This window comes from Massilia sp. Soil_C_3 (assembly GCF_057657035.1).
Window position 1 is genome coordinate 115,344 of record NZ_JBDGJG010000008.1, and the last position, 114,504, is coordinate 229,847.

General features: G+C 66.0%; 100 protein-coding genes, 1 tRNA gene and 2 riboswitches (1 of these 103 cut by a window edge). Of the genes, 29 read left to right on the forward strand and 72 right to left on the reverse strand.

Annotation, left to right across the window (positions count from 1 at the left end):
• From AC3A6F_RS17705 to AC3A6F_RS17720, 4 genes are all read right to left on the reverse strand, one after another.
• Window positions 1-1,549 carry the 5' portion of a glycoside hydrolase family 31 protein gene (locus AC3A6F_RS17705; protein WP_487682997.1) on the reverse strand. 863 nt of this gene lie to the left of the window's left edge, so only the first 1,549 of its 2,412 coding nucleotides appear in the window; it begins with the start codon at window positions 1,547-1,549; the stop codon falls past the left edge of the window.
• A gap of 144 nt (window positions 1,550-1,693) precedes the next feature.
• Window positions 1,694-2,926, reverse strand: coding sequence for a beta propeller repeat protein (locus AC3A6F_RS17710; RefSeq protein ID WP_487682999.1), 1,233 nt, complete (start codon window positions 2,924-2,926; stop codon window positions 1,694-1,696).
• A gap of 182 nt (window positions 2,927-3,108) precedes the next feature.
• A complete protein-coding gene (locus AC3A6F_RS17715; protein ID WP_487683001.1) occupies window positions 3,109-4,323 on the reverse strand; it encodes a beta propeller repeat protein in 1,215 nt (404 codons plus the stop codon).
• A gap of 105 nt (window positions 4,324-4,428) precedes the next feature.
• On the reverse strand, window positions 4,429-5,418 hold the full coding sequence (locus AC3A6F_RS17720) for an amidohydrolase family protein (RefSeq protein ID WP_487683003.1): 990 nt from the start codon (window positions 5,416-5,418) through the stop codon (window positions 4,429-4,431).
• A 139-nt stretch (window positions 5,419-5,557) separates the two neighbouring features.
• Here AC3A6F_RS17720 and AC3A6F_RS17725 point away from each other — a divergent pair, with 139 nt between their 5' ends.
• Both AC3A6F_RS17725 and AC3A6F_RS17730 read left to right on the forward strand, forming a co-directional pair.
• Window positions 5,558-7,072 (forward strand): peptide MFS transporter, encoded by a 1,515-nt coding sequence (locus AC3A6F_RS17725; RefSeq protein ID WP_487683005.1) that lies wholly within the window; start codon window positions 5,558-5,560, stop codon window positions 7,070-7,072.
• A gap of 49 nt (window positions 7,073-7,121) precedes the next feature.
• Complete coding sequence (locus AC3A6F_RS17730; protein ID WP_487683007.1) at window positions 7,122-8,315, forward strand: pyridoxal phosphate-dependent aminotransferase; 1,194 nt, start codon at window positions 7,122-7,124, stop codon at window positions 8,313-8,315.
• A 47-nt stretch (window positions 8,316-8,362) separates the two neighbouring features.
• On the opposite strand, the gene AC3A6F_RS17735 is transcribed toward AC3A6F_RS17730, so the two are convergent.
• From AC3A6F_RS17735 to AC3A6F_RS17745, 3 genes are read right to left on the reverse strand one after another with little or no spacing between them, the layout of a single operon-like run.
• Complete coding sequence (locus tag AC3A6F_RS17735; RefSeq protein ID WP_487683009.1) at window positions 8,363-9,658, reverse strand: hybrid sensor histidine kinase/response regulator; 1,296 nt, start codon at window positions 9,656-9,658, stop codon at window positions 8,363-8,365.
• Between the two features lie 9 nt (window positions 9,659-9,667).
• Window positions 9,668-11,134 (reverse strand): ATPase domain-containing protein, encoded by a 1,467-nt coding sequence (locus AC3A6F_RS17740; RefSeq protein ID WP_487683011.1) that lies wholly within the window; start codon window positions 11,132-11,134, stop codon window positions 9,668-9,670.
• On the reverse strand, window positions 11,134-11,517 hold the full coding sequence (locus AC3A6F_RS17745; protein WP_487683013.1) for a hypothetical protein: 384 nt from the start codon (window positions 11,515-11,517) through the stop codon (window positions 11,134-11,136). The genes AC3A6F_RS17740 and AC3A6F_RS17745 overlap by 1 nt, the downstream gene beginning before the upstream one ends.
• A gap of 271 nt (window positions 11,518-11,788) precedes the next feature.
• Between AC3A6F_RS17745 and AC3A6F_RS17750 the strand changes: the two genes are divergently transcribed.
• Both AC3A6F_RS17750 and AC3A6F_RS17755 read left to right on the forward strand, forming a co-directional pair.
• The gene (locus AC3A6F_RS17750) at window positions 11,789-13,588 is read left to right on the forward strand and encodes a DUF885 domain-containing protein (RefSeq protein ID WP_487683015.1); all 1,800 of its coding nucleotides are present in this window, start codon (window positions 11,789-11,791) and stop codon (window positions 13,586-13,588) included.
• Between the two features lie 3 nt (window positions 13,589-13,591).
• Window positions 13,592-14,239 (forward strand): hypothetical protein, encoded by a 648-nt coding sequence (locus AC3A6F_RS17755; protein ID WP_487683017.1) that lies wholly within the window; start codon window positions 13,592-13,594, stop codon window positions 14,237-14,239.
• Window positions 14,240-14,359: 120 nt separating this feature from the next.
• On the opposite strand, the gene AC3A6F_RS17760 is transcribed toward AC3A6F_RS17755, so the two are convergent.
• The 9 genes from AC3A6F_RS17760 to AC3A6F_RS17800 all read right to left on the reverse strand — a co-directional run bounded on the left by AC3A6F_RS17760 (window position 14,360) and on the right by AC3A6F_RS17800 (window position 28,553).
• Entirely contained in the window at window positions 14,360-14,866 is a 507-nt protein-coding gene (locus AC3A6F_RS17760; RefSeq protein WP_487683018.1) for a hypothetical protein, read from the reverse strand.
• Window positions 14,863-15,399 (reverse strand): peptide deformylase, encoded by a 537-nt coding sequence (gene def, locus AC3A6F_RS17765; protein ID WP_487683020.1) that lies wholly within the window; start codon window positions 15,397-15,399, stop codon window positions 14,863-14,865. The genes AC3A6F_RS17760 and def overlap by 4 nt, the downstream gene beginning before the upstream one ends.
• Complete coding sequence (gene galU / locus AC3A6F_RS17770; protein ID WP_487683022.1) at window positions 15,396-16,289, reverse strand: UTP--glucose-1-phosphate uridylyltransferase GalU; 894 nt, start codon at window positions 16,287-16,289, stop codon at window positions 15,396-15,398. Before galU ends, def begins: the two co-directional genes overlap by 4 nt.
• Before the next feature lie 47 nt (window positions 16,290-16,336).
• Window positions 16,337-18,652 (reverse strand): NAD-dependent DNA ligase LigA, encoded by a 2,316-nt coding sequence (gene ligA, locus AC3A6F_RS17775; RefSeq protein WP_487683024.1) that lies wholly within the window; start codon window positions 18,650-18,652, stop codon window positions 16,337-16,339.
• A gap of 57 nt (window positions 18,653-18,709) precedes the next feature.
• Window positions 18,710-20,008: a cell division protein ZipA C-terminal FtsZ-binding domain-containing protein gene (locus tag AC3A6F_RS17780; protein ID WP_487683026.1), complete on the reverse strand. Its 1,299-nt coding sequence runs from the start codon at window positions 20,006-20,008 to the stop codon at window positions 18,710-18,712.
• 185 nt (window positions 20,009-20,193) lie between these two features.
• Window positions 20,194-22,032 carry a sensor histidine kinase gene (locus AC3A6F_RS17785; protein ID WP_487683028.1) on the reverse strand — a complete coding sequence of 613 codons (1,839 nt, stop codon included), beginning with the start codon at window positions 22,030-22,032 and terminating at the stop codon, window positions 20,194-20,196.
• A 42-nt stretch (window positions 22,033-22,074) separates the two neighbouring features.
• Window positions 22,075-25,584, reverse strand: a complete 3,510-nt coding sequence (smc, locus tag AC3A6F_RS17790) for a chromosome segregation protein SMC (protein WP_487683029.1) — start codon at window positions 25,582-25,584, stop codon at window positions 22,075-22,077.
• Window positions 25,585-25,619: 35 nt separating this feature from the next.
• Window positions 25,620-27,869 (reverse strand): DUF1631 family protein, encoded by a 2,250-nt coding sequence (locus AC3A6F_RS17795; RefSeq protein ID WP_487683030.1) that lies wholly within the window; start codon window positions 27,867-27,869, stop codon window positions 25,620-25,622.
• Between the two features lie 123 nt (window positions 27,870-27,992).
• Window positions 27,993-28,553, reverse strand: a complete 561-nt coding sequence (locus AC3A6F_RS17800; RefSeq protein ID WP_487683031.1) for an ATP-dependent Clp protease proteolytic subunit — start codon at window positions 28,551-28,553, stop codon at window positions 27,993-27,995.
• Between the two features lie 432 nt (window positions 28,554-28,985).
• Window positions 28,986-29,071: riboswitch (glycine riboswitch) on the forward strand.
• A 17-nt stretch (window positions 29,072-29,088) separates the two neighbouring features.
• Window positions 29,089-29,183: riboswitch (glycine riboswitch) on the forward strand.
• A gap of 46 nt (window positions 29,184-29,229) precedes the next feature.
• Between AC3A6F_RS17800 and gcvT the strand changes: the two genes are divergently transcribed.
• The 3 genes from gcvT to gcvP all read left to right on the forward strand — a co-directional run bounded on the left by gcvT (window position 29,230) and on the right by gcvP (window position 33,782).
• Window positions 29,230-30,348 (forward strand): glycine cleavage system aminomethyltransferase GcvT, encoded by a 1,119-nt coding sequence (gene gcvT, locus AC3A6F_RS17805; protein WP_487683033.1) that lies wholly within the window; start codon window positions 29,230-29,232, stop codon window positions 30,346-30,348.
• Window positions 30,349-30,407: 59 nt separating this feature from the next.
• Window positions 30,408-30,788 (forward strand): glycine cleavage system protein GcvH, encoded by a 381-nt coding sequence (gene gcvH, locus AC3A6F_RS17810; RefSeq protein WP_487683035.1) that lies wholly within the window; start codon window positions 30,408-30,410, stop codon window positions 30,786-30,788.
• A gap of 87 nt (window positions 30,789-30,875) precedes the next feature.
• A complete protein-coding gene (gene gcvP / locus AC3A6F_RS17815; protein WP_487683037.1) occupies window positions 30,876-33,782 on the forward strand; it encodes an aminomethyl-transferring glycine dehydrogenase in 2,907 nt (968 codons plus the stop codon).
• Window positions 33,783-33,795: 13 nt separating this feature from the next.
• Here the strand turns inward: gcvP and AC3A6F_RS17820 are convergent, their stop codons facing one another.
• Complete coding sequence (locus AC3A6F_RS17820) at window positions 33,796-35,607, reverse strand: methyl-accepting chemotaxis protein (RefSeq protein ID WP_487683039.1); 1,812 nt, start codon at window positions 35,605-35,607, stop codon at window positions 33,796-33,798.
• A 186-nt stretch (window positions 35,608-35,793) separates the two neighbouring features.
• Between AC3A6F_RS17820 and AC3A6F_RS17825 the strand changes: the two genes are divergently transcribed.
• From AC3A6F_RS17825 to AC3A6F_RS17840, 4 genes are read left to right on the forward strand one after another with little or no spacing between them, the layout of a single operon-like run.
• Window positions 35,794-38,802 carry a sensor histidine kinase gene (locus AC3A6F_RS17825; protein ID WP_487683041.1) on the forward strand — a complete coding sequence of 1,003 codons (3,009 nt, stop codon included), beginning with the start codon at window positions 35,794-35,796 and terminating at the stop codon, window positions 38,800-38,802.
• 55 nt (window positions 38,803-38,857) lie between these two features.
• On the forward strand, window positions 38,858-39,499 hold the full coding sequence (locus tag AC3A6F_RS17830; RefSeq protein ID WP_487683043.1) for an outer membrane beta-barrel protein: 642 nt from the start codon (window positions 38,858-38,860) through the stop codon (window positions 39,497-39,499).
• Window positions 39,500-39,510: 11 nt separating this feature from the next.
• Window positions 39,511-40,149 carry a hypothetical protein gene (locus AC3A6F_RS17835; RefSeq protein ID WP_487683045.1) on the forward strand — a complete coding sequence of 213 codons (639 nt, stop codon included), beginning with the start codon at window positions 39,511-39,513 and terminating at the stop codon, window positions 40,147-40,149.
• Window positions 40,150-40,186: 37 nt separating this feature from the next.
• Complete coding sequence (locus AC3A6F_RS17840) at window positions 40,187-41,188, forward strand: DUF3108 domain-containing protein (RefSeq protein WP_487683047.1); 1,002 nt, start codon at window positions 40,187-40,189, stop codon at window positions 41,186-41,188.
• A gap of 27 nt (window positions 41,189-41,215) precedes the next feature.
• Here AC3A6F_RS17840 and AC3A6F_RS17845 read toward each other — a convergent pair whose 3' ends face one another.
• The 10 genes from AC3A6F_RS17845 to AC3A6F_RS17890 form a co-directional block, all read right to left on the reverse strand.
• Window positions 41,216-42,892, reverse strand: a complete 1,677-nt coding sequence (locus tag AC3A6F_RS17845) for a peptide chain release factor 3 (RefSeq protein ID WP_123067846.1) — start codon at window positions 42,890-42,892, stop codon at window positions 41,216-41,218.
• 109 nt (window positions 42,893-43,001) lie between these two features.
• Window positions 43,002-47,669, reverse strand: coding sequence for a pilus assembly protein (locus AC3A6F_RS17850; protein ID WP_487683049.1), 4,668 nt, complete (start codon window positions 47,667-47,669; stop codon window positions 43,002-43,004).
• A 29-nt stretch (window positions 47,670-47,698) separates the two neighbouring features.
• Complete coding sequence (locus AC3A6F_RS17855) at window positions 47,699-48,289, reverse strand: pilus assembly PilX family protein (RefSeq protein ID WP_487683051.1); 591 nt, start codon at window positions 48,287-48,289, stop codon at window positions 47,699-47,701.
• On the reverse strand, window positions 48,289-49,479 hold the full coding sequence (locus AC3A6F_RS17860) for a PilW family protein (protein ID WP_487683053.1): 1,191 nt from the start codon (window positions 49,477-49,479) through the stop codon (window positions 48,289-48,291). The genes AC3A6F_RS17855 and AC3A6F_RS17860 overlap by 1 nt, the downstream gene beginning before the upstream one ends.
• Window positions 49,476-49,916 (reverse strand): type IV pilus modification PilV family protein, encoded by a 441-nt coding sequence (locus tag AC3A6F_RS17865; RefSeq protein ID WP_487683055.1) that lies wholly within the window; start codon window positions 49,914-49,916, stop codon window positions 49,476-49,478. Before AC3A6F_RS17865 ends, AC3A6F_RS17860 begins: the two co-directional genes overlap by 4 nt.
• On the reverse strand, window positions 49,913-50,569 hold the full coding sequence (locus AC3A6F_RS17870) for a pilus assembly FimT family protein (protein ID WP_487683056.1): 657 nt from the start codon (window positions 50,567-50,569) through the stop codon (window positions 49,913-49,915). The genes AC3A6F_RS17865 and AC3A6F_RS17870 overlap by 4 nt, the downstream gene beginning before the upstream one ends.
• Window positions 50,557-50,994: a type IV pilin protein gene (locus AC3A6F_RS17875; RefSeq protein WP_487683058.1), complete on the reverse strand. Its 438-nt coding sequence runs from the start codon at window positions 50,992-50,994 to the stop codon at window positions 50,557-50,559. The genes AC3A6F_RS17870 and AC3A6F_RS17875 overlap by 13 nt, the downstream gene beginning before the upstream one ends.
• 193 nt (window positions 50,995-51,187) lie before the next feature.
• On the reverse strand, window positions 51,188-52,381 hold the full coding sequence (locus tag AC3A6F_RS17880; protein ID WP_487683060.1) for a hypothetical protein: 1,194 nt from the start codon (window positions 52,379-52,381) through the stop codon (window positions 51,188-51,190).
• Window positions 52,382-52,489: 108 nt separating this feature from the next.
• Window positions 52,490-53,803: a sensor histidine kinase gene (locus AC3A6F_RS17885; protein ID WP_487683061.1), complete on the reverse strand. Its 1,314-nt coding sequence runs from the start codon at window positions 53,801-53,803 to the stop codon at window positions 52,490-52,492.
• Between the two features lie 25 nt (window positions 53,804-53,828).
• The gene (locus AC3A6F_RS17890) at window positions 53,829-54,500 is read right to left on the reverse strand and encodes a response regulator transcription factor (protein ID WP_487683062.1); all 672 of its coding nucleotides are present in this window, start codon (window positions 54,498-54,500) and stop codon (window positions 53,829-53,831) included.
• 291 nt (window positions 54,501-54,791) lie between these two features.
• Here AC3A6F_RS17890 and AC3A6F_RS17895 point away from each other — a divergent pair, with 291 nt between their 5' ends.
• Window positions 54,792-55,595, forward strand: coding sequence for a Crp/Fnr family transcriptional regulator (locus tag AC3A6F_RS17895; protein ID WP_487683064.1), 804 nt, complete (start codon window positions 54,792-54,794; stop codon window positions 55,593-55,595).
• Here AC3A6F_RS17895 and AC3A6F_RS17900 read toward each other — a convergent pair.
• The 11 genes from AC3A6F_RS17900 to AC3A6F_RS17950 form a co-directional block, all read right to left on the reverse strand.
• Window positions 55,576-57,111 (reverse strand): CHASE3 domain-containing protein, encoded by a 1,536-nt coding sequence (locus AC3A6F_RS17900; protein WP_487683066.1) that lies wholly within the window; start codon window positions 57,109-57,111, stop codon window positions 55,576-55,578. The genes AC3A6F_RS17895 and AC3A6F_RS17900 overlap by 20 nt on opposite strands.
• A gap of 190 nt (window positions 57,112-57,301) precedes the next feature.
• Window positions 57,302-57,934, reverse strand: a complete 633-nt coding sequence (locus AC3A6F_RS17905) for a response regulator (RefSeq protein ID WP_005667428.1) — start codon at window positions 57,932-57,934, stop codon at window positions 57,302-57,304.
• 291 nt (window positions 57,935-58,225) lie between these two features.
• Entirely contained in the window at window positions 58,226-58,630 is a 405-nt protein-coding gene (locus tag AC3A6F_RS17910) for a MerR family transcriptional regulator (RefSeq protein ID WP_487683068.1), read from the reverse strand.
• A 16-nt stretch (window positions 58,631-58,646) separates the two neighbouring features.
• Window positions 58,647-59,015, reverse strand: a complete 369-nt coding sequence (locus AC3A6F_RS17915; protein WP_005667425.1) for an integration host factor subunit alpha — start codon at window positions 59,013-59,015, stop codon at window positions 58,647-58,649.
• 187 nt (window positions 59,016-59,202) lie between these two features.
• Window positions 59,203-61,629, reverse strand: a complete 2,427-nt coding sequence (gene pheT / locus AC3A6F_RS17920; RefSeq protein ID WP_487683070.1) for a phenylalanine--tRNA ligase subunit beta — start codon at window positions 61,627-61,629, stop codon at window positions 59,203-59,205.
• Between the two features lie 25 nt (window positions 61,630-61,654).
• Window positions 61,655-62,668 carry a phenylalanine--tRNA ligase subunit alpha gene (gene pheS, locus AC3A6F_RS17925; protein WP_487683072.1) on the reverse strand — a complete coding sequence of 338 codons (1,014 nt, stop codon included), beginning with the start codon at window positions 62,666-62,668 and terminating at the stop codon, window positions 61,655-61,657.
• A gap of 124 nt (window positions 62,669-62,792) precedes the next feature.
• On the reverse strand, window positions 62,793-63,152 hold the full coding sequence (gene rplT / locus AC3A6F_RS17930; RefSeq protein WP_487683073.1) for a 50S ribosomal protein L20: 360 nt from the start codon (window positions 63,150-63,152) through the stop codon (window positions 62,793-62,795).
• Between the two features lie 20 nt (window positions 63,153-63,172).
• Window positions 63,173-63,373: a 50S ribosomal protein L35 gene (rpmI, locus tag AC3A6F_RS17935; protein ID WP_005667419.1), complete on the reverse strand. Its 201-nt coding sequence runs from the start codon at window positions 63,371-63,373 to the stop codon at window positions 63,173-63,175.
• Window positions 63,374-63,837: 464 nt separating this feature from the next.
• Window positions 63,838-64,395, reverse strand: a complete 558-nt coding sequence (gene infC / locus AC3A6F_RS17940) for a translation initiation factor IF-3 (protein WP_267874131.1) — start codon at window positions 64,393-64,395, stop codon at window positions 63,838-63,840.
• Window positions 64,395-66,305 carry a threonine--tRNA ligase gene (thrS, locus tag AC3A6F_RS17945; RefSeq protein WP_487683076.1) on the reverse strand — a complete coding sequence of 637 codons (1,911 nt, stop codon included), beginning with the start codon at window positions 66,303-66,305 and terminating at the stop codon, window positions 64,395-64,397. The genes infC and thrS overlap by 1 nt, the downstream gene beginning before the upstream one ends.
• A gap of 206 nt (window positions 66,306-66,511) precedes the next feature.
• Window positions 66,512-66,588, reverse strand: a tRNA-Val gene (locus AC3A6F_RS17950).
• A gap of 133 nt (window positions 66,589-66,721) precedes the next feature.
• Here AC3A6F_RS17950 and AC3A6F_RS17955 point away from each other — a divergent pair.
• Together AC3A6F_RS17955 and AC3A6F_RS17960 are read left to right on the forward strand one after the other, a co-directional pair.
• On the forward strand, window positions 66,722-67,645 hold the full coding sequence (locus AC3A6F_RS17955; RefSeq protein WP_487683078.1) for a cation diffusion facilitator family transporter: 924 nt from the start codon (window positions 66,722-66,724) through the stop codon (window positions 67,643-67,645).
• Between the two features lie 84 nt (window positions 67,646-67,729).
• Window positions 67,730-68,668 (forward strand): NAD(P)/FAD-dependent oxidoreductase, encoded by a 939-nt coding sequence (locus AC3A6F_RS17960; protein WP_487683080.1) that lies wholly within the window; start codon window positions 67,730-67,732, stop codon window positions 68,666-68,668.
• Between the two features lie 9 nt (window positions 68,669-68,677).
• Here AC3A6F_RS17960 and AC3A6F_RS17965 read toward each other — a convergent pair whose 3' ends face one another.
• The 7 genes from AC3A6F_RS17965 to AC3A6F_RS17995 form a co-directional block, all read right to left on the reverse strand.
• On the reverse strand, window positions 68,678-69,205 hold the full coding sequence (locus tag AC3A6F_RS17965) for a hypothetical protein (protein WP_487683082.1): 528 nt from the start codon (window positions 69,203-69,205) through the stop codon (window positions 68,678-68,680).
• 162 nt (window positions 69,206-69,367) lie between these two features.
• The gene (locus AC3A6F_RS17970; protein WP_487683084.1) at window positions 69,368-69,997 is read right to left on the reverse strand and encodes a hypothetical protein; all 630 of its coding nucleotides are present in this window, start codon (window positions 69,995-69,997) and stop codon (window positions 69,368-69,370) included.
• Complete coding sequence (locus AC3A6F_RS17975) at window positions 69,994-70,941, reverse strand: MlaD family protein (RefSeq protein WP_320472448.1); 948 nt, start codon at window positions 70,939-70,941, stop codon at window positions 69,994-69,996. The genes AC3A6F_RS17970 and AC3A6F_RS17975 overlap by 4 nt, the downstream gene beginning before the upstream one ends.
• A 19-nt stretch (window positions 70,942-70,960) precedes the next feature.
• A complete protein-coding gene (locus AC3A6F_RS17980) occupies window positions 70,961-71,767 on the reverse strand; it encodes an MlaE family ABC transporter permease (RefSeq protein ID WP_487683086.1) in 807 nt (268 codons plus the stop codon).
• A 71-nt stretch (window positions 71,768-71,838) separates the two neighbouring features.
• Window positions 71,839-74,079 (reverse strand): RelA/SpoT family protein, encoded by a 2,241-nt coding sequence (locus tag AC3A6F_RS17985; protein WP_487683088.1) that lies wholly within the window; start codon window positions 74,077-74,079, stop codon window positions 71,839-71,841.
• Between the two features lie 9 nt (window positions 74,080-74,088).
• The gene (locus AC3A6F_RS17990) at window positions 74,089-74,439 is read right to left on the reverse strand and encodes a RidA family protein (RefSeq protein WP_487683090.1); all 351 of its coding nucleotides are present in this window, start codon (window positions 74,437-74,439) and stop codon (window positions 74,089-74,091) included.
• 53 nt (window positions 74,440-74,492) lie between these two features.
• Window positions 74,493-75,371: an alpha/beta fold hydrolase gene (locus AC3A6F_RS17995; protein WP_487683092.1), complete on the reverse strand. Its 879-nt coding sequence runs from the start codon at window positions 75,369-75,371 to the stop codon at window positions 74,493-74,495.
• Between the two features lie 144 nt (window positions 75,372-75,515).
• On the opposite strand from AC3A6F_RS17995, the gene AC3A6F_RS18000 reads away from it, so the two are divergent.
• The 9 genes from AC3A6F_RS18000 to AC3A6F_RS18040 all read left to right on the forward strand — a co-directional run bounded on the left by AC3A6F_RS18000 (window position 75,516) and on the right by AC3A6F_RS18040 (window position 82,366).
• Window positions 75,516-76,298, forward strand: a complete 783-nt coding sequence (locus tag AC3A6F_RS18000) for a 3-hydroxybutyrate dehydrogenase (protein ID WP_487683094.1) — start codon at window positions 75,516-75,518, stop codon at window positions 76,296-76,298.
• Window positions 76,299-76,332: 34 nt separating this feature from the next.
• Window positions 76,333-77,253, forward strand: coding sequence for a cupin domain-containing protein (locus AC3A6F_RS18005; protein WP_487683404.1), 921 nt, complete (start codon window positions 76,333-76,335; stop codon window positions 77,251-77,253).
• Window positions 77,254-77,442: 189 nt separating this feature from the next.
• A complete protein-coding gene (locus AC3A6F_RS18010) occupies window positions 77,443-78,744 on the forward strand; it encodes a dicarboxylate/amino acid:cation symporter (protein WP_487683096.1) in 1,302 nt (433 codons plus the stop codon).
• A gap of 121 nt (window positions 78,745-78,865) precedes the next feature.
• Window positions 78,866-79,369, forward strand: coding sequence for a GAF domain-containing protein (locus AC3A6F_RS18015; RefSeq protein WP_487683406.1), 504 nt, complete (start codon window positions 78,866-78,868; stop codon window positions 79,367-79,369).
• Window positions 79,362-79,766, forward strand: a complete 405-nt coding sequence (locus AC3A6F_RS18020; RefSeq protein WP_487683098.1) for a response regulator — start codon at window positions 79,362-79,364, stop codon at window positions 79,764-79,766. Before AC3A6F_RS18015 ends, AC3A6F_RS18020 begins: the two co-directional genes overlap by 8 nt.
• A 119-nt stretch (window positions 79,767-79,885) precedes the next feature.
• Window positions 79,886-80,272 carry a BlaI/MecI/CopY family transcriptional regulator gene (locus tag AC3A6F_RS18025; RefSeq protein ID WP_487683099.1) on the forward strand — a complete coding sequence of 129 codons (387 nt, stop codon included), beginning with the start codon at window positions 79,886-79,888 and terminating at the stop codon, window positions 80,270-80,272.
• The gene (locus AC3A6F_RS18030) at window positions 80,269-81,540 is read left to right on the forward strand and encodes a TonB family protein (RefSeq protein WP_487683101.1); all 1,272 of its coding nucleotides are present in this window, start codon (window positions 80,269-80,271) and stop codon (window positions 81,538-81,540) included. Before AC3A6F_RS18025 ends, AC3A6F_RS18030 begins: the two co-directional genes overlap by 4 nt.
• A 95-nt stretch (window positions 81,541-81,635) precedes the next feature.
• Window positions 81,636-81,992, forward strand: coding sequence for an energy transducer TonB (locus AC3A6F_RS18035; protein ID WP_487683103.1), 357 nt, complete (start codon window positions 81,636-81,638; stop codon window positions 81,990-81,992).
• Between the two features lie 32 nt (window positions 81,993-82,024).
• Window positions 82,025-82,366, forward strand: coding sequence for an energy transducer TonB (locus AC3A6F_RS18040; RefSeq protein WP_487683105.1), 342 nt, complete (start codon window positions 82,025-82,027; stop codon window positions 82,364-82,366).
• Between the two features lie 72 nt (window positions 82,367-82,438).
• Here the strand turns inward: AC3A6F_RS18040 and AC3A6F_RS18045 are convergent, their stop codons facing one another.
• Window positions 82,439-83,089: a 3-oxoacid CoA-transferase subunit B gene (locus AC3A6F_RS18045; protein ID WP_487683107.1), complete on the reverse strand. Its 651-nt coding sequence runs from the start codon at window positions 83,087-83,089 to the stop codon at window positions 82,439-82,441.
• A gap of 24 nt (window positions 83,090-83,113) precedes the next feature.
• Window positions 83,114-83,809 (reverse strand): CoA transferase subunit A, encoded by a 696-nt coding sequence (locus tag AC3A6F_RS18050; RefSeq protein ID WP_487683109.1) that lies wholly within the window; start codon window positions 83,807-83,809, stop codon window positions 83,114-83,116.
• Between the two features lie 165 nt (window positions 83,810-83,974).
• Between AC3A6F_RS18050 and AC3A6F_RS18055 the strand changes: the two genes are divergently transcribed.
• The gene (locus tag AC3A6F_RS18055; RefSeq protein WP_487683111.1) at window positions 83,975-84,535 is read left to right on the forward strand and encodes a LuxR C-terminal-related transcriptional regulator; all 561 of its coding nucleotides are present in this window, start codon (window positions 83,975-83,977) and stop codon (window positions 84,533-84,535) included.
• Here the strand turns inward: AC3A6F_RS18055 and AC3A6F_RS18060 are convergent.
• The 18 genes from AC3A6F_RS18060 to AC3A6F_RS18145 all read right to left on the reverse strand — a co-directional run bounded on the left by AC3A6F_RS18060 (window position 84,532) and on the right by AC3A6F_RS18145 (window position 103,866).
• A complete protein-coding gene (locus AC3A6F_RS18060) occupies window positions 84,532-84,855 on the reverse strand; it encodes a superinfection immunity protein (protein ID WP_487683113.1) in 324 nt (107 codons plus the stop codon). The two genes, AC3A6F_RS18055 and AC3A6F_RS18060, sit on opposite strands and share 4 nt — an antisense overlap.
• Before the next feature lie 13 nt (window positions 84,856-84,868).
• Window positions 84,869-86,323 (reverse strand): GNVR domain-containing protein, encoded by a 1,455-nt coding sequence (locus tag AC3A6F_RS18065; RefSeq protein ID WP_487683115.1) that lies wholly within the window; start codon window positions 86,321-86,323, stop codon window positions 84,869-84,871.
• Between the two features lie 162 nt (window positions 86,324-86,485).
• Window positions 86,486-88,000 carry a lipopolysaccharide biosynthesis protein gene (locus tag AC3A6F_RS18070; RefSeq protein ID WP_487683117.1) on the reverse strand — a complete coding sequence of 505 codons (1,515 nt, stop codon included), beginning with the start codon at window positions 87,998-88,000 and terminating at the stop codon, window positions 86,486-86,488.
• Window positions 88,001-88,022: 22 nt separating this feature from the next.
• Window positions 88,023-89,168: a glycosyltransferase gene (locus AC3A6F_RS18075; RefSeq protein WP_487683119.1), complete on the reverse strand. Its 1,146-nt coding sequence runs from the start codon at window positions 89,166-89,168 to the stop codon at window positions 88,023-88,025.
• Window positions 89,152-90,267, reverse strand: coding sequence for a glycosyltransferase family 4 protein (locus tag AC3A6F_RS18080; protein ID WP_487683121.1), 1,116 nt, complete (start codon window positions 90,265-90,267; stop codon window positions 89,152-89,154). Before AC3A6F_RS18080 ends, AC3A6F_RS18075 begins: the two co-directional genes overlap by 17 nt.
• Window positions 90,264-91,829 carry an O-antigen ligase family protein gene (locus AC3A6F_RS18085; protein ID WP_487683123.1) on the reverse strand — a complete coding sequence of 522 codons (1,566 nt, stop codon included), beginning with the start codon at window positions 91,827-91,829 and terminating at the stop codon, window positions 90,264-90,266. The genes AC3A6F_RS18080 and AC3A6F_RS18085 overlap by 4 nt, the downstream gene beginning before the upstream one ends.
• A gap of 23 nt (window positions 91,830-91,852) precedes the next feature.
• Window positions 91,853-93,556: a glucosamine inositolphosphorylceramide transferase family protein gene (locus tag AC3A6F_RS18090; RefSeq protein ID WP_487683125.1), complete on the reverse strand. Its 1,704-nt coding sequence runs from the start codon at window positions 93,554-93,556 to the stop codon at window positions 91,853-91,855.
• A complete protein-coding gene (locus AC3A6F_RS18095) occupies window positions 93,535-94,431 on the reverse strand; it encodes a hypothetical protein (RefSeq protein WP_320472490.1) in 897 nt (298 codons plus the stop codon). Before AC3A6F_RS18095 ends, AC3A6F_RS18090 begins: the two co-directional genes overlap by 22 nt.
• Complete coding sequence (locus tag AC3A6F_RS18100) at window positions 94,431-95,612, reverse strand: Gfo/Idh/MocA family protein (protein ID WP_487683127.1); 1,182 nt, start codon at window positions 95,610-95,612, stop codon at window positions 94,431-94,433. The genes AC3A6F_RS18095 and AC3A6F_RS18100 overlap by 1 nt, the downstream gene beginning before the upstream one ends.
• The gene (locus tag AC3A6F_RS18105) at window positions 95,599-96,636 is read right to left on the reverse strand and encodes a DUF354 domain-containing protein (protein WP_487683129.1); all 1,038 of its coding nucleotides are present in this window, start codon (window positions 96,634-96,636) and stop codon (window positions 95,599-95,601) included. The genes AC3A6F_RS18100 and AC3A6F_RS18105 overlap by 14 nt, the downstream gene beginning before the upstream one ends.
• A 29-nt stretch (window positions 96,637-96,665) precedes the next feature.
• On the reverse strand, window positions 96,666-97,793 hold the full coding sequence (locus AC3A6F_RS18110; RefSeq protein ID WP_487683131.1) for a glycosyltransferase family 4 protein: 1,128 nt from the start codon (window positions 97,791-97,793) through the stop codon (window positions 96,666-96,668).
• Window positions 97,794-97,828: 35 nt separating this feature from the next.
• Entirely contained in the window at window positions 97,829-98,053 is a 225-nt protein-coding gene (locus tag AC3A6F_RS18115) for a hypothetical protein (protein WP_487683133.1), read from the reverse strand.
• A complete protein-coding gene (locus AC3A6F_RS18120) occupies window positions 98,041-99,093 on the reverse strand; it encodes a GNAT family N-acetyltransferase (protein WP_487683135.1) in 1,053 nt (350 codons plus the stop codon). Before AC3A6F_RS18120 ends, AC3A6F_RS18115 begins: the two co-directional genes overlap by 13 nt.
• Window positions 99,094-99,125: 32 nt before the next feature.
• A complete protein-coding gene (locus tag AC3A6F_RS18125; RefSeq protein WP_487683137.1) occupies window positions 99,126-100,358 on the reverse strand; it encodes a GNAT family N-acetyltransferase in 1,233 nt (410 codons plus the stop codon).
• Window positions 100,359-100,758: 400 nt separating this feature from the next.
• On the reverse strand, window positions 100,759-101,964 hold the full coding sequence (locus tag AC3A6F_RS18130; RefSeq protein ID WP_487683139.1) for a hypothetical protein: 1,206 nt from the start codon (window positions 101,962-101,964) through the stop codon (window positions 100,759-100,761).
• 354 nt (window positions 101,965-102,318) lie between these two features.
• Entirely contained in the window at window positions 102,319-102,507 is a 189-nt protein-coding gene (locus AC3A6F_RS18135; RefSeq protein ID WP_487683141.1) for a hypothetical protein, read from the reverse strand.
• A gap of 138 nt (window positions 102,508-102,645) precedes the next feature.
• Window positions 102,646-103,065, reverse strand: a complete 420-nt coding sequence (locus tag AC3A6F_RS18140) for an acyl-CoA thioesterase (protein ID WP_487683143.1) — start codon at window positions 103,063-103,065, stop codon at window positions 102,646-102,648.
• A 24-nt stretch (window positions 103,066-103,089) separates the two neighbouring features.
• Window positions 103,090-103,866, reverse strand: a complete 777-nt coding sequence (locus AC3A6F_RS18145; RefSeq protein WP_123069242.1) for an SDR family oxidoreductase — start codon at window positions 103,864-103,866, stop codon at window positions 103,090-103,092.
• A 206-nt stretch (window positions 103,867-104,072) separates the two neighbouring features.
• On the opposite strand from AC3A6F_RS18145, the gene AC3A6F_RS18150 reads away from it, so the two are divergent.
• Window positions 104,073-105,749, forward strand: a complete 1,677-nt coding sequence (locus tag AC3A6F_RS18150; protein WP_320472499.1) for an electron transfer flavoprotein-ubiquinone oxidoreductase — start codon at window positions 104,073-104,075, stop codon at window positions 105,747-105,749.
• A 148-nt stretch (window positions 105,750-105,897) separates the two neighbouring features.
• Window positions 105,898-106,293, forward strand: coding sequence for a hypothetical protein (locus tag AC3A6F_RS18155; protein ID WP_487683145.1), 396 nt, complete (start codon window positions 105,898-105,900; stop codon window positions 106,291-106,293).
• Window positions 106,294-106,341: 48 nt separating this feature from the next.
• Here the strand turns inward: AC3A6F_RS18155 and AC3A6F_RS18160 are convergent, their stop codons facing one another.
• Together AC3A6F_RS18160 and AC3A6F_RS18165 are read right to left on the reverse strand one after the other, a co-directional pair.
• The gene (locus AC3A6F_RS18160; protein WP_487683147.1) at window positions 106,342-107,172 is read right to left on the reverse strand and encodes a transporter substrate-binding domain-containing protein; all 831 of its coding nucleotides are present in this window, start codon (window positions 107,170-107,172) and stop codon (window positions 106,342-106,344) included.
• Between the two features lie 59 nt (window positions 107,173-107,231).
• Window positions 107,232-108,344 (reverse strand): Gfo/Idh/MocA family protein, encoded by a 1,113-nt coding sequence (locus AC3A6F_RS18165; protein ID WP_487683149.1) that lies wholly within the window; start codon window positions 108,342-108,344, stop codon window positions 107,232-107,234.
• A 149-nt stretch (window positions 108,345-108,493) separates the two neighbouring features.
• Here AC3A6F_RS18165 and AC3A6F_RS18170 point away from each other — a divergent pair, with 149 nt between their 5' ends.
• Window positions 108,494-109,450, forward strand: a complete 957-nt coding sequence (locus AC3A6F_RS18170) for an SMP-30/gluconolactonase/LRE family protein (protein WP_487683151.1) — start codon at window positions 108,494-108,496, stop codon at window positions 109,448-109,450.
• 151 nt (window positions 109,451-109,601) lie between these two features.
• Here the strand turns inward: AC3A6F_RS18170 and AC3A6F_RS18175 are convergent, their stop codons facing one another.
• Entirely contained in the window at window positions 109,602-110,003 is a 402-nt protein-coding gene (locus tag AC3A6F_RS18175; RefSeq protein WP_487683153.1) for a hypothetical protein, read from the reverse strand.
• 129 nt (window positions 110,004-110,132) lie between these two features.
• Between AC3A6F_RS18175 and AC3A6F_RS18180 the strand changes: the two genes are divergently transcribed.
• Entirely contained in the window at window positions 110,133-111,032 is a 900-nt protein-coding gene (locus AC3A6F_RS18180; protein WP_487683155.1) for an alpha/beta hydrolase, read from the forward strand.
• A 12-nt stretch (window positions 111,033-111,044) separates the two neighbouring features.
• On the opposite strand, the gene AC3A6F_RS18185 is transcribed toward AC3A6F_RS18180, so the two are convergent.
• The 4 genes from AC3A6F_RS18185 to AC3A6F_RS18200 form a co-directional block, all read right to left on the reverse strand.
• On the reverse strand, window positions 111,045-111,506 hold the full coding sequence (locus AC3A6F_RS18185; protein ID WP_487683157.1) for a metallophosphoesterase family protein: 462 nt from the start codon (window positions 111,504-111,506) through the stop codon (window positions 111,045-111,047).
• A 12-nt stretch (window positions 111,507-111,518) separates the two neighbouring features.
• Window positions 111,519-111,809 carry a DUF378 domain-containing protein gene (locus tag AC3A6F_RS18190; protein ID WP_487683159.1) on the reverse strand — a complete coding sequence of 97 codons (291 nt, stop codon included), beginning with the start codon at window positions 111,807-111,809 and terminating at the stop codon, window positions 111,519-111,521.
• 111 nt (window positions 111,810-111,920) lie between these two features.
• Window positions 111,921-112,538, reverse strand: coding sequence for a YcbK family protein (locus AC3A6F_RS18195; RefSeq protein ID WP_487683161.1), 618 nt, complete (start codon window positions 112,536-112,538; stop codon window positions 111,921-111,923).
• A 127-nt stretch (window positions 112,539-112,665) separates the two neighbouring features.
• On the reverse strand, window positions 112,666-113,190 hold the full coding sequence (locus tag AC3A6F_RS18200; protein WP_487683163.1) for a GNAT family N-acetyltransferase: 525 nt from the start codon (window positions 113,188-113,190) through the stop codon (window positions 112,666-112,668).
• 205 nt (window positions 113,191-113,395) lie between these two features.
• Between AC3A6F_RS18200 and AC3A6F_RS18205 the strand changes: the two genes are divergently transcribed.
• Window positions 113,396-114,415 carry a sulfate ABC transporter substrate-binding protein gene (locus AC3A6F_RS18205; protein ID WP_487683164.1) on the forward strand — a complete coding sequence of 340 codons (1,020 nt, stop codon included), beginning with the start codon at window positions 113,396-113,398 and terminating at the stop codon, window positions 114,413-114,415.
• Window positions 114,416-114,504: the final 89 nt, after the last annotated feature.

Below are 114,504 nucleotides of genomic sequence, written 5' to 3' on the forward strand. Positions count from 1 at the left end.
CCAGCACCGCGCCGGCGAAACCGCCCAGGTCGGAGTGCATATAGGCCAGGCCCTGCATGCCCATCTGCAGCGAGATCTCCATCTGCGACTGCAGGCCGCCCCAGCTGCGGGCGACGTCGCCCGACCACGGGATCATGCCGAAGCGCTGCGAACCCGAGTAGCCGGCGCGCATCAGGATGAACGGACGCTCGGCCGGGAATTCCTGCTTGTAGCCCTCGGCAATCAGGCGCGCCCAGTCGTGGCCATACACGTTGTGCACCTGGTCGGCCGAGCCGGTGGCGTGCTGCAGATCGGATGGATGGACCTCGGGCTCGCCCAGGTCGCCCCACCAGCCGGTGACGCCGCCCTTCTTGAGGTCGCGGTAGATGCTCCACCACCAGTCGCGGCCTTCCTTCTTGTAGAGGTCGATCAGGCCGGTGTTCCCGAAATAGAAATCGTAGGTGTAGGGCTTGCCCGCCTTGTCGGTGGCCAGCACCTTCTTGTCCACCGCTTCATTCCAGCGCTTTGACGTGGTCAGCACGAACGGTTCGGTGACCACCACCGTCTTGACGCCCTTCTCCTTGAAGTCGGCCATCATTTTCTCGGCGTTGGGGAAGGTGTCGCGGTCCCAGGCCAGGTTGCCCATCGTGCCCTGCACGGTCTTGCCGAACCAGTAGAGGTCGAGGATGACGGCGTCGAGCGGGATCTTCTCTTGCGCGAACCTGTCGACCACGGCGCGCGTCTCGGCCTCGGTCTTGTAGCCGAAGCGGCTGGCGAAGTTGCCGAAGGCCCAGCGCGGCGGCAGCGGCTGGCGGCCGGTCAGACCGGTGTAGCCGGCCATCAGGTGGTCCCAGCTGTCGCCGGCCACGACCTGGTAGGTCTTGCGCCCGCCGATCACTTCGTAGCGCAGGGTGCCGTCCTTGCGGCTGTCGAAATCGAGCCAGCCGATCTGTGGATTGTCGAAGTGGATCGCGTACTTTTTCGACGATAGCGCGACCGGAATCGTGTAGTTGAGCAGCTCGGAGCGCTCGGCATAGCCGTAATGCGCCTTGTTGTAGAGCTGGAAGCGATGGCCGCGGCGGTTCATGCCCACCGCGCGCGCGCCGGCGCCGTACAGGGCCTCGCCGTCTTCGAGCGCGAATTCGATCGTATCATGGCCGTCGGCGCGCCCGAAGCCCCGCTTCTCGGCCACCAGCGGCTTGCCCTTGTACGCATAGCTGATGCGGAAAGGCCGCTTGTCGACCGTCACGCTGATGCCGCCGTCGACGGCATAGGTGATGCGGCCATCTTCGTCGCGGAGCGTGGCCTGCACCTGCACCGGCGCCAGGATCACCGCGTGCGAGGCCGGATCGAAGCGCTCGCCCTTGGGGATGAAGGTGGTCTCGACGATCGTGCTCGAATAGGGCTTGATCAGGTAGCGGCCGTCGTTGGTCGCGATCTCGAGGGTATTCTGGTTGCGCGTCACGCCGGCCAGCTGGCGTTCGGCGTTCTGGGCGTAGGCGAGCGGGCTGGCTGCGAGCGGAATGGCGGCCAGGCTGAGCGCCAGGCGGGCAATCGGGGCTTTGGTCATGTCTTCATTATCGTTGTGGTGAGGTGCAGGCGAGAGCATGACAGAATTCGGCCCGCGCAGACAGTCTTGACGCAAACGAAACGCCCCACGCTGCGCTGGGCAGGCATGGGGCGCTGAAGACAATCTGAAGCTTGCTTCCGACTCTTACTTTGTTCCCAGGGTCAGCTGCATCAGGCGTCCCTGGCCGTCGGCGCGCTCGTTGGTCACCACGATGATGCGGCCGTCCGGATCCTGCATGAGCGCCGAGACCGAAGGCGTGCTGTACTCGTCGTCGGTCTTGCGCTCATAGCCGGGCACCAGGGTCGAGATGTCGGTCCAGGTATTGCCGCCGTCCTTCGACCAGGCCAGGTAGGGCCGGCCGTGCATCTTGTCGAAGCCGCCGACCACCAGGCTCTCCGGCTTGCCCTTGAGCGGCAGGAAGGCGCTGATATAGGGATAGCCCTTGCCGTCCGAGAGCGGCTCGTGGATCACGAACTTGAAGCTGTTTCCATTATCGCCGCTGCGCAGGAGGCCGCCCTCGACGCCGACGAAGACCGTTTGCGTATCCGGCACCGATTCGATGAACTGGACGTTGCGGTTTTCCATCTCGGGCAGCGTGACCGGCAGCTTGTCCTGGCTGGCCAGCGCGCCGCCGTCGCCCGTCAGGCGATAGGCCTCGACGAAGGCCATGTCGAGCGGGCATTCGCCGCCCACCAGCACCCGGTCGCCCAGCACGTGGAACTTGGAGGGATAGCACATCTGCGAATCCTTCGAGCCGCGGATCACCTGCCAGGTATTGCCCTTGTCGTTCGAAGTCAGGAGGTTGTTGCCCGCGCCGGCATTGCTGTACAGGCGGTTATTGGCCTGCTTGAGGTCCTGCATCGACAGGGTCTCGCAGAAGTAGGGATTGCAGGTGCGCAGGTCGCCGTCGCGCGGCACGAAGCTGGCGGTGTTGGCCACCAGGGTGCAGGTCGAATGGCCGTTGCTGGCTTCCGGCGTGTCGGCCCACGGCTGCATCAGCCACATGTCGCCGCCCACCATCTTGAGCTTTGGCGAACGCATGATGAAGTCCCCGACCGGGCCCATGGCGCAGGCGCCCAGGCCTACCGGACTCCAGGTGGAGCTCGCCGACAGCGGCAGCTTCGCGCTCAGGACCGCCGAACCCTCGGTCGCGCTGTTGGCCAGCGACAGGTAGGCGCTGCCGCCATAGAAGGCCACACTATCCATCGCGCGCGCGGTGCTCGATAGCGACTCGAGCTTGGTGGTCACCGGTTCCACCGCAACGGGTGGCGGCGGTGGCGGTGGCGGCGCCTGGTAGTCGTTGCCCGAACCGCCGCAGGCGGCCAGCAGCAGCGCGCAGGCCGCGCCGATGGCGGCGATTGAAGTGTGTCGTTGCATCCGGATCCCCAAATCTGTCATGACGACGGGAGCCTGCATGGCCCCTGTCTGAAAGAGAGAATTCTAGGCAAGGCACCTGCCCGGTGTGGGGGATTATTGTCGACAGAATGTCGTGAATGTGTAAGCGCACTGCATCCGCACGGGGGCGGATGCAGTGCGCGTAAGATGATGCAGCCGGACGATCAGCCGCCCAGGTTCAGGAGCAGCAGCTTGCCCTGCCCCTCTCCAAGTTCGTTCATCGTCACCAGGATGCGGCCCTGCGGATCTTCGAAGATCCCGGTGATCGTCGTGACCGCGCCGCCCGCCGGCGCCTTGCCGTGGTTCGGGGTCAGCTTCGAAATATCGGTCCAGGTCGCGCCGCCGTCCTTCGACCAGGCCAGGTAGGCCAGTTGGGTAGCCTTGTCGAAGCCGCCGATGACCATCGTGTCGGGCTTGCCCTTGAGCGCCAGGAAGGAGCGGATGTACGGATAGTTCTTGGAGCCCGACAGCGGTTCCTGGATCACGAACTTGAAGCTGACGCCATTGTCCTCGCTGCGCAGCAGACCACCCTCGACGCCGATGAACACGCGCTTGGTGTCCGCGACCGATTCGATGAACTGGACGTTGCGGTTCTCGAGCGCCGGCAGGTTCAGCGCCAGCTTGGCTTCGCTGGCCAGCGCGCTGCCGTCGGCATTGAGCTGGTAGGCTTCGACGAAGGCCATGTCGAGCGGGCACTCGCCGCCGACCAGCACCCGGTCGCCCAGCACGTGGAACTTGGTCGGGGTGCACACCATCGAGGCCTTCTGGCCGCGCATCACGGTCCAGGTATTGCCGCCGTTGTTCGAGGTGAACAGGTTCACGCCCGCGCCCGGATTGCTGTACAACCGTTTGCCGTGCAGCTTGACGTCCTGCATCGACAGGGTTTCGCAGAAGCCCCCGGTGCAGACCCGCAGGTCCTGGTCGCGCGGCACGAAGCTTGAACTGCTCGCCATCAGGGTGCAGGTCGAACTCTCGTTCTTCGATTCCGGCAGGTCGGCCCACGGCTGCATCAGCCACATGTCGTCGCCCACCATCTTGAGCTTCGGCGCGCGCACGATGAAGTCACCCTGCTTGCCCATCGCGCAGGCACCCAGCGGAACCGGGGTCCAGTTCGAGGCGCTGCTGACCGGCAGCGTCGCTTTCAGCACGGCCGAGCCTTCGGTCTTGCTGTTGGACAGCGACAGATAGGCGCTGCCGCCGTGGTAGGCGACGCTTTCCATGCCGCGCGCGGTGCTGGTGAGGGTGGTGATGGTGGTCGCCGCCGGCGGCGGCTGGACCACGACTGGCGGCTTGGCGTCGTCGTCGTCCGAACCGCCGCAGCCTGCCAGCAGCAGCGCGCAGCTCATGGCCATGGCGGTGAATTTGATGTGGTGATGCATGCGTGTCCCCTGGGTGGTCGTTTTAACCAGGGGAATTCTAGGCAAGCGGCTACGCGGGTTTTCGGGTTTATTGTCGGCGGAATGTCGCGAAAGTGTAAAGACGGCTCAGCGCAGATACGGCACCACGTTGCGCGCCACGCGCGCCGTCTCGGCTTCTTCCAGCGGCAGGCGCAGGAACGCCTGCCAGCCATCCGACTCCTCGTTGTCGCCGCGCGCGTCCGAACCGTACAGCACCCGGTCCAGGCCCAGCTGGCGCAGGCGCCGCACCAGGCGGCGCGCCTCGTCGGCCGGCAGGTCGGCCTGCACCACCGCCGCCACGTCGAACCAGACCTGGCGCATGCGCGGATCCTGGCGCGCGGCCGCTTCGGCCAGCACGGCCAGCGCCTCGCGCGCCGGCGTATCGCCGAAGCCGGGACCGTTGCCGGCCAGGTGCGATACCTGTACCGGCACGTCGGGCGCATACGGCAGCACCTGCTCCAGCAGCACGCGCGCCTGCGCGGCGCCATACGGCCGTCCGAGCACACGTGAAGCGCGCATGTCCATCACGATCGCCATGCCGCGCGCATTGGCTGCGCGGAATACCTGGCGCAGGCGCTCGACGTGGCCGGGCTGGTCGAGCTGGACGTCGGACGCCGCGAAATCGAGCTTGATGCCGCGCCCGAAGCCGGGGCTGGTGGCGCAGCGTCCCAGTTCGAGCAGCGCATAGTCCTTGAGCGGATTGAAGCTGCACAGGGCCACCAGGCGTTCTGGATGGCGCGCGGCCTGGGCCGCGACCCAGTCGTTCTCGGCGCGCACGCGGGCGTATTCGTGGTCGATGGCGCGCGCCGGCAGGCCATAGGCATAGGCCGCCGACAGCACCGCCGCGCGCCCGATGCCGGCCGCGTCCAGCTGCGCCACCAGCGCGTCGGCGTCGACCGGCGCCAGCGCGATCGAGGACGACATCCAGGCCGCCGCTGCGGGGCTGAACAGGTGCTGATGGTGATCGGCGGCCGGCCGCAGTTGCACCGGGGCCTCGCCCGCGCAAGCCGGACCGGAAGCCGCCACGGCCATGGCGGCGCAGAAGATGGCGCCGGTGGTGATGCTCAATCGCCTCATTCGAACCTCGGTGTCTGGAAACCCGGACCATGTTAGCGCAATGGCACCACCCGCTGTCAAGGCTGCGGATTCCATTCGAATGGCATAGAATCATCCGTTTTGCGCCGGCCTTGCCCGGCGCCGTTGTCAAAGGAATCATATGCAGCAGCAGCCGAACCTCGGGTCCGGGCTTCCAGTCAGCCAGACCCGCTCCTTCCTCACCGTGGCCCTGATCGAGTTGTGGGAGCGCTTCGGCTACTACGGCATGCAGGCGCTGATCGTCTACTTCATGGTGCAGCGCCTGGGCTTCGACGACACCCGCGCCACCCTCGTGTGGGGCGCCGCGGCGGCCCTGATCTACGTGGCCCCGGCCATCGGCGGCTGGATCGGCGACAAGGTGCTCGGCACCCGCCGCTGCATGATCATCGGCGCCATCATCCTGTCGCTGGGCTATGCCCTGATGGGCATCCCGGTCAGCGGCACCTGGCTGACCTTCGTGGCGCTGGGCGTGATCGTGGTCGGCAACGGCCTGTTCAAGCCCAACACCGCCAACCTGGTGCGCAAGATCTACGAAGGCGACGACGCCAGGATCGACAGCGCCTTCACGATCTACTACATGGCGGTCAACGTCGGTTCGACCGTGTCGATGCTGGCCACGCCGGCGATCAAGGACCATTTCAACGCCACCTCCGGCGGTGACCTGGGCTGGCATATGGCGTTCGCCTTCTGTAGCGTCGGCCTTTGGGTTGGCCTGCTCACGGTCGGCGTGCTGCGCCGGACCGTGAACCATATCGGCTCGCCGCCGGACGAGCTGCCGCTGAACTGGGGCAAGCTGGCGCTGGTACTGGCCGGCGGCGTGCTCACCGTGATCGCCTCGACCTTCATCCTCGAATACCAGTGGCTGGCGCGCCTGTTCGTCTACGTCGCCGGCCTGGTGGTGCTGGGCATCTTCATCCACCTGATCCGCACCAGCCAGGCCAGCGAGCGCGCCGGCCTGGTGGCGGCGCTGGTGCTGACCCTGCAGACGGTGTTCTTCTTCATCTTCTACCAGCAGATGTCGACCTCACTGTCGCTGTTCGCCCTGCGCAACGTCGACCTCGATTTCAGCCTGTTCGGCAGCCACCTGTTCACCTGGTCGCCGGCCCAGTTCCAGGCGCTCAACGCGATCTGGATCATGATCCTCTCCCCGGTGCTGGCCTGGATCTACACGCGTTCCAGCGGCAGCCGCCTGGACCTGTCGATCGCCGCCAAGTTCGCGCTCGGCTTCGCGGTTGTCGCCGCCGGCTTCTTCACCTACGGCTTCGCCGGCGCCTTCGCCGTGAATGGCCTGACCTCGTCGTGGATCATGATCGCGGGCTACGGCCTGTATTCGCTGGGCGAGTTGCTGGTAAGCGGCCTGGGGCTGGCGATGATCGCGCGCTACGTACCGGCGCGCATGGGCGGCTTCATGATGGGCGCCTATTTCGTCGCGGTCGGCATCTCGCAATACCTGGGCGGCCTGGTGGCCACCATGGCCAGCGTGCCGGCAGGGATGACGGATCCGCTGCAGACGCTGCCGATCTATACGAGCCTGTTCAACAAGCTGGGACTGGCGGCCATCGCCTGTACCTTCATCGCGCTGGCCGCCCTGCCCTTGATGCGGCGCCTGACCGCTGCGCATCACGCCCACGCGTAAGGGCGGCTTCCAGTAAGATGGCAGGGACTTCCACTCCCTGCCATCCAGCATGTCTCTCATCATTCCCAACCGCCAGCTCCAGCTCGCCCAACGCGTGCACGCGATCGAACCGTTCCGCGTCATGGAGATGGTCAAGGCCGCCGGCGAACTGAAACGCGCCGGCCACGACGTCATCAGCATGAGCGTCGGCGAGCCCGATTTCACCGCGCCCGACATCGTGGCCAACGCTGCGATGGAAGCGATCCGCGGCGGCGTCACCCAGTACACCGAATCGCTGGGCCTGCACGAACTGCGCGCGGCGATCTCGGGCCACTACGCCGCGACCCAGGGCCTGGACATCGACCCGCGCCGCATCGTGATCACTGCCGGCGCCTCGGCCGGCCTGCTGCTGGCCTGCGCCGCGCTGGTATCCGAAGGCGACGAAGTCCTGATGCCCGACCCGTCCTATCCATGCAACCGCCATTTCGTGGCCAGCTTCGGGGGCCGGCCGGTGCTGGTGCCTTCCTCGCACGAAGACCGTTACCAGCTCGGCGCCCACCACGTGGCCGACCTTTGGCGCGAACGCACGCGCGGCGTGTTGGTGGCCTCGCCATCGAATCCGACCGGCACCTCGATGACCCCTGACCAGTTGGGCGAGATGCTGGCGGCGGTGCGCGCGAGAGACGGCTTCACCATCGTCGACGAGATCTACCAGGGCCTGTCCTATGACCACCTGCCGATGAGCGCACTCGCGCTCGACCCCGACGTGATCACGGTGAACAGCTTCTCCAAGTATTTCAATATGACCGGCTGGCGCCTGGGCTGGCTGGTGGTGCCCGACAGCCTGGTGCCGACCTTCGAGAAGCTTGCCCAGAACCTGTTCATCTGCGCGCCGACCGTGGCCCAGCATGCGGCCCTGGCCTGCTTCGCGCCAGAGGCGCTGGCGATCTTCGAGGAGCGCCGGCGCGAGTTCCAGCGCCGCCGCGACTACCTGGTGCCGGCGCTGCGCGAACTCGGCTTCGGGGTGCCGGTGATGCCGGACGGCGCCTTCTACGTGTACGCCGACATCGACCGCGTAGCGCACCCGCTGCGTGACGACAGCGCGGCGTTCAGCATGGCGGTGTTGCACGACGCGCACGTGGCGATCGTGCCGGGTGACGATTTCGGGGTGGCGGCGCCGCAGCGCCATGTGCGGTTTTCGTATGCGACGAAGTACGAGCGGATCGAGGAAGCGGTGGCGCGGCTGCGGCGTTCGTTTGCCTGACCTGTCTTGGCCGCTATGGCGTAGGGTCGGCGCCTTTGCCGCCGACCCTACGTCAGGCCCGCCAGCAGCTCGATCAGCACGGCCGGCGCCACCGGCTTGACCAGGTAGCGGTCGAAGCCAGCCGCCAGCGCGCGTTCGCGGTCTTGCGGCTGGCCGTAGCCCGACAGGGCGATCGTCAGCGGGCGCGTGCCCGTGTCCGCCCCCGCGGCGCGCAGGCGCGCCATCAACTCCAGGCCGTCCAGGCCCGGCAGGCCGATATCGCACACGACCGCGTCGAAGCGCCCTTCCAGCGCCAGCGCCAGGCCGGCGTGGCCGTCGCCGGCGATGTCTACCTGGTGGCCTTCGACTTCGAGCAGCATGCGCAGCACGTCGGACGCGTCGGCATTGTCTTCCACGATCAGGATCCGGCGCCTGACGCCGGCAACCGGCGCGGCGCTGTCTGCGACGCCGCTGGGCGCCGTGGCGCTCGACAGCGGCAGCGACACCGTGAAGGTGCTGCCCTGCCCCAGCCCCGGGCTGGCGGCGCCGACGCTGCCGCCATGCATGGTGACCAGGTTGCGCACCACGTTCAGCCCGACCCCGAGCCCGCCCTCCGAGCGCGCCAGCGTGCGCGGCCCCTGGGTGAACAGGTCGAAGGCGCGGCCGATGGTCTCAATGGACATGCCGGAACCGTTATCGTCGATGGTGACCGTAACAAAGCCATCGGCGATCACCTGGGCCGCGACCGCGATGCGGCCGCCATCCTGGGTGTATTTCGAGGCATTGTTGAGCAGATTGGTGAACACCTGGGTCAGGCGCACCCGGTCGCCATCGACCACCAGGGCATCGGCGACCGAGGCGATCGCCAGCTCCTGGCCGCGCTCGCGCGCGCGCGGCATGATGGTCTCTGCCGCATGCTCGATCAGCTCGGCCAGCCGCAGCGGCTCGATCGCGAGCGTGATCTTGCCGCTGCTCAGGCGGGCGGCATCGAGCAGGTCGTCCAGCAGGCGCGCCATATGGCCCACCTGGCGCTGGATCACGCCGGTCAGGCGCTCCAGGGTGGTCGTGTTCACCGGCGAGCGCTCGAGCAGGCTGGCCGACACATTGATCGGCACCAGGGGATTGCGCAGCTCGTGCGCCAGCATGGCGAGGAATTCGTTCTGGCGGCGATTGGTTTCCTCGGCGTCGTCGCGCGAAGTCTGGGCGTCGACAGCGGCCAGCACCAGGTGCTCGTTGGCCTCGCGCAGGCTCGCCGTCAGCGCAAGGCTGGCCGCGAGATCGCTGCGCAGCTGGCTGTTCTCGAGTTCCAGCGCCGCCAGGCGGAGCGCCAGGGTGCCGTCGTCAATGCCTGGAGTCGCCGCCATCCGATTCATTCAGGGTGTCCCGCGCGAGATGGGCAGGCCGTGCAGCACCCCTTCGTATTCGGTCGCGATCGGCTCGATATGGATGCCATCGTCACCGACGTGGAATTCGCGCAGGTCGGTGCTGTGGGCGCTGCCGCGCACCTTGACCACCGAGATGAAGCGGCGCAGCTGGCCGCCGCTCTCGCCGAAACGCATCAGCACGATGGCGTCGGTGAGATAGGCGATGTCGGCCTGGCCAAACCTGAGCTGCGTGAAGTCGTCGTCCAGGCCCATCGTCACCAGCACGCTCACGCCACGCTTGGCCAGCGAGGACAGCATCTGGAACACGGTCGAGCGCAGCTGGTTGCGGCCTTCCGGCGCCAGGTACAGGGCCAGCTCGGACAGCGAATCGACCACCACCCGGCGCGCCCCGGTGCGGTCGATCGCCTCGTTCATCTCGTCGAGCAGCTCATCGACCGTGAGGTCGATCTTGCGGCTCTCGACCATCTGCACGTCGCCGTTGGCCACCAGCTCGGCCAGCTCGGCGTTGCGCAGGCGCGAGGCGCCTTTTTCGAACGAGACCGCGATGCCTTTCTCGCCCAGCCGCGCGCCCTCTTGCAGGAAACGGGTGCCGAGGATGGTCTTGCCGCAGCCGCTGGGGCCCGACACCAGCAGCGAGTGGCCTTGCGGCAGGCCGCCGTGGAGCAGCGCATCGAGATCGGGCGTGCCGGTCGGGATGCGTCGCGTCTCGCGGTCGACGCGCGCGCCCTGGTGGTGGTCGGCCGCCAGCGGCGGCAGGATGCGCGGGTAGACACGGATACCGTCGTCGGTGATGCGGAAGGTGTGCGAGCCGCCAAGGTGGGCCTGGCCGCGCATCTTCACGACGCGCATCTTGCGCACCACCGAGTTGTCATCATGGACCGGGGTCAGCGAAATCATGCCGTCGGCCACTGTCATGATCGGGCTGGCCTCGGCGTCGCCATGCAGGTATTCGCCGATCAGGAAGGTGGTGGCCTGCCAGCTCGTCATGCGGGTGCCGAGGTCCTGGATGAAGTGCTGCAGGTCGGCCACGCCTTCGTTGCCGGCACGCGCCGTCTGCGCCACCGAGCGGAAGGAATCGACGAACACCAGGCTCGGCGAGAAATCCTCGACCTCTTTCATCAGGCGCGCCAGCACGCCGCTGAAGTCGCCGGTGCGCAGGTCTTCGGCCAGGTTGACGTAGCGCACGCAGTTGCCGACCATGTCCATGTCGAAGAAGGAGTACTGCTGCTGGTAGCGCAGCATCTTGAGGGGCGGTTCGCCCAGCACGGTGAAGAACAGGGCGCGGCGCTCGTTGCTGGCCAGCGAAAACATGATCTGGTGGGCGAGCGTGGTCTTGCCCGATCCAGGCGGCCCGGCGATCAGGTTGAAGGAAAATTCGCTCAGCCCTCCCCCCAGGAGAACATCGAGCCCTTGCACGCCCGTGCTCAGCTTTCCAAGGGATACTTTATCGCTCATTACTTGTGCTCCTGTGCATTCTTCTCTTCCCCGTCACGCGCCGCGGCATCGAGCAGGCGCCGCGCGAGCGCTTGGCCGATCAGCGACGCCAGCAGCTCGGTAAACGTCTTGAGCAGTGCCGCGTGCGCGGCTTGTGCGTGGTCGGGTGCCACGCTGGCGAGCAGCTCGTCCAGCGCGGTGATTTGGGAGTCGCGGGTCTTGCATGGCGGCGCCTCGGCCAGCCATTTGAATTCAGGCCCGACCAGACGGCAGGCCCGTCCATACAGCGCGCAAAAGCCGCTGTCCCCGATGAGCGGGCCCAACTGGTCGGCCAGGCGCCGCCAGGACTGGATGAGCTGGATATGCTCTTCAGAACGCCCGGGGCCGCCCTTACTCGTCATCATGTCTAGGTTGAATAACAATTGCTGCCGTTGTCTTCATGAAAGGTCCATGCACACTCTCGCGCGGATTCGTCGTGCGCTCGCGCGGCGATAGGTTGATGAACATTATATCTTGGCTTCCGTCCATTCCCTGGCGATCCGGCGATTAAAGTTGCAGCGCACCATGCTTCCAGCACAAGTATTTACGATACAAAACATGCGGTAGGCATGTGGCTGTTTCCCCGCTAAGATGTGTATCGCCGAGCAATAATGCTCTTTATCAAGCAGGGGATCAATGAAAATAAGCAAGCTGGGCGCCACCGTCTCGATGGCCGCCGTCGTGATGGGTCTGGCATTCGCGCCGACGGCCATGGCCGCAACGAGCGCACCCGCGGCCGATGCGAATACAACCGCGGCCGCGGCCGACGCGCGCTTCAAGGACATCTATACCAAGGAGTGGAAGTGGCGCATCGCCGAGCGCCTGGCGCGCGACGAGAACGCACCCAACGCGAGCCCGGGATACGCGCGGGTCGACGCCGCGGCGCAGGAAGCGCGCCGCGTCTACTGGGCCGGCATCCTCAAGGAACTCGATGCGATCGCACCAGGCGCGCTCTCGCCCGCAGAACGCATCAACTTCGCCGTCTACCGCGCCCAGATCGCCTCCCTGCATGACGCCCAGCGCTTTCGCGAATACGAGCAGCCGGTCAACGCCGACACCGCGTTCTGGTCCGACGTTGCTTATGCGGCGCGCCGCTCGCTCAAGAGCGCCGACGAGTACCGCAACTACCTGGCACTGCTCGAGGGCCTGCCCGGCTACTTCGACCAGGAGCTGGACAATATGCGCGCCGGCCTGGCGCGCGGCTTCACCCCGCCGAAGGTCACCCTGGCCGGCCGCGAAGGCACCCTGACCTCGGTGACCGGGGCCAAGACGCCGCAGGACGTCGTGTTCTACAACCCGTTCAGGCAGATGCCGGCCACGATGCCGGTCGCCGAGCAGGAAGCGCTGCGCGCGCAGGCCGTGGCCCTCATCCGGGACAAGATACAGCCGGCCTACGCCAAGGCGCTGGCCTACTTCCGCGACGAGTACGTGCCGAAGGCGCGCACCACGCTGGCGGCCCAGGACATGCCGGGCGGGAAAGCATACTACCAGTCGAAGATCGTGGAATTCACCACGACGGCCATGACGGCCGACCAGATCCACGCGGTCGGCCTGGCCGAGATGGCGAAGATCCGCGCCGAGATGCACGACGTGATGAAGCAGGTCGGCTTCAAGGGCGACCTGCAGGCCTTCCTGCATTTCCTGCGCACCGATCCGCAGTTCTATGCGAAGACGCCGCAGGAGCTGCTTAAGAGCGCGGCCTGGACCTCCAAGAAGTTCGACGCCAAGGCCGACCAGTTCTTCGGCCACCTGCCGCGCCGCCGCTTCGCGATCGTGCCGGTGCCGGACGACCAGGCGCCGTTCTGGACCGCGGGCCGCGGCGGCCCGGGCACCTATTGGGTGAACACGTATAACCTGCCGGCCCGACCTCTCTACAGCCTGCCGGCCCTGACCCTGCACGAGTCGGCGCCGGGCCACGCCTTCCAGATCCCTCTGGCGCAGGAACAGAAAGGCGTGCCGCCGTTCCGCCGCGCCTATATCTCGGCCTATGGCGAAGGCTGGGCGCTGTACACCGAGCGGCTGGGCACCGAGATGGATATCTACGAGACCCCGTACGAGGTCTTCGGCATGCTCAGCTACCAGGCCTGGCGCGCCTCGCGCCTGGTGGTCGACACCGGTGTGCACGCCAAGGGCTGGACCCGCGAGCAGGCGCAGAACTACCTGCTGCAGAACACCGCGCTGTCGAAGCACGAGGTGGAGACCGAAGTCGACCGCTACATCTCGTGGCCGGGCCAGGCGTTGTCGTACTACCTGGGCCAGATGGCGATCCAGGAAGCGCGCGCCCGGGCCGAGAAGGCGCTCGGATCGAAGTTCGACATCCGCAACTTCCACGACACCGTGCTGCACGTGGGCTCGGTGCCGCTGCCGGTGCTGCAGCAGCGGATCGATCAGTTCATTGCGGATGGCGGGCCGAGCCCGTATCCGAAAGAAGGCTAATTTATGCGAAAGCTACTAGTCGTTTCTCTGGCGTACGCCATAGCCTGCGCTGGCATATTTTCGATACTTTATCATCTCGACTTCGAAGGCGACTATTTGACAAGTGGGACAGCAGCAGTCGTTGGCTATCTCGCTTATCTAGTCTATGAACTCGAGCAAATTAATCGACTAAAAAGTGCGGCAAAGATTATCATTCTTGATGTGAGAAATGCTGAAGAAGCATTAGCTGGAGTCCATGGCGGCGCCAACTATAGTGCTTGGTCGAAGTTTAGCGTAATCGAAAACAACTGGCCGAAGTTGAAACAGCACTTCATCACATCTTTGACCACAGATGAGTTTCGGATTTTTGACCACTTTTTTCATGCTTGGTCGGAGGTTGTCGCTGCCAAGAATCGGTTTGAAGAGAATCAGTATTCGGCAATAGTCTCAAAGTCGGAGTATATTCAACAAACACTTTTGGATCTATGGGCCGAAAATCCGATCGACCTTGAGCAGAAACGCAATCTGATCATAGCGAGAGCAAACGCCGAGACATTCTTGTTCGAACCGAGCCTTCCCCAAAATCAGTTATCTCACTTTTTATCCCTACTTCGACCTTTATCCGGTACGACAGGGTTCGAAAAGCTCCGAAAGACTGCTGGTATGCGATAAAAATAGGGCCGAGCACCTAATGCCTCGGCCCTAATTACGTGATTCCAGCGCCGTTGCTAGATACTCAGCTTGCGCAGCTATCTCGATCTCCCTCCGCTGCCGAGTTTCGTTGAGTCAAGGTTAGTCAAACAGCTTGAACTTCAGCTGAAACGAAATACCGCCATACAGGCGGTCCTTGTAGTTGGGGATGATCCCGACGTTCACGCCGACCCGCTTGTATTCATAGGTCAGGGTCGGGATCGCACCCGGGAACCAGCCGCCGTCGCGCGTCTTCGGATAGCCGTCGAAGGCGGCCAGCGCCAGGCCCACGCGCACCGGACCCACCGCATACGGCTGCCAGATCACGCCCGCGTAGTTCGACCAGGCGCGGTCGCTGTTGTAGAAGCGGCCGGCGGTGGCCGTCATCGTGCCCTTGAAGCGGTACTCGAACGCCAGGCCCTTGTTGTTGTCGTTCAGGTCCTTGTCGCCGTCAAAGTGCGCAGTATAGAAGCCGGTGTCGATCCACAGCTCGCTGGTCGGCGACGGATCGATCCTGGTGAAGAAGTCAGCGGCGGATGCCGCCGGCGCGGCCAGGCAAGCGCAGACAGCGGCCAGGGGTAAGAATGGGGAAAACAGCGCGCGGCTCAATCGTCGGCTCCGGGATCAAGGTGGGGGAACATCACTTCGGTGAAACCGAAGCGGGAAAAATCGCGGATCCGCATCGGGTACAGGATGCCGAGCAGGTGATCCACTTCATGCTGCACCACGCGCGCATGGAAACCTTCGGCATCAACCACGATGCGCTTGCCGAACTGGTCGACGCCTTCGTAATGCAGGCGCGTATGGCGCGGCACGCTGCCGCGCAGGCCCGGTACCGACAGGCAGCCTTCGACGCCCTCTTCCATCTCGTCGGACAAGGGCGTGAGCACGGGATTGATCAAGACGGTCTCGGGCACCGGCGGCGCGTCGGGATAGCGCTGGTTGCTGCCGAAGCCGAAGATCACCAGCTGCCGGTCGACGCCGATCTGCGGCGCGGCCAGGCCGGCGCCGTTGGCGGCATGCATGGTCTCGAACATGTCGGCGATCAGCGCATGCAGCTCGGGTGTATCGAATTCCGTAACCGGCTGCGCCACCCGCAGCAGGCGCGGATCGCCCATTTTCAGGATGTCGCGCACCGTCATACCAGGCCCCGTCCTTCCAGCAGGCCCGCCAGCGAGGCGCGAAAAGCCTCGGCCGTTTCCGGGTGCTTCAGGCCGATGGCGGCGGTGGCCTGCAGATAGCCCAGCTTGGAGCCGCAGTCGTAGCGCTCGCCGGCGTAGCGGTAGGCCAGCACGCGCTCGTCGCGCATCAGGGCCGCGATGCCGTCGGTGAGCTGGATCTCGCCGCCGGCGCCCTTGCCGATGTTTTCCAGGTAGCCGAAGATCGATGGCGACAGCACGTAGCGGCCGACCACGGCCAGGGTCGACGGGGCGTCCGCGGGCTGGGGCTTTTCGACGATGCCGGACACCAGCTCCAGGTCCTGGCGATAGGCCGAGGCGCTGACGATGCCGTACTGGCGGGTATGCTCGCGCGGCACGTCCTGCACCGCCAGGATGCTGCTGCGTTCATAGCCGTAGACGTCGACCATCTGGGCCAGCACCGGCTTCTGGCCGTCGGCGGTGTCCATGAAATCGTCCGCCAGCAGCACGGCGAAGGGCTCGTTGCCCACCACCGGACGCGCGCACAGCACCGCATGGCCCAGGCCCAGGGGCGACGACTGGCGGATATAGATGCAGTTGACGTTCTTCGGGATCACGCCGCGCACGGTCTCGAGCAGGGCCTGCTTGCCGGCCGCCTCGAGCTCGGATTCGAGCTCGTAGGCCTTGTCGAAATGGTCTTCGATGGCGCGCTTGTTGCGGCCCGTGATGAAGATCAGTTCAGTCACGCCGGCGGCCACCGCCTCTTCGACCGCGTACTGGATCAGCGGCTTGTCGACGATCGGCAGCATCTCTTTCGGCTGCGCCTTGGTCGCCGGCAGGAAGCGGCTGCCCAGGCCGGCGACGGGGAATACGGCTTTGCGGATCAGGTTCATGTGGTCCAGTATGGATGGTTGTTATTGCACTTCTATGACTGCGCCTGTCACTGTCCCAGCAGCGCCAGCAGCGCCGCCTCGTCCAGGATCGCCACGCCCAGCTCTTCGGCCTTGGCCAGCTTGCTGCCCGCTTCCGCGCCGGCCACCACATAGGAAGTCTTCTTCGAGACCGAGCCCGATATCTTGCCGCCGGCCTGCTCGATCAGCGCGCCGGCCGCGTCGCGGCTCATGGTCGGCAAGGTGCCGGTCAGGACGAAGGTCTTGCCGGCCAGCGGTCCCTCGGGCTCGGCGGCTGCGGCGGCTTCGGGCAGGGAGTCCAGCAGCGAGCGGCGCAGGGCCGCCAGCGACTGCACCCGTTCCCGGTTCTCGCGCACCGCCATCCATTCCTCGAGCGACGCCGCGACCGTCGCCGGCAGGCCGAAGATGCCGAAGTCGGTGCGCACGCCGATGTCTTCCAGCGTCTGACCGGCGCCTACCACCTGGCGCGCGCGCGGCTCGGTCAGTTTCGGGATGTCGAGCGCGGCCAGCAGCTTGATCTCGTCGAGCTTTTCGCGCAACTGCGCTTTCGGCGCATGCTCGCCCTTCGGCGCCACGCCGGCGTCCAGCAAGGCGTTCAGGGCGATCTGGTTCTTTTCTTCGGAGAAGAATTCGGCGATCGACTCGGCCACCGTGCCGCCGATATCGGGCAGCACGCGCAGCAGTGCGGCCGGCGCGCGCCGCACCAGGGCCAGGCTGCCGAGCCAGTCGGCCAGCGTCTTGGCGGTCGACTCGCCCACGTGGCGGATGCCGAGTGCGAACAGCAGCCGTTCGAGCGGCGGCTGGCGGCTGGCGGCGATCGCGGCCAGCAGGTTGTCGGCCCATTTGGTCGCGACCTTGCCCTGTTTTACGGTCTCGGGTGTGGTGCCGTCGCGCTCGTCGGCCAGGCGCTTCATCTTGAGCAAGTCGTCAAGGCTCAGGCTATACAGGTCGGCCACGCGCGTGACCAGGTTCGCCTCGACCAGGCTGTCGATATAGCGATCGCCCAGGCCCTCGATGTCCATCATGCGGCGGCCGGCGAAGTGGCGGATCGCTTCCTTGCGCTGAGCCGCGCAGGTCAGGCCGCCGGAGCAGCGCGCGATCGCTTCGTCGGCTTCGCGCACCACGTGCGAGCCGCATACCGGGCACTGCTTCGGCAATTCATAGATGGCCGGTTCCGGGCTCGGGCGGCGCTCCAGCACCACCGCCAGCACCTCGGGGATGACGTCGCCGGCGCGGCGCACGATCACGGTGTCGCCCACGCGCACGTCCTTGCGCCGTACCTCGTCCTCGTTGTGCAGGGTGGCATTGGTGACGGTGACGCCGCCGACCGAGACCGGCACCAGGCGCGCCACCGGCGTGATGGCGCCGGTGCGGCCGACCTGCACCTCGATCGCCTGGACCGTGGTCAGCGCTTCCTCGGCCGGGAATTTATGGGCCAATGCGAAACGCGGCGCGCGCGAGACGAAGCCCAGGGCGCGCTGGTCGTCGATGCGGTCGACCTTGTACACCACGCCGTCGATCTCGTAGGGCAGCGACTTGCGGCGTTCGCCGACGTCGCGGTAGAACTCGAGCAGGCCGTCACGGCCCGCGACCACCTTGCGTTCCTTCGCCACCGGCAGGCCGAGCGCCTCGAACCAGTCAAGGAGGCCCGAATGGGTGTCGGGCAGGTCGGCGCCGTCCACCTGGCCCACGCCATAGGCGAAGAAGCGCAGCCGGCGTTCATTGGTGATGCGCGCGTCGAGCTGGCGCAGGCTGCCTGCCGCGGCATTGCGCGGATTGGCGAATTCCTTCTGGCCGCCGGCGCGCTGGCGCTCGTTCAGGGCCTCGAAGTCGCGCTTGAACATCAGCACTTCGCCGCGCACCTCGAGCACGGCCGGCACCTCGCTACCGTGCAGACGCATCGGGATCACGCGCACGGTGCGGATATTGGCGGTGACGTCCTCGCCGGTGTAGCCGTCGCCGCGGGTCGCCGCCTGCACCAGGCGTCCCTCTTCGTAGCGCAGGCTGATGGCCAGGCCATCGAATTTGAGTTCGGCGTTGTAGAGCACCTGGCGCACTTCGAGGCCTTCGCGCGCCTTGCGGTCGAAATTGTCGATGTCGTCGTCGGTAAAGCCGTTGTTCAGCGAAAGCATCGGCACCGCATGGGTGACCTGGCCGAACTCGGGAATCGGGGCGTCGCCCACGCGCCGGGTCGGCGAGTCGGGGTCGACGCCCTCCGGGTGCTTGGTCTCCAGCGCCAGCAGCTCGTGGTACAGCTTGTCGTACTCGGCGTCGGGAATCGTCGGCGCGTCCAGCACATGGTAGTTGTAGCTGGCGCGGTTCAGTTCCGCGACCAGCCACCGCATTCGTTCAATGCTGCGCTGGCGGTCATTCTGTTGCTCTTGCTCGGTCACCGGGCTTCCTCAGCTGAACAGGCGCAGCGCGCGGGTCGAGCCGGCCGGGATGTCGGCCGCGTCCATCTCCTGGTAGAACTCACCCACCTGGCCCTTGATCTCGTCCAGCGCCTCATCCACCAGCGGCTGGTCGAAATCGTCGACGATGGTCGCGTCCAGGCGCTGCGTCAGTCCGCGCGCCGTATCGACCATGCGGCCGAAGGCGTTGCGCGCGGGGGCCACGCACGGCACGTCCAGCAGCAGGGTCAGGCGCGAGGTGGTGTCGGCGCCCAGGGTGACATTGGTCGACAGCGTGAACAGCACGCCGCCGCCCGTGCTTTCCTTGTCGGGCATCGCGAAGCGGCCGTCCGGACGCACGTCGAAGCCGGCGTTCTCGAGGGCGCCGATCAAGGTCGACATCGCCCACGGCGCGCCGTTCGCGGCCAGGTTCACGCCCAGCTGGGCGTCGTGGCCGGCCACGAAGCGGTGCAGGATGCGCGCCTCGGCCATCACTTCGATCATGTCCGGCACTTCCGGTTCGGCCCCGATCTCGTCGGCCACCGCGCGCAGGCGCGTGACCAGCTCGGAGTATTCGAGTTCGTTCAGCGCCGTGGTGCGGGTGGCCATCTGCACGCCCGCCTGCAGCTTGGTGTACACGCCGCCATGCACGATCGGCTCCCATTCGCCGCTGACGGCGAAGCCGATGTAGTGGATCGGCTTGTTGCCGACGCGGCGCAGCGTCAGCAGGGTCGGCAGGATCTTGTCGCCACGCACTGGGGTCTCGAGCGACAGCGGAATCAGGCAGTCGATCAGCGGATCGACCAGGCATTCGGCCAGTTCGGCCGGCGGCATGCCGGGACGGGTGCCGGGCAGCGAGGCGGCCACCGCATCCTGGGCGGCGCTGGCGCCGGGGGCGCGGTAGGTCGTGGCGGGAGCGCTGGCGGTCGGTGCGACCGGCGCGGCTGGGGCCACCGGCGCTGGCGTGGCCGCAGGCTGTGCTTCCGGCGACGGCGCCGGCGCCGGCGTGTCCAGCTGCGGCTCGGGTTTGACGTCGGCCGGCACGAAGGCGTCGGCGTCGAGCACGGGTTCCCTGGCGGCCACCGGCGCATTGTCTTCGAGGCCGGCCTTGAGGTCGGCCTCAAGCACCGGCTCGTGGCGGTCCACGGCCGGGGCCTGTTCGCCATCGCGCATCAGGACGTCGTCGTGGTCGGAGGCGAAGGCGCGTTCGACGCTCTTCCGGGCCTTGTATTCCTGCCACTTGTTGTAGGTGATGACGCCGACGACGAAGACGCCGCCGGCTGCGATCAGGCTCATTTGGAAATCAGTCATGCTGCGTGTGCCTCAATAGCGAAGTTCGCGCCGGACGCCGGGTCCTGTTGTTGTGCGCGAAGGTTGATTCGATCGAAATGCCATCCGTGCGGGCGCTCCCCACGAAAACTCGTGCCATCATACCAACTCCCCCGCCCGGATGCCATGAATTGGCGGAGCAACCCCTATTTAAGTCCCGGCCGCCCTCAGGCCGGCAAGGCGACCACGACCTCGCTGCCCAGCCCCTCCCCCGGGCTCGACGCCCGGACCCGGCCGCCGTGCAGGTGCACCAGCTTCTTCACCAGCGCCAGTCCGATGCCCAGGCCGCCCTGCGCGCGGTCGGGCGTACGCTGCCCCTGTCGGAACAGCTCGAACACGCTGTCGACCAGCTCGGGCGCCATGCCGATGCCGTTGTCGCTCACCGCGATCTCCACCATATTGCCGGCGCGCGCCAGCGTGACGACGATGCGCCCGCCGGGCGGCGTGTACTTGGCGGCATTCGACAGCAGATTGGCCAGCACCTGGACCAGCCGCTTGCGGTCGCCGTGCACCTGGACGCCGGCGGCTTCGTCGACGACCGACAGCGCATGCGTGCGCGCCTCGACCAGCGGGCGCGCCTGTTCGATGGCCTCGTCGACCAGCAGGCGCACCGCCACGTCTTCCTGGCCCAGCGCGATCAGGCCGCGCGTCACGCGCGACACGTCCAGCAGGTCGTCGATCAGGCCGGTCATGTGGGTGGATTGGCGCGCGATCACCCGGCCGATGTGCTCGACCCGGGCCGGATCGGCCTTCGCCAGCGGCAGCAGCGCCGCCGCGCTGCGGATCGGCGCCAGCGGATTGCGCAGCTCGTGGCCCAGCATGGCGAGGAATTCGTCCTTGCGCTGGTCGGCCTCGCGCAGCGCATCTTCGGTCAGCTTGTGCTCATGGATGTCGGTGCAGGTGCCCATCCAGCGCTGTATGGCGCCTTGCGCATCGCGCACGGGCAAGGCGCGGCCGAGCACCCAGCGGTAAGTGCCGCTGTAGTGGCGCAGCCGGTATTCGATCTCGTAGGGCTCGCCGGTGGCCAGCGAATGACGCCACTTGGCCCAGGCGGCCTCCTGGTCGTCCGGATGGAACATATCGTTCCAGCCCTCACCGTCGGTCGATCCAGGCGGGACGCCGGTAAAGCCATACCACTGGTCATTGTAGTAATCGTGGAAGCCGTCTGGCTGGGTTGACCAGACCATCTGCGGCATCGCGTTCGTGATCGCGCGAAAGCGCGCCTCGCTCTCGGCCAGCGCGCGCTCGGCCGCGCGCGTGGCCGAGATGTCGATCACCACCCCGAAGCCCTGGCGGCGGTCGGCCAGCAGGTTGCCGGCGCCCACCAGCACCGGGATGCGGCGGCCGTTGCGGTGCAGGAACTCCTTCTCGATCAGCGGCATCACGTCGTGCGCACGCAGGCGCGCGAGGCCGGCGTCGTCGGCCTCGCGCCACTCGGGCGGCGTCAGCGCGCGCCAGGACAGGCCGGCGCGCAGGTCGTCACGGTCCAGCCCCAGCATGGCGAGAAACGCATTGTTGCAGTCGAGGATATCGCCGTCGAGGGTGTAGCGCACCACGCCGACCGGACTGAGTTCGACCAGGCGGTCGAGTTCACGGGCGGTCTGGTCGACCTGCGGCGGCAGCGGCGCGGCCACGCCCAGCACACCGACGATGAAGCCATCGGGTTCGCGCACGGGCGACAGGGCCAGCTGGACGCGCGTGGGCAGCTCCACCTCGGTGCGGGCCTGGGCCAGGCTGCCGTCGAGGATGCGGGCGACCAGCTCGCCGGCGCCGGGAAGCAGTGATGCGAGCGGCGTCCAGGTCTCGATCGATGCGGTCGGAGCGCCTTGCAGCAGCGCCGCGAAGGCCGGATTGGCTGCGGCCATGCCGACCTCGCCGTCGCCGTCGCCGTCGCCGTCACGGCGCACGATGAACATCGGCGCCGGCGACGCCCCGATCAGCCGCAAGCCCTGCTCCACTGCGGATGGGATGGGGACGGACTGCGGTGGTATGGAATGGTCGGTCATTGCAATCATTCGTGCGGCGGCCCGGGGGGGGGCCGGTCCCGCTCAGGCGGCAGCCAGGTCGGCGGCGGACTCCATGTCCACCGCGACGATGCGCGAGACGCCCTGTTCCTGCATCGTCACCCCGATCAGCTGGCTGGCCATCTCCATCGCGATCTTGTTATGCGAGATGAACAGGAACTGGGTGTGCTCGGACATGCGCTTGACCATGCGGCAGAAGCGCTCGGTATTGGCGTCGTCCAGCGGCGCGTCGACCTCGTCCAGCAGGCAGAATGGCGCCGGGTTCAGGCGGAACATCGAGAACACGAGGGCGGTCGCGGTCAGCGCCTTCTCGCCGCCCGACAGCAGGTGGATGGTGGCGTTCTTCTTGCCCGGCGGCTGGGCCATGACCTGGACGCCGGCGTCCAGGATCTCGTCGCCCGTCATCACCAGCCTGGCATTGCCGCCGCCGAACAGGATCGGGAACAGTTCCGAGAAGTGGCCGTTCACGCGGTCGAAAGTGTCCTGCAGCAGGTCGCGGGTCTCGCGGTCGATGCGGCCGATCGCGTCTTCGAGCGTGTTGATGGCCTCGTTCAGGTCGGCGTTCTGCGAATCCAGGAAGCGCTTGCGTTCGGTGGCCTGCGCCAGCTCGTCGACCGCCGCCAGGTTGACGGCGCCCAGGCCGCTGATGGCATTCGTCAGCCGGGTGACTTCGGCCTGCAGGTACTGGGGCTTGAGCTCGGGGTCGAGTTTTTCCGCCAGCGCCGCCTCGTCGGCGCCGGTGGCGGCCAGCGCTTCGGCAAACTGCTCCTGGTTCAGGCGCGCGGCCTGTTCCTTCAGTTGCATCTCTGTGATGCGGTCGCGCTGCGGCTGCAGGCTGCGCTCGGACCCCATGCGTGCTTCTTCCGCCGCGCGCAACTGCCGGGCGACCTGGTCCAGCTCGTGGCGGGCGTCGGACAGCGCCACTTCCTGCTTCGTGCGGCGGTCGAGCAGCTCTTGCAAGCCCTCGTGCGCGGTGCCGCTCTCGAGCGCCTCGAGCTCCAGGCGCGCCTGGGCCAGGCTGGCGCCGACCTGTTCGGCCTGGGTGGCGGCGGTCGCCATCGTGCGGCGCAATTCCTCGATCCGGCTGCGCTGGGTGCGTTCGGCGAACTGCGCCTCTTGCGCGCTGCGTTCCAGCTCGCGCAGGTGGTCGCGCGCACGGCCCAGCGCCTGCTCCTGTTCGAGGAAAGCGGTCTGGCCGTCTTCGTGCGCCTCCTGCAGCTCGGCCAGTTCCAGGTCGAGCTGCTCGAATTCCTGCTCCGCTTCAAGCTGGGCCTGGCGCTGCTCGGCTTCCTGGGCCGCGATCTCGGACAGGTCGTCCGCGATCTGGCCGCTGCGCTGGTTGAAGCGGGCCTCGATCTCGCTCTGCTTGAGCACCTCGATCTGCAGCGCATGGCCCTCGCGCTGCAAGGTGGCCACGCGGCCGCGCGCATCCTGCAGCCGGCGCGCCAGGTCGCTGACGGCGGCGTCGGCGCGGACCGCGCGCGCACGCGCTTCTTCGGCCAGCAAGGCCTGGGCGCGGAGCTGCTTGCCGATGTTCTCGATCTCGTGCTGGCGCGCCAGCATGCCGTCCTGCTCGGCGTCCGGCGCGTGGAAGCGCACGCTGGAACGGGTCACCATGTGACCCTCGCGCGTGACGAAGGCGGCGCCCTGCGGCAGGCGCGCGCGGTCGGCGAACGCTTGGGCCGCGTCGACAGCTATGTAGACGCCGTGCAGCCAGTCTTCGAGCACGCCGCGCACGCCGGCGTCGTTCACGCGCAGCAGGCTGGAGAACGGCTTCAGCCCGTCAGGCGCCGCCGCGTGGCCGCCTGCCTGCGGCGAATACAGCGCCAGGCGGGCCGGTGGGGCGTCAAGCACGAAGGCCTTGGCCCAGTCGATATTCGATACCTCCAGCGCGCCGGAACGCTCGCGCAGCACGGCTTCGAGCGCAGTCTCCCAGCCTGGGTCCACGTCCAGCTTCTGCCACAGGCGCGGCAAGACGGCCAGCTCGTGCTTCTCGAGCCAGGGCTGGACCTTGCCCTGGGTCTGCACGCGCTCCTGCATCTGGCGCAGCGCATTCAGGCGCGCTTCCAGCTGGGCGTTGGCGGCGGTTTCCGACTGTACCTGCGCGTGCGCCTCCTTGCGTTCGAGCTCGACCGCCTCCTGGCGGCCGGTCGCCTCGTCGAGCAGCATGGTCTGTTCTTCCAGCGCCTGCTGCTTTTCTTCCAGCTGCAGGCGCAGGTTGTCGAGGGTCGCGCTGTCGGGCAGGTTGAGGCCATTCCTCTCCTGCTGCAGGCGTTGGCGGCGCGCCGCCAGGTTGTTCAGGATGCCGGCGGCATTGCGGCCGTGGGCCGAGGCCAGCTCGATTCGCTGCTGGACCTGCATGATGCGCGCGCGCGAGGCGGTCGCGCTTTCCTGGCCGGCGCGCCAGGCCGCTTCCAGCTCGGGCAGGCGCTCGTGGTGGACCTCGACCGCGATCTGGGCGCCTTCCGCTCGTGCGGCCAGTTCTTCCAGCTGCATTTCGGCTTCTTCCTGGCCTTCGCGCTGCTCCTGTTCCTGCGCCAGCCATTGATCGCGCTGCGCGGTGAGCGTGACGATCTGGTTCTGCAGGCGGGTGCGCGACTCGACCACGAACTTGATCTGCGCCTCCAGGCTGCCGATCTCGGAATTGATCCCGTACAGGGCGCCCTGCGCCGTGTGCAGGCGGTCGCCGGCCGCGAAGTGGGCCTGGCGCAGGTGTTCGAGGTCGACTTCGACGCTGCGCAGCTTGGCGGTCTGTGCTTCCAGCGCGGTCTGCGCTTCTTCCATCTCGCGGAAGAATTTGACTTGTTCGGCCTTGGCCTCGTTCTTGCGCATCAGCCAGAGCAGCTTCTGCTTTTCTTCCTGGTCGGCCTGCAGCTGGTGGAAGCGGTTGGCTACCGCCGCCTGGGCTTCCAGCTTTTCGAGGTTGGCATTCAGCTCGCGCAGGATGTCCTCGACCCGCAGCAGGTTCTCGCGCGTGTCCGACAGGCGGTTCTCGGTCTCGCGGCGCCGTTCCTTGTACTTCGAGACGCCGGCCGCTTCTTCGAGGAAGACCCGCAGTTCTTCCGGGCGCGATTCGATGATCCTCGCGATCATGCCCTGGCCGATGATGGCGTAGGCGCGCGGACCGAGTCCGGTGCCGAGGAAGATGTCCTGGATGTCGCGCCGGCGCACCGGCTGGCCGTTGATGTAATAGGTGGACGTGCCGTCGCGCGTGAGCGTGCGCTTGACCGCGATCTCGGCGTACTGGCCCCACTGGCCGGCGGCTTTGCCGGCGCTGTTGTCGAACACCAGTTCGACCGAGGCGCGGCCGGCGCTCTTGCGGTGGGTGGAGCCGTTGAAGATCACGTCCTGCATCGACTCGCCACGCAGCTCGGAGGCTTTCGACTCGCCCAGCACCCAGCGCACCGCGTCGATGATATTGGATTTGCCGCAGCCGTTGGGACCGACCACGCCGACCAGCTGACCTGGAACCTGGAAATTGGTGGGATCGACGAACGACTTAAATCCCGACAATTTGATGGAAGAGAGGCGCACGTGGATCGGCTAGGACGGTAGAGGTAAAGCGCGCATCATACCATTGCCGGCACAGGCTTGACCGCCGCGCTCAGGATGCGGCCGACCACGCCCTCGGCCGCCACCACGCGCATTGCACCCTCGCGCAGCAGCTCGGCCAGGCGCGCGGCCGGCAGCGAAAACGCTTCCTGGCGTCCGGCGCCCGAGAAGATGTACAGCGTGCGCAGCGGGCTGACCCAGGCCAGGCGCACCCGGCGCACGATGTGCGCCTCGCTCAGCTCGAGGCGCATTCCGCGCTCCAGGCTGGCAAGCAGGGCAGCGGCCGGATCGCTTGCCGCGGCCTGCGCTTGCTCGGCCTGGAGTCGGGCCTGCTCGCGCTCTTCTTCCTGCTCCTGCGCCACCCGGCGCAGCGCGTCCTGCTGGGCCGCCTCGAGCGCCAGTTCGAGCTGGCGCTCGGGCAGCAATTCGATCGGCGCGCGCACGATCGAGGCGTGACATTCGGCCAGGGCGGCGAAGAACTGCAGGCGCTCGGCATCCTGCCAGCGGGTGGCGTCGAGCCAGTTGTTCAGGCTTGCCAGCAGCGCCGGCAGGCGGGCGATCAGGGCCTTCCTCTGCTCCTGGGTCGCCTTCGGCTTGACGCTCCAGATCAGGTCTTCCATCGTGCGCGTGGCATTGTCGACGGCGCCGGGGCGGCTGTCCTCGATCGTGTAGGCCAGCGCCAGCGCGGCGCTCCAGCGGCCTTCGAGAAAGCCCGAGACGGCGGGGATCAGCTGTTCTCCCGCCATGCGCAGCGCCACCGCGCGCCGGGCCGAGCGTTCGGCAGCGGCGCGCTTTTCGCTGCGCATGGCCTGGGCGATGGGCGCCGCCATGGCCGCCTCTTCGATGTGGTCGCGCGCGGCCAGGCCGGCTTCGAGGTCGGCGACTGCCGCATCGAACTCGGGATCGACCTGGCCGCGCACGCGCTCGACGCTGCGGCGCATGGCGCGGTAGACCGGGTCGTCCGCGTCCAGCGGGCGTTCCCAGCCGGCCTGCGACAGCAGGTCGAGCAGGCGTCGCGCCGGGTGGGCTTCCTGGAAGAAGAAGCTGCGGTCGCGCAGCGCGCTGCGCAAGACCGGCAACTGCAGGTGGCCGATCAGTTCGCGCGTCTCGGGGGCGACGCCGTCGTCCTGCAGCACGCTGCCGAACACGCGCGACAGCAGGTCGAGCGTGGTTTCGTCGGCGCGCGACAGGGCGCCCTGCGGCAGGCTGGCGCGCAGGCCGGGCAGGACCAGGACGCCGGGGGCGGCGTCCGGGGCTGCGGCGCCGGCGCGGGCCAGTAGATCGATCAGGGGCTGTGCGGATGGCGCCGGCGATGCGGCGCTGCCGGCGCCACCCGACGCGTAAACCGTGGTTGGATGGGCGGCTGGGCCCGCGGTGGCGCCTGCCGCAGGCTCGGGCGACGCCAGCGGCGCCACCGCGAAGCCGGATGCCGTGCTCGGACGCCAGCCGCCGCTGCCCTGCGGCAGGTTCGGGATCTCGTCGACAGCCAGGGCCGGGTCGAACAGCTGGCGCAGTTGCTGGGCCAGCGCGGCGTCGCGCCGGGCGCGTTCGGCCTGGCGCGATGCGCGGTCGTCGGTCTTGCTGAAGCGGGTATCGGCATTGTCGCCCTTGCGCGACTTGAGCTTCCCGACCAGGGCCTCGTACAGCGGCCCCAGGTCGAACATCACCCCCGGCCGCAGCAGCGGCGCCACCAGGCCGTGGGCGTCGGGATCGGGTTCGAACTGGCGCCAGGCCGCGTCCACGGCGGCCAGGAAGACGTCGGGGCGGAAGGGATTGTGCGCGGCCCGCACCAGGTCGCGTCCGAGCAGCAGGCCGAGGCGCACGCCCAGCGTGGCCAGGCCCTCGGAATGCTGCAGGTCGAACGGCCGGCTGACGGCGCCCAGCGCCATCTGCTGGTCGATCTGTTCCAGCGGGACCAGGCTCAGTTCGGCCGCGATGGCTGGGGCAGCGGCCGGCGCATCGGCAGCGTGCGGCAGCAGGCGCGCGACTTCCCGGCGCAGCGCTGCTTCGATCTCGCTCGTCGCCAGGTGCGTGAATGCGTAACCGTTGTCCTTGAGGAGGTTGCCCGACTTGACGCGCCGCATGACGGTAGCGGGGTCGAGCCCGGCTGCGGTCAGGTCGAGCAGCGCGGACACCATGCGCCGCGCCATGTCCGCCAGGCCGGACTCGGCATGGCTGCACGCGATGTCGACCAGCTCGGCCAGCGTCGCCTGCTGGGCGGATGCGGCCTTGCGCGCGGCAGAGGTCTGGGCGGATGGGGTGGCCATGACGGTTCGGCAAAGTGAGGCAAGCCCCTATTCTGCCATATTCTTACCTCTCAGCAATGACCAAACACATCCGGACGGGGGCGCCGCCGGTCGCCGGCGCGACGGCCGGCGGACGATCCTGGTTCAGATATTGCGCAGGACGGCGCCTTTCGGCGGCGCGAAGTCCAGCACCTCGTGGATCATCTTCGCCTGCTTGGCATCGCGCGCCGTCATGTGCAGGTCGCCGTACTGGTGCACGCTCCACTGCTCGGGCGCGAGTTCGATTTCCTTGCGCAGGATGGCCTCGGTGCGCGCATCGTCGGCGCGCAGGCCTTCGACGATGATGTTGAGCGCATCCGGCCGCGAACCGGGCGAAGCGGTCGCATGCGACTTGTGGATCATGAAGCGCGCGGTCTCGCTGGCGTAGCGGCGCGAGCCGGCCAGGTAGAGCACCACCGCGATCGAGGCCACCGCCCCGGCGTTATACATCACAAACTTGATCGGTGAGCTGGCCATGAAGTTATACAGGCACAAGCCGTCGCTGACATAGCCGCCATTCGACTGCAGCAGCACGTGGGCGGTATCGATCCCGTCCTCGGTCATCGCCGCCACCGCCTCGAACATCCGGTGCACCATATCGCTGTTGACGTCGCCCGACAGCGTGTACCAACCCTCTTTCTCCTGCAACGCTTTTTCTTCGTTCATAGTCTTTTCCCGCCTACAAAGTAAGTGGAACAAGTGTAGCAAATCACGACAAACACCCCGAATGCCCTGCCCCAATAGTGCGCAGCAATTCTTTCCAGCAATTCCGCAGTGAAACTCCACAATGAGGGTCAGAGTAGACTTATTGGGCAATTCCTCAAAGTTGTCAAACAATTCGACGCTGACCCTAATTAATTTTTGGCCGTTTAGCGCTACCAAAATTGGGGTTTGATTCTCCCTATCAAATAGTTTTCCGGATGAACGCTTTTTGTTTCCCCAGCGGTCAGGAATTAATGAGGGTCAGAGTAGAATTAATGAGCAACTTCCAAAGTTGTCAAAGAATTCGACTCTGACCCTCATTGTTGGGTAAGGGGGTGGGGGCAATATGTGGGGGCTTGTGTGGTTGACAGGGTGGGCGGGCTGGCATATCCTCCGCAGTCTTGATCGGGAGAGCGCAGCGACGCTGCCGCCGAAGGGGCACTCACCCATAAACTCTCAGGCAAAAGGACCGGTCAAGGGACGGCGGCGCATGGCGCGGCCGGTCAACTCTGGAGAGCGGCCGCGATGCGGCCCACCGAAGGGGCAAGCGGCGCCAGCCGCTATCTCTCAGGTACCAAGGACAGAGGGGTCGATAGCGCACGACGATCGTGCCGACACCCTATTCATGCCCGAGGATTCCATGACGCTCAAAGCGACCCCGCTCAATTCCGCTCACCGTGCCCTTGGCGCCAAGATGGTCGATTTCGGCGGGTGGGATATGCCTGTCAATTACGGTTCGCAAATCGAAGAGCACAATGCGGTGCGCCTGGATGCCGGGATGTTCGATGTGTCCCATATGTGCGTCGTGGACGTCAAGGGCGCCAACACCCGCACCTTCCTGCGCGGTCTGCTGGCCAATAACGTCGACAAGCTGCAGGCGCCGGGCAAGGCCCTGTACTCGTGCATGCTCAATCCCGAAGGCGGCGTCATCGACGACCTGATCGTCTATTTTCTGTCCGAGGACTGGTTCCGCATCGTCGTCAACGCCGGCACCGCCGACAAGGACGTGGCCTGGATGAACGAGCAGAATGCCGCCACCAATAGCGGCGTGAGCATCACCCAGCGCCGCGACGGCAACGATCCGATCGCCCTGATCGCCGTCCAGGGCCCGAACGCCCGCGCCAAGGTGTGGGAGGTGCTGCCGACCACCAGGTCCGCGACCGAGAACCTCAAGCCGTTCAACGCCGCCATCGTTGGCGACACCGCCTTCGGCGAAGCCATGGTCGCCCGCACCGGCTACACCGGTGAGGACGGCTTCGAAATCGGCGTGCCCGCGGCCCAGGCCGTAGCCCTGTGGAATGCCCTGCTCGCCGCCGGCGTCAAGCCGGCCGGCCTCGGCGCGCGCGATACCCTGCGCCTGGAAGCCGGCATGAACCTGTACGGCCAGGACATGGACGAAACGACCAACCCGCTCGACGCCGGCCTGGCCTGGACCATCGACCTCGTCTCCGAGCGCGACTTCATCGGCAAGGCCGCGCTGCAGGCCAAGGGTCAACAGGCGCAGTTCGTCGGCCTGATCCTGCGCGAGAAAGGCGGCATCCTGCGCGCCCACCAGAAGGTCGTGGCAGCATCCGGTAACGAGGGCGAGATCACCAGCGGCACCTTCAGCCCCTCCATGCAGCAGGCGATCGCCCTGGCGCGCGTGCCGATGGACGTCGCCGTCGGCGACACCGTGCACGTGATCATCCGCGACAAGCGCCTGGCCGCGAGCGTGGTCAAGCTCCCGTTCGTGCGCAACGGCAAAGTGCTGGCCGCCTGAATCGCCGGACCGAATAACAAACACCTATACTAATAACCCCACCATCCTCAGGAGTTTTTATGAACATCCCTACCGACCTGAAATACACCGAATCCCATGAATGGGTGCGCCGCGAAGAAGACGGCAGCCTGACCGTGGGCATCACCGAATACGCGCAGGACGCGCTGGGCGACATCGTGTTCGTCGAACTGCCGCAGGTCGGCAAGGCATTCACCGCGGGCATGGATGCCGCCGTGGTGGAATCGGTCAAGGCCGCCAGCGACATCTATGCGCCGGTCGCGGGCACCGTCACCGCCGTCAACCAGCCGGTCGCCGACGCGCCCGACTCGATCAACCAGGATGCCTACGGCGCCTGGCTGTTCAAGCTGGCCCCGAGCGACGCCGCCGCCTACGACAAGCTGCTCGACGCCGACGCCTACGGCAAGACCACCGACCACTGATGGTCCAAGGTGCGCCCGTCCCCGGGCGCACCACCCTGAGTACCCCTCCTTGATCCAGCCAGCATTGGCGCCAGACTCCTTCCTACCATGACCCGCTCCAGCCTCACCCAACTTGAAGCACGCGATTCGTTCATCCCGCGCCACATCGGCCCGTCCGAATCCGAACAGGCAGCCATGCTGTCGACCCTCGGCTACGCTACCCGCGCCGCCCTGATCGACGCCGTGGTCCCGGCCAACATCCGCCGCAAGGACAAGCTGGACCTGGGCCAGTTCGCCGAACCGCGGACCGAAGAAGAAGCGCTGGCGCTCCTGAAAGGCCTGGCCTCGAAGAACAAGGTCCTGAAATCGCTGATCGGCCAGGGCTACTACGGCACCCACACGCCGAAAGTCATCCTGCGCAACATCTTCGAAAACCCGGCCTGGTACACCGCCTACACCCCTTACCAGCCAGAGATCTCGCAGGGCCGCCTGGAAGCCATCCTGAACTTCCAGCAGGCCATCACCGACCTGACCGGCATGGGCATCGCCAACTCGTCGATGCTCGACGAAGGCACCGCCGCCGCCGAGGCGATGACGCTGATCCAGCGCGTCGGCAAGTCGGCCTCGAAAGTGTTCTACGTGGCCGACGACGTGCTGCCGCAGACCCGCGAGATCATCGAGACCCGCGCCGAGCCGATCGGCGTCGAAGTGCGCACCATCGCCCCGGCCGACATCGAAAAGCTCGAAGAAACCTGCTTCGGCGTGCTGCTGCAATACCCGGGCGTCGACGGCGAAGTGCGCGACTACCGCGCCGCCGTCGAGCACCTGCATGCCGCAGGCAGCATGGTGATCGTGGCCGCCGACCTGCTGGCCCTGACCGTGCTGACCCCGCCGGGCGAATGGGGCGCCGACGTCGTGGTCGGCAACAGCCAGCGCTTCGGCGTGCCGCTCGGTTTCGGCGGCCCGCACGCCGGCTACCTGGCCACCCGCGACGAATTCAAGCGCAGCATGTCGGGCCGCCTGGTCGGCGTCACCGTCGACGCCCAGGGCAACCCGGCCTACCGCCTGGCGCTGCAGACCCGCGAACAGCACATCCGCCGCGAGAAGGCGACCTCGAACATCTGCACCGCGCAAGTGCTGCTGGCCGTGATGGCCGGCATGTACGCGGTCTACCACGGCCCGCAAGGCCTGGCCCGCATCGCGCGCCGCGTGCACCGCCAGACCACCATCCTGGCCGCCGGGCTGCAGCAGCTGGGCTTCGAGCTGGCCAACAAGACCTTCTTCGACACCGTCACCGTGCGTGTGCAGGATGCGGCCGCGATCCACCAGCAAGCCAATGCGCGCGGCCTGAACCTGCGCCAGATCGACGCCGCCACGGTCGGCATCTCGCTCGACGAAACCGTCACCCGCGACGACCTGGCCAGCCTGTTCGCCGTGTTCGGCAATGGCAATGGAAATGGCAAGAGCGTTGACCTGGACCAGCTGGACGCGGGCGTCGCCGACGCCTTCCCGGCGGCCCTGGCGCGCACCAGCGCCTACCTGACCCACCCGACCTTCAACCGCTACCACGCCGAGCACGAGATGCTGCGCTACCTGCGCGCGCTGGCCGACAAGGACCTGGCGCTGGACCGCACCATGATCCCGCTCGGCTCGTGCACCATGAAGCTCAACGCCACCGCCGAGATGGTGCCGGTCACCTGGCCCGAGTTCTCGAACGTCCACCCGCTGGCGCCGAACGAGCAGACCGTCGGCTACCGCGAGATGATCGCCCAGCTCGAAGCCATGCTGTGCGCCGCCACCGGCTACGCCGCCATCTCGCTGCAGCCGAACGCCGGCTCGCAGGGCGAGTACGCGGGCCTCCTGGTGATCCAGAAGTACCATCAAGCGCGCGGCGAAGGCCACCGCAACGTGTGCCTGATCCCATCGTCGGCCCACGGCACCAACCCGGCCTCGGCCAGCATGGTCGGCATGAAGGTCGTCGTCACCGCCTGCGACGACAACGGCAACGTCGATCTGGCCGACCTGAAGGCCAAGGCCGAGCAGTACAGCAAGGATCTGGCCTGCGTGATGGTCACCTACCCATCGACCCACGGCGTGTTCGAAGAGGGCATCAAGGAACTGTGCGAGATCGTGCACGCCCACGGCGGCCAGGTCTACGTCGACGGCGCCAACATGAACGCGCTGGTCGGCCTAGCCGCGCCGGGCGCCTTCGGCGGCGACGTCAGTCACCTGAACCTGCACAAGACTTTCTGCATCCCGCACGGCGGCGGCGGACCCGGCGTCGGCCCGATCGGCGTTGGCGCCCATCTGGCGAAGTTCCTGCCGAACCAGCGTTCCACCGGCTACGTGCGCGAAGGTCAGGAGAACGGCGACGGCATCGGCGCCGTCAGCGCCGCCGCCTTCGGCTCGGCCTCGATCCTGCCGATCTCGTGGATGTACATCGCGATGATGGGAGCCGAAGGCCTGACCAGCGCGACCGAAGTGGCGATCCTCAACGCCAACTACATCGCGCGCCGCCTGGCCCCGCACTACCCGGTGCTGTACGCGGGCCACGACGGCCTGGTCGCGCACGAGTGCATCATCGACCTGCGTCCGCTGCAGGACAAGACCGGCATTTCCAACGAAGACGTGGCCAAGCGCCTGATGGACTTCGGCTTCCATGCCCCGACCATGAGCTTCCCGGTGCCGGGCACGCTGATGATCGAGCCGACCGAGTCGGAATCGAAGATGGAAATCGACCGCTTCATCGAGGCGATGATCACCATCCACGCCGAGATCGTCAAGGTCGAGCGCGGCGAGTACGACCGCATCGACAACCCGCTCAAGGGCGCGCCGCACACCGCCGAAGTCGTCACTTCCGACGCCTGGGCCCACGGCTACACCCGTGAAGTGGCGGCCTTCCCGGTCGCCGGCCTGCGCAAGAAGAAGTACTGGCCGCCGGTCGGCCGCGCCGACAATGTGTACGGCGACCGCAACCTGTTCTGCGGCTGCGCGCCGATCAGCGATTACGAGTAATCGCAGCGGGTAATCACTTGCGGCTCGACGCGAGCCGCAAGTGCGACGCCTGTTGACGGCGGCGTTCCCTGCCAGCCCCCCGGCGTCCGCGCGCCGGATCGAAGGGCTTCGGCGGGGCAACGCCGCCGTCGTCTTTCCGGCCCGCGTTTTCCGCCTGCGGGGCCGCCTCCCGCGCCCCCTCCTCTTCCAGCCTGAACCCCGCCACCGTGCGCGACAGCGCCAGCGCCTGCATCTGCAGGGTGCGCGCCGCGCTCGCCGCTTCTTCCACCAGCGTGCAATTCTGGCGCGTCACCTGGTCCATCTGCACGATCGCCTGGCCCACATCGGCCAGCTGCGTGGCCTGGCCTTCGCCAGCCGCGCCGATGCGCCCGGCGAGGTCTTCCACCTCGCGCACCGTGCCGGCGATGCGCTCCATGCTGCTGCCGGCATGCAGGGCCCAGGCCGCGCCGCCGTCGATCTCGGCCAGCGATTGAGCCGCCACGGTGCGGATCTCGCGGCTGGCGGCGGCTACCCGGCGCGCCAGCGCCCGCACCTCGCCGGCCACCGCGGCCATCGCCGGCGACTGCGCACCGGCATCCATGCCCGCATCCACGCCTGCATCCATACTTGCGCGCGCCGCGTCCAGCGCCGCGTTCAGGGCCAGCGTGCCGGTCTCGCTCGCCGCCAGGTCCAGCCCATCGGCGATCTCGACCACCCGTTGCGCGCCGCGGCGGCTGCCCTGGAGCATCGCCACCAGCCGCTCGACCACGTCGCTGCCTTCGTGCGCCGCCTCGCCGGCGCCGGCGGCCAGGCGGTTGGCGGCGCGCGCCTGGTCGGCGCCCAGCTTGACGTCGGCCGCCAGCTCGCGCAGCGCGCCTTCGGTATGGGCCAGTGCGCTGGCGCGGAACACGGCGCGGCTGCCCAGGCTCAGGCTACCGAGCTTGATGTCGCGCGAGGCGGCGCCGATCAGGCGCGCCGATTCCAGGATCGAACGCAGGGTGCCGTTCAGGTTGCGGATGCTGGCGTCCAGCTGGCGCGAGGTGTCGGCGATTTCGTCGCCGCCGTAATCGTCGTCGAGATGCGCTCGCAATGTCAGGTCGCCGCTGGCCAGGCCGCTGGCGGCCCGCCCGATGCCGCGGATCTCGTCGAGCAGGATGCGGCGCACCGCGAAGGTGATCGCCAGCGACAGCCCGATCGCCAACAGCACCACGGCCGGCATCAGGACCGAGATCATGCGGAAGTCGGCCTTCGCGCGGCTGGAAGCTTCGCGCGACAGCGCTTCTTCGAGCGCACCCAGGTCGGCCAGGCGCTGCGCCACCAGCGCGAACGCGCTCTCGGCCTTCTGCATGGCGTTGGCGCTGATCGAGCCGTCCAGCGGCGCCAGTTCGATCACCTCGCGCACCGCCCCGGCGTAGCGCAGCTGGGCCGCCGCGGCCTGCTCCACGTGGCGGTCCTCGGCCTCGGTCAGGGTCATCTTGGCCAGGGAATCCAGGCCGGCCGCGATGCGCCGGTGCTGGGCCAGGATGTCCTGGCGCAGCGGCTCGGTGCGCGCCACCGGGAAGCTGCCGCCCATCCAGCTGAGCAGGCGATAGATGTCGGCGTGCGCCTTCTGCGACTGCGCCGCCAGGCCGCTGGCGGCGCGCATGCTGGCCGCGCGCTGGCCGACGATCGACTCGAGCGAATCGTTCTGGCGCACCATCGCGTAATACGCCACCCAGGACAGCAGGAGCAGCAGGATCAGGACGGCGCCGGGAGCGAGCAGCAGCTTGGGGCCGACTTTCAGCCGGGACAGCAGGCCGGACAGCATGGAGAACCCGGGAACGCGGTCGGCGGGCGGCGTGATCATGGCGTCCTCTCGTCGTGGTGCATTGTTTCCTCAGCGCATACAACAATGTACGCCGCAGACGGACGCCGCACTTGTCGCGGCGCAAGAGCCATGTCGGCAGACGGCGGAGGCGGCGACTTGCCGTGAAGAGGCGTTTTGAGCAAGAATCCGTCCAACAAATAGAACGAACCACACGGAAAACCACCCATGCGCCTGCCATGTGCACGCCTCCTGCATTGCCTCCAGCATTGCCTCCTGTTTGCCATCCTGGCCCCCGCCCTGTGCGGCCGGGCCGGCGCCGCCCCGCTGCCGCCCTGGACGGGCGACCTGCAGCACACCTCATGGACGCGCCATGACGGCGCCCCGTCCGCGGTGTATTCCTTGACCCAGGATGCCTCGGGCATGCTGTGGTTCGCCGCCACCGATGGGCTGTACAGCTTCGACGGCGCGCGCTTCGTGCGCACCGACGAGGTGTTAGGCCACAAGCTGCGCTCTCCGCTGACGATGGCCGTGGCCGCCGATGGCGACGCCATCTGGGTCAGCTACCAGTTCGGCGACATCAGCCGCTTCGAGCGCGGCGCCGTCCATCACTACGTCGGCAAGGATTCGCCGCCCACCACGGTGTTCCGTTTCGCGCGCACGCCCGACGGCGTCATGTGGGCCTCGAGCGGCACCGGGATGCACCGGCTCGAGGGCGAGCGCTGGGTTGACGTGCGACCGTCCGCCGGGCTGCCGCACGGCCGGCCGCACGGCTTTAGCGTGCTGGCCGACGGCAGCCTGCTGGTCTACTGCTCCGACGGCATCTACCGCGGTGCGCCCGGCGCCGCCGCCGGCGAACGCCGCTTCGTCAAGGTACTCGACCAGCCGCAGCTGGGAAGCGGCTACCCGCGGCCCGACGGCAAGGTCGTGATCAAGACCCGGGCCCGCGGCCTGCGGCTGTTCGATCCCGCCAGCGGCGCGACCACCCCGCTGGCACTGCACAATGGCGGCGCGCCGCTGCTCGGCTACGAAGGCGATGCGCGCGGCGGCCTGTGGATCTCCACCGGCGATGCGGTGCAGCTGCTCGATGGCCAGGGCAAGCTGGTGCGCCAGTTCTCGACGGCCGCCGGCTTCACCGACGGCATTTTCAACGCCACCCTGAACGACCGCGAAGGCAATCTCTGGTTCACCACGGCGAACGGCGTCGACCGGGTGCGCCAGGCCCGCCTGCAGACCGTCGCGCTGCCGCCGGGCTTCGTTCCCGCGCTCAGCGTCACGCCGGGCGACGGCGGTGCGGTCTGGATCGGCAACTCCGACCGCACTGGCGCCTTCGATTTCGCCAGCTTCGTACTGGCGCCCGACGGCAGCCGGCGCAGCACGACGATCATGGACGTCAGCGCCAGCCACCGCGCGCCCGACGGCGCCCTCTGGTTCGGCAACAACACGAGCCTGTGGCGGGTGCGCGACGGAGCCACCCACCGCTGGCCGCTGCCGCCCGGGCTGACCGGACGCAACGTGCAGGCGATGACGACCGGCTCCGACGGCGCGCTGTGGGTGTCGGTGATCGGCCACGGCGTGCATACCTTCCGCGACGGCGCCTGGCGCAAGGGCGGCGGGCAGGCGGCGCTGGCCGGTCCGACCGCGGTCACCCTCGCAACCGACCGCCAGGGCCGGACCTGGTTCGGCTACACCGACAATCACATCGCCATCCTCGATGGAGACACGCTGCGCCAATACGGGCCGCAACAGGGCCTGGAGGTCGGCAACGCGCTGGCCATCGTGCCCGGCCGCGCCCGGGTCTGGATCGGCGGCGACCGCGGCCTGGCCTGGTTCGACGGCGAGCGCTTCGTGACGCTCGACGAGCGCGGCGGCCGGGGATTCCGCGGCGTTTCCGGCATCGTCGAACGCACCGACGGCGAGCTGTGGCTGCACGACACCGGCGGCCTGGCCCGCGTCAATGCCGCCGACCTGGCGCGGGCGCAGGTTACGCCCGGCGCCGGCGTGGCGGCCGAGCGCTTCGACCACCTGGACGGTCACCGCGGCATGCCGGCCCAGATGCAGCCCCTGCCCTCACTGGTCCAGGCCGGCGACGGCCGCCTGTGGTTCGCCACGTCCAGCATCGTGGGCCACATCGATCCCGCCAGGATCCCGCGCAATCCGCGCCCGCCGATGGTCATGGTGACCGCAATCCGCACCGACCAGGGCAGTCATGCGCCCACCGCCGGCCTGGTGCTGCCGGCGCGCACGACGCGGCTCGAGATCGACTTCACCGCCACCGCACTGTCGATGCCGGAACGCGTGCGCTTCCGTTATCGGCTCACCGGCCAGGATCTGGACTGGCGCGAAACGAGCGGGCCGCGCCAGGCGGTGTACACCAACCTGGCGCCGGGCGACTACCTGTTCGAAGTGGCCGCCGCCAACGAGGATGGCGTCTGGAGCCCGCAGCCGGCGCGGGCAGCGCTGCGCATCGACGCCGCCTGGACCCAGACCCTGTGGTTCCGGCTGGCGTGCGCCCTGGCCCTGCTGGCCGCGGCCTGGCTGCTGCACCGCTGGCGCCTGGCGCGCCTGGCGGCGCGGCTGCGCGAAAAGATGCTGGTGCGTACCCGCGAACGCGAGCGCATCGCGCGCACCCTGCACGACACCTTCCTGCAGAGCGTGCAGGCGCTGGTGCTGCGCATGCACGTCTTGATGGGCCGGCTGCCGGCCGACAGCGGGATGCGGGCCGAGGTAGAGGACGTGCTTGGCCGCGCCGAGGACGTGATCGAGGAAGGCCGCCAGCAGGTGCGCCAGCTGCGGGTGCCTGGCATGCGCCACGGCAGTCTCGCACGGGCGCTGGCCGATGCCGGCCGCGAACTGGCGGCGGCAAGCGGCGCCACATTCGTGGAGCGGCTCGCCGGCCAGGAGCTGGCCCTCGATCCCGAAATCGAGGATGAGCTGTTCACGATCGGTCGCGAAGCCCTGTCCAACGCCTTTCACCATGCCCACGCCAGCCAGGTCACGCTGGCGCTCGACTACCGCGCCGGCAAGCTGCGCCTGGCGGTGAGCGACGACGGCCAGGGCATCGCGCCCGAGATCCTGGCCAGCGGCGCGCGCCAGGACCACTGGGGTTTGCCCGGCATGCGCGAGGCGGCGCGCCTGGCCGGCGGCGTCCTCGAGATCGACAGCACACCGTCAGGCACGGTCGTCAGTATATGCATACCGGTAACAACTGCTTACCAAGGCATGCGCCGTGCATGAGCACAGCGCCCTTGAACGCGCTATGCTTGCACAAGACCCGATCGAGGAAGAACCGATGAAAGCTCGCGCCTTCGTATTGACGCTGGGATGGCTGGCCGCCGCCGGAGCTCATACCCAGACCCACGCCCAACTGCTGCCCGACCCGGCGCCGCGCCAGCCGGCCCAGCTCGAGCGCAGCCAAGCCGCCGCACCCGATCCGTTCGCCGGCAGCCACCAGCCCTACCCTCGCGTGTACGGCGGCGATGTGGCGGCCCAGCCGAACGACCACGTGTTCACGGGCATGCGGCGCGATCCGCGCCTGGTCGGCGGCGTCGAGGTGGCGCCCAACGTCGCCATCGAGGGCGGTTACCTCAATCTGCCGGACAAGGGTTTGCACAAGGTCGAGCCGGGCAAGCCCGCCGACGCCGCGATCCCGCTGGGAGAAAAAGGTTCCAGCAACCACCTGGCCGCCAAGTATTCGCTACCGGCCGGCGACCGCCTCTCGGCCTATGGCAAGGCCGGCATCGCCTATACTGAAAAAAAGAGGGAAAAAGGCGTGGCCGGTTCCGATACCGGCCTGTACACCGGCGCCGGCGCCAGCTACAAGGTCGACAAGCGCACCACCGTGAGCGGCGACTTCGTGCGCCACGGCGACGCCGCCAAGAAGTTCGACCGCGTCCGCGACGGCGTGCAAGGCAACCTCAAAATGGGTTTCTGAAAGGACGCGACATGAAACGACCAGCCTTCCTGCTGGCTGCAGCCGTCGCCACCGGCGCTCCAGCGCAGGCGCAACTGGCTGAGCCGGCCGCCGCACCGGTGGAACTGGCAGACACCCGCCCACGCAGCGTGTTCTCGGCCCCGCGCGATCGCGGGAACCAGGCCTTCCCGCGCGTGTATGGCGGGAACCTGAACGCCAATCCCAACGATCGCCTGTTCGGCGGCCTGTTCAAGACCGATCCCCGGCTGCTGATGGGTATCGCGGTGACGCCGGCGCTGGCCTTCGAGGCCGGCTACGTCAACCTGCTCGACCAGGGGTTTCGCCCGGTGAACGAACGCGATCCCGAAGACACCACTGGCGCGCTCGGCCTGCGCGGCTACAACCTGCACGCAGCCGTCAAGGTCACTCAACCGCTTGGCGAACGCCTGTCGGCCTACGGCAAGCTGGGCGTGGCGCACAGCCAGAATCGCCGTGGCGCCATCCAGGGCGTCGACACCGGCTTGTATACTGGCGTCGGCGCCCAGTACCGGGTCAGCGAGCGGGTCATGATCGACGGTTCCTTCGAAAACCACGGCCACGCGGCCGAGCGCTTCCAGAATGCGACCAATTCCAGCAGCCGGGTCAAGGCCAACCTGAGCCTGGGCTTCTGAGTTCCTCTTGCCGGACGGGCGCGCTACACTAGCGCCCATGAGATTTTCCGCCTTCCCGGCGCGCTACCGGCGCCTGCTGCCCGCCGGCCTTGCCTCGCTGCTGCTGCACCTGCTGGCGATCGCCTGGGTCGATGCCCGCTTCGCGCCGCCGGCCATCACCGTCGGCAATCCGGCGTTGGCGCTGCGCCTGGTCGACACGCCACCCGCCACGCCGGCGCCGCAAGCGCCCGACCTGCCCGCGCCAGAGCTGGCCACGCCGGACGTCACGCCGGTACCGGCCATCGATGCGCCGGCCGACGCAGTGTCGGCGCCGGCGCCGCTCCCGGTGAGCGCGACTCCGCCGCCCGCCCCGGAGGGCGACGTGGCCCCGGCCCGCATGCCCAACACCTACCGCGTCACCCCGCCCCCCTCGGGCCGCATCGACTACACGGTCACGCAGAGCGCGCCCGGCGGCGCGGCGCAGGACGCGGGCCGGGCCAGCATGGCGTGGCGCAGTGACGGTAACCGCTACACGGTGGAACTCGACGGGGTGCTGGGAACGCTGTCCAGCGAGGGCCGGGTCGACGACGCGGGCATCGCGCCGGACCGCGCGCGCCGCGCCGTGGGCACCGGCCAGGCGAGCACCACCTTCGACCGCGCCGGCGGCACGATCGCGCGCGCGCAGGGTGGCGCCGACCAGCTGGCGCCGGGCAGCCAGGACCCGGCCTCGCTATTGTTGCAACTGGCCGGCATCGGCCTGGGCGACGCGCGCCAGGTGAAAAATGAACTCGAATTCTGGGTCGGCGGCGCGGGCGGCGCCGGCGTCGAGCGCTACCAGGTGCTCGGCCCGGAACGGATCGAGACCGGCGCCGGGCCGCTGGACACGGTGCGCCTGGCGCGGGTCGGAGAGCATGGCGCGCCGCTGGTCGAACTGTGGCTGGCGCCGCAGCATGCCTGGATGCCGGTGCAGCTGCGCGTCACCGGGGCGGACGGCGCGGCGGCGACCCAGACCCTGGCCGCGGCCGCGATCGAACCGGTCCAGGACGGCTCGGAAGAATAGGACGGCCCGGACGGCCGTCGCAGGGACTTACGCCAGCTTGGCCGCGTGCTCGCGGGTCGCGTGGAACACCAGCTTGGGCCAGCGCTCCTGGGTCAGGCGCAGGTTCACGCCGGACGTCGCCAGGAAGGCCATATTGCCGGCGGCGTCGTAGGCGACCTGGTGGCCGAGCTGGTTCTCGAAATCGGCCAGCGATTTCTTGTCCTCGCTCGAGATCCAGCGCGCGCTGCTGATGCTGCTGCTTTCGAACACCGCGTCCACGCCATACTCGTTGAGCAGGCGGCTGGCCACGACTTCGAACTGCAGCACGCCCACCGCGCCCAGGATCAGGTCCGAGCCCAGCACCGGCTTGAACACCTGCACCGCGCCCTCTTCGCCCAGCTGCTGCAAGCCCTTGTGCAGCTGCTTGACTTTCAATGGATTGCGAATCCGCACCGTGCGGAACAGGTCCGGGGCAAAGTACGGAATACCGGTGAAGGTCAGCATCTCGCCTTCCGAGAAGCTGTCGCCGATCTGCATATTGCCGTGGTTCGGCAGGCCAATGATGTCGCCGGCGTAGGCTTCTTCGACCTGTTCGCGGCTCGAGGCCATGAAGGTCACGACCGACGAGAGCTTGACTTCGCGTCCCAGGCGCAGGTGCTTGACCTTCATGCCCTTCTCGAAGCGTCCCGAGCACACGCGCAGGAAAGCGATGCGGTCGCGGTGGGCCGGGTCCATATTGGCCTGGATCTTGAACACGAAGCCCGAGAACTTGGGTTCGGTCGGCTCGACCGCGCGCACGGTGGCGTCGCGTTCGCGCGGCGCCGGGGCCCAGTCGACCAGCGCCGACAGGATCTCGCGCACGCCGAAGTTGTTGATCGCCGAACCGAAGAACACCGGGGTCTGCACACCCGATAAAAAGCGCTCGAGGTCGAACACGTGCGAGGCGCCGTGCACCAGCTCCACTTCCATCTTGAGCTGCTCGATCTCCAGTGGGAACATCGCGGCCAGCTTCGGATTGTCGATGCCCTTGACGATTTCGAAGGCGCCGTCGGCCTTTTCTTCGCCGGCCTTGAACAGCATGATCTCGTCCTTCAGCAGGTGGTACACACCGCGGAAGTTCTTGCCCATGCCGATCGGCCAGGTCACGGGCGCGCACTCGATCTTGAGCACCGACTCGACCTCGTCCAGCAGTTCCAGCGGATCGCGGGTCTCGCGGTCCATCTTGTTCATGAAGGTGACGATCGGGGTGTCGCGCATGCGGCAGACGTCGAGCAGCTTGATGGTCTGTGCCTCGACGCCCTTGGCGGCGTCGATCACCATCAGGGCCGAGTCGACCGCGGTCAGCACGCGGTAGGTGTCTTCCGAGAAGTCCTGGTGGCCCGGGGTATCGAGCAGGTTGATCACGTGGTCGCGGAACTCGAACTGCATCACCGAGGACGCGACCGAAATGCCGCGCTGCTTCTCGATGTCCATCCAGTCCGAGGTCGCGTGGCGGCCGCTCTTGCGGCCCTTGACGGTGCCGGCCAGCTGGATCGCGCCCGAGAACAGCAGCAGCTTTTCGGTCAGCGTGGTTTTACCCGCGTCGGGGTGGGAAATGATGCCGAAGGTGCGGCGGCGCGCGACTTCGCGCGCGGTCAGGCCGCCCTGGCGGGAGGTGGTGCTGGAGGTGTCGTCGCCCGCGTCGGGAGTATCGTTCGCGGCGGAGATATCGGTGTCGTTGGCCATAGTCGAGCCCTTCGTGTGGCCCTGGTAAGAAAACCCTCGATTTTACCGTCTCCGCTCTCTCCCGTGTGAATTGAATGGCGCCGCCCGGGCGGCGACGCCTTCCATGACTTCAATCGCGCACGCGGCGCCAGCCGGCGCGGTGCGCCTCGGTGGTCTCGGACGGCGGGAAGCGCCCGGTCACCATGCTGCCGTCGGCGGTGGTGGTGATCGTCTTCAGGGCGCCCGAGGGCAGGCGCACCACGATGAAGCCGACCGCCGCCGACGCCGCCAGCGGATAGCCGGCGACGCCGTCGGGCGAGGCGGCGCGGCCGGTGCAGACATTGAGCTGGTACATGACGCTGGTGCCGCCCACCGAGCACTCGGTCGAGGAACTCGGCAGGTTGGTCACCACGTTGACGGTGCCCGCCACCACTTTTGGATCGAGATTGACCCGTTCGCCTGTGTTCTGGTCGAAGTCCACGTACCAGCCGTCCTGGCGCGCCAGGTTGACCGGGTCGCCCGAAATGCTGAGCGGGACGGATTTCTTTTCCTCGTCCTCGTCTTCCTCTTGCGGCGCGTCCTCGTCCTCGATCCGGGCCAGTTGCATCTTGATCATGGACGAACCGGGCCAGCCGCCGGCGCCGATCGTTTGCCCGCCGTCCTTGAGCACGTAGGCGCTTTGCCTCTTGGTGTTCTCGACGTCGACCAGGTCCAGCAGGCGTCCGCTGCCGAACACCACCACACGCTGGGCCCTGGCCACGGTCCTGCCGCTCTCGTCTTCCTCGCCGTCGGCATCGAGCACCGGGGTCTCCACACGGCAGGCAGTCACTTCGGGACGGGTGGTGAACGGCTTGTCGACGCCGGCGTCGCCCATCAGCAGGAGGGTCGTCGTGCCCGGTTCCGTGAAGTCGAAACGCCACATCTTGCCGGTGTTGTCGCCACCGTAGACGTAGGTCACCAGCGGATCGTTGTTCGGATCGTCCGTGATCGCCGTGATCTTGGCCAGGCCCGACGGCGTGCCGACGCTGCCGACGTCGGTGCTGATCTTGCGCAGGATCCGGCCGCTGGCGATGTCGACCACGAACAGGTAACCTTTGCCGTCGCCGCCGGCCACGCCGTCCGTGCCCGGGATGTTGTTGTAGCCCGAGGTCAGGAACACCACCCATTTCTCTTCGCCGTTCGCCTCGTCCCTGATGGTGCCGAACTGCGGATTGCCGAACGAGTAGCCGATCTGCGGCTCATTGTGGATGCCGCTGCACACGCTGCTGTCGGCGCACAGTTCCCACAGCGGCTGGGGATCGTCGGGATCGGTCACGTCGAGCGCGTAGTAGCCCCGCCCGCCCGCATTCAGGCCGGCCACCAGCACGGTGCGCCACTCATTGCCGATCTTGACGTCGGCCACCTCGGGCGAGCCGTCGACCGAGAAGATGTGGTTGGTGCCATAGGTAGTGTTGGCCAGCTGATAAAGCTTCTTCATCGTGATGCGGGGCACGTAGGCCCAGGTTTCCTCGCCGCTGCTGGCGTTGAACGCATGCAGCATGCCGTCATTGGCGGCGGCGAACACCGTCGCCGAACGCTTGGCATGGGCGATCTTGTAGTCGCTGTAGCCGGGGCGGTCGAAGTTGCGGCGCGGCTCGCGCAGGTAGGCCGGCTTGGACGAGGCGATATCGCCCAGCACGATCGGCAGCGCGCTGCCGGCGCTGCCCTCGGCCACCGTCGTGCGGCTGAACGAGCGCAGCACGGTGTCGTCCGCGTGCTGCTGCTGGCCGCGCAGCCAGTTGACGATGTTGGCGCCGTTGTTGACGATCTGGCGGTTGGCGGGCGACATGGTGGCGCACTGGGTCAGCGCGCTGCACTTGTTGTCGAACCATTCCTTCTCGACGCCCATCGCGTCGTACAGGAAGTTGGCGCGCGCGCCGCCGGCGGGGTTGCGCATATAGATCCTGCGCTCGTCGCTGGCGGCGTCGACCCGGGCGCCGAGCGTGTCGGAGGTGTTCCACAGCTCGGTCGGACTGACCTCACCGGTCGCAACGTCGACGGTGCGCTTGGACAGGCGGCCGGTCCAGCGCACGGTGGTGAAGGTGGCCGAGAAGATGTCGTTGTCGTTCTGCGAAATGTTCGGGGTCGAGGTCGCGGCCGCGGCGGCGGCGCCGGTCTTGACCTCGATATTGGCCAGCGCCGAGCGCAGGCCTTCGACCACCTGCAGCGGATCCGAGGCCGAGAAATACTTGCCGTGGCCGTTGATCGCGGCATGCCACAGGTCGTCCACCCGCGACTGGAAGGCGGCCGAGCCGCTGTTTTCGCCCGTGACCGGATCGGGCCAGACCCAGGCGCCGCCGCCGTTCCAGGGGCAGCCCTCCTTGACCTCGCTGATCACCTTGTACAGGTCGCCGTCGGGCAGCGGCAGTACGTCGTAGTTGGGCTCATAGTTCATGATGCCGTCCACGCCCAGGCCCAGCGCATAGGTGCGCATGTGCAGGCGGTTGTTCTCGCCGCCGGCGGCCGGCACCGCGCCCACCTTGCCTTCCAGGTCGCGCCGCAGCGACACCACCTCGGGCCGCGTGCCGGTGCCGTCCCAGCCGCCGTTGTACCAGTACAGGGCGATGTCGGCCAGCGATGGCGCGCGCTGGGAGCGCGGGTCGACGCAACCCTTCGACTGCAGGCAGAAACGGGATGGGTCGGCCCTGTTGTCGTTGCTGGCGATGCCGCCCGGCGCCGCGCCGTTCCAGTAGCCGTCGGTGGTGATGAAGGTGAAGTTCTGCTGGCAGGCGAACTTCACCACCCGCGCGTTGCCCTCGACCTGGTAGGGCGCCTGGTTGGCGTACATCTTGCCGATCGCATGCAGGGCCAGTCGCACCGGGGTCGCACCCGAGGTGTTCATGCCGTACAGGTCGGAATACCACTTGGTGCGGTCCGTGCCGGCGAAGGCCTTCGGCGGATTCATGGTGCCCTCCTCGGCGGCCACCGACAGCGCCACCAGGCCGACGTTGTACTTGTCGTTGATCGGGGCGAAGGCGTGGCCGACCGAGGTCTTCATCATCTGGTTGCGGGTCTTGTAGTAGCCGTACCAGTTGGCGAAGTTGGTCATCTCCTGGGCATAGGTGCAGACGGTGCCGGTGCAGTCGGTGCGGTTCGGATGGCGCGGATAGATCGAGCGGGTGGACACGATATCGGTGCGCACGAATACCGATCCGCCCAGGCCGGTGGTGCTGGTGGCCACCATGTCCGACACCGCGGCCACCTTGTTCAGGGTCAGGTGGGTGGTCCGGTTCGTGGTGTTGTTGGTCGGACCATCGTAGCTCACGCTGGCGCCTTCGGCATTGTTGGACGAGTCGACGAGGCACAGCGTCGTATTCGCCGCGGCGCGGCAGAGCGGCGACGAATCGGCGTCACCACCGACATAGGCGCGGATCGTGCCCTTGCCGCCCGTGGATTCGTTGATGTAGTCGCGGATGCGGTCGGCGACCCAGGCGGCGCTCTTGCCGCGCTCCAGGCTCAGCGAACGCGCGAACAGCGACACCCGGTTGAGCGAAAAATTGCTGATCACCTGGTTGGAGCTGGCGTTGCTGGTGCCGCCGATGCGCAGCAGCGCGGTGGCGCCGGTGCCGCTGGACACCATCAGGTTGGTGCCGGCGCGGCTGTTGTCGGTCACCAGCGCGCAGTCGCCGATCGCCTTGGTGGAGACGCCTGCAGGACACGCGATCGGCAGCACGCCCACCACGTTATTCCCGGCCAGCGTGATGCCGAGCGAAGTACACGATTGCACGCCGCTGTCGCCGGGCGACATCAGGCAGGCCGTGAACTGGTTGGCCAGGCCGGTCTTGTCGACGATCGAGCGCGCGAGCGCACGCGCCAGCGCGACCTGCTTGTCGGCGGTATTGGTGCCGTCACCGGCGCTGACTTCGCGTGCGGTGATGACGTCGGTGCCCGTCACGCCGGCCGCGGTGACGCTCTCGATCGTGCGCGCGCCGTTGCCGGCGGAGGCGCCGATGGTGATGGTCCCATACCATGGGGCGAGCTGGTTACTGCCCGAGAAGCGTGGATAGATATATTCGTCGACGTACTTGGCCTGGCATTTGATCAGCTTGTTCGTGTTGCAGAAGCGTACCCGCGACGGTGTCTGGTAAAGGTCGGCGGGCGGGCCGCCGTTGGCGGTCGCGGGCCGGCAATCGGTCATGGTGGCGTTGCGGCAATACTCGGTGACGTTGATGGTGTAGTAATAGGGATTCGCAGTGAAATACTGGGCGTAGTCGCGCGAGTTGGTCGGATAGATATAACCGGTGCGGTTGTAGTCGCAGTTGTTGTTCCGGCTGACGCACCAGTACAGGTCAGGGAAGCCCGTCACCAGGTTGGTGGTGGAGGTGTCGTTGCGATTGCCCAGCAGGTCGGTCCGGTTCACCCCGAACACATCGTTGGGCACCGACTTCCAGTCGTTCGTCGCGCGCGCGTCCAGCTCGCCGTAATAGCTGCCGTCCGCCTTGATCGGCGGCATGTAGCGCACCTTCGGATCGTAATACTGGCGATTGAAGTCGGCGCTGGCATAGGGCGGATGGCCGGCCACGCAAGCGGTCGTGCCGTCTTCCATCGTATTGCCGAGGCGGCAGGTGGAGCGCAGGTTGACGTAGTCGGGCGTGTAGTTGAAGTTCATCGAGCCCGAGTTATCGTACAGCAGCATCAGGTTCGGCTGGACGGTGCCGCTGCCGCTGATGTTCAGCAGCGGCAGCTGGGCGATGGCGGTCGGCTCGGCCGAGGCCGGGAGCGCGAACAGCAGGACGAGCAAGGCAAGGAGGCGTTTCATGCGCATTCCATCAGAGTATTGCGGCGTCGTCAGACGCCGATCAGGACCACCATCTGGTTCACCACGGTGCCGCCGCGCGCACCCTTGATGCGGGCGGTGATCACGTAATGCAGCTGCGGGCTGCTGGCATAGCTCGGCGCGTCCGAGGCCAGGCTTTCACCAATCGCCACCGGGGTGCCGAGGATGGCCGTATTGGCGGCGGTCTGGACACAGAAATTGTCGTCGTCATAGGCCCGCTGGAACGCGCACATGCGGTGGATGACGTATTCGACGCTGGTGTCGCCGGGGCCGTCGACCGCCATTGCATCGGCCCAGAAACCCTCGTCGCGGCTGTTCAGCTGGGGCGATCTGGTGGCGAAATACCCGGCATCCGTCGCGTCGGCGTCGAGCAGGATCTTGTTGGTGGCGGAAGTCGTCTTGAGCCACTCGAAGCCCTCGTGCAGGCCCAGGTCGGCGGCGCGGCTGAGCGAGGCGTCATAGGCCAGGTTGGCCGCCGTGAGCGTGGTCGAATTGGTCGACTTGAGCAGGTAGATGCCGGTGATCAGCATCACCAGCATCATGATCAGCATGACCGGCAGTGCGATGCCGCGCTGGTTCGGCGTGCGGTAGGGGATCGTCATCAGTTGCTCCACCCCGCATTGCGCAGCGGGACGATGGTCTCGAACACGCGGTAGCGATAGCATTGCCAGTCGACCGTATCGCCGGCGACGGCGAGGTCGACCTTGACCGGCGCCGCGTCCACGCCCTGCGGCTGCGCGCTGTTGAACAGGTACACCGGCTCGCGGTTCTCTACTTCGACGGTGGCCCTGCACTGCGCCTCGCCATCGGCGTCTGCGACCGGGCGTTCCGGGTTCTTGGCGCGCGCCACCACGGCGATGCGCAGCGCGACGATGCGGCCATAGTCGCCCGCGCCGCCGTTGACGCCGTCGCCGTCGGCATCGATCATCTCCGACGACCACTGGCCGATCACCGTGCCCAGGCCCGGCTTGAAATCGGTGCTTTCGCGGGTATCGAAGCCGTACTGCGCCTTGAGCATGACGATATTGTCGGCCACCGCCTGGCCGGTCTCGGCGGCGCCGGCCATGTCGGTGGCGCGCAGGCGCAGATAGCCGCCCTCCACCGACCAGGTATGGAAGGCCAGCTGCGCGCCGGGGCCGAGATTGAATACGCGGGTGGTGTTGCCGTCGTACTCGACATTGAGCTGGCCACGGTTGAAGCGCTGCTCGACCGAGCCGAACTGCAGCTGGGGAATCGGCTCTGTGAGCGGATTGGACGACACCTGCGCCATCGCGCAGTCGGCGCCCGGTTGTTCAGGGGCGACCACGATCACGTCGCCGAGCGCGAAACCCCAGCCCTGGCGATCCACGGTGATGGTGTTGCCGCCGATGTAGTTCTGGGTCACGCGCAGGGTCGTGGCGCCGCCGGTCGCACTGCCGGCATACAGGGTCAATTTGTCCGGGCCCTCGCCGCCCGGCTCGATCACGGCCGCCGCCAGCGGCGTCACCGGCTCGTCGTCGCGCAGGGCCGGCGCCAGCGTGTATCGCTGGCTGTCGCTGAACACGGTATTGCAGCCGTTGATCAGGGGGTCGTTCAGGCCGAAGCCCGCCTGCTCGGCGTCGCCGCTGATCCGGAACATGGCCAACATGCCGTTCTGCATCGAATCGGAACCGCCCATCGCCGCATCCTTGTTGCGCTCGCCGTCGGTCATGATGCGGGTCGCGAACAGGATCGCCAGCAGGCCGATCACGACGCTGACCATCAGTTCGACGAGCGAGAAGCCGCGCGCGCGGCGGATGATATGCGGGTTCATGTCGCCGGCGACAGGTAGGAGGTGACGCGGTGTCGGTTGACCTGGCTGTCGGTCGTGCGCTGCCAGCCGATGACGATGTCGACCTCGGTGCGGGTGGTGCCGGCGATCGGGGTCACGGCGACCGTGATCGTCGCGCCCGGGATGCGCTCGCGCACCCCAGCATGCCACGGGGCCAGGCGCTCACCCGGCGCGGCGGTTCCAGCCACGGCATAGGCGGCGGCGTTGGCGATATCGGTGTTCATGATGCCCAGCAGCTGATTGGCGGCGATGGTAGCCTCGGCGCGCAGGCCGGCGTCGGACAGGGCCGCCACCGAGCGCGCCTGCAGGCCGAGCGTGCCAACCAGGGCAATGCCCAGGATGAGGATCGCGATCAGCGATTCGATCATGGCGATGCCGCGCTGGGCGCGCGGCGGCACGGGATGGAAACGCGCGCTCATTCGGGACACCTGCGAGAGTCACCGGCGCCGATATCCTCGGCAGGATCGCAGGTGGTCGCGATCCCGGCCAGGGTCAGCATGACGGCCGATGGCTTGAATTCGTTTTCCTTGCCCTCGGCTGGCGCCAGGCGAACCTCGGTCACGCGCGGCGCGATGGCGCCGTCGACCCACCCCATCGGCGTGAAGTACACGGCGTCGGCATCGTCGTCGGGCCCCAGCGTCACCGCCAGCAGGCTCGATGGCGGCAGGGTAGCCGCGCTGCGCCGGATCGAGCGGAACGCGGCCGACTCGCCGAGCTCGTCGGCCGAACCGCTGGGGGCAGCGGCCGGCGTCGACCAGTCGTTGCTGGCGTCGTCGCAGGCATTGCCCGAGACGCGCAGGCAGATGTCGACCCGCCAGTCCGGCTGGCCGCCAGGGTTGTCGATGAAGACCAGCCGGCTGTGGCTGTTGTGGGCCAGGGCCTGGGTGCGCGCCAGCGTGAAGCCCTCGACATAGAACTGGCCGGCGCCGGCGGCCTTGGTCGCGGCCAGCCAGCCGGACATGCGCGGGATGCCGACCGCCATCAGGATGCCCAGGATGGACACCGCGATCACGGCTTCTAGCGCGGTGAAGCCCGACTGGCGCCGGGCCGGTCGCGCCGTCACTGGGTGCACGAGCCGTCCTTGCGGTCGACCCAGCAGCTAGCGCTCTTGGTCCAGCCTTCCGGCGCCCCGGTGGTGGCGCGGGCGCCGGCCTGGGTCAGTGTGTACTTGAAGTCGGCGGCCGCGGCCCGGCCGGTGGCGACCAACTGGTAGCCGGTGGCGCTGGCATTTTCCAGGGTGTAGACAAAATTGTCGGTGTCGTCCGGCATGAGCTTAGGGTCCTGCTCCTCGCCGTTGAAGTCCTCATAGCTGCGGGTATTGGCCCAGAACTGCTCGAGCTTGGGCTGGGTCGACGCCAGCGTGCTGTGCGCCTCGGCCAGGCGCGCCCGCATCACATAGCTGCTGTAGGATGGCAGAGCGACCGCGGTCAGGATGCCGATGATGACGACGGCGATCATGATCTCGACGAGGGTGAAGCCGGACTGGCGCTGCTGCATGGGATTCTCCTGGGAGGCGGACCGACTCCGCCAATAATGTTGCCATGGAGAATGATATCCCACGAAGCTGTCATTTCCCTGAGGAAAGGCTGACAAAGTCCTGACAGCGACGCAAATACGACGTTTTACTGTCGGTGGATGCAGCCTGCTGACGAAGATAGCCGGCTGGGCGATGCCGGCGCAACAATGGGGACTACGCTGCGGCGTCCTCTGCGTCAATGATCTCGGTAGCAGGGAGCGACTTTTGCAGTGAACGCAAGGCATGCTTCTGCTTTGCATTTAGCGACTTGGGGCTCCCGAGCAGTTCTGAGATAACGGCGCACATGGCGTCCCGCAGATAGCCTTCGACTCGCTCAGCCATCGACTCGGCGTTGTCCGTCACTAGGGTAGGGCCAATCTCGAAGTCCTGATAGGCCGGAGCCATCTGATTGCCATAGCCACTGACAAACAGAACCGGTTTCCTTTCGGACGGCACGGTGAACATGATGCCGTATTCGATGCGCAAACGGTCTTCGCCATGACCCAACGAATGCCGTGCAAACACTTCGATGTAGCCCCCCTCTTTCATATCCTGGGGCAGTTCACCATCCTCATCCCGATATTTGGACGGGTCGCTCACGGTTCGCAACTTATTGCGAATCCGGAAATCGATACTTGCTACTTTGGAACGTGTCGCCAGTCCGTCAATCTGTTCGCCAGCATCGCTCCACGCCTGCTTGAACTTGGGGGTGAATGCTCCGCTCAACATCTGCAGGTTCTTCAAGACCTTTGCGAATTCAACGGGTCCGTCCAAGTTGTCGGCAGCCCGCCCAACTTTTCGGTTTGCACACACGAGGCGCACGAAGTAGCGCTCCAAGGCGGCGCTGTTGATGTTCTGAATCACGATTCCCTCTTCTTCCAGATATTCGACAAACATAGCGATCAGATCCGATTGCTCTGCCGGTTTGCGCAACGCGCGTGCCAAGTGATCCCAGCGCCGGACTTCGATCCCGCGGGCCTGGTACAGTTCACGCGAAAGAACGAGGACATGACGACTGCGTTTCCTTCCCTTCCAGTAGCGATAATCCGTAAACTGTTCGGCACGGTGTTCCGTTTCCGCCAGCGGCTTGTCGAAGTACTTAATTTCGATAAGCACGAACGGATCAGCCTCGCCTTCGCGACGTACCGCCATATCGGCGCGGCGCAGAGATCGCTGGCCCTGGAATGCCACTTCGATCGCATATTCCGCATTGTCGAACTCGGCCAAATCGATGCCCAGCTCCTTCGCAAGATAGCCGGAAATTACTTTCGGCTTCAGCTTTGCGATCTCAAGTAATACCAATTCCAAGTGCCGTCCCTCGTAGCCGGCTTTGAACCAGCCGGCGATGGATGACATATAACTAGGCATGGACAGTCCTGTGAAAATACGTTAATCCCAACCTGTGGGCCGTAGGAGTATGAATCAGGGAGCTCCACAGTATAGCTTGCGAAATCGCCTGAATTCTCACCGATCGTTTCATCCAGGAAAGACAGCAAAACGCACCGTGACGCGGGTGCCGCCGCCCTCCGCCTCGTCCAGCACCACGATGGCGCCGTGCGCGCGCGCGATATCGCGCACGATGGCCAGCCCCAGGCCGCTGCCCGTGGTCTTGTCGTCCAGGCGCACGTAGCGCTCGAATACGGCGGCGCGGCGCGCGGGCGGGATGCCGGGGCCGGAATCCTCGACCCTGAACAGCACGGCCTCGCCCTCATGGGCGCAGCTGACGGTGACCCGCCCCCCGTCCGGCGTGTAGCGCAGCGCATTGTCGACCAGGTTGTCGACCAGGTCGCGCAGCTGGAAGGCGTCGCCTTCGACGGGCGCCGGCGCCAGCTCGAAGCCGAGGTCGATGTCCTTGGCCCCCGCCTGGCCGACGAAGAACTGGATCGTCTCCTGCACCAGGGTCGCCAGGTCGAGCGGCGCATGCTGGCCGCCGGGCCGCCCTTCCCTCGCGCGCGCCAGCGCCAGCAGCTGGTTGACCTGGCGGATCATGCGCTCGTTGGCCAGTTCCATCATGTCCAGCGAGCGCACGCTGTCGGGGTCGCGCGCATGGCGCGCGCGCAGCCACTCGAGCTGCAGCTGCATGCCGGCCAGCGGCGTGCGCAGCTGGTGTGCCATATCGGCCAAAAAGTCGCGCTGGGCGCGCGCGCCGGCTTCGACCTTGTCGAGCAATTCGTTGAAGCCGGTGACCACCGGCGCGATCTCGTAGGGCACGCTGGCCTGGGGAATCGGCGCCAGGTCGGCGGGGCCGCGCGCGGCCAGCTCGGCGCGGATGCGCGCCAGCGGGCGCAGGGCATTGCTGACCGACAGCCAGACGACGCCGGCCAGGGTCAGCGTCACCAGCGAGACCAGCACCACCAGCGAGCGCACGATGGCCGAGCGCACCTCGAGCCGCTGGCGCAGGGTGCGCGCCACGCCCAGCTGGCGTTCGCCGTCGGGTGTCGCAACCGCCAGGGCGACCACGCGCACCGGCTCGCCGTCGACTTCGGCGTCGTAGGGCGCGGCGCCGGGCCGCAGTGCCGGAAAGGCGGCGGCGCCGGCCAGGTGGCGGCCGTGCCCGTCGCGCACCACGTACCAGCTGCGGTCGGCATTTGGCGCAGCGGGCGGCAGTTGTGGCGCGGCGCCCGCCGCCAGCCGTGCGGCCAGGCCGTTGGCGGTGTCCAGCAAGCCACCGTCGAAGGCGACCTGGGCCGGAGTCCAGGCCAGGCCGGCCACCAGTGCGGCCAGCACCAGGTTGACCAGCAGGATCGGGCCCAGCAGCCACTTGAGCAGGCGCAGCCGGATGCTGCTCATGCCGCGAAGATCATGGGATCGACCTTCACCCGGCTGCCTCCAGCAGGTAGCCGAAGCCGCGGATGGTGCGGATCGCCACGCCCGAGCCGTCCAGTTTCAGGCGCACGCGCGACACATAGACCTCGACCGCGTTCTGGGTCACGTCCTCGCCCCAGGGCAGGATGGCGTCGATGATCTGCTGTTTGGACACCACCCGCCCGGCATGCTGCAGCAGGTATTCGAGCACGCCCCACTCGCGTACCGACAGGTCGATGGGATTGCCGGCAACGCGGGCGCGGCGGGTGGCCCGGTCCAGGCTCAGGCCGGCGAGCGACATCAGCGGAGATGCAGGGGCGTGGCGCCGCGCCAGCGCGCGGATGCGGGCCACCAATTCGGCGGTGGCGAAGGGTTTCACGAGGTAGTCGTCGGCGCCGGTTTCCAGGCCGCGCACCCGGTCTTCGACCGCGTCGCGCGCCGTCAGCAGCAGCACCGGCGTGGCCGCGCCGCGCGCGCGCAGGCGGCGCACCACCTCGAAGCCGTCGATGCCGGGCAGGCCGATGTCGAGCACCGCGACCTCGGCTGCGGGCTCTTGCAGCGCGCGGTCGGCGGCCAAGCCGTCGGCCACCAGCGTGACCGTCATGTCCTGCGCCTGCAGGGCGCGCAGCAGGCCGTCGGCCAGCACCGCATCGTCTTCCACCAGCAATACCCGCAGCCCCATATCCTTCAATTCGCCCCGTATCGTGATGCGCTCATAACATAGGCGCCGGCGAATTATGGGGCATTTCGGCGTTCTTTAACGAAACTTTGCGCCGGAAGGTGCGCCAACGCACGGTTTTCTCTAGTAGGACTGGGCTGACACGACATCATGCTTGGAACCTACAGGGGGGCGGATACTCGTCTTATGTGCGGCAACAGACGGTAGCTTTAAAGTACACCCATCGCGATGAGGTAAGAAAGACAAGCCTCCAGAAATCGCCCCCGACGCATGATAGACATAAGAGGACATAAGATGAACAACACTCAGTTTGGTGGTCTCACCCAAAAATCGAAGAACCAGATCCCTGCCACGAGTGAGGCAATGAAGTCCTCGTCGAAACCGGTCGTGAGCTACAGCGGCACCCAGCAGAACGAACTGCTGGCAGCGCTGCCACGTACCGACCTTGAAGACATGTTCGACCACCTCGAACTGGTCCCGATGCCGTTCGGTAAAGAACTGTTTGAGTATGGCAGCAAACTGGAATACGTGTATTTTCCAACGACCGCAATCGTGTCGCTGCTGTACGTGATGGAAGACGGCGCCACCACCGAGATCGCCGTGGTCGGCCATGAAGGCGCGGTCGGCGTGTCGCTGTTCATGGGCGAACGCGCCACCTGCAGCGCCGTGGTCCAGAGCGCTGGCTACGGCTACCGCCTCAAGACCCAATACCTGCGCGACGCCTTCAACCGCGGCGGCGCCCTGCCCCAGCTGCTGATGCGCTACACCAATGCGCTGTTCGCCCAGATGGCCCAGAACGCCGTCGGCGGCCGCCACAGCTCGATCGAACAGAAGCTGTGCCGCTGGCTGCTCGACCGCCTGGACCGCTCGGCCAGCAACGAACTGAAAGTGACGCAGGAACTGATCTCGATCATGCTGGGCGTGCGCCGCGAAAGCATCACCGCCGCCGCCGGCAAGCTGCAGGACGAGGGCCTGATCCAGTATCGCCGCGGCAATATCACCGTGCTGGACCGCGCCGGTCTGGAAGAATATGCGGGAGAGTGCTACAAGGTCGCCAAATCGGAATACGACCGCCTGCTCATGGATGTGGCGCGTTGAGATGACGTGATACCGGAATCGCCGCTGCATCAGGCGACGGCGATTCCAGCAAGACCGCTTCGGCCTGTACGCAAGACAAGGCAACCGCAGCTGCACTGACGGCCTGTGCCGCACCCGCCTGTTCATTGCCCCCCGGGGCAGCCGCCGGAATCATGGCGCGCACGCAAGTTCCCACCCCATTCACACCAGGCTCGACCACCAGAGTGCCTCCCAGCAGCAAGGCGCGTTCGCGCATGCCGAGCAGGCCATGCGATTTCGACCTCGCCATGGCATCAGGAGGAATGCCGATGCCGTCGTCGGTGATCTCGAGGCCCCAGCCATCGGGCTCCTGCGTCAGGTTGACGATCACATTTCGCGCCTTGGCGTACTTGGCGATATTGTTCAAGGCCTCCTGTGTGATACGGAATAGCGCAATCGCCTGCATCGGGCCGGCCGCGTCGGCCTCGGCCTCGATCAGCGCATCGCAATCGAGCGAAGTGATGCGCGCGTAATCGGCGCAATAGCTTTGCAGCGCAGCCGAAAGTCCCATATTGTCGAGCAGACTCGGCCGTAAATTCTCGATGATGCGGCGTTTCAGCTGCACGGTGTCGACCAGGGTCCGCTTGGCGCGCCCCAGCTTCGACGCCAGTTCCGGATGGCTGGCGCGCAGGTGCTCGGCGACCGTGGACAGGTCCATGCCGATCGCCGTCAGGTTGGCGCCCATTTCATCGTGCAATTCACGCGCCAGGCGCGATTTTTCTTCTTCAGACACCTTGATCAGGTGGCGCGACAGTACCGACAACTGGCCAGTGCGTTCGGCCACGATTTCTTCCAGGCCATCATTCGTATGTTGCAGGGCACGCTCGGCCAGCAGGCGCAGGCGGAAGGCGCGCTTGATCATCTTGTAGAACAGCAGCAGCACGAAGATGGCGGCGGCATTGATGCCGACGCCGAACACCACGGCGTGACGGTACTGCTGGTAGAAAGCGGCGGTGCGGGTGGTGAGCAATTCGTTCTGCTCACGCGTCATGATCACGACCTGCAGGCGGATCTCATCCATCTGTGCGCGGTCGTCGGGAGAAGCAGCGATCGCCACGATATCGTTCAGTCCACCCTCGCGGTAGACCTCGAGCGACTGTTCAAGCAGACCAAATTTCTTGTCGACCAGCGTGCGTAACTGCTGCAGGTTCTTTGCCTGGGAAGGATTGTCGCGTAGCAGCTCATCCAGTGAGCGCATCTGCTTGTCGATTTGCTGCGAGGCGCTGCGCAGCGGGCCCAGATACACCTCGTCGCCCGACAGGAAATAGCCGCGCAGGCTGCTTTCGGCATCGGTGACGATCAAGTTCAGGTATTGCAGCTCGTCCGACACCTGGGCCGTTTGCGCCTGCAGCGCATTGGCCGCCCGCAAATCGTCGAGGTTACGCGCCAGGAACACGCCATTGACGACCAGCAGCACCACGCACATCAGGCACAGCAGCGTCTTATGAAGGGGGAAACTGCGGATCGATTTCTCGTCCGCAGCGGTAGTGAAGTACATCCAGGCTTCCTTTCGTGCAAGGAATGTGGCCCTTCATTATAGGCGTATGGACGGAATGTTGCACTGCGAAATTCTCGGCCGTAACTATTTGTTGCATTTGCGCCGGCCGCTGCCGAATACTGTCCAGCACGTAAAACGCGCCCGGGTGGGCGCGTTGTCGGATGAATCTGGCTAAAAAATCAGCGGAAGATTAATCGAGCAGATTGTTCTTCATGGCGTAATAGGTCAGGTCGGAATTCGACTGCAGGCCCATTTTTTCCATGATCCGGGTGCGGTAGGTGGACACGGTCTTGATCGACAGCGACAGCGCGTTGCCGATATCGGACACGGTCGCGCCCTTCGCCAGCCGCAGGAAGACCTGGAACTCACGATCGGACAGCTCGGTGTGCAGCGCCGTGTTGGGATCGCGGTCGAAACTCTGGGCCAGCAGTTCGCCGACCGTCGAGGACACATAGCGGCGCCCCTGGTAGACGGTGCGCACGGCGGTCTTGAGCTCGTCGGCCTCGCATTCCTTGTTCAGGTAGCCGTTGGCGCCCATCTTGAACAGGTTGAGCGCATACTGCTGCGCCGGGTAGCCGGACAGGATCAGCACCGGCAAATTGGGCTGGCCCTGGCGGATGGTGCGCAGGATGTCGATGCCGCTCTGGTCGGGCATCGCGATGTCCAGCAGCAGCACGTCGCAGATCTCGCGGCGTGCGATATCGAGGGCCTCACGGCCGGTGGCGCCTTCGGCGACGACTTCAAAGTCGCCCGACGACGAGAAAATCTGCTTGAACCCTGCTCTAACTATCTGGTGATCGTCACAAATGGCAACGCGTATCATTGTCTTCCCTTAAATTTTCCTTGCGCAGGAAAGTGCCGGGTCTGAACCGCCCGGTTTACATGCGTTAGATTCAGCATATGCGCGGGTGACATTTTAACACTCCGAGGGCCGCGTTCAACAGGTGCACGAATGCTTGAGTATTCAGACGCAGCGCGCGACCGGGACAAGAGCGGCAGCTGAACCGTAGACGACCCGCCGGCGGAGCGACGCGACTTTCTGAGCGGCACGATTTGCTCACAGCCCGCCAAGTTGGCGACGGATGTCGACAGATTGTAAGAGCCTGCGCAGGCTTTACGCAGGCCGCGCCCCGTTCTTGAGCAAGTCGAGAATGTCCAGCAGATCGGCGCGCAGTTTGTCGGCGTCGATCGCTGGCGGGCTGTCGGGCAGGTCCAGCCCGTCGAGCTCGATCGCCGCGCTGGCGCGACCATCGAGGCGGTTACGTGCGCCGCTGATGGTGAAGCCCTGCTCGTACAGCAACGCGCGGATGCGCCGGATCAGCAAGACTTCGTGGTGCTGATAGTATCGGCGGTTTCCACGACGTTTGACCGGCTTAAGCTGCGTAAATTCCTGTTCCCAGTAGCGCAAGACGTGGGGTTTGACTCCGCACAAGTCACTGACTTCCCCAATCGTGAAATAACGCTTGGCCGGAATCGGCGGCAGCACGTTCGGTTCGATCTTGTTCGGTCGGTCATTCATCGCTTATCGGGCGTCCTCAGGCTGCACGCGCCAGGGAACCCGCGGGTGGACTACCTGGTGTGGTCTCTTCGACCATTCCCTTGAGTTTCTGGCTGGCGTGGAATGTCACGACGCGGCGCGCCGTGATGGGGATTTCCTCCCCCGTTTTCGGATTGCGGCCGGGCCGCTGCGGCTTGTCGCGCAACTGGAAATTGCCGAAGCCGGACAGCTTGACTGCCTCGCCGCGCTCGAGCGCATTGCGGATTTCGTCAAAAAAAGTTTCGACCATATCCTTGGCTTCGCGCTTGTTCAGGCCGACCTGCTCGAACAGCAGCTCGGCCAGCTCCGCCTTGGTCAAGGTCGGCAATGACTGTTCAGCTTCCTTGCGTACCCGCGCTACTTGCATGGCACGGTCCAGGTCGGCGGCCAGCGCCTCTTGGAAGACGGCGGAATCAACGTCGTTGTTGTTAATTTTGAAGCCCTGCCTTCAAGTCAAACGATGTTTCGGATGACGGGACAAGCCTGGGCTTGCCCCGTCATGGAATGGTCCTGCTATCGGATTGCGCTGCTTATGTCACCACTTATGTCGCCACTTAAGCGCGCAGCCGCGCACTCAGTTTCGTCGATGCGGATTCCGCGACCGCTGCCATGATGGCATCGACCGCTTCGTCCTGCAGCGTCGATTGAGTATCTTGCAAGCTAAAGCGGAAAGCAAGACTTTTTTCATCCGTCTCCAGGCCCTTGCCGCGATATTCATCAAACAAAACAACGGCTTGCACGATCTTGCCTGCAGGATTGGCTGCGATCTCGGCGTTGAAAGCATCGATCACACGCTGGGCCGGAACGTCCTGTTTCACCACCAGCGCCAGGTCGCGCGTGGCGCCCGGGAACTTCGAAATCTCGGTATGGCTCGGGACCACGCGCTCGCACAGGGCGGCCGCATCGACTTCGAACAGCACCGGCGCTTGCGGCAGATCATATTTCTGCAGCCAGCGTGGATGCAGCTCGCCGACCAGGCCGATCTGCTTGCCGTCCAGCTCCACCGTGGCGCAGCGGCCCGGGTGCAGCGCCGGGTGCTCGGCCTTGGTGAAACGCAGCTGGCGCGGGGCGAACAGCGCTTCCAGGTCGGCCTTCACGTCGAAGAAATCGACGGCCCGGGTCGCCAAACCCCACTGCTCGTCCGCGGCGGGACCGTAGGCGATCGCAGCCACGCGCTTGGGCTGATCAATGCCGGCCACCGCCAGAGGACCGTCCTGGACCTCGCTATTGCGCATGAACACGGCGCCGACCTCGAAGGCGCGCACGCGGCCGGCCTTGCGGTTGATGTTGTAGCGCACATTGGCGACCAGGCTGCCGATCAGGCTCGAACGCATCACACAGAGCTGGCTGGCGATCGGGTTCTGCAGGCGGATCGGCTCGAGGTTGCCGGCGAAATCCGCCTCCCAGGCGCTCTCGACGAAGCTCATATTGACCACTTCCTGGTAACCCAGGTCGGCCAGCTGGTGGCGGATCGCGAACAGCGAACGGGTGTTTTCAGGCGCGATCAGCATGGCGCTCGGCGCCACCGGCGGATTCGCTGGAATGTTCTCGAAGCCGTAGACGCGCGCCACTTCCTCGATCAGGTCTTCTTCGATCTCGATGTCGAAGCGGTACGACGGCGCCGTCACGAGGAAAGTGCCCTCATCGCGCGTAAACGCCAGCCCGAGGCGGGTGAAGATGTCGGCGATCAGCTCGTCGCTCAACGGCACGCCGATGACTTTTTGCGCGCGCGCGGTGCGCAATTGCACGGGCTGGCGCTGCGGCAGATTGACGACCTGGTCGTCGACCGGGCCGACTTTCGTCTCGCCGGTGCCGCAGATCTCGACAATCAGCGCGGTGATGCGCTCGATATGGTCGGGAATGGTCGCGTAGTCGACGCCGCGCTCGAAGCGGTGCGCCGCGTCGGTCGAGAAATTGTAACGGCGGGCGCGACCCTGGATCGCATTCGGCCACCAGAAGGCCGCTTCCAGGTAGATGTCGGTCGTGTCCAGCGAGACGGCGGTGGAATCGCCTCCCATGATGCCGGCCAGCGATTCGATCTCCTTGTCGTCGGCGATCACGCCGACCCACTCGTCGAGCTCGACGGTATTTCCGTTCAGCAGCTTGAGGGATTCGCCCTTCTTGCCCCAGCGAACGTCGAGCGAACCGTGGATCCTGGCCAGGTCAAACACATGCGACGGACGACCGACTTCCAGCATCACATAGTTGGAGATGTCGACCAGGGCCGACACCGAGCGCTGGCCGCTGCGTTCCAGGCGACGCTTCATCCATTCCGGAGTGGTCGCGCGCGCGTTCAGGCCGCGGATCACGCGGCCGGCGAAACGGCCGCACAGGTCGGGCGCCGACACCTTGACCGGCAGGATCTCGTCGCTGCTCACCGGCACGGCGCGCGTCGGCGCCAGGCTCAGGGGCGAGCCGGTCAGGGCCGACACTTCACGCGCCACGCCCAGCACCGACAGGCAGTCGGCCTTGTTCGGGGTTAGCTTGATGGTGAATTTCAGGTCGTTCAGGCCCAGATAATCGCGGATGTTCTGGCCGACCGGTGCGTCTTCCGGCAGTTCCATCAGACCATTGCTCTCTTCCGAGATGCCCAGCTCTTTGCTTGAACACATCATGCCCTGCGACTCGACGCCGCGCAGCTTGCCGATCTTGATCTCGAACGGCTTGCCGTCGGCGCCCGGCGGCAGCAGCGCGCCGGCCTTGGCGCAAATCGCCTTCATGCCGGCGCGCACGTTCGGCGCGCCGCACACGATATTGAGCAGCGTGCCGGTGCCGGCATCGACCTGGCACACGTTCAGGCGGTCGGCGTTCGGGTGCTTCGCCACTTCGACGACGTGCGCCACGACCACGTTCGAGAACGGCGGCGCGACGGCTTCGACCTCTTCCACTTCGAGGCCGGACATGGTCAGCAGGTGGGACAGCTCATCCGAACTCATCTTCGGATCGACGATGGAACGGAGCCAGTTTTCCGAGAATTGCATATTCTTTTTACCTCAGCTTCGCAAATTAATTGAACTGCTTCAGGAAACGCAGGTCGCCTTCATAGAACAGGCGCAGGTCGTTGATTCCATAACGCAGCATCGTCAGGCGCTCGAGGCCGGAGCCGAACGCGAAGCCGATGAACTTTTCCGGATCCAGTCCGAAGTTGCGCACGACGGTCGGGTGCACCTGGCCGGCGCCCGATACTTCCAGCCAGCGGCCCTTGAGCGGACCGGAACCGAAGGCGATGTCGATCTCGGCCGACGGTTCGGTGAACGGGAAATACGATGGCCGGAAGCGCACCTGCAGGTCGTCGGTCTCGAAGAACGCCTTGACGAAGTTCAGGTACACGCCCTTGAGGTCGGCAAAACTGATGTCCTCGCCGATCCACAGGCCTTCGACCTGGTGGAACATCGGCGAGTGGGTGGCGTCGCTGTCGACACGGTAGGTACGGCCCGGCGCGATCACCTTGATCGGAGGCAGGTGGGTGCGCGCGTAGCGCACCTGCATCGGGCTGGTGTGGGTGCGCAGCAGCAGCGGCTTGCCGCTGCTGTCGTTGCCCTCGATATAGAACGTGTCCTGCATCGAACGCGCCGGGTGATTTTCGGGGCTGTTCAGTGCGGTGAAGTTGGTCCAGTCGGTCTCGATCTCGGGACCGTCGGCGACGTCGAAGCCGATCGAGCGGAAGATCTGCTCGACGCGCTCCCAGGTGCGCATCACGGGGTGAATGCCGCCCTTCGAGCGGCCGCGGCCCGGCAGGGTGACGTCGATGCTCTCGGCGGACAGGCGCAGCAGCAGCTGCGCGTCGGCGAGCGCCTCGCGGCGCGCGGTCAAGGCCTGTTCGATTTGTTCTTTGGCGGCATTGATCAGGGCGCCCTGCGCCTTGCGCTGCTCAGGGTCGAGCTTGCCGAGCCCCTTCATGAGGTCGGTCACCTGGCCGGTCTTGCCCAGGTACTTGGCTTTCGCATTTTCGAGCGCGGCGGCGTCCGCGGAGGCAGCGAAGTCGGACCTGGCCGCGACGACGAGTTCTTCCAAGTTCATGCTTGTTCTTTTCCTGTTTTTCGTTGGCGGGAGACGCCAGAATCAAAAACGGGGCACAGGTGTGAACCTTGCCCCGCTTCTAGTGCGCCATATCGCTATGGCGCTTCTTGCTAGCAGACTGAAATCAAGCAGCCAGCTTGGCCTTGACGGCGCTGACGATCGCGGCGAATGCCGGCTTGTCATGCACAGCCATGTCGGCCAGGACTTTACGGTCCAGTTCAATCGCGGACTTTTTCAGGCCGTTCATGAAGACGCTGTAGGTCATGCCGTGCGAACGCGAAGCCGCGTTGATACGGGTGATCCACAGTGCGCGGAAGACGCGCTTCTTGTTGCGGCGATCGCGGTAGGCATACTGGCCAGCGCGCATGACTGCTTGCTTGGCAACACGGTATACCTTGCTGCGGCGGCCACGGTAGCCTTTGGCAAGTTCAAGAACTTTCTTGTGACGGGCACGTGCAGTAACCCCACGTTTTACTCGAGGCATATTCGCTCCTTAGTGTGAGATTAAACAGCAGATGGCATCATGCGGTAGACGCTGGTCACGTCCGACGCATTGATGTTACGGGTGCCGCGCAGCTGGCGCTTGTTCTTGGTGGTCTTCTTGGTCAGGATGTGACGCTTGAAGGCCATGCCCGATTTGACGGTACCGCCCGGACGCACGCGAAAACGTTTCTTCGCGGAGCTCTTGGTTTTCATTTTTGGCATAGTCATCTGTCCTCGCGGACAGCCTCATATGGGACAGGATTGCAGGTGGCAGCAACGCTGCTCTTGAATGCCTACTTTCACTTGTCTTGCAGCAGAAGCGAGTCTGCTACAACCCGTTTCTAAAAACAGGAATCGCAGATTGTAGCACATGTTTGGAGGGATGGGATGGTCGGAGGCAACCCTTCAGCGCATGCAAACAACGTCATGGGGCCATTACCGACGTCGCACCCGAGCCATTACCAACGTCGCACCCGCGCAGGCGGGTGCCCAAGCCCTACGCATCGCCACTATGGCGACCGCCGCCACGGCGCATCGATACTTGGGCTCACGCCTGCGCGGGAGCGACGTGGTTTGCAGCAGCGATAAACATGGATGCACATAGTACAGACGTGTGAAAGCCGGGCCGCAGCAAGGGCTTTCACCCCCACCACGGACCCGGCCGTGTATCTGCTTCGCTCGAAGAATTACTTCTTCTTCTTCGGTGCAACCACCATGACCATCTGGCGGCCTTCGAGTTTCGGGAACTGCTCGATCGTGCCAACCGCTTCCAGATCGGTGCGCAGGCGCTCGAGCACGCGCAGGCCGATGTCCTGGTGTGCCATCTCGCGACCGCGGAAACGCAAGGTAATCTTGGTCTTGTCGCCTTCTTCCAGGAATTTGATGAGGTTACGCAGCTTGATGCTGTAGTCGCCTTCATCGGTACCCGGACGGAACTTGATCTCCTTGACCTGGATGATCTTCTGCTTGAGCTTGGCTTCGTGGGCCTTCTTCTGTTCCGAATACTTGAACTTGCCGTAGTCCATCAGGCGGCAAACCGGAGGGACCGCATTTGGCGCGATCTCAACCAGGTCGACGTTCTTTTCTTCGGCCAGACGGAACGCTTCGGCCAGGGTCACGATGCCCAGCGGCTCGTTGTCCACACCGTTCAAACGCATTTCCGGATGGGTGATTTCGCCATTAATGCGATTCTGCTTGTCAGTAGCTATGTCATTTCCTTTGAATGTATTGGTATTGGCCGGGATTATTTCGTCTTGGCGGCAACTTCGCCAACCAGACGCTCCACGAGCGCGTCGATGGACATCACGCCCAGATCGACATTGCCGCGGGCTCGCACAGCCACTGTGTTCGCGTCCTTTTCCTTATCCCCAACAACGAGGATATACGGCAGTTTTTGGACGGAATGTTCGCGTATTTTATAGGTGATCTTCTCGTTCCGCAAATCAGCGTGCACGCGCAGGCCTGCCGCGCGCAGTTTTGCCTCGACCTGCTTGACGTAATCGGCCTGCGCATCCGAAATATTCAGGACTGCGACTTGCACTGGCGCAAGCCAGAGCGGCAGCGCGCCCGCGTAGTTTTCGATCAGGATGCCAATGAAGCGTTCCATCGATCCCACGATCGCGCGGTGCAGCATCACCGGTACCTTGCGGGTATTGTCTTCTGCGACATATTCGGAACCGAGGCGGCCCGGCATCGAGAAGTCCACCTGCACGGTGCCGACCTGCCATGGGCGGCCCAGGCTGTCCTTCAGGTGGTACTCGATCTTCGGGCCATAGAAGGCGCCCTCGCCCGGCAGCTCGGTCCACTCCACGCCACAGGCGCGCAGCGCCGAACGCAGCGATTCCTCGGCCTGGTCCCAGACCTCGTCGGAACCGATGCGGCTATCCGGACGCAGCGCCAGCTTGACGTCGATATTGGTGAAGCCGAAGTCGTCGTAGACGCCCATCGCCTGGGCGTGGAATTCGGTGACTTCGCGCTCGACCTGCTCTTCGGTACAGAAGATGTGGCCGTCGTCCTGGGTGAAGCCACGCACGCGCATCAGGCCGTGCAGCGCACCGGACGGCTCGTTGCGGTGGCATTGGCCGAATTCGCCAAAGCGCAGCGGCAGGTCGCGGTAGGAGCGCATGCCCGAGTTATAGATCTGCACGTGGCCCGGGCAGTTCATCGGCTTGAGCGCGTACGAGCGGTTTTCGGACTCAGTGGTGAACATATTGTCACGGTAGTTTTCCCAGTGACCGGTCTTTTCCCACAGGGTGCGATCGAGGATTTGCGGCGCCTTGACTTCGCTGTAGCCGCTCACCTGGTACTTGTGGCGCATATACTGCTCCACCTGCTGCCAGACGGTCCAGCCCTTCGGATGCCAGAACACCAGGCCCGGCGCTTCTTCCTGGAAGTGGAACAGGTCCAGCGCCTTGCCGAGCTTGCGGTGGTCGCGCTTTTCCGCTTCTTCCAGCATGTGCAGGTATTGCTCCTGGTCTTCCTTCTTGGTCCAGGCGGTGCCGTACACGCGCTGCAGCATCTCGTTCTTCGAATCGCCACGCCAGTAGGCGCCCGCCAGCTTCATCAGCTTGAAGACCTTGATCTTGCCGGTCGACGGCACGTGCGGGCCGCGGCACAGGTCGGTGAAGCCGCCTTCGCTGTACAGCGACACGTCTTCATTGGCCGGAATCGAGGCGATGATCTCGGCCTTGTAGTGCTCGCCGATCGACTTGAAGTAGCTCACGGCTTCGTCGCGCGGCAGCACCTTGCGGGTGACCGGCTCGTCCTTCTTGGCCAGCTCGACCATTTTCTTTTCAATGGCGGCCAGGTCGTCCGGGGTGAACGGGCGCTTGTACGAGAAGTCATAGTAAAAGCCGTTCTCGATGACCGGGCCGATGGTGACCTGGGCTTCCGGGAACAATTCCTTGACCGCATAGGCCAGCAAGTGGGCGGTCGAGTGACGGATCACGTCCAGGCCTTCCGGGTCGCGGTCGGTCACGATCGCCAGGTCGGCGTCGGCGTCGATCAGGTGCGAGGTGTCGACCACCTTGCCATTGACCTTGCCGGCCAGGGCGGCCTTGGCCAGGCTCGGGGCAATACTCTGCGCTACCTGGGCCACCGTCACGGGGCCGTCGAATTGACGGCTGGAGCCATCGGGAAGTCGGACGTTCAGCATGCTGCTCTCCAATTGGCGCTCGCGCCGGTGAAAAATAAACAAAAAGACAATGGAATTTTAAAAGACGAAAAAAAACGCGGCACTAGCCGCGTTTTTTCGTTGTGTTGAGCAAAAGCACACCCCTTCGCGTCTAGCGATTCCCCCACAACCAGGTTGTAGTTCGCGGTGTCATAACCGTCGTGCCTTTCTCGCTCTTACATATGTACTGGTGGGCGGTGCAGAATTCGAATCTGCGACCCCTTGGATGTCGACCAAGTATTCTAACCAGCTGAACTAACCGCCCGATGCCGCCATTATAAGGACCGCATGGCGGAACCGCAACCCTCGCACAGAAATAGTTGCCGCAGGGTCCGCCCGCTGCCCTCCGGCGCAGGATGCTTTACACTTCGACACCACGCCCATATTTACTTCTTGCGATGAACTTGAAACAGCTCGACCCTGCCCACCTGCACGCCCACCTCGATGGCGACGCCAGCCATTCGCACTCGATCGAGGCGCGCAGCCAGAAGGCGCTGGCGGTCGCGCTCGGCCTGACCCTGCTGTTCGCCGTGGTCGAAGTCATCACCGGCTTCATTTCCAACTCGCTGGCCCTGATCTCGGACGCCGGCCACATGGTGACCGACGCCGCCGCCCTTGGCCTGGCCCTGCTGGCCCAGCTGATCGCCAAGCGTCCGCCGTCGCCCCGTCACTCCTTCGGCTTCGTGCGCGCCGAGGCGCTGGCCGCCTTCGTCAACTGCCTGGCGATGCTGGGCCTGGTGGCCTGGATCGGCTACGAAGCGGTGCAGCGCCTGATCCATCCCGAACATGTACAAGGCGGCATCGTGCTGATCGTGGCGGCCCTGGGCGCGTCGATCAACCTGCTAGTGGCCTGGATTCTTTCCCGCAATAACGACAGCATCAATACCCGCGCCGCCCTGGTCAATGTGATGGGCGACCTGCTGGGCTCGCTGGCGGCGATCGCCTCCGGCGCCATCATCTATGTCACCGGATGGTTGCAGGCCGACCCGATCCTGTCGATCTTCGTCGCCCTGCTGATCCTGCGCTCGACCAGCGGCATCCTGAGGGAGTCGTATCACTTCCTGATGGAAGGGGTGCCGCATGCGATCGACTACGTACAGGTCGGCGCCGACATGGCGGCCGTCGACGGCGTGCTGGCCGTGCACGATATGCATGTGTGGGACATGTCGCCAGGCCACCCGGCCCTGATCGGCCACATCGAGATCCGCAGCCTGGAAGAATGGCCGCCGGTGCTGGAGGCCGTGCGCGCCATGCTGCGCGAGCGCCACGGCATCGATCACGTGACCCTGCAGCCAGAGGCGGCCGGCGGCAAGTCGCTGTAGGCGGCTGCGTGTAAGTCCATGCCCACCCGGCGTGCAGGCGCGCGCCGATAGCCGGGCCACTCCCGCGCCACGATAATCGCTGGCATGGAACTCAAAACCAATGTTTTCGACACGCTGATCGTCGGCGGTGGCCCCGGCGGCCTGACCGCCGCCATCTACCTGCACCGCTTCACCCGCAACGTGGCCCTGGTCGACAAGGGCAATAGCCGGCTGGGGTGGATTCCCATCTCGCACAACTATCCGGGCTTCCCCGACGGAATCAACGGCAAGCTGCTGCTTGACCAATTGCGCTGCCAGCTGGGCAATTATGGCGGGCATGTCATCCCCGGCGAAGTCGTCAATCTGCGCCTCGAAGATGGATTGTTCGTCGCCGACTGCTGCAGTCCCGAGGGTGACTTGACGACCTTGCGCGCGCATACGGTGCTGCTGGCGACCGGCGTGGCCGACGCCGGCATGCCGGTCGAGCGCTGGGAAGAAGCCGTGGCCGCCGGCGCTGTGCGCCTGTGTCCCGTCTGCGACGGCTTCGACGTCATCGACAAGTGCATCGCGGTGGCGACCTCCGAGGTCAATCCAGTGGGACATGCGCTGTTCATGCGCAGCTTCAGTTCGGATGTGCTGCTATTCGAACGGGCCGAGGAATCGGCCGTCAACGCCGACGAAAAGCGCCAGCTGGAAGCGGCGAACGTGCGTCACATCACCTCTCCGCTGGCCGGCGTGACCCTCACCGACGACATGCGGCCGGTGCTGCACACGCGCGATGGCGAGGATTACGAGTGCGACGTGTTCTATCCGATGCTGGGCGAGAGCGCCCGCTCGGGGTTGGCGGCCGCGCTCGGCGCCGAGACCGTCGAATGCGACAAGCTATTGGTGGACGATCACTGCCGCACGTCAGTGCCCGGGCTGTACGCCATCGGTGACGTCACGCGCGGCCTGAACCAGATTGCGGTGGCGGCCGGCCAGGCAGCGATCGCGGCCACGACCATCCACAACACGCTGCCCTGGGCGCTTCGCTCCCGCCCCTGACTGGCCAGCTCAGGCCCCGCGCGTATCGTCGCCGGCCATGCGCGTGCGCGCCAGATGCCAGTCCAGATCCTGCATGATCTGCACCAGGCTGCGCGCCGTCAGCTTCGGCAGCGCCGACTCCGGCGCCCCCCTTGCCGAGAACGCGTTGGGCTGGACGAAATCGTCGTATTTCACCTCGCCCGGCACCACCTTCAGGATGTCCGCGAGGCGGGCGTCGGCCAGGGCCAGGCCCGCATCGCCCGCGGTCAGGTCGACGCCGGCGCCGCCTTCATGGAACAACGTCACGCCGGAATCATATACCGTCGCCACGACCTTGCCCCCCACGGTCACCTGGGCATAGACCTGATCGGGATGTTCCTGCGCATAGAGGTACTCGGCCTCCCGCCGCGCAGCCTGCTGCTCATCGTGCAGCTCGGCCTCGGCAACGAGCTCGGCGGGCATTTGAAAGACCATACCGGGCTTCTTTTTGGCCAGCTCGGCGATCGAGGTGACCGCGCCTTGAACGCGGTAGGGGTTTGTGGAATCGATTGACGACATGCAGGCTCCGTTCAAAGTGGTTGATACACCGTCGAATGTGAATCCTGCTGAAGTATTGCCTATTGGAAAGGAAAACACAACTAGTTAACCATGATCGACACCGCGAAAGTCACAGCCGATGATCGATATCAACCGTAACTGGGGACCACGCCATCGCTCCGCTCATTGCCCCGCAACGAGCGTCATCCGGCGCCGGATCTGCTCTGCCGCCGCTGTGTCGCCGGCCGACTTGGCGCGCTGCTCCTGCACCCCGAGCCAAGCGAGCAAGGGACGGCGCCAACCCTGGTTCGACGCCGTATCGGCCGCCAGCTCGATGCCTTGCGGCGTCATGCGCCCGGCCTTGAACAGCGCCCCGGCCGCGACCAGGCGCGCCAGCGGGTCGTCGACCTTGTCCAGCGCACCGCCCGTGACCACCGCGCGATGCTGCTCGGGCAACAGCGCCACGTCCAGGCCATCCCACTGCCCCGCCAGATAGGCGGCATACGCGCGCTGCGCCGGCGTTGCATCCGCCGCCAGCGCCGCATAGCCCGGGCAATCCTCGAACACCAGGCTGGCCGCCTGCGCCGCGCAACGCACCAGCTCGACCTGGGCCACGCGATCGGGGCGCCCGGTAGCCGTCGTCTCGCGCCGCGCTTCGCGGAACTCGGACTCGGAAGCCGCCGTGTGCCCCTTCAGGTAATCGTCTACCGAGGCATCCAGGGCACCCTTGGCATTGGCTTGCCAGTCGGGCGGCAGCGGCTTGCTCGCGCAGCCGGCCAGGGCGGCCGCGATGACTATATATGCGATCTTCATGGAAGCTTGATCTCCTGGCTGCTGCGCGCGAACGGCCATTTACGGTTGATTTCCTCGACCAGGCGGTTCACCTTGCGCAGGCTGGCGTCGACCTCGCCGCGCAGGGCGCCCAGGTCTTCGGTGGCTTCGCGCGTATTGGCGCCGACCGCCTGGGCCTCGACCAGCACCGCATCGACCTTCTTGAGCGTGGTGCTGGCGTCCTGCAGCACCACGTCCAGCTGGCGGATCGCGGCCTGCGTGTCGTCCATCACGCCGGCCTTGCCGAACACGCGCTGGTCGGCCTTGGCCAGGATCACGTTAACCCGGTCCAGCGCTTCCATGAGCTTCTTCGCCTCTTCGTCGCCGCCCAGCGCGCCACCGAGCACGCCGTAGCGGCCCGACATGCGCCCTGTCACCGCCGACAGATTGGCCAGGCTGGCGTTGACGTCCGAGCCCGACGCCGTCATGGTTTCCAGGTTTTCCAGCAGCGCCCTGGCGGTGGCGACGATGCGCGGGATCTCGGCGGTGGCGTCGCCGCGCAGCACGGTACGGGTGGAATTGGGCGGCAGCGGCGCATCGGTCAGCACCCCGGTATAAGCGCGCAGGCGGGTCTCGCCCACGATGCTCGACTCCAGCGTGAACACGCTCGAGGCGCGCAGCCACTTGGCGTCCTTGCTCTGGACGTCGACCGTGATCTGCACCTTGCCGTCGTCGCCCAGGTCGACCTGGCGCACGCGCCCGATCGGAAAGCCGGCGAAGGTCATGTCCATGCCGGGGATGACGCCGGACGAATCCTCGGCCACCAGGGTCAGGCGCTGGGTCGGCTCGAACACGCCGCGCGCGTACATCACGTACAGCACGAAGCCCGCGATCATGAGGCCGAGCAGCACCAGCAGGATCACCGCCTTGGCTTCGACGTTCTTCGGTTCGTCGGGGATGGATGGATCGGGAGTCAGGTCCGGCATGGTGTTCTTCTTCAAGGATTCAGATGTATTTCAGGGCCAGCGAGCCGGCCTCGATCACGATCAGCACGAACAGCAGGCGCAGCGCGCCGGGCTGCACGCTGGTGGCCAGGGCGCGCGGATAGCGCTGCAGCTCGAGCACGGCGGCGGTGGGGATCAGGGCCACGGCCAGGCCGAACAGCACCGTCTTGAGCACGAAGCCGGCCGTCACCACCGGCGCGAACACGCGGCCAACGGTGCGGGTGTAGTCGGGGATGCCCCAGGGCGACAGGCCATACACGTTCAGGTAGGCCAGCAGCAGCACGATGATCGACGTGACCATCGCCAGGGACAGGACCGCGACCGCGTTGGCGATCAGCTGCGGCACCAGGTCGCGCCGCACGCGGCGCAGCGCTTCATCGCTGGCGGCGCGGATCGACAGGCCGGAACGCGCCAGGCCCAGGGCCGAGGCGTCGAAAGCCATGCTGGCCCTTAGCGCCACGAACAGCGCCGCAGAAAGTGGAATCAGCTCCAGCACCAGCACCCGCACCACCATCTCGAGCGCGAGCCCGGACAGGCCGTAGCTCTTGGCCGTGACCAGCACGATGCGGATGATGACCAGGCTGACCAGGCACGACGCCAGCGTGAACCAGGGCAGCACCTGCCAGGTGCTGGCGTGGATATGGCGCGCGGTGGCGTAAAAGCTCGCGCGGCGCCAGGTGGAGGGCGAAAGCGCCGTGACGACGGCGATGGCGCCCAGGTGGATCATGTACCACCAGCTGCGCAGGTAGCGCGCCAGGTAGGCGGGCCACCGGGTCGGTTGGGCGATGGGCGGGATCGTTCGCGGCATGGGCAGAATGATACTTGGTCCGGGCGGCTATATGCGCGTTCCTGACAAATGATTACGTTCGCACGCGCACCCTACTGCCTCCTCGCCTCCATCACCCCCGACACCTCCATGATCGCCGCCAGCGCCTTCTGCGCCTGCGCCGTCGACCCAATCTCCGCCGTAAACACCATGCGCGCCTGGCCCTTGGCGCTCTGGGTGTTCACCCCGATCACATTGATCTTCTCGCGCGAAAACACCTCGGAGATGTCGCGCAGCAGGCCTTGCCGGTCTTGCGCCAGGATGAACAGGTCGACCGGGTACACGGTTTCCACCCCGGCCATCCCCCACTCGACATGGATCACCCGCTCGGGCGACTTGGCCTGCATTTCGGCGAAGTTCTTGCAACTGAGGCGATGGATCGAGACGCCCTTGCCGCGCGTGACGAAGCCGACGATCGGATCCGGCGGCGCTGGTTTACAGCACTTGGCCAGCACCGTCATCAGGCCATCGGTGCCCACCACCAGCACGCCCGACTTGGCGCCCTGCTCCACGCTCGAGGCGCGGCTTTTATTGACCACCGCCGCGTCTTCGACGGGCGCCGGTTCCGCGCCCTCATGCAGCGCCGCTTCGACGTGGCGCAGGCTGAACTTGTCCTTGCCGACCTCGATGAACAGTTCGTCGACCTTGGCGAAGCCCAGCTTTTGCGCGAGAAGTTCGAGGTTGACCGCGGTCTTGCCTTCGCGCTGGAGCGATTTTTCGACCGCGGCGCGGCCCTGGGCCAGGGTCTCGGCCTGGTCCAGGGCATGAAACCAGGCGCGGATCTTGGAGCGGGTGCGGCTGCTGGCAGCGTAACCGGGGCTGAGCCAGTCGCGCGACGGCCCCTGGCCGACGCTGCCGCCCTTGGCGGTGATGATCTCGCAGGTCTGGCCGTTCTTGAGCTGCGTATTCAGCGGCACCATCGTGCCGTCGATCTTGGCGCCGCGGCAGCGGTGGCCGACATCGCTGTGCAGGTGGTAGGCGAAGTCGATCGGCGTGGCGCCGACCGGCAGCTCCAGCACCCGCGCCTGCGGGGTCAGCACGAAGATGCGGTCGTCCAGGCTGGTCGCCTTGAGCTTCTCGACCCACTCCTTCTGCAGGTCTTCCTGGCCGGCCACGGCATCGGTGACGTCGGTCTTCCAGGCCAGCAGCTGGCGCAGCCAGGCGATCTTTTCGTCGTAGGCCTGGCTCTTGAAGTTGGAGCCGCCCTCTTCCTTGTAGCGCCAGTGGGCGGCGATACCGTACTCGGCGAAGTTGTGCATCTCTTGCGTGCGGATCTGCACTTCGAGCGGACGGCCGTCGTCGGCCGTCACCACCGTGTGCAGCGAGCGGTAGCCGTTCGGCTTGGGCCGCGAGATGTAGTCGTCGAACTCCTTCGGCACCGGGGTCCAGATATTGTGGATCACGCCCAGCACCGTGTAGCAGGTCTTAATGTCGGGCACGATCACACGGAAGGCGCGCACGTCGTACAGCTCCGAGAAATCGAGCTCCTTGCCGCGCATCTTGCTCCAGATGCTGTAGATATGCTTCGGCCGCCCCGAGACGTCGGCCTTGATGCCGGCCGCGGCCAGTTCGTCTTGCAGGCGCGCGATCGACGAGGCCACGAAGCTCTCGCGCGACATGCGCTTCTCTTCGAGCATCTTGGCGATGCGTTTATAGGTGTCCGGCTCGATGAAGCGGAAGGCCAGGTCTTCCAGCTCCCATTTCAGTTGCCAGATGCCGAGCCGGTTGGCCAGCGGCGCATAGAAGTCCAGCACTTCACGGCCATAGGCGCGCGTGACCTCGTCGAAGCGTTTATGTTCGGCGAAGTAGCGCAAGGTGGCGGCGCACGAGGCCAGGCGCATCAGGACCACGCGCATGTCGGTGGCCATCGCCAGCAGCATCTTGCGCAGCGTTTCGTTCTGGGCCGCGGCCTGCTGGGCCGCGTTCTTGCCGCTGCCCACCGGCGCCTGGCCGACGGTCAGGTCGCGCAGGCGGATCAGCTGGTGCACGCCCTGCACCAGCGCCGCCACCTCGGGGCCGAAGCGCTCCTCGATGCGCCCGAAGGTGGAGGGATCCATCAGCGCCAGTTCGAACAAGAGGCCCGCGATGCGGGTCTCGGCGTCGGTGTTCAGGAAGGCCAGGGTGCCGGCCGCCCCGAGCGAGAACTCGAAAGCGCCCTGGCCCGAGGCCGCGACCCGCTCGCCATAGCCCGCGGCCGCGTACTCGAGCGCCGCGTGCACGCGCACGCAGTCCTCCTGCCCCAGTCCCTGGACCAGGCCGCTGTTGACGTCGCCCAGCAGGGCGGTCGATACCATAACCCTGCCTTAGCGCAGGGCGGCGATGACGCAGACCTCGACGAGGCAGGCGGGGTTGGCGAGCCTGGCTTCGACGGTCGCGCGCGGCGGGGTATGCCCCTGCGCCACCCACTCGTCCCAGACGCTGTTCATGCCGGGGAAGTTGTCCATGCTGGAGATGAAGATCTGGCAGGAGAGGATGCAGGTCTTGTCGCTGCCGGCCTCGCCCAGCAGGCGGTCGACGTGGCCCAGCACTTCGCGCATCTGCTCTTCGATGCCCTGGCTGGTGTCCTCGGCGATCTGGCCGGCCAGGTAGATGGTGTCGTTGTGGATCGCTACTTCGGACAGGCGTTTGCCCACATACAGTCGTTTGATTTCCATGATCTCTTTCTTCTTTGTCTAAAGGCGGAACCGTGCCGGTCCCGATTAAAAATTCATCCGATTAAAAACCTGCGCGCGATCGCGATCTGGTCGTCGTGCACGAAGGTCGGCGCATGGCCCACCCCGGGGATCTCGACCAGGCTCGGACGCGGTCCGCGCTGCGTCATCTGCTGCGCCGTCGCGCGCGACAGCAGGTCGGAATGCTCGCCGCGCACCAGCAGGGTCGGGCAGCCGATTGCATCCCAGGCCGCCCACAGCGCGGCCTCGTCCTGGGCGGCGCCTTCCAGCGTGATGGCCCGGAACGGTTGCGCCAGGTTCAAGTCGTAGTGGCGCTCCCACTGGCCGTCCTGCCCCTCGCGCAGGACGTCGGCTGCCAGCTTGCGCCATTCGTCGTCGGAATGCGGGCCGAAGGATGCCGACACCGTTTTCACGAACTCGGCCCCGGCGGCGAAGCTGGGGAAGCGCAGGTCCTGGCCGATGTAGTCGCCGATGCGCCGCAGCGCCGCGCCATCGAGCACCGGCCCGATATCGTTGAGCACGAACCTGCGCACCGGATTGCCCTCGAGCGCGGCCAGCGCCATGCCGATCAGGCCGCCCATCGAGGTGCCGAACCAGGCCACGCCTTCGTCGTCGGCGCCGGCCGTCACGCGCGCGATCAGCGTCACCATATCGGCCACGTATTGCGGCACCGTGTAATAGGCCGGATCGCGCAGGCGATCAGAGCGCCCGCGCCCCACGATGTCCGGGCAGACCACGCGATACTCATCGCACAGGGCGCGCGCCAGATGGTCGAAATCGTCGCCGACGCGGGTCACGCCGTGTACGCACACCAGCACCTTCGGATTGTCCGCGTCGCCCCATTCCTTATAGGCGACGCGGTGCAGCCCGGCGGGCGAGCTGCACTGGACGCTTCTTAATCTGGGTTCAGACATCGTGACTCCGTGATGACAATATGGACCCGCCGGTTGACGGCGGTTCTGCAATTCACCATCGTGATGGTGTTGCGATTAGAATTCTACCAATTCTTAGGAAGTTCCCCCGATCACCTTCATATAGAGGACACAATGAAATCCACCATGCTAGTTGGCAAAACGGCTCTCGTCACCGGTTCGACCTCGGGCATCGGGCTCGGGATCGCGCGCTCGCTGGCCGAACAGGGCGCCAACATCGTGTTCAACGGCTTCGGCGACGCCCAGCAGATCGAGAAGCTGTACACCGACATCGGCGCCGAATTCGGGGTGCAAACGGCCTACCACAACGCCGACATGTCCAAGCCAGACGACATCGAGGCCATGATGGCCTACGCCCTTGAGAAATTCGGCGGGGTCGACGTGCTGGTCAACAATGCCGGCATCCAGCACGTGGCCTCGGTCGAGGACTTCCCCACCGAGAAATGGGACGCCATCATCGCCATCAACCTCAGCTCGGCCTTCCACACCACCCGCCTGGCCCTGCCCGGCATGAAGCAGAAAAACTGGGGCCGCATCATCAACCTGGCGTCGGTGCACGGCCTGGTGGGATCGAGCCAGAAATCGGCCTACGTCGCCGCCAAGCACGGCCTGGTCGGCTTTACCAAGGTGACGGCGCTCGAGACGGCGCAGACCGGCGTGACCGCGAATGCGATCTGTCCCGGTTTCGTGCTGACCCCGCTGGTGCAGAAACAGGTGGACGACCGCGCCGCACGCGAGGGCCTGGACAACGACGCCGCACGCAAGGCCTTGCTGTCCGAGAAACAACCGTCGGGCGAATTCGTGACCCCGGAAGAACTGGGCGCGCTGGCCGTGTTCTTCTGCAGCCCGGCCGCCAACCAGGTACGCGGCGTGGCCTGGAATATGGACGGAGGCTGGGCTGCGCAATAAGCCCGAGGTAGCCGACGGCGGCGCGGCCCAGGGCATCGATGCGCTCAGCCGCCTGCTGTCGCTGTTCACGCTGCGCACCTCGCTCGACATCCGCTGCGCACTGGCCGCACCCTGGGTGCTGGAGCAGCCGGTGGCCGGCGCCGGCGTGGCGCCCTACCACCTGATCGTCGAGGGCGAAGCCGCGGTCGACACGCCCGGCGGCGAACGGATCGCGTTGCGCGCGGGCGACGTCGTCGTCTTCCCGCAGGGCAGCGCGCACCGCTTGCATGCCGGCCCGGCGCAACAGGCGCGCCCACTGGTGGACGTGCCGGGCCCTGAACCGCTGCGCTGGGTGAGCAATGGCGGCGACGGCGCGCCTACCGGCATCCTGTGCGGCCAGTTCGTGTTCGACGACGGCGCGCGCCGCGTCCTGCAGCCGGCGCTGCCCGCCATGATCGTCGTGCACGCCTCTTCACGCCCCGACTTCGCCGGCCTGCTGGCGCTGGTGACGATGCTGCGCAGCGAAGCCGACAGCGCCCGGCCCGGCGCCGCGGCCGTGGTGGCGCAACTGTCCGGGGCGCTGTTCACGCTTTTGCTGCGCGCCTGGCTCGACGACAGCCCGACCACGCCTGGCCTGCTGGCGGTGCTCGCCGACCGCCGCCTTGGCCCCGCGCTGCGCCTGATGCTGGCGCAGCTGGACCGCCCCTGGCTGGTGGAAGAACTGGCGGCGGCCTGCTTCATGTCGCGCGCTACCTTCGCGCGCCTGTTCCGCCAGCTGGCGGGCACGACGCCGCTCGATGCCCTGGTGCAGTTGCGCATGACCCAGGCGGTGCAGTGGCTGGCGCGCGACACGCGGCCGATCGCGGCGATCGGCGAAGCGGTCGGTTACCAGTCCGAGGCCGCGTTCAACCGGGTCTTCAAGCGCCGCTACGGCGTGGGGCCGGGCGCCTGGCGCCGCGCCGCACACGCCGCCTGAAGCCAGGTACTGCCCTCTGCCAGAAGAACCATGGCGCACGCGCTGCTGACGCCCCTTCTCTCTCGCACCGCCGCGGTGCGTGGTTTTCCGCGATGCCCTGGTGCAGTGCAGCATGCGGATTTCCACAATAGCCCGCTGGGAACGATTGCTCCAACATGGAACAACCACCAACCTCGTTGAAGAGTTGCCATGAAGAAGCCTTTTTATAAAGTACTGTATGTCCAGGTGCTGATCGCCATTGTTCTTGGCGTGATGCTGGGGGTGTTCTACCCCGAACTGGGCACCGCGATGAAGCCTTTGGGAGACGGCTTTATCAAACTGATCAAGATGATCATCGCCCCCGTGATCTTCTGTACCGTCGTCGCCGGCATCGCCGGGATGCAGGACATGAAGAAGATCGGCCGCGTCGGCGGCAAGGCGCTGATCTATTTCGAAGTCGTGTCGACCTTCGCCCTGGCCATCGGCCTGATCGTCGCCAACGTGGCCAAGCCGGGCGCCGGCTTCAACGTCGATCCGGCCCACCTCGATTCGAGCTCGATCGCGCAATACACCACCAATGCGCATGCCCAGACCACGACCGAGTTCATCATGCACATCATCCCGACGACGTTCGTGGATGCTTTCGCCACCGGCAACATCCTGCAGGTGCTGCTGGTCGCAATCCTGTTCGGCTTCTCGCTGTCGATGATGGGCGAACGCGGCCGTCCGGTGACCAAGTTCATCGACGACATCGCCCACGTGATCTTCGGCATCGTCAACATCGTCATGAAAGTCGCCCCGCTCGGCGCCTTCGGCGCGATGGCCTTCACCATCGGCAAATACGGCATCGCCTCGCTGCTGCCGCTGGCCAAGCTGATGGGTTCGTTCTACCTGACCTGCGCGCTGTTCGTGTTCGTCGTGCTGGGCCTGATCGCCAAGTTCACCGGCTTCTCGATCTTCAAGTTCATCAAGTACATCAAGGAAGAACTGCTGATCGTACTGGGCACCTCGTCGTCGGAAAGCGCCCTGCCGAACCTGATGCGCAAGCTGGAAAAGCTGGGCTGCTCGAAGCCAGTGGTCGGCCTCGTGGTCCCGACCGGCTACTCGTTCAACCTGGACGGCACCAATATCTATATGACGATGGCGGCGCTGTTCGTGGCGCAGGCAACCAATACCGACCTGACCCTGACCCAGGAGCTGACCATCCTGCTGGTGGCGATGCTGACCTCGAAGGGCGCATCGGGCATCACCGGCGCCGGCTTCATCACGCTGGCCGCGACCCTGGCCGTGGTGCCGACCATTCCGGTGGCGGGCATGGCCCTGATCCTCGGCATCGACCGCTTCATGAGCGAAGCGCGCGCCCTGACCAACTTCATCGGCAACGGCGTTGCGACGGTCGTGGTGTCGAAGTGGGAGAAGGAACTGGATTCGGCGCGCATGGACGACGTCCTGAGTGGCCGTGTGCATATCGACGACCAGAACAGCATGAAGGAAGTGCGCGAAGCGGCGTAATCCCGCGCTTCCCCGCTCCAAAAAAACCGTGTCCTCGTGACACGGTTTTTTTTCGCCGGCGTTTTTATGCCCTAACGGGTCTGTTATATTGCGGCTACCAAGATTGACGACCGCGCCCACGATGCACATCGCCGCCAAACCCGATAACGAAGCCGCGCGCCTGGCCGCGCTGTACGAACTGCTGATCCTCGACACCCCGCCCGAGGAACGCTTCGACAAGATCGCCCGGTTCGCCGCCAGCGAATTCGACATGCCGATCGTCCTGATTACCCTGCTCGACAGCGAGCGCCAGTGGTTCAAGGCGCGCGTTGGCACGCAAGTGTGCGAGACGGGCCGCGACATCTCGTTCTGCTCGCACGCCATCCTGGGCGACGCCATCATGGTGGTCGAGGATGCGCTGCAAGACCCACGCTTCGCCGACAACCCGCTGGTGACGGGCGCGCCGCACATCCGCTTCTATGCCGGTGCGCCGCTGGAGCTGTCCTCAGGCCTGCGCCTGGGCACCCTGTGCCTGATCGACCGCCGGCCGCGCACGCTCGACGCGCTCGACCTGGGCATCCTGGGTACGCTGCGCGACCTGGCGGTGATGGAACTGGCGCGCGCGGAGGAAAAACACGATGCCTGACAGCCACATCCTGCTAGTCGAACCGGAGCCGATGTTGCGCCGCACCGTGGTCATGACGGCGCGCAGCCTCGGCATGAGCCAAGTGCATGAAGCGGCCAGCAACGACGCCGCGCTGCGCCTGCTGCGCTCGCGCACTTTCCACGGCGCCGTGGTCGCCGTCGATTGCGTGGGTCGTGGCGTCAACCGGCAATACGACCTGGGCCTGATCGACCGCTTGCGCGCCGACGATACGCCTGGCAAGACAATGCCGATCGCCATCATGGCCGAGCAGGCGACGGCGGAACTGCTGAGCGCGCTACGCGACCGCAATATCAGCCGCGTCATTCTCAAGCCATTTCGGGCCAAGGTGCTGCTGGAAACGATCGAGAAATTCGGCGCGAATCCGCGCCTGCCCTGACCAGCCATTACTGTGGCATCGCCTCACACTACCCAGCACGGGTGAACACGCGAATTGATGTAGACATCGCAATCTAGACAGGATAATCTAGGTACATCCTGAACAGACGAGGTCATGCCATGCCGCGCTCCCCCGACGCTCCCAAGCCCACGCCCGCCGAACTCGACCTGCTGCAAGTGCTGTGGCCGCTCGGCGCGGCCACCGCCAAGCAGGTGCACGAGGCGATGCTCCCGCAGCGCCCCGACGTCACGTATGCCACGGTCTTGCGCCTGATGCAGGTCATGCACGGCAAGGGCTTGCTCAGCCGCGACGAGAGCGAGCGTTCGCACGTGTATGCGCCCGTGCATGAGCGCGACGCCCTGCAGACCAATCTGCTGCAAGACCTGATGCAGCGCGCCTTCTCGGGCTCGGCCAAGGCGCTGGTGCTGGCCGCGCTGAATAGCGGCATCTCGAAGAAGGAAAGGGACGAGATCGAGCAGCTCCTGAAAGACGAGGACAAGCGATGAACGCCTTCGGCATCGTCGACAGCATCGGCTGGACGCTGGTCCACTTCAGCTGGCAGGGCGCGCTGGTCGGCGGCCAGACCGCGCTCGCCCTCGCCCTTCTGCGCAAGGCGCGTCCGCAAACGCGCTACCTCGTCGCCTGCGTCGGCCTGCTGCTGTGCCTGGCATGGCCGGCAACCGAGCTGTTCCTGCGCTTGGGCAGCGACAGCGGGGCCGATGGCGGCCTTGCGATCGTGTGGTCCGGCGCCGCGGTCGGCATGGCACAAGAAAGTGGCTGGAGCGGCCTGTTCCAGCGCAACCTGGCCTGGATCGTCGGCGCCTGGGCCATCTGCGCGCTGTTCCTGGCGCTGCGCATGATCGCGGGGCTCATGTGGGTGCGGCGCGCGGCCATGCGGGAAAGCCAGGATCCGGCATGGCAGGCCCGCGTCGACCGGCTCGCCGCGCAGTTCGGTTTGCCGCGGCCGATCCGCCTGCGTATCGTCAACGGTTTATCGAGCCCGGTCACGGCCGGCTGGTGGCGTCCGGTCGTGCTGGTGCCGGCCTCGCTGGTGACCAGCATGCCCCCGCACCTGCTGGAAGCGCTGCTGGCGCACGAACTGGCGCATATCCAGCGTCACGACTACCTGGTCAACCTGTGCCAGAACGTCATCGAATCACTGTTGTTCTACCACCCGGCGGTCTGGTGGATCTCGCGCCGCATCCGCGTCGAACGGGAACAGATCGCCGACGCCATCGCGGCACGGCAACTGGGCGAACCGCGGCGCCTGGCCCTGGCCCTCTCTGAACTGGAAAAAAGCCAGTTCTCCAACCACCACCTGGCCCAGGCGGCCAACGGAGGAGATCTCATGTCACGCATCAAACAACTGGTTCGTCCCGATACCGAAGCGCTGAACTGGAAAGCCGCGATCCCGGTGCTTGGATTCCTGCTCGCCGGCCTGGCCGGTTGCGCCCAGACGCCGGCGTCCAGCCCGGCAATGGCTAAGACCGACAGCATCGTCAATATTCCGATTGCGAAATTCGACTCCTGCGAACGGCCGAAGTATCCGGCCGAGGCGCTGGCCCGCGATATCCAGGGTACGGTGACCCTCGGCTTCCTGGTCAGCGCCGAAGGGGCGGTACGCGAGACCGCCTTGCGCAAGTCGAGCGGCGACACGTCTCTGGACGAGGCGGCTCGCACGGCGCTGGCCAAGTGCACGTTCACGCCCGGCACGGTCGATGGCAAGCCGACCGAGCAGTGGACTGAGGTACAGTACGTCTGGGTTTCTAAATGAGAAAAGGAAAAGTAATGCCTATCAAGGAGTGCACCCCATCCCTTCCAGGCCGGTCTGGAAAACATCGCGTAGCTATCCTGGGGCTGGGACTGGCGATGGGACTGACAACGACGATCCTGGCCGGCTGCGTCGGGACGGCGCCGGTCAATCCTTTCACTGACATGCCGGACAGCGTGACCACCGAGCCGGTCGCGAATTTCAAGTCTTGCCGCAAGCCGGAGTACTCTGCACAAGCGCTGGCCGCCAAGGTCGAAGGCACCGTCACCCTCGCCTTCCTGGTCAGGGCCGACGGCACGGTGCGCGAAGCGGTGGTGCGCAAGACCAGCGGCAATGCTTCGCTGGACGAGGCGGCGCGCGCGGCGCTCGCCAAATGCCGGTTCCAGCCGGGCACGGTGAATGGTGCGTCGAAGGAGCAATGGACTGAGCTGAAATACACGTGGGTGCCGGAATGATGCGGGTGATTCGCCTGCTTGCGGCTGCAGGCATGTCCGCGGCTGTCCTGGCCGGCTGTGCGCAGTCGCCCTCACGCCAAGCCGCCACGCCGGCCGACGCAGCGCAGGCGGCCGGGAACCATGCTTCCTGCAGCAGGCCGGTCTATCCGGAACAGGCGAAGGCAAACAAGGTCGAGGGGACCACGATCCTTGGCATGCTGATCGGGCCAGACGGCAAGGTCATCGAGTCGCGCCTGCAAGCCTCGAGCGGTGATGCATCGCTCGACGAAGCGGCCCGCAGCGCCCTCTCGGCCTGCACATTCAAACCCGCAATGCGTGAGGGGAAACCGGTGCGTGCCTGGACTTCCGTGCACTACGTCTGGAAGATGGATTAAGTATCGTTGGGCAGGCTGCAATGACAAAGGGCGCTGGTCACCAGCGCCCTTTGTCGTTCGGAAACGCGGCGACTACAGCGCCGACGTATCCAGTTCGCAGCCGGTCGCCGCCACGATTTCGTCACAGCTCACGCCCGGCGCCAGCTCGACCACCTTCAGGCCGGTGTCGGTCACGTCGATCACGCCGAGGTCGGTAATGATGCGGTCGACCACGCCCACCCCGGTCAGCGGCAAGTCGCATTTTTTCAGGATCTTGTGGCTGGTGCTGCCATCTTTGGCGGTCGCGACGTGTTCCATGACGACCACCACGCGCTTGACGCCGGCCACCAGGTCCATCGCGCCGCCCATGCCCTTCACCATCTTGCCTGGAATCATCCAGTTGGCCAGGTCGCCGTGTTCCGACACCTGCATTGCCCCCAGGATCGCCAGGTTGATCTTGCCGCCGCGAATCATGCCGAAGGAATCGGCCGAACTGACGTAGGCCGAGCCAGGCAGCGCCGTCACGGTCTGCTTGCCGGCGTTGATCAGGTCGGCGTCGACTTCTTGTTCGGTCGGGAATGGGCCGATGCCCAGCAGGCCGTTCTCGGACTGCAGGAACACCTCGATATCCTTGGGTACATAGTTGGCGACCAGGGTCGGCAAGCCGATGCCCAGGTTCACATAGAAGCCGTCCTGCAGCTCCCCGGCCGCGCGCGCGGCCATTTCATCACGAGTCCATGCCATGTTCTTGTCTCCGAATGTGGGTGATCAGGCGCGTACGGTGCGCTGTTCGATGCGTTTCTCGGGCGTCGGATTGTGGACGATGCGGTGCACGAAGATGCTGGCCAGGTGCACCTGGTCCGGATCGATCTCGCCGATCTCGACCAGCTGTTCGACTTCCACGATGCAGACCTTGCCGGCCATGGCCACGTTCGGATTGAAGTTGCGGGCAGTCTTGCGGAACACCAGGTTACCGGCGCGGTCGGCCATATGGGCCTTGACCAGCGACACGTCCGGGAACAGCGCGTGCTCCATCACGTAGTGCTCGCCGTTGAACTCACGGGTTTCTTTTCCTTCCGCGACGATGGTGCCGTAGCCGGTCTTGGTGAAGAAAGCCGGGATCCCGGCGCCGCCGGCGCGCAGCTTCTCGGCCAGCGTGCCCTGCGGGGTGAATTCGAGTTCGAGTTCGCCAGCCAGGAACTGGCGCGCGAATTCCTTGTTTTCGCCCACGTAGGACGAGATCATCTTCTTGATCTGGCGCGTTTCCAGCAACTGCCCTAGGCCGAAACCGTCCACCCCGGCGTTGTTGGAAATGGCGGTGAGGTTCTTGGCGCCCGAATCGCGCAGTGCCGCGATCAGGGCTTCCGGAATGCCGCACAGGCCGAAGCCGCCCACGGCGATGGTCTGGCCGTCTTGAACGATGCCGGCCAGAGCCGAGCGCGCGTCAGGATAAACTTTATTCATACCCGTCCCTTTTATAGGTTAAGCCAAAGCTCTTGTGTACTACTGAGTAGACTCTCAGCATAGAATATGTGACAACGAAGCACAATACCGTAGAACTACGGCCGCATCCGTGGCCCACCTTCACACATACCACCGCGAATGAACATAGCAGTCGATCTACCTCACATGAATCCGCCTTGTGCAATCGATTACGAGATGATTTTCCAGCACGCGCCGGTCGGTATGTGCGTCTCGGTCGACCGGGTGATCCAGACCTGCAACGGCGCACTGGCGGCGATGTTCGGTTATGCCAATGAAAAATTGCAGGGGCAATCGTTCAGCGTACTCTATCCGACCATGGACGAGTTCCTGCGCACGGGCGATCGCATCATCCCCATCATGAACGCGAAAGGACGCTATTCGGATGAGCGCATCATGCGCCGCGCCAACGGCGAACTGTTCTGGTGCCATGTGACCGGGCGCGCGCTCGATCCGGCCCAGCCCCTGGGCGCCGGGGTCTGGACCTTCGAGGACGTCAGCGAAAAACGCCCGGTGACGGCGCAACTGACCCCGCGCGAGCGTGAGATCGCAGCGCTGCTGGTGGAAGGAAAGACGAGCAAGATGATCGCACGCGATACGGCCCTGAGCCCGCGCACGGTGGAAATGCACCGGGCCAGCCTGATGCGCAAATTTGCGGCATCGACTTCGTCGGAGCTGGTGCACAAGCTGGTGGGTGTGCGAGGCTAGCAGTCCCGTCCGTGCTTGGTAAATACGACGGCGCCGTCACCGGTGGCCATGGAGGGCCGATGGTCGGCAGTCGCGGGCATGAGGTTGGTCCGCCGCGTCAGCACGAAGGCCAGGGCCGCGACCCAGGCCGCCCCGGTCCAGCCCAGCAGCGCGCACCACAGGAACACCCGGTCGGCATGGGGATAGTCGCGCTTCATGGCGATCACACCTGGCAGCAGCAATAGATAGACCGTGATCCCCAGCAGCACGAGGACGATGCGCACGAGGCATAATGCGCTGGCGGCCAGCAGGACGATCCCGATACGCGCGATCCGTTTCATGCGGCCTCCGGGGTCAGGCGGGCAGCTGCTGGCGCAGCCGCTCACGCAAGGTCAGGAAGAAGGCTCCGCCGATGCCCAGGAACAGGCCAAGCACGACGGAGAGAGCAACGATCAGCTTGCGCGAACCGGCCGGCTTCATTGGGACGACCGCCTCGTCGACGATCCTGACGTTGCTGGAGCGGTCTCCGGCATCGACGTCGAGTTCCTCGGTCCGGCGCAGCACCGCATTGTACAGGTCGGTCTCGGCCTTCAGGTCGCGCACGCGCCGCTCGAGCTCGGTCGCCACGGCGGGCAGGCGTCCGGCCTCTGCCTCGAGGCCGGCGATCTCCTGGCGCGCGCCGTCGAGCTGCCGGTCCAGTGCCAGCAGTTCCGGATGCCGGTCGCCGAAGCGCACGCCGAGCTCGGCGCGCCTGCGCTGCAGCTGGGCCAGTTGCTCGCGGGTCGCGGACAGCCGGCCGAGCGCCAGGCGCGTATCTTCGGCGACGTCGGCGGCGCCGTGCTGGCGGCGGTAGGATTCGTAGCGCTCCTCGGCGGCGGCGACGCGCTGGCGCAGCGCGGGAAGACGCGCGCGCAGTACGTCCATCGAACCGGTCGACTCGCTCGCTTTTTCGCTGCGCACATGCTCCATATAGACATTGCCGATCTCGTTGAGGATGGCCGTGATCCGGCGCGGTTCGGCGCCCTGGAGCCTCACGCTGAGGACACCGGTATCCTTGCCGAGCTCGGCAACGTCCAGCGCGGCCCCGATCTCGTCGATCACGGCCGGGACCGAGCGCCGCGCCAGCAGGTAGGCGGTGCCGGGGGCGCCCTCCAGTGCGTCGACCGTCAGGCGCACGCTGCCGCCGCCCTGCGCCGCCACCAGCGGCGTGCCGACCCGGCCGACGACGGCGCGCTGGCCGTCCCCGGCGCGCAGGCTGTAGCGCTCGCGGTCGAGGCGCGTGACATGGAGTGGCTGGTCGAGCAGGTCTGGGGGCACCGCCAGCTCGCTCACGCGGATGCGCTCGCCGCCCCAGGCATAGCCGCCGTAGGGCGCCGGCGCCATGTCGTGGCGCGTATTCCAGCGCGCCAGCGCCGTGCCGATCAGCGGGAAGTAGCGCGGCTCGGCCACCAGGTCGAGCCGCAGGCGCGTCGCGGCCGCGCCGATGACCGCACGCGAGCGCAGCAGTTCGGCTTCGGCCATGGCGCGCTTGTACGCCATGCCCGGTGTGGTATAGCCGAGCAGCGTGCGCGGTTCGGACGAGCGCATGTCGGTCACGTGGATCAGCAGGTTGGCCGTATAGGACGGTGGCCGCGCCAGCGAATACAGGGTGCCCAGGGCCGCCACCGACAAGGTCACCAGCACGATGAACAGCCGGTGGCGCACCATCACCCCGACATGTTCCGTTAGCCTGAACGGCGCCAGCGCGGGGCCCGGATCGAACCTGTCCAATGGCGTCGCTTCCGGTGTCAGGATCTCGTTCTTGCCCATGCTGTTCCCTCGGTTGGACCGGCGCAGCGCACTGCTGCGCGGCTGTTTAAAAGCCTATCCCGACAGGCCTTGACTGACGTGGCGCGTGAAGGCAAGCGTGCCATCTCTACCCTAACGGGATGAACACATTACTTGCTGAGCTAAATCAAGGCGATCGGTAACTCAGCAAGCAGTATTTGTGCTCGAAGCGGCTCCAGCCGACGCTGAAGCAGGTTCAGGGTTCATCTGCGCTCCCGGACCGCCCACCGGCGCGCACAGGCGGCGCAGCTCTCCCAGGCCGCCGCAGGCGGCAAACAGCGCCAGCGCCGCGACGGCGTACACACCCAGCTTGCCCCCCAGGGCGCGCCACGGATCGGCGCCGAACGCCGGCGCGCACCATTCGGCCAGCAGGACTCCCGCCACGCAGGCGCCCAGCACCATCCCCGCCAGCCGCAGCGGAAACATCGCCCGCCATGGCCGGCCCAGCACCCTCCCCACGGCGCGCGCATTGGCGAGTTCGCACAGCAGGAAGGCGGCCACGCTGCCGAGCGCCGCCCCGGCCAGGCCGAACCAGTGCACGCCGGCCAGGCTCAGGGCGACCGACAGCGCCAGCCCCGCAAGATTGATCCGCAGCGCCAGCCGGCCCATGTCGAGCGCCGGCATCGCGAAGCCCACCGCCACCGACTGCAGCACGACGAGCAGCAGGTACAGGCGCATCACCGGAACCGCCGCCAGATAGCGTTCGGTGTACACCAGCGCCACGACCTCGGGCGCCAACAGGAATAGCGCGCAGGCCAGGGGCGCCAGCAGCAGCGTCGCCGCCCCGCTCCCCTTGAGCAGCAGCGCATGCACTTCGGCGCGGGCGCCGCTGGCGTAGGCGCGGTTCAGGTGCGGGAGCATGGCGCTGTTGATCGGCTGGCGGATCAGCGTGGCGACCGGCAGCACCACGGCGCCGATGGTGAACGCGGCAAAGACGTGCTGGGGCAGGACCGACGCGGCGATCCAGCCGTCGGCCTGGGCCCGCATCGCGAACAGGCTGCCGCCCGCGGCGAACGGCAGCGCATAGCGCAGTTGCGCCAGCAGACTCGCCGGCTCGCAGCGCAGGCGCGCGCCGCCAGGCCGGGTCAGGAAATAGGCCGCCAGCACCGCCAGGCGCAGCGTGGCGTCGAGCACCAGCGCCGCCACCACCCAGGCGATATCGTGCGACAGGACCGCGGCCAGGGCGACCAGCGCGGTGCGCAGCAGGGCGAGCGCCAGCTCGGTGCTGCAATGCCACAGGATGCGCCCCTCGGCGATTGCCAGCGTGGTCATGATCGTCAGCACCACCGACAGGCCCAGGTATAGCGCCGACAAGCCGTGGGTCGCCCGATGCAGCGCGTGCGACAGGTCGCCCGCGAGGGGACTGACCGGACTCACGAGGAAGGCCACGACCAGGCCCATGCAGGCCAGCCAGGCGGCGGCGTTGCCGATCACCGTCAGTTGCCGGCCGCCGGCGCGCGGGAGGAAGTAGTACAGCGCCTGCGGCATGAAGGCCGGCGCCAGCGCCAGCGCGGTGCCCAGCATCAAGGTCAGGTAGCGGTACTGGCCGAAGGTGTCAATGTCGAGCTGGCGCACCAGGATCACGGGCAGCAGGAACTGCAGGGCGAATTCGACCATGCCGCCGGCGGTCAGGAACGCCGCCGACCGGCTCAATCCCATGGCGGGTCGGGCGCGTCGCATGTCAGTGGCGCACCAGGTCACTGAGTTCGCGTACGTAGGCGTCCACCATCCGCGTCAGCGAGAATTCGCTGATCACCTTGCGCAGGCTGGCGGCGCCGAACGCGCTCCGGCAGCCGGGATCGGCCATGCGCAGGATGCGGTCGGACAGCGCGGCCACGTCGGCCTTGGGATACAGGTAGCCATTGCTCGAGTGCTCGACCTGCTCCGAGGCGCCGCCCACGTCGGCCATGATCAGGGGCTTGCCCAGGGCCATCGCCTCGAGCGCCGCGATCGAAAACGTCTCGTTATGCGAGGGCACCACGATCACGTCGCACGAGGCAATGGCGAGCCGCACGTCGGCCAGCACGCCCGTAATCGCCACCTCGCCCGTCAGGCGCAGGCGCTCGATGGTGGACTCGATCGCCGGCCGCATCGGCCCGTCCCCGATCATCAGGCACTTGGCGCAGGTGCCGGCCGCGCGCGCCATGTGGAGCGCGCGCAGCAGGTCTTGATGTCCCTTCTCCTGACGCAGTATCCCGCAGATGCCGACCACGTAGTCGTGGCCCGCGAAGCCGTTCAGGCGCCGGAAAGCGCCGATCTGCGCCGGCCCGAAGTCGTTCCTGAAGCGGCCCAGGTCTACGCCGTTGTGCACCACCTGCGAGCTGCGCGCCCGCACCCGCTGGGTTTCCCAGTACGAGCGCTGGTTCTTGCAGACAAACACCAGCAGGTCGGACATCCACATCAGGGGCCGATACATGTGCATTTGCAGCCACGCGCGCCGCGTGAACGGCTCGGTCGAATGCAGGATCTCGACCACGCGCAGTCGTCGCCGCGACAGCAGCCGCACCGCCCATGCATAGATCAGCGGATACGGGTTGGCGCAGACGATGATGTCGACCTCGCGCTCTGCCGCGTAGTCGGACAGCCGGCGCGCCGCGCCCAGGTCGAGCTTGTTGCGGGCGTTGAGGCAGAAGGCCGACACCCGGCACTGCTCGTCGTCGAAGGCGCCGGGGATCTCGGCCTCGTCCTTGAGATAGACCAGCGACACCGAGAAGCGGCGCCGGTCGAGCGCCTGGGCCAGTGTCACCGCATGGGTTTCGGCCCCGCCGACGCTGGCGGACACGACCAGGAACATCACATGCAGCGGGCGTTCAGTTGCTTGTTCCATGGCAGAGCTCCTCGAGTCCATCCAGATAGGGGCCGAGCACGTCCTGCTCGGCATAATGCCGCTCCATGTAGGCGCGGCAGCGCGCGCTGCGCGCAAGCCAGTCGGCGCCGCCCGCGGCCAGGGCGGCGACCTGCTCCGCCATGTCGTCCAGCGTGGTGGCCGCATGGCCGAGTCCTTCGCGGGCGATCACGCCGTCGGGGTCGAAGAAAGCGACCGTGGGCGTGCCGTGGATCCAGGCTTGCAGGTAGGAGTTGGGGAAGCCTTCGCTGTCCGAGGTATTGACGAACACCCGCGCCGCCGCGTAGCGTCCGGCCATCCGGTGATAGGGCACACGGCCGCTGAAGGACAGGTTGGGCAACTGCGCGGCCTGCGCCGCGATGCCGGCATACAGTTCGGCGGCGCCCGGCTGCTCTCCGCCGATCATGCAGAAACGCAGGCGCGGCAGGCGGCGCGCCAGCTCGAGCAGCAGGTCGGGACGCTTGAACTGGCGCAGGTTATTCACCCACAGCACGTCGATATCGCGTTCCACCGGCCCCGCCGCCGCCTGCACCAGCATGCGCGCGACCGTGCTGTGGCGCCGGTAGTTCTGCAGCATGGCGTCGCGCTGGTGCTGCGTCTGGACCAGCACCAGGTGCGTCCGCCGCAAGCCGTATTCGTACAGCTTGCGGTCGCGCCGGTACTTGATCAGGAGCGCGTCCGGCACGCAGTCGCTGTCGTGCGCGACCCGAAACACCAGCTTGCGGCCGTGAAGGCGGCAGAACAGCGCCGCCAGCCCCAGCTGCATGCCGGCGCAGCTCAGGTAGTAAACGTCCGCATCGGCGCGCCGCAGGGCGCGCCAGGCCTTGATCCAGCGTGGGTACACGAAGCGCAGGACCGGCAATCCGGCCGTCTGGCGGAACGCGCGGTGGGTGACGATGCCAGACCAGCTGCGGCGGTCGGCCTGGCCGTAGTCGTACACCACCATGCTCACCTCGAAGCCGCGCCGCACCAGTGCCTGGGCCAGCAGCGTCTGCTGGACCTGCTCGCCGCCGATCCCGTGCATATTGAATTCTTCGGCCAGCACCGGCAGGTTGTCCATGCCGACGAAACAGACTTTCATAACGCCTCCCCCACAGCAGGCCGGCCGCGCGCCGGGACGCGTGGCGCAGCCAAAGGCTGCGCGCTCGGAGGCTGCGCGTCTGCCGATTGCGCGCGGGCCAGGGTCCCGACCGCCGCGCCGTAGCACAGCCAGAAATACACATGCGTAAACGCCGGCATGAAGCTGTCGTCGGTCAGACCCTGGACCAGCAGCAGCAGGATGCAGGCCGCGCCACCAATGAAAAACCCGGTCAGCGCGCCCTGGCCGAGCCGGGTGGCCTGGCGCGCCGCGCGCCGCAGCAGTCGCCACGCATGGGCGAAGAACAGCGCGGTCAGCACGCTGCCGGCGATGCCGACGTCGAGCAGCGAGGCCAGGTAGGCGCTGTGCGGATGGCTCACCGGCAGGATCGTGCGCGCCTGCGCCGCCTGCGACCACAGGATCGATCCATGCCCGGCGCCCAGGATCGGGTGGTCGAGTATTTCGGGCGCGAGCGGCAGCCAGATGGCATCGATCCGGCCCGAGCTGAGAAAGTCGAGATCGCCGCCGCCGATGCCATGCAGCGCCCGCTGCGCCAGGGAATCGGACGACAGCGCCACGGCCAGCGCCAGCGCGACCAGCACCCACAGCGGCCAGCCGCGGCCGCGCGCGGTCGCCAGCGCATACAGGATGACCACCGCCAGCCCGAGGAAGGCGCCGCGCGAGAAGGTCATCAGGACGCCCCCCATCAGCGCCAGGCAGGCCAGCGCCAGCGCGGCCCGGGCCGTTAACCGCCGCGCCGTCCCGAGGGCGCAGATCGCCAGCGCGAGCGCCATGTTGAGCAGCAGGCCGAGTTCGTTCGCATGCAGGCCCAGCACCGACAGCGAGCGGCGCGATTCCTGCTGCGCCAGGTCGGCGCCGGCGCTGGCGCCGTGCAGCGCGAACAGGCAGACCAGCACCGCCAGCAGCACCGCCGACGACAGCACCGGGAGCAGCAGCCAGCGCGGGTCGCGCACGTTCGCCGCCAGCAGGCCCACGATCGCACAGCCGGCGATGACCAGGGCCGGGGCGAACAGGCTTACCCTCAGGTAGCCCAGCGGCGTCGTCTCGCGCACCACCTCGAGCACCTTGAAATACTCTGGAATGGCGCTCGCCGACCGGGCGCCGTTGAGGGCGGCGAACACGAACACGGCGACATAGGCCAGGAAGACCGGCCGCCAGCGGGGATAACGGATGCGCCAGGGATCGAGCGCATGGCCGCAGGCAACCGACACCAGGGCGAGCAGCATCACCAGGCCGACGATGCGCTGGCCGGACACGCCGGCCACGCCTTCGGACAGGAACCAGGTCGGCACATAGGGCAGCAGGAAGGCCACCGCCACGGCCAGCACCCGGAAATCGCGCATGCCGAGCAGCGCCACCACGCCGGCGCCGAGGACGGCGGCGGCGCGCGGGCCGCCGAGGAGCTCGCACGCCAGGCCCACCGCCAGCGCCGCACCCAGGCAGGCCAGGTACACGGGCGCCGATCCGGCGGGCCGCGCCGCGGCGGACGCCGACAGCGCTGGCGACAGCGGCCGTAACAGTGGTGGCAAGGTCGGATCGTTCATCGGTTCCTCGTCGGGTCGGGCCCTCAGGGAGCGAAGCAATGGGTCTTGAAATCGACCACGGTCACGTTGCCGTCCGACGAGATATGGTGGCTGCCGAGCGAGCGCTGCAGGTAATCGTGCCGGATATCGGTGACCTTGCGCTCCGAATACCTGCTCTCGTCGAGTTCGGTGATCTCGTACAGGGCCAGGCCTTCGCCGTACTGGTCGAATCCCTGGCGCTGGGCGGCGCGGTAGATGCGGCCTTCGTCCACGATCAGGCCGGCATTGCGCCCCATGTCGGTATCGATGTAGAGCGGGTTCATGGGGTGCGGCGTCCATGTTCCGCCGAGCGGATCGGGCGCATGGAACAGGCACAGCTCGGAACAATGGTCGTTCAGGCCCGAGCGGTCGATACTGGTGAGCAGCCACCAGCGTCCGCGGTGCTCGAAGAACATCGAGTCGGCGGCCGAAATGCCGTCGATGGCGACCGAATCGAGCGACCAGCGCAGCGGGAACTCGTCGCATTTGTAGATGCGGATCTGGTTGCTCTCGGAAGTCTCCGGGCACATATAGAGATGGCCCCCGTATTCGAACAGGAAGGGAAACGACAGGTGAAAGCCCTCCTGCAGCGCCACGCCGAGGCATTTGACGTCGGCCTTGGTGATCTCGAGTACCGAGATATGGGCGCGGTTGGCGGCGTAGACATAATCTTCGACGAAGCAGTAAACCCTTCCGCCGTGGACCCGCAGGAAGGGATCGGCCCAGAAATGCCCGTCTGGCGCCGTCACCGGCACGCCGCGCCACAAGGCGGCGTTGCGCCACCCGGAACGGGTCACCGACAGCGTCCATTTGTGACGGATGCCGAGCATGCGCCGCGCGCCGCGCATGCCGAGCCGCCCGGCCAGCTTGAACGCGTACAGCAGCGCGTGCAGGCTGCCAGGCGGCGCCAGGCAGCAGCCCGAGTAGGGGACCGGATCGCGCGCGGCCGGCAGCCTGCGCGTCGCGGCCACGTCGCCCAGCAGCCTGCGCAGCTGGGCATGCGCCTTGCAGAACAGGTGCGCCTGGTTGAGCAGGAAGGCGTACTTGGTGCGGAACGCCCCCTCGACCAGGACCTGGCCCGCCTCCCCTGCCCGGCCCAGGCGGACGATGGCGAATCCGGTCTTGCGTGCGCGATGATAGGTTTCCCAGAACCCGATGGGCGCGCTGCCGGTGATCTGGTCGCGCCGGTAGTCGATGCCGATGGCGCCGAGGCGCGCGGCGCGGCCCAGGCGCTCGTCGCAGGTGACGCCATCGCAGCACACCAGCAGGTCGAGTTCCAGGCCAGCCAGCTCCATGTGCGAGATCGCAGGCAGCGCAGGGTCGGGCGCCGCGGCGAACCCTGCGGCGGGCGGCGCCACGCTGCGCACCGGCACTCCGCGCGCGGCGGCCAGGGCTGCCATGTCGACCACGGCCAGGTGCGCGCGGTGCGCCTCGTAATGGCGCAGGAGTTGACGCTCGATGGCCATCACGCCGGCGAACAGCAGCGGTGTCCGCGGCGCCGTCTGCGGCGCTGTCTGCACCTGGGCCGCGGAGCCGCGCTTGCGCCCGGCCCGGCCCGGCGGCGCCGCATCGGTCACCAGCACCAGCGCCAGCTCGAGGTCACGGCTTTCCGCCAGCCAGTCGCACAGCTCGGCCACATAGCCGTCGCTCGCGCGCGCCTCGAGCAGCAGGCCGACGCGCAGCGGCATCACTGCACCCGCACGCTGCATGGCTCGCCCCTTCCCAGCGCCGTGTAGTGGTCGATCAGGTATTTGGTATGGCGCACCTTGCCCAGGCTGGAGGCGCCGAACACGATCGATTCGATGCGCGGCTGGCCGCAGACGTACTCGATCGCCTCCGCGGCCGGGATCGCACCGGAAGCGAATACCGACATCGCCACCGCGCGGAACTTGCGCGTGGCGACGGTTTCCTCGTAGGCCGGCAAGCCGCCGCACATCCGGAAGCCGATCTTGTTGACGTTGGCGCAGACGATCGGGTTGTCGATGCCCACGGTGTCGAGTGCCTCGAGCAGCCGGGGCAGGTTCATGGTGATGAACCCCGGTTCGGCCCCGTAGCGTTCGCGCACATGGTCGTGGAAGGTGCGCAGCGCGTCGTGGAAGCCCAGGCCCAGCGCCAGGTCGGTGACCACGTTCTGCAGGAAGATGACCGGTGTCGGGATCGCCACGAACATCTTCATCTCGGCGTCGATGAGGCGCCGGATCAGGGCGTCGACGTCGCGCCGCGCCACCGCGATGCCGCTCTTGACCGCCGCCGTCAGCGGCGATTCATCCGGCAGGAACTTGCGGACCGCCTCGATGATGCCCACTTCGGACACCGCGTTGGCATATTTGTGCGCGTAAGGCATGCAGGGATAGATCTTCAGCTGGCGGTAGCGCGCCGGCTGCGCGCGGATGGTCTCGCAGATCGCGGCGACCCGCTCGTGGGTGGTGCACATCAGCACCTCGATGCCCTCTTCCAGGACGCCGTCGAGCATCGCCATGACTGCCTCGTTGCTCTGGAACTGCATGCTCTGGGACCGCGCATGCTCGTCCGACATGTGGTTGATGCCGAAGAACTGGTTGTCTCCAAAAAGAATACGGTCCATCAAGGGCTCCCTTTCAATGCCTTCATGATCGTCTCGGGCGAACTCAACACCGCGTCGCGCAGCCTCCCCCAGCGTCCCGGAGCGCCGCGTGCGGTCGCCAGGCCAGTAGCGGCGCCGGCCCCGACGCCGAGGCCGGCGTCGACCGTGCCGGCGGCATCGCGCCGGATCATGTCGGCCACCAGGTCGGTGGCCAGGCCCGCGGCCAGGCCGCAGTGGCTGTCGATCCGGCGCTGCCGGATCGATTCGGCGAAATAATCGATCTGCGCCGAATACTCTTCGCCGCGCAGGTAGAACCACACCGGCCTGGTCAGATCGGTGGTGTAGCGGACGTTCCAGCCTGCCGCCAGGTCGGGACGGGCCGCCACCGGCGTGCGCAGGTGGATGTGCAACTCCTGGCGGCTGGCCTCGATCTTGCCGTTGGTGCCCCACAGCACGAGCGTGGTCGACATCTTGCGATGGCTGTCGTCGCTCCAGTTGGCGGACAGCTGCGCGGTCTGGCCGCCGGCATAAGACAGGTTGGTATATACCTCGTCGTCGGCCGAGGCGGAAAACACGCTGTTGAGGATCGAGCCCGAGACGCCGGCCGGCGCGCCGACCGTGAAATTGAGCAGGTCGATGCCGTGGCTTGCGTAGTCATACAGGCAGCCGCCGCCCTCGTTGCGGCTGCTGCGCCAGGTCGCTCCCTTCGGGCGCAGCACCACCGGGCCGTAGCAGTCGACGCGCGCGTGATGCACGCGCCCGATCGCGTCGACGTCGAGCAGGCGCCGGACCTCCTCGAAGGTGCCCAGGAAGCGGTTGTGGTAGCCGACCTGGGTCACCGCGCCGCGTTCGGCGGCCAGCGCCACCAGTCGCGCGCCCTCTTCGACGTCCAGGCAGAACGGTTTTTCGCAAAACACATCCAGGCCGCGCTCGAGCGCCGCGCGCACCATCCGCGCGTGCAGCCGCGATGGCGTGGCGACCAGCACCGCGTCGAGCCGCTCGCGCTCGAGCATGCGCGCATAGTCGGTGTACGTGGCCACCCTTGTGTAGCGGCCGATGATGTCCAGCAGCCAGGTGGCCGGGTCGCAGACGGCGACCAGCTCCAGGTCGGGGTGGGCGTTGACGATGGCCTGGTGCGACAGGCCCATCTTGCCCAGGCCGGCGATGGCGATGCGGATGGGGGGCGTGTCAGGCGTGTGCATGGGTCACCTCGTGCTTGATCATGTCGTAGGCGGCGCGCCCCTTGGCGAGCAGGCCGGCGTTGGGGCCGGCCCGCTCGCGCGAAGCCAGGTAATCCAGAGCGTCTTGCGCAGTGAGCGCAGGCAGGTGGGCGCAGGCGCCCTCGGCGATCAGGTAGCGGTCGACGTCGAGCAGCGCGTCCTGGTAGACCGAAATGGTGGGCATGCCCAGCACGGCCATCTCGCGCGTCATGGTGCCGCCCGCGCCGATGAACAGGTCGCAGTCGCCGGCCATGGTGTCGATGTCGATCACGCCGGACAGGGTGCGGCAACCCTTGAACGCCGCGCCGGCATAATGCAGGTACTGCTCGCGGGAGCGCGGCAGCACGGTGACGCTGGCCCGGTGCTGCAGCGCGCCGATGACGTCGTCCAGGAAATTGCGCGGCCCCCGGTAATACTGGGCCGTCCAGGGTTCGGGACGCACGAAGATGCGCGGCGGCGCCTGCGGATCGCGCGTGCGCGCCGGCGCCGGCGTCGAGGCCGATCGGCGCTGCGCGTATTCCCACAGGTAGATGCCCTCCTTCACGCCCGGATAGCGCTCCACCTTGGCCAGCGACGCCCCCTGGCGCCTGAGGTTCTGGGCCGTGAGGAATTCTGGCACCATGATCCGGTCGGCGCAGGCGAAGGCGGGCACGTTGCCGGCCGCATGCTCATTGTCGTTCAGGTAGACCGACCGGATTCCCAACAGCCGCGCCACCACCGGCGAGTGGAAAGAGCTCTGCGACACCGCCACCTCGACCCCGCGCCGGCGCAGGAAGCGCACCAGCTGCGCCACTCGGATCGGGAAGCCGAAGGTCTTGCCGATCAGGGAACGGCCATAGTGCACGCCCACCGTCGTGTGCGGGATCCGGTGCATGCGCAGCAGGTCTTCGGTATTGGCCAGCGGACGGCTGGTGACGATGACCTCGTGCGACCGCTGCAGGTCGCGGATCATCGCGCGGAACATATTGATGTGCGGCGAATTGGATAGATCGAACCAGATCTTCATGGATTTTCCCTCGTCAGGCCCGGGCACGGTCAGCCGATTGTCTCGTCGAAGCGCTCGCGCGTCCCGGGCCGGCGCGCCTCCCTGGCCGCCAGTTTCTCGTACAGGTCTTCCAGCGTGGCGATCATCCGCGTGCTGGAGAACTCCGTCCGGACCCGCTCGCGGCCAGAGGCGCCCAGGCGCAGGCGGGCATCCGGGTCGGCCAGCAGGCCGAGCACCGCGTCAGCCAGCGCCGCGGTGTCGCCAGGAGCGACCAGCACGCCCTCCACCCCATCGCGCACCGCCTCCGGGATGCCGCCGACAGCCGTGGCGACGACAGGGGCGCCATGCGCCATCGCCTCAAGTAGACTCATCGGCAAGCCTTCGGCGTGCGACGGCAGCACGAAAATGGTCGCCGTGTCGAGCAGGGCCGCGCGTTCGCGTGCGCCGACCCAGCCGGGCAAGTCGACATTGGCCTGCAGTCCAAGGGCCGCGGCGAGCGCACGCACCTCGTCGCGCTGCCCGTCGCCGCACAGCAGCAGCCGCGCCTGCGGCACGGCGGCGACGATCGTGCGCATCGCGCGCAGCAGGTCGTGGCAGCCCTTGCCCGCCTCGAGATGGCCGAGGAAGATCAGGGTTGCAGGCGCGCGCTCGGGCGCCTCCGGCGCCTCTTTGCGCTGCGGCAGCAGGACCGGGTTGTGCAGGACCACGACACGACCCTGAGCAGAGACGGTGCGCACCCAGGCCTGCAGCTGGCCCGAGACGACGACGACGGTCTGCGCCCGGTCGAAGGCGAAGCGCATCAGCAGGCGCGCCAGCGGGCCGCAGCCGGTGCGGTAGTAGTCCGGGTAGCGCCCCGCGTGCAGGTGCAGCGCCACCGGCACGCGGCACAGATAACCCAGCAGGAAGAAGACATACTTGCGCCAGAAGCTGGCGTTGATGGCCACGTGGATGTGCAGCAGCGCGACCTCGCCCCTGGCCAGGAGACGCAGCGTGGCCAGCAGGGCCTGCGCGAACAGGTGGATCTTGGCCCGTCCCGGCCCGGTGCGATGCGTCGGAAAGTAGACGATGTCGCGCCGAGCGAGTAGCCCCGCGGCCCGGTACACCGCGATGACCGACGCGATGCCGCCGCAGCCATCGACATGGGTTCCGAGCATCACGATTTTCTTTTCACGATTCATGGCTGTCGCTCTCCAGGCATATGCATGCGCTCGTTTCACAGGAAGTGGGAAGCCAGCAGGATCGCGCCGAGCAGGGTCAGGAGCACCGTCTTGGCACGCCGCGTCTCGCGTTCGATGACGGCATCGCGCTCGCTCGCCGCGCGCGGCGCCGGGTGTCCGGGAGCCGGCGCCTCTGCCTCGTCCCACAGCAATGGCAGCTGTTCGGGCGGGCCGGTGCGCTCCCGTTCGGACAGGGGCCGGCCGATATCTAGGATTTCCACGATCGCCTCCAGGACGAAATGCGCTGCTTGGCCTGGCGCCCCCGCCCGCGCACCAGGGTACGGGCATAGGTCGGCAGGCTCGCCATGGCCGACGCCAGCGAGCGGTACACGACGATGCGGTCGAAGTCGCGCTGCTGCCCGAGCAGCCTGCGCTTGTAGTCATAGCGGCCGGAGAGCAGGTGGTATTCGCGCATGCCGCGCCGGATCGACTCGCCAATGCTCATGAAGCAGCACAGCAGGCCGAGCCGGGCCTGGTCGAACCCGGGATCGTGCGCGATCACGTGCATATAGGCATGCCTGCCCACATGGGTGCACGCCACGCCGGCGCGGATACGCCCGCCGCTACGGGCGAACAGGACGCATCCATACGCGCCAAGCATGCTCTGGAGCGTGGCCAGCGAGTCCGCCGTGTGGCTCGGAGATTGTTTCTTGTGCGCCAGGCGCAGGCAGTTCAGTTCGACCAGGGCGGCGATATCGGCCCGGTCGATGGTATCGGGGCCATGGAAGGAAAACGCCAGATCGGGCGCCTGCTGGGCGACCATGCGCTGGGCGCGCCGGATCGCCGCTCGGGTATTCGGTCCGAGGCTGGCAAGATAGGCTTCGGGCGTGCCCGGCAGCGAGATCACGAGGTCTTCGGTGGCGCCGTAGCGCTGGCAGGGAAACGGCAGTGGCAAGGGCGGGGTCTGCACCGCCGGGAAATGGATCAGGTGGACGCCCTGGTGCCGCGCGAACAGGCAGCGCACCATCTGCTCGAGCGCGTCGCCGCCGATGGCGAACAGCTCGCTCAAGACCGTGATCGTGCTCCGTTCGCGACGATACAGCACGCCCGTGACTGGAACGCCGTCGCGTAATGCGACATGGCACGCCACCTCGGCAGCGACCGGTAACGCCGCGCAGCGCGCCTCGGTGCAGAACACGTTCTCGTGGCACGTCTCGAGCAAGGCGCGCAGGGACGGCGGAAAGGGCCGCCTGACGAGCACGGCTGCTTGCGGCGCCGAGCCGATTGCCAGGTCGAGTCGATCGTCGAGTCGATCATTCATTGTTCACCATATCGTCTTGATCTGCAGGGTCGTCATGCATCCGCGTCTTCGCCATTGCGCTGGAAGCACGGCGTGCCGGCTCCCCCCGCCAGCCGGAAGCGCAGGCGCTGCAGACCCTTTTTTGCGTGCCGAAGCGCGGCAATGGAATGGCCCAGCAACCGCTTGTCGGCGCCGTCCTGGGCCTGCACGCCGGCCACCAGAAGCCTGAGATCATGCAGCCGGGAGCGCGCTGCGTTGCGCAACAAGGTGCGCCAACAGACGAGCGCGGCAACTCGAGAACGGTAGATCGTCACGCTGTCGAGCGTCTTGCGACGTGCCAGGAAATGGGACTTCCAGTCGTGATGGCCGCCCATCATCCACAGCTCATGGCCGCCACTAGCAATGGCGTGGAAGATCGTATGCAGGATCACCTGGCGCCCCAGCCGGTGGGCATCGAAGCGTGGGTCGTGGCCGACCAGGTGCAGGAAGTGGCGCGTCCCGACCCTGTAGCAGAGGCTGGCCGCCACGATGCTGTCGTCGATCAGCATGATGCCAAGGTAGCCGTGGCTGCGGGCCAGCCGTACCATGCGGTCGATGTCGGCATTGTGCACGTAGGGCGCGGTATTGCGCGCATCCATCCGCCGATCGGTCAGGTCGACCAGTTCGCGCACATGGCGCGGCGTGACCTGATGCATCGACAACACCTCAAAACGACAGGAAGGAAACTGCGCCGCGCACTTGCGCATGCTGCGCCGCATCAGCTCCCTGGTGCTCTTGCCAAGCTGCCGCATATAGGCGTCTGCACTCGACGGAAGTTCGACCACGTTCTCTTGTAGCTCGGGCAAGACCTGGACGGGGAATGCGAAGGTGGACGGATCGATGCGGGTGTCGAGCGCATAGGCTTCGATGCGCCTTGCCGCCGGGTAGCGGGAAAACACATTGATGGCGAAGCAGGCGAGGTCGCCTGAGCTCAAGGCGACTTGCTGGTTGACGATCCGGACCGTGCCGCAATCGATCCGGAACAGGATCAGCAGGACGATGTCATGCTCGTCGGCGGCGACGAAGGTGTGGATGTCGTCAAGCCGATCGTAGATGCCGATCCGGGTCAGGGTGCAATAGATATTTGCATAGAGACGCTCGAGCGCCGCGTCCGCAAAGTCTGGAAGGACGTGCTCGTAAAAGCGGCTGGAAACGATATGCTTGTCTGCATGGGATGCAAGGGGCGGATTTCCTTCTTGCCAGAAATTGGCGGGAATCGCATGAGCGGTAGTATTTTCGATACCCATTTTATTACCACCCTCCGCATGAAATGAATTTGCATTCAAATTCTATTTTTCTTGCGATCAGACTGGCGTGATTAATATCAAACCATGCATGAGCAGTAAACATTTATCACTGCCGAGTATGGCTTCATCTCGCTCACTGGCTTCGTACCGACAAGTCCATCGAATCGCCCTGCTCTCGCAACCGACGGGAGTCGGCAGAATGGGGCTTTCACAAAATACCTTGATGAAAACTGTAATCCACCCTCCGATTTCTTATGACATTCATTATACTAATTCGAAATTAGTATATTCAACGGCAGCGAATGTGCCATTTAGCGACGCATCCGGCGCGCAACGGCGGCGGCGTCCACAAAAAAAGCCGCCGCATTTTCATGCGGCGGCTCGTGCGCTTGCGACTAGCTTATTTTGCGATTGCAGGCGCCAGGGGCTGGCGCGGGGTGCCGCCGCCACCGATGCTGGTCGGGCTATTGTTGTCGACCACGTTCAGTGCTTTCATGATGCGCTGGATGTCACGCACCCAGGCGGTATTGCCCTGGACCTTCTGGTTCATGTCGAAGCCCCAGTCGCGCTTGAACTCGGCGCGTTTCGAGCCGTCCGGACCGTCTTCGGCGCTGAAGTCGAAACCGGCCGCATAGGTGTCGTCGACGATGTAGGCGCCGTAGTTCTGCAGCGTCCAGGCCAGTTGCTTGGCCGGCGCGGTTTCCAGGCCCAGCGACGTGATCGAGGTGGTGCCGGGAATCGCCAGCAAGGCGCCCATCTTCATTGCGGTATTGCCGTTCTTGCTGGCGCTGCCGTACCAGCCGACCGCATAGCTATCCGAGGTGGTTGCCGGCCAACGCGAGCAAGCGCTGCGCGTCGTGCACTTGAACAGCGCTTCCTTGGCGTACACATTGACTTTCAGCGCATGGCGCGGACCGGTCGTGGTACCTGGACGCAACTCACCCAGGCGAATGCTGCCGCCGATGGCCGACAGGCCCGAGCCGCCATGCGCCCCGGTAATGCCCGAACCATACAGGTCGACATTGGCGAACTTGGCGTATGCCGTGGCTGATCCTCCGGCGGTGCATCGTGCCACCGGCTGGGTTTGCACCAGCGTGCGGCCATCCCTCAGCAGGAACACGGCGGAGCTGTTCTTGTTGGTGTTGGGGATGATGTAGTTGCTGGGCATCGGCACCTGGTACATCAGGCCGCCGGTCGCGGAACAGCGGTTCTTGCCGGTCCAGGCGGCATTGCTGTAGTTGATATTGACCATCGGCGCCGTTGGCTTGAGGATGATTTTTTCATCGTCGATGCCTGGCATGGCTGCCCAGATGTTGTTGGCCGGCTTCGGATTCAGGTTGGCGCGCACGAACCGTGCACCGCTACCGATCGGCATATTCCAGATGCTGTTGCTGGCAAACGGTTGTTTGAGGGGATCGCGTGCACCCGAGGCGACGACGCTTGCCAGCGACTTGTTTCCACTGGGGGCGTCGGTCGGGATTGCGAGCGTGCCGTCGGCGGACTGTCCTTCCGGCGCGGCGTCGGTAACTGGGATATCGGCTGCGGTCGTGGCAGCACTGTCGGGCGCATAATCGGCGGGACGAACTGGAGTTTCTACTTCTGCCAAAGAAACACTTGCAGAGTCAATCGAGGCCGGATCGCCGCCGCCACAGGCGGCGAGTACGGCGAATACAGGAGCAAGCACCATGAGCTTGGCTTTCGGTTGGAATCGCGTGGAATTGTTCACAGAAACTTTCCTAACAATGATGGAATGAGGTCGTTTGAGGATTCCTAAGACCAATAGTTCCGCCATTTAAGTAAAATATTTTCTGCTGGCTATTTCACCAACTCAAATAAACAACGATTTTTACTGCTCAGAAATGGAACAGGGAGCTAGAAATGCGGAACAGCTATTAATTGATGCGCCTTTGGAAACAGAGTTGCTATGCAACATGCTCCCACCACTACAGAATATAGACACTTATCCGCAGCCGTATTCGTCGATGAGCGATAACGAGATATCGAACAATTCAGTGAACGGCGCCATATCGATGGTGGATGGCGTGCACGGCAGTGGCGTGCCTTTGAACGGCTGAGCGCCGCATGGCTGATTGAGATTGGGTGATGGCTGGTCGTGCTTGCTGGCACGCGCTTTATTCGGCGCTGCCACGCCTGCGTGCTCAGGCGCAGCGGGAGCCGGTCGGACGCCATGACGCCCAGGCCGGCAGGGCGTTGGCAGGCGATTACGAACCTGATGAAGATCGAGCGCACGCGACGGTCGAAGACCGTCAGCGCGCTCGCGCTCGGCTCAAGCGGCGGGCAGCCCGGCGCGCAGCGATTCCGGCAACGGCGCCGACTTGCCGAGCTTGAAGTCGACCCACACCACCTTGGCCACGCCGTCGGCGTGCAGGTCGCCCGGTTCGCCGTCCGCCCCGATCAGGCGAATCTCGTGCGACACCTCGACGCTCGAGCGTCCCGGCGGCGCCACGAAGGTGCGCACCTCGATCTCGCCCGGATAGGTCAGTTGCTTGAGGAAATTCATCGAGGCATTGACGATCACCGGTCCTTCGGCGCGCGAATCGGGCAGGCCGCCCACCTGTTCCAGCCAGGCGATGCGGGCCGACTCAATGTAGCGGAAATAATTCGTGTTATTGACATGCCCCATGGCGTCCATATCGCCCCAGCGAATCGGCATGCGCATGGTGTGAACCCACTTCTTGCTACTCATTCCAGGTCTCTGCTTCCAAAAAAATTACTGCGCCGTCATCCCGTCATCGGCCGTGATGATGGCGCCATTGATGAAATGGGCTTCTTCCGCCGCCAGCAGCAGCAGCAGGCCGTCGAGGTCTTCGGGCTTGCCCGGCCGCTTGCGCGGCAACATCTCGATCAGCTTGCGGCCCGGCTCGGTGTCGAAATAATCCTCGTTCGAATCGGTGGCGATGTAGCCGGGACAAATTGCATTGACGTTGATCCCATATTTGCCCCACTCCACCGCCATCGCCTTGGTCATCTGCACCACGCCGGCCTTGCTCATGCAATACACGCCGATCTGCGGCAACACGCGCAGGCCCGCGACCGAGGCGATGTTGACGATGCGATGCTGCTTGCGCGGATCGCCCTTGGCGCGCGCGATCATGCGCTTGGCCGTCTGCTGGGCCATGAAGAAAGCGCCGCGCAGATTGGTGTCCATGATATAGCCATAGTCGTCTTCGCCGACATCCAGCAAACGCTGGGTGGTCGAGACGCCGGAGTTGTTGACCAGGATGTCGATCGGCCCGGCCTCGGTCTCGGCGTGCGCGATCGCCGCCTTGATGCTGCCCAGGTCGGTCACGTCGAGGCGCACAACGTGCGCCGCCCCGCCGTCGGCCTCGATCTCGGCGCGCAATTCCTTCAGGCGCTCGACCCGGCGCGAGGCCAGGACGACCTGGGCCCCGGCCCCGGCCAGCGCCTTCGCGAAGCGCGCGCCGAGTCCGCTGGACGCGCCGGTGACCATTGCAATCTTCCCTTCGAAATTGACTTCAATTCCCACGTCCCGCTCCCCAATGCTGTCGTGCTGGCCACGAACCTGCCCCGGCAGGTTCTGATTGCGAAAGCATAATGATCCCACAAATGTCCAGTATTAGATTGCCTCATCTAATATTGCCTTTACAATGGCGCGCAAGTTGCATTCAACAGCAAAAACCCGCACACTCGTGCTATTTTCAAGATTGCCTCATTAAGAGCACACTGACAACCATGACAGAGACAACCAACCTCCTCGAACAATACGGACCGCGCGAAGCCATGGAATACGACGTCGTGATCGTCGGCGGCGGCCCTGCCGGCCTGTCCGCGGCGATCCGGCTCAAGCAGCTGGCTGCGGAAAAAGGCCAGGAAGTATCGGTCTGCGTATTGGAGAAAGGCGGCGAGCTTGGCGCACACATCCTGTCCGGCGCGGTGATGGATCCGCGTGCCCTGAACGAGCTGATTCCTGACTGGAAAGAAAAAGGCGCGCCGCTGAACACGCAGGTCACCGAAGACCGCGTCATGTTCCTGACCGAGACCAAGTCGTTCTCGACGCCCGTGTTCGCCATTCCGCCCGCGCTCAAGAACCACGGCAACTACATCGTCTCGCTCGCCAACGTCGTGCGCTGGCTGGGCCAGCAGGCCGAAAGCCTGGGCGTGGAAATCTTCCCGGGCTTCCCTGCCGCCGAAATCCTGTACAACGAGGATGGCTCGGTCAAGGGCGTGGCCACCGGCAATATGGGCGTCAACCGCGAAGGCGAGCCTGGCGCGGACTTCCAGCTCGGCATGGAGCTGCATGCCAAGTACACCTTCTTCGCCGAAGGTTCGCGCGGCCACCTCGGCCGCCAGCTGATGGCGAAGTATGACCTGAACAAGGGCAAGGATCCGCAGACCTACGGCATCGGCATCAAGGAGCTGTGGGAGATCGACCCGGCCAAGCACCAGCCGGGCCTGGTGATCCACACGGCCGGCTGGCCGCTGCCGAACGACACTTACGGCGGTTCCTTCCTGTACCACCTGGAAAACAACCTGGTCGCGGTCGGCTATGTGGTGGGGCTGGGCTACCAGAACCCTTATCTGTCGCCGTACGAGGAATTCCAGCGCTACAAGACCCACCCGGATATCCGCGGCTTCTTCGAAGGCGGCAAGCGCATTTCGTATGGCGCGCGCGCAATTACCGCTGGGGGTCTGCAATCCTTGCCGAAGACCGTCTTCCCGGGCGGCTGCCTGATCGGCTGCGATGCCGGCTTCCTGAACACCAGCCGCATCAAGGGCAGCCACGCCGCGCTCAAGACCGGCATGCTGGCCGCCGAAGCCGCCTTCGCGGCGCTGGGCGAAGGCCGCTCGGCCGACGAGCTCGTCGCCTTCCCGGCCGCCTTCGAGAAATCGTGGCTGCACGAAGAGCTGCACATCGCGCGCAACTTCAAGCCGTGGATGAGCAAGGGCCTGGTGCTGGGCACGATCATGACCGGCATTGACCAGATCGTGTTCCGTGGCAAGGCGCCCTGGACGCTGCACCACCAGCACGCCGACCACGAATGCCTGAAGCCGGCGTCGCACTACAAGCCGATCGCCTATCCCAAGCCGGACGGCAAGCTGACCTTCGACAAGCTGTCGTCGGTGTTCATCTCGAACACCAACCACCGCGAGGACGAGCCGGTCCACCTGACGCTCAAGAACCCGAGCGTGCCGGTCGACGTCAACCTGGCCAAGTATGCCGGTCCGGAACAGCGTTACTGTCCGGCCGGGGTGTACGAGTTCGTCAAGCGCGAGGATGGCGGCGACCGCCTGCAGATCAATGCCCAGAACTGCGTGCACTGCAAGACCTGCGACATCAAGGATCCGACCCAGAACATCGTCTGGGTCACGCCGGAAGGCGGCGGCGGCCCCAACTATCCGAACATGTAAGGAGTCCAATTTCGGCGTCCCGCTGACCTCCCGATTTACTGCTGACTTTGTCTGATAAATCCTACGAAGTCTCCACCAATTCTCTGATTGGCGAGGTCCGCTATCGGCGTAGCATGGGTCTTCCAGACACCAGTGCAAGGAAACGAACATGGGTGAACACAAAGGACACAGCGATAAAGCGCCGAACTACCCCGAGCTGGACGAGAAGGGATCGGCAGCAAGCCGCGCCGGGCAGAATGCCGGCAATCAACAGAGTGCCGGGAAGCAGCAAGACGCCGGCCAGCAGTCAGACAGCAGTATCAAGCAACAAGGTAACCAGCAAGCTCAGAAGCAAGATCCGCAACAGCGTAGCGGTAATCAGCAAAGCGCCGGCGGACAACGGCAGCACCAGCAACACGGCGGCCAGAATGCCTCGGGCGGAACCCCGGCTCTGGACGACCTGAACGCCGACCACGACAGCCGTCACCGTGGGTCGCTGGGCAACGTGTCCCGGCAGATGGACCAGACGAACGACTGGAACGGCAAGCAGGACAAGAACCGTTGACGTGGCATCGACCACGCATGGCGCGGCCCGCAGTAGGGGCCGCGCCTTTTAATTGGTCCCGGCCTGGCGCGTGACGCTGCTGGCGTCGAGGCCGAACCACTTGAGGGACAGCCGGCGCAGCGTGCCGTCGGCGCGCGCTCCAACGAGGATCTTGTCGACCGCCGCCTTGAATCGCGGGTTGCCCTTGCGAATGGCGATGCCAATGCGCGCATCCCTGCCAACGTGTGGCCCGGCCTTGACCGGCAGTTCCGAATGCTTCAGCAGGTAGCTCACCATCAGGCTGTCGTCGAGCGAGGCATCGATGCGGCCGAAGGCGAGGTCTTGCAGATTCTCGGGCACGGCTGGATAACTCCTGACCTCGATCCCCTTCACCTGCCTGGCCTGCTGCTCGAACACGCTGCCCTGGCGCACGCCCAGCTTGCGGCCCTTGAGGTCGTCCAGGCTGCGGTAGGTGGCGCGCTCGTTCTTGCGCACGATGAGCTGGAAGCTCGAGTAGGTATAGGGCACCGAAAAATCGAAGGCCTGCTCGCGCTCGGGTGTGATGATCACCTGGCTGATGGCGGCATCGACCTTCCCTGCGGATACGGCCGGCAGGATGGCGTTCCATTCGGTGAACACGAACTGCGGCTTGAGTTTCAGCCCGGCGGCGACCAGGCGCGCGACCTCGACGTCGTAGCCAGTCAGGTGGCCGGTTTTCGGATCCTTGAAATTGAAGGGCGGATAGGTACCTTCGACGGCGATGCGCAGGACGCCGCGGGCCCTGGCTTCGTTCATCAGGTCGGCGCCGTGCGCAAGCGGCAGGAGCATGGCGACACAGGCCGCCGCCACTCCCGCCGCCATGCCCCGGCGCCGCCGCTCCTTCGTTACTACCTCAACCATCGACTTTTATCCCGCACCACGGTCAAAGGCACTTTATAACCGAAAAATACCACGAACGCCTAGCCGCGCAGGACGATTCGTTTCTGTTCTCGCGCCGAGCGGTAAACAGCCTCGATGATGCAGATGTCGCGTAAGCCTTCCTCGCCCGGCACGATGGTCTCGCGGTTTTCCTTCACGCATTGCGCCATATGGTCGAGCTGGCCGACCCACTGGTTCGCATACGGTCCCGCTGGCGGCGTGACCAGGGTCTTGTCGCTGCGCTCGCCGCCGACCCACATGCGCTGGCCGCTGTAGGCGGTGGCGGGCTCGAGCTCAATCCGCCCCTTGTCGCCCATCAGCACGAACTGGTTGCGGTTGGCGCTGTACATCGACATGCACGAACCGATGACGCCGGACGGGAATTCGAGCTGGAAGTCGATCATGTCCTCGACCTCGCTAAAGCGCGGGTCGCTGCGGTCGGTGGTTTCCTTGGCGAACACGGCGACCGGCTCCTCGCCGGTCGTGTAGCGCGCCGCCTGCAGCGCGTAGATGCCGATGTCCATCAGCGAACCGCCGCCCGATTGCGCCTTCTTCATGCGCCAGGTATTCGGGTCGCGGGCAGTGAAACCGTGTTCGGAGCGGAAGTAGCGCAGCTTGCCGATGGCCCCGCTGCGCGCCAGGCGGATCGCCTCGACGTTGTGCGGCTCGAAGCGCGAGCGATAGCCCAGCATCAGCTTCTTGCCGGCCTTGCGGCAGGCGGCGATCATCTGCTCGCATTCCGCCACGCTGACCGCCATCGGCTTTTCGCACATCACGTGCTTGCCGGCCTGGGCGGCGCGGATCGTGTACTCGGCATGCATGAAGACGGGCAGGCAGATGTAGACGATGTCGATGTCGGGGTTGTCGCGGATGCTGTCGAAATTCTGGTAATCGTAGATGCCGCGTTCGGGGACGCCATATTCGGCCGCCACCTTCTTCGCCTTCGCCGGATCGCCGCTGACCAGCGCCACCAGGCGGCTGTGCTGGCATTCCTTGAACTGGGGAATGATGCGACCCAGTCCATAACCGCCCAGGCCGACGACCGCATAGCCCAGCTTGCGTTCGGGATTGGCCCAGGCCGGCATGCCCACCGCGCCGGCCGCCAGCACACCACCCGCAGCCATGACGAGGCTGCGCCGATTCAGGTCGATCATTCAGGTCTCCTTGCAGAATGTGTCGTTCGAATGCCGTACCGGTCCGGCGGCGCGGCGGGTTACCATCGTAATAAGGATACAATTGATTCGATTGAAATGGTAGCGTTAACACAGCGCGCCATCCCAGCATTCATAAGGAGACCACATTGATGACCCGATCCCATCCATTCCGTTTCGCCCCTCTCGTTCGCGCGGTGCTTGCGGCCAGCGTGGTGGCCGCCCTGCCGGCGACCGCCATGGCCGCCAGTTGCAGCGGCAAGCCGCCGTCGGGCGAACTCAAGGCCGAACGGATCGCCGCGATCAAGCCCTCGCGCAGCGAGCCGGGCCTGTACGAAGGACCGGTATGGATCAGGGACGCGCTGTACTTCTCGGACTTCAGCTTCAGCGCAGGGTTTCCTTCGCGCGTGCGCAAGTTCTCGCCCGACGGCACGGTGAGCACGGCAATCGAGGATGCCGGCAGCAACGGCCTGGCGGTCGACGCCAGCGGCGCGCTGGTCGCCGCCACCCACAAGTACAAGGCCATGTCGCGCTATGACATCGCAACTGGCAAGCGGGCGGATGTCGCCACCCGCTATCAGGGCCAGGTCTTCAATTCGCCGAACGATATCGCGATCGCGGCCGACGGCGCCATCTACTTCACCGACCCGGACTACCAGAAGGCCGCGGCGCCCGGCGGCCAGCCGGTGACCGGCATCTACCGCATCGCGCCCGACGGCACGGTGACGCTGGTGGACGGCACGCGCAAGAATCCGAACGGGATCGCACTCTCGCTGGGCGGCGACACCCTGTACGTGAACGCGAGCGACGGCGCGGTGCGCGCCTATCCGATCAAGGACGGCGTGCCGCAGGCGGGCCGCGATGTCATCCGCGGCATCGAGAATGGCGACGGCATGACGCTCGACTGCCACGGCAATCTGTACGTGACCGAGCATGCGCCGAAGCGCGTGCGCGTGTTCACGCCGCAGGGCCGCGAACTGGCGACGATCCGCACGGACGCCAACGTCACCAACGTGGCCTTCGGCGGCGCCGACGGCAAGACCCTGTACATCACGGGCGCGGGCGCCGTGTGGCAGGTGCGGCTGGACGTGACCGGCCTGCCCTACTGAAGCAGGAATGATCAGCCAGCCGAAACTACGCAGTTAACCCGTCGTTCCCGCGCAGGCGGGAACCCAAGTTCTGCCCGCGCCGCCGAAATGCTTGCAACTTAGGTTCCCGCCAAGGCGCCCGGCGAGGGCGGGAACGACCGAGAAGCTGACATCACCAGGCGCGGCGCGCGGCCGCACCGAAGTTATGGCCGGTCACCAGCGTCGTGCTCTGCACCAGCATCGACAGACCGAGGATCAGTTGCACCAGCCTGTCGTCCGGCAGCAGCCAGTAGTGGCCGCGCGGCTGCTCGGCGCCGGTGGCGGCCATGACCAGGGGCGCGATCCACGCGGCGTCGTCGTCGACGTCGAGCACGATCGCGTCTTCCGTCGTCTGCATGTGCACCGTGCCGCCCTCGGCCAGCGTGAAACAGATGCCGACGCCGGTCTCTTGCGGCCGGATCAGCTCCTGCATCGCGGCGTTGTGCTCGTCGATCCAGAGTTCGACGTCCTGCGGCGTCTCGAGGGGCGTCCAGGGGCGGGGTTTGAAGCGGGGTTGGTCGGACGGGAGAGTCATGTGCTGCGCAGTTGATGAAACGGCCCCTATCTTAAGGGATTTCGGGCGCCCGCGCCCGGCCCTGGGAGTGCTTTCCTGACACAACGAGCTATGTGACAATGCTTGCACGACAACAACAAAGGTCTTCGCGTGAAAGCAATCCTTGCCGCCTGTGTGTTTTCTCTCTCGACGCTCGCGGCCGCCGCTCCCGCCGCCCCGCCACCTTACGTCCTGACCAATACCGAAGTGCACGACGTCCGCGCCACCACCCTGGGGCGCGACTACCAGGTCTTCGTCGCCTTGCCGGATTCGTATGCCACGGGCAAGCGCTCCTATCCAGTCGTGTTCGTGGTCGACGCCGACTACGCCTTCCCGGTGGTGCGCAATATCGCGTCGCGCCTGAATCGGCATGCGGGCATGGAAGAAGCCATCGTCGTCGGCCTGTCGTATGCAAAAGGCGACGGCGCCGTCTTCAGCCGCCGCCGCGACTATACGCCGACCACCCCACGCAAGCATGCCTACCGCTCGGACAAGCCGGGACAAGCGCCCGCCTTCGGCGAAGCATCGGCCTACGGCCGCTACCTGACCGGTGAAGTCCTCCCCTTCATCGCCCGCCACTACCGCGCCGACATGAACCGCAAGATCTTTGTCGGCCACTCCTACGGCAGCCTGCTCGGCCTGCAGATGATGCTCGATGCGCCGCGCAGTTTCGAGCACTACATCCTCGGCAGTCCCTCGCTATGGTTCGACGCCGGCATCATGTTCGAGCGCGAACAAGCCTATGCCGCGCGCAACAAGGATTTGCCGGCCAGCGCATTCTTCGGCATCGGTAGCCTGGAGACCCTGGCGCCCGGCAAGAAGCGCTCGCGTGCGGAAGAAGATGCCGACATGGTGGCCGACCTGCGCGAATTCGATGCGGCGCTCAAGGGTCGCGGCTACAAGCACCTGCGTACCCGCCTGAAGGTGTTCGCCGACGAAGACCACGCCAGCGTGTTGCCGATGGTCGTCACCCACGGCTTGCGGGCCTACCTGGCAACGCAAAAGAAGTGAGGCGGCGTTGGCTTACGGTACGTCGAGCGTGACCAGCCGCACGTTCACCCGTCCATCTTCGACCAGCAGTTCGCCGACCGACACCGGCAAGGTGAAACGGCGCCGTCCCGCGGCGCCCGGATTGACGTAGAGCACGCCACCACGTTCTTCGCAGGCGGGCTTGTGCGAATGGCCGGTTACGACCACGCGCACGCCTTGCGCGGCCGGATCGATGGCGAGTTCCTTGAGGTCGTGCAGCATGTGGATGACGATGCCGCCGAGGGTCAGGGTGACGGTCTCGGGCAAGGCTTGCGCCCAGTCACCGTAGTCATTATTGCCGCGCACGGCGGTCAATGGCGCCAGCCCGGCGAGCTGGTCGAGGATGTCCGCGCCGACGATGTCGCCGGCGTGAAGGATGTGGTCGCTGCCGCGCAGGAAATCGAGCGCCTGTGGCCGCAGCAGCCCGTGCGTGTCGGAAATCAGGCCAATGCGCACGGGCCGGGTCGCCTAGTGCCGCTTGCTGCTGGCCATCTTGGCCATGGTGTAGATCGAATACAGCGCGGCCAGGCCCACCACCACATACACGATGCGGGTCAGCGCGGTGCCGGGACCGAACAGCGTGGCGACCATGTCGACGTCGAACAGGCCGACCATCGCCCAGTTGAGGCCGCCGATGATCAGGAGCGCCATCGCGATATAGTCGATGGCGGACATGGCCGGGCGCTCGCGCGCGTGGATGTTGACGCGGCGGTCGGGCACGGACCGGCGGTCCATGGTTGGTGCATTGATTGTTGCCATCACAGCCTCCTTGGAAAGACGTGGGACAGCCAGGGCGTCCTGCCCCGGCACTTGACAACAATACTATCCCAAGTTACCGGACACGTTCGCACGCATCGGCGGGATAGCAAATCACCCCTTCCAGGTACGTTCGAGGCCAGTATCGGCATGGATCCAGCCGCCGCGCGGCCCCGAGCGGTAGTAGTAGCCAACCCCGCCGCCGCGGAAGCTCTTGATCAGGCCGCCGAGCACTTCTTCGTTGAGGCCGGCGATGCGGATGTCGGCCGCCTTGCCTACCATGTGCAGCGACTGGCGCGCGGCCGGGATGCCCGCTTCGCGCAGGCGCGCGTTCGATGCCGCCGAGCGGTAGCCCGACAGGATTTCGAGCGGCTGCAGCAGGCCGTAGCGGGCGATGAAGGCCTGGGTGCTCCACAGCATCTCGAGCAGCTTGGGATCGATCCTGGCGGTGGCCTTGCCGTTCACGTCGCGCAGCAGGTGGCACAGCTGCTCGTAAGCGGAATCGATCACTTCGCCATCCTTCCAGTACAGCACGCTGGCGCGTTCGCCGCTGGCCGGACGGGTCACGGACAGGGTGCGCGGCTTGACCCAGAAATCCAGGTCCAGCGCTTGCGAGTCGAACAGGTCGGGAGGCGGTTGGAGGTCGGTGGCGGCGGCCGCCAGCGGCGCGCCGAGTGCGCCCAGCGCAGCCAGGCGGGCACTATGGTGAAGAAAATCTCTGCGTGAAGCCATGGGTGCGGATCCGTTACTCGACAATTGCGATGGTGCGTACTATAGCGTATCCGACAAGCATGCAGAAGTGTTCACGAAGCGTGCAAATGTTATCGCTTTGTTGCACGTTGGCGCGAGGCCCGGGTATTTACTCGCCGCAGTTGCAGAAGCGCTTGCGCGCCGCCGGGTCGCAGGCGCCGTCGAGGCGCTTCCAGAGCAGGTCGCATTCGAGGCCGAAGCAGGCTTTTTCTTTGCCGGCATTGATAAAGCCGTGGCGCTCGAAGAACATGCTTGCGCCGGCCGGGCTGTGCAGGTGCAGCTTGCTGATGTTCCAGGCGCGCGCCTGCTCTTCCACCGCATCGAGCAGCGCACGGCCAACCCCGCAGCGCAAGGCGTCCGGCAGCACATAGCACAGCGCCACCTTGCCGGCCTGCGTCAACAGGGTCAGGCCGACCAGCTCGCCTTCGCTCTCGGCGACCACCGCGTAATTGGTGGGCGAGGCAAACCAGCCGACGATATTGGCGGGCGTCTTGTTGCCGAGCCAGGCGCCAAGCACGCCGGGCTGGTCCTGGTGGTCGGCGCGGCAGCCCTCTTCGATCGAACGGCGCAGCAGATTGCAGGCAGCCGATGCATCGTCAGGGACAGCCCTGCGGATTTCAATACGCGTGGACATCAATCATCTACTTGGAAACGGACATGAACGAACGATGACGCGGCATCGCACGACCTCGACTATACACCGAAAGTAAGAGACCCTGCCGGCGACACGGTCAAACGCGTTCCCCATATAACCATATGACGAAACTATTGTTCCGTTTGTCGCGAGAATTAGGGAACATGCACTCTGTCACTAATACTTCCTTAAGCGAGAACACATAATGCGCGACAACACTCCGAACACGCTGCGCCGCTCGATCCTGGCACTGACCCTGGCGCTCGGCAGCGCACTGCCCCTGCACGCCAGCGCGGCCGATGCCGAACTGCTGAACGTGTCCTACGACGTCGCGCGCGAACTGTACAAGGAAGTCAATCCTGCCTTCATCGCCTCGTATAAACAGCAGACCGGCCAGACCCTGACCATCAAGCAATCGCACGGCGGCTCGAGCAAGCAGGCGCGCGCCGTGGCCGACGGCCTCGAGGCGTCGGTGGTGACCATGAACCAGGCCAACGACATCGACCTGCTGGTCGACCGCGGCCTGGTGGCAAAAGACTGGGCCAAGAAGTTCCCGAACAACGCCACGCCGTATTATTCGACCATGGTGTTCCTGGTGCGCAAGGGTAATCCGAAACAGGTGCGCGACTGGGCCGACCTGGCGCGTCCGGGCGTGGCCAGCATCATCCCGAATCCCAAGACCTCAGGCAATGGCCGCTACACCTACCTCGCAGCCTGGGGCTCGGTGATCAAGAAAGGCGGCAGTGAAGCGCAGGCGCGCGACCTGGTCGCGAAGATCTTCAAGAACGTGCCGATCCTGGACGGCGGCGGCCGCGCCGCGACCACCACCTTCACCCAGCGCCAGATCGGCGACGTGCTGGTGACCTTCGAGAACGAAGTCAGCATGGTGCGCCAGGAATTCGGCAACGATTTCGAAGTGATCTATCCGACCAGCTCGATCCTGGCCGAATCGCCGGTGGCCGTGGTCGACAAGGTGGTCGATCGCCTCAAGGTGCGCCAGCCGGCCACCGCCTACCTGAACTTCCTGTACACGCCGGCGGGCCAGGAAATCGGCGCCAAGCACTTCATGCGCGTGCGCTCGGAAACGGTCATGAAGAAGTATGCGGCCAACTACAAGCCGATCAACCTGTTCACCGTGGACGAGGTGTTCGGCGGCTGGACCGCGGCCCAGAAGCGCCACTTCAACGATGGCGGAGAGTTCGACAAGATCTACCAGGCCAAGTAAATCCGGCTTGATACCGAACAGCCCTGCCCTGCGCAGGGCTGTTTTGTTTGATATGCACACAAATTAGTCACTCGACATTTCTATGTGAC

Coding starts and splice junctions, on each gene's coding strand:
- galU (WP_487683022.1), bottom strand. CDS start 16,289: ATGAACCTGATCCGCAAAGCCGTATTCCCCGTCGCCGGCCTGGGCAGC.
- AC3A6F_RS18120 (WP_487683135.1), bottom strand. CDS start 99,093: ATGAATGATCGACTCGACGATCGACTCGACCTGGCAATCGGCTCGGCG.
- AC3A6F_RS18100 (WP_487683127.1), bottom strand. CDS start 95,612: ATGCACACGCCTGACACGCCCCCCATCCGCATCGCCATCGCCGGCCTG.
- AC3A6F_RS17745 (WP_487683013.1), bottom strand. CDS start 11,517: ATGATGACGAGTAAGGGCGGCCCCGGGCGTTCTGAAGAGCATATCCAG.
- AC3A6F_RS17900 (WP_487683066.1), bottom strand. CDS start 57,111: ATGTACTTCACTACCGCTGCGGACGAGAAATCGATCCGCAGTTTCCCC.
- AC3A6F_RS17785 (WP_487683028.1), bottom strand. CDS start 22,032: ATGACCGACCATTCCATACCACCGCAGTCCGTCCCCATCCCATCCGCA.
- AC3A6F_RS18075 (WP_487683119.1), bottom strand. CDS start 89,168: ATGGAACAAGCAACTGAACGCCCGCTGCATGTGATGTTCCTGGTCGTG.
- AC3A6F_RS17995 (WP_487683092.1), bottom strand. CDS start 75,371: ATGTCTGAACCCAGATTAAGAAGCGTCCAGTGCAGCTCGCCCGCCGGG.
- rplT (WP_487683073.1), bottom strand. CDS start 63,152: ATGCCTCGAGTAAAACGTGGGGTTACTGCACGTGCCCGTCACAAGAAA.
- AC3A6F_RS17835 (WP_487683045.1), top strand. CDS start 39,511: ATGAAACGACCAGCCTTCCTGCTGGCTGCAGCCGTCGCCACCGGCGCT.
- AC3A6F_RS17955 (WP_487683078.1), top strand. CDS start 66,722: ATGAACTTGAAACAGCTCGACCCTGCCCACCTGCACGCCCACCTCGAT.
- AC3A6F_RS18050 (WP_487683109.1), bottom strand. CDS start 83,809: ATGAATAAAGTTTATCCTGACGCGCGCTCGGCTCTGGCCGGCATCGTT.
- AC3A6F_RS17730 (WP_487683007.1), top strand. CDS start 7,122: ATGTCTCTCATCATTCCCAACCGCCAGCTCCAGCTCGCCCAACGCGTG.
- AC3A6F_RS18045 (WP_487683107.1), bottom strand. CDS start 83,089: ATGGCATGGACTCGTGATGAAATGGCCGCGCGCGCGGCCGGGGAGCTG.
- AC3A6F_RS17825 (WP_487683041.1), top strand. CDS start 35,794: ATGCGCCTGCCATGTGCACGCCTCCTGCATTGCCTCCAGCATTGCCTC.
- def (WP_487683020.1), bottom strand. CDS start 15,399: ATGACGGTGCGCGACATCCTGAAAATGGGCGATCCGCGCCTGCTGCGG.
- AC3A6F_RS18040 (WP_487683105.1), top strand. CDS start 82,025: ATGTCCGCGGCTGTCCTGGCCGGCTGTGCGCAGTCGCCCTCACGCCAA.
- AC3A6F_RS17895 (WP_487683064.1), top strand. CDS start 54,792: ATGAACAACACTCAGTTTGGTGGTCTCACCCAAAAATCGAAGAACCAG.
- AC3A6F_RS18175 (WP_487683153.1), bottom strand. CDS start 110,003: ATGACTCTCCCGTCCGACCAACCCCGCTTCAAACCCCGCCCCTGGACG.
- gcvP (WP_487683037.1), top strand. CDS start 30,876: ATGACCCGCTCCAGCCTCACCCAACTTGAAGCACGCGATTCGTTCATC.
- AC3A6F_RS17735 (WP_487683009.1), bottom strand. CDS start 9,658: ATGGCGGCGACTCCAGGCATTGACGACGGCACCCTGGCGCTCCGCCTG.
- AC3A6F_RS18080 (WP_487683121.1), bottom strand. CDS start 90,267: ATGAAAGTCTGTTTCGTCGGCATGGACAACCTGCCGGTGCTGGCCGAA.
- AC3A6F_RS17965 (WP_487683082.1), bottom strand. CDS start 69,205: ATGTCGTCAATCGATTCCACAAACCCCTACCGCGTTCAAGGCGCGGTC.
- AC3A6F_RS18105 (WP_487683129.1), bottom strand. CDS start 96,636: ATGAAGATCTGGTTCGATCTATCCAATTCGCCGCACATCAATATGTTC.
- AC3A6F_RS18090 (WP_487683125.1), bottom strand. CDS start 93,556: ATGCAGCGTGCGGGTGCAGTGATGCCGCTGCGCGTCGGCCTGCTGCTC.
- AC3A6F_RS17910 (WP_487683068.1), bottom strand. CDS start 58,630: ATGAATGACCGACCGAACAAGATCGAACCGAACGTGCTGCCGCCGATT.
- AC3A6F_RS17905 (WP_005667428.1), bottom strand. CDS start 57,934: ATGATACGCGTTGCCATTTGTGACGATCACCAGATAGTTAGAGCAGGG.
- AC3A6F_RS17715 (WP_487683001.1), bottom strand. CDS start 4,323: ATGCATCACCACATCAAATTCACCGCCATGGCCATGAGCTGCGCGCTG.
- AC3A6F_RS17845 (WP_123067846.1), bottom strand. CDS start 42,892: ATGGCCAACGACACCGATATCTCCGCCGCGAACGATACTCCCGACGCG.
- ligA (WP_487683024.1), bottom strand. CDS start 18,652: ATGCGGTGGCTGGTCGCGGAACTGAACCGCGCCAGCTACAACTACCAT.
- AC3A6F_RS17720 (WP_487683003.1), bottom strand. CDS start 5,418: ATGAGGCGATTGAGCATCACCACCGGCGCCATCTTCTGCGCCGCCATG.
- AC3A6F_RS18165 (WP_487683149.1), bottom strand. CDS start 108,344: ATGATCGACCTGAATCGGCGCAGCCTCGTCATGGCTGCGGGTGGTGTG.
- AC3A6F_RS18010 (WP_487683096.1), top strand. CDS start 77,443: ATGAAGAAGCCTTTTTATAAAGTACTGTATGTCCAGGTGCTGATCGCC.
- AC3A6F_RS17840 (WP_487683047.1), top strand. CDS start 40,187: ATGAGATTTTCCGCCTTCCCGGCGCGCTACCGGCGCCTGCTGCCCGCC.
- AC3A6F_RS18070 (WP_487683117.1), bottom strand. CDS start 88,000: ATGGGATTGAGCCGGTCGGCGGCGTTCCTGACCGCCGGCGGCATGGTC.
- AC3A6F_RS17820 (WP_487683039.1), bottom strand. CDS start 35,607: ATGATCACGCCGCCCGCCGACCGCGTTCCCGGGTTCTCCATGCTGTCC.
- gcvH (WP_487683035.1), top strand. CDS start 30,408: ATGAACATCCCTACCGACCTGAAATACACCGAATCCCATGAATGGGTG.
- AC3A6F_RS17860 (WP_487683053.1), bottom strand. CDS start 49,479: ATGAACCCGCATATCATCCGCCGCGCGCGCGGCTTCTCGCTCGTCGAA.
- AC3A6F_RS17795 (WP_487683030.1), bottom strand. CDS start 27,869: ATGGCCACCCCATCCGCCCAGACCTCTGCCGCGCGCAAGGCCGCATCC.
- AC3A6F_RS18055 (WP_487683111.1), top strand. CDS start 83,975: ATGAATCCGCCTTGTGCAATCGATTACGAGATGATTTTCCAGCACGCG.
- AC3A6F_RS17960 (WP_487683080.1), top strand. CDS start 67,730: ATGGAACTCAAAACCAATGTTTTCGACACGCTGATCGTCGGCGGTGGC.
- thrS (WP_487683076.1), bottom strand. CDS start 66,305: ATGCTGAACGTCCGACTTCCCGATGGCTCCAGCCGTCAATTCGACGGC.
- AC3A6F_RS17975 (WP_320472448.1), bottom strand. CDS start 70,941: ATGCCGGACCTGACTCCCGATCCATCCATCCCCGACGAACCGAAGAAC.
- AC3A6F_RS17855 (WP_487683051.1), bottom strand. CDS start 48,289: ATGACGATCCCCTACCGCACGCCGAACCAGCGCGGCATCGCACTGCCG.
- AC3A6F_RS17830 (WP_487683043.1), top strand. CDS start 38,858: ATGAAAGCTCGCGCCTTCGTATTGACGCTGGGATGGCTGGCCGCCGCC.
- AC3A6F_RS18125 (WP_487683137.1), bottom strand. CDS start 100,358: ATGGGTATCGAAAATACTACCGCTCATGCGATTCCCGCCAATTTCTGG.
- AC3A6F_RS18205 (WP_487683164.1), top strand. CDS start 113,396: ATGCGCGACAACACTCCGAACACGCTGCGCCGCTCGATCCTGGCACTG.
- AC3A6F_RS17980 (WP_487683086.1), bottom strand. CDS start 71,767: ATGCCGCGAACGATCCCGCCCATCGCCCAACCGACCCGGTGGCCCGCC.
- AC3A6F_RS17990 (WP_487683090.1), bottom strand. CDS start 74,439: ATGGAAATCAAACGACTGTATGTGGGCAAACGCCTGTCCGAAGTAGCG.
- AC3A6F_RS17740 (WP_487683011.1), bottom strand. CDS start 11,134: ATGAGCGATAAAGTATCCCTTGGAAAGCTGAGCACGGGCGTGCAAGGG.
- AC3A6F_RS17880 (WP_487683060.1), bottom strand. CDS start 52,381: ATGCCTAGTTATATGTCATCCATCGCCGGCTGGTTCAAAGCCGGCTAC.
- pheS (WP_487683072.1), bottom strand. CDS start 62,668: ATGAACTTGGAAGAACTCGTCGTCGCGGCCAGGTCCGACTTCGCTGCC.
- AC3A6F_RS17915 (WP_005667425.1), bottom strand. CDS start 59,015: ATGCAAGTAGCGCGGGTACGCAAGGAAGCTGAACAGTCATTGCCGACC.
- AC3A6F_RS17800 (WP_487683031.1), bottom strand. CDS start 28,553: ATGAACGAAGAAAAAGCGTTGCAGGAGAAAGAGGGTTGGTACACGCTG.
- AC3A6F_RS18155 (WP_487683145.1), top strand. CDS start 105,898: ATGGGTGAACACAAAGGACACAGCGATAAAGCGCCGAACTACCCCGAG.
- pheT (WP_487683070.1), bottom strand. CDS start 61,629: ATGCAATTCTCGGAAAACTGGCTCCGTTCCATCGTCGATCCGAAGATG.
- AC3A6F_RS17970 (WP_487683084.1), bottom strand. CDS start 69,997: ATGAAGATCGCATATATAGTCATCGCGGCCGCCCTGGCCGGCTGCGCG.
- AC3A6F_RS17890 (WP_487683062.1), bottom strand. CDS start 54,500: ATGGGGCTGCGGGTATTGCTGGTGGAAGACGATGCGGTGCTGGCCGAC.
- gcvT (WP_487683033.1), top strand. CDS start 29,230: ATGACGCTCAAAGCGACCCCGCTCAATTCCGCTCACCGTGCCCTTGGC.
- AC3A6F_RS18095 (WP_320472490.1), bottom strand. CDS start 94,431: ATGGACCGTATTCTTTTTGGAGACAACCAGTTCTTCGGCATCAACCAC.
- AC3A6F_RS17875 (WP_487683058.1), bottom strand. CDS start 50,994: ATGCAGCAGCGCCAGTCCGGCTTCACCCTCGTCGAGATCATGATCGCC.
- AC3A6F_RS18035 (WP_487683103.1), top strand. CDS start 81,636: ATGGGACTGACAACGACGATCCTGGCCGGCTGCGTCGGGACGGCGCCG.
- rpmI (WP_005667419.1), bottom strand. CDS start 63,373: ATGCCAAAAATGAAAACCAAGAGCTCCGCGAAGAAACGTTTTCGCGTG.
- AC3A6F_RS18110 (WP_487683131.1), bottom strand. CDS start 97,793: ATGAATCGTGAAAAGAAAATCGTGATGCTCGGAACCCATGTCGATGGC.
- AC3A6F_RS18060 (WP_487683113.1), bottom strand. CDS start 84,855: ATGAAACGGATCGCGCGTATCGGGATCGTCCTGCTGGCCGCCAGCGCA.
- AC3A6F_RS17750 (WP_487683015.1), top strand. CDS start 11,789: ATGAAAATAAGCAAGCTGGGCGCCACCGTCTCGATGGCCGCCGTCGTG.
- AC3A6F_RS18030 (WP_487683101.1), top strand. CDS start 80,269: ATGAACGCCTTCGGCATCGTCGACAGCATCGGCTGGACGCTGGTCCAC.
- AC3A6F_RS17755 (WP_487683017.1), top strand. CDS start 13,592: ATGCGAAAGCTACTAGTCGTTTCTCTGGCGTACGCCATAGCCTGCGCT.
- AC3A6F_RS18170 (WP_487683151.1), top strand. CDS start 108,494: ATGACCCGATCCCATCCATTCCGTTTCGCCCCTCTCGTTCGCGCGGTG.
- AC3A6F_RS17865 (WP_487683055.1), bottom strand. CDS start 49,916: ATGAGCGCGCGTTTCCATCCCGTGCCGCCGCGCGCCCAGCGCGGCATC.
- AC3A6F_RS18065 (WP_487683115.1), bottom strand. CDS start 86,323: ATGGGCAAGAACGAGATCCTGACACCGGAAGCGACGCCATTGGACAGG.
- AC3A6F_RS18140 (WP_487683143.1), bottom strand. CDS start 103,065: ATGAGTAGCAAGAAGTGGGTTCACACCATGCGCATGCCGATTCGCTGG.
- AC3A6F_RS17725 (WP_487683005.1), top strand. CDS start 5,558: ATGCAGCAGCAGCCGAACCTCGGGTCCGGGCTTCCAGTCAGCCAGACC.
- AC3A6F_RS18085 (WP_487683123.1), bottom strand. CDS start 91,829: ATGAACGATCCGACCTTGCCACCACTGTTACGGCCGCTGTCGCCAGCG.
- AC3A6F_RS17780 (WP_487683026.1), bottom strand. CDS start 20,008: ATGACTGATTTCCAAATGAGCCTGATCGCAGCCGGCGGCGTCTTCGTC.
- AC3A6F_RS18195 (WP_487683161.1), bottom strand. CDS start 112,538: ATGGCTTCACGCAGAGATTTTCTTCACCATAGTGCCCGCCTGGCTGCG.
- AC3A6F_RS18020 (WP_487683098.1), top strand. CDS start 79,362: ATGCCTGACAGCCACATCCTGCTAGTCGAACCGGAGCCGATGTTGCGC.
- AC3A6F_RS17850 (WP_487683049.1), bottom strand. CDS start 47,669: ATGAAACGCCTCCTTGCCTTGCTCGTCCTGCTGTTCGCGCTCCCGGCC.
- AC3A6F_RS18025 (WP_487683099.1), top strand. CDS start 79,886: ATGCCGCGCTCCCCCGACGCTCCCAAGCCCACGCCCGCCGAACTCGAC.
- AC3A6F_RS18150 (WP_320472499.1), top strand. CDS start 104,073: ATGACAGAGACAACCAACCTCCTCGAACAATACGGACCGCGCGAAGCC.
- AC3A6F_RS18160 (WP_487683147.1), bottom strand. CDS start 107,172: ATGGTTGAGGTAGTAACGAAGGAGCGGCGGCGCCGGGGCATGGCGGCG.
- AC3A6F_RS18200 (WP_487683163.1), bottom strand. CDS start 113,190: ATGTCCACGCGTATTGAAATCCGCAGGGCTGTCCCTGACGATGCATCG.
- AC3A6F_RS17985 (WP_487683088.1), bottom strand. CDS start 74,079: ATGGTATCGACCGCCCTGCTGGGCGACGTCAACAGCGGCCTGGTCCAG.
- AC3A6F_RS18190 (WP_487683159.1), bottom strand. CDS start 111,809: ATGGCAACAATCAATGCACCAACCATGGACCGCCGGTCCGTGCCCGAC.
- AC3A6F_RS17710 (WP_487682999.1), bottom strand. CDS start 2,926: ATGCAACGACACACTTCAATCGCCGCCATCGGCGCGGCCTGCGCGCTG.
- AC3A6F_RS18000 (WP_487683094.1), top strand. CDS start 75,516: ATGCTAGTTGGCAAAACGGCTCTCGTCACCGGTTCGACCTCGGGCATC.
- AC3A6F_RS17885 (WP_487683061.1), bottom strand. CDS start 53,803: ATGAGCAGCATCCGGCTGCGCCTGCTCAAGTGGCTGCTGGGCCCGATC.
- AC3A6F_RS18015 (WP_487683406.1), top strand. CDS start 78,866: ATGCACATCGCCGCCAAACCCGATAACGAAGCCGCGCGCCTGGCCGCG.